General features: G+C 46.3%; 76 protein-coding genes, 1 tRNA gene, 1 pseudogene and 3 riboswitches. Of the genes and pseudogenes, 22 read left to right on the forward strand and 56 right to left on the reverse strand.

Going from position 1 to position 90,782, the window contains the following annotated elements; genetic code table 11:
* Positions 1-256: 256 nt before the first annotated feature.
* The 32 genes from AAKU64_RS11550 to AAKU64_RS11705 form a co-directional block, all read right to left on the reverse strand.
* The gene (locus AAKU64_RS11550; RefSeq protein ID WP_354331585.1) at positions 257-829 is read right to left on the reverse strand and encodes a hypothetical protein; all 573 of its coding nucleotides are present in this window, start codon (positions 827-829) and stop codon (positions 257-259) included.
* Positions 830-836: 7 nt separating this feature from the next.
* Entirely contained in the window at positions 837-1,484 is a 648-nt protein-coding gene (locus AAKU64_RS11555; RefSeq protein WP_354331583.1) for a hypothetical protein, read from the reverse strand.
* Positions 1,485-1,554: 70 nt separating this feature from the next.
* Positions 1,555-2,223, reverse strand: coding sequence for a nucleotide-binding protein (locus AAKU64_RS11560; protein WP_354362157.1), 669 nt, complete (start codon positions 2,221-2,223; stop codon positions 1,555-1,557).
* A 145-nt stretch (positions 2,224-2,368) separates the two neighbouring features.
* Positions 2,369-3,376: a 4-hydroxy-tetrahydrodipicolinate synthase gene (dapA, locus tag AAKU64_RS11565; protein WP_354331579.1), complete on the reverse strand. Its 1,008-nt coding sequence runs from the start codon at positions 3,374-3,376 to the stop codon at positions 2,369-2,371.
* Positions 3,377-3,474: 98 nt separating this feature from the next.
* A complete protein-coding gene (locus tag AAKU64_RS11570; protein WP_354331577.1) occupies positions 3,475-3,912 on the reverse strand; it encodes a hypothetical protein in 438 nt (145 codons plus the stop codon).
* A gap of 276 nt (positions 3,913-4,188) precedes the next feature.
* Entirely contained in the window at positions 4,189-4,764 is a 576-nt protein-coding gene (locus AAKU64_RS11575; protein WP_354331575.1) for an NUDIX domain-containing protein, read from the reverse strand.
* A complete protein-coding gene (locus AAKU64_RS11580; protein WP_354331573.1) occupies positions 4,757-5,065 on the reverse strand; it encodes a DUF2818 family protein in 309 nt (102 codons plus the stop codon). Before AAKU64_RS11580 ends, AAKU64_RS11575 begins: the two co-directional genes overlap by 8 nt.
* A gap of 21 nt (positions 5,066-5,086) precedes the next feature.
* Positions 5,087-6,562 (reverse strand): NADH-quinone oxidoreductase subunit NuoN, encoded by a 1,476-nt coding sequence (gene nuoN / locus AAKU64_RS11585; RefSeq protein ID WP_354331571.1) that lies wholly within the window; start codon positions 6,560-6,562, stop codon positions 5,087-5,089.
* Between the two features lie 100 nt (positions 6,563-6,662).
* Positions 6,663-8,156: an NADH-quinone oxidoreductase subunit M gene (locus AAKU64_RS11590; protein WP_354362158.1), complete on the reverse strand. Its 1,494-nt coding sequence runs from the start codon at positions 8,154-8,156 to the stop codon at positions 6,663-6,665.
* 22 nt (positions 8,157-8,178) lie between these two features.
* Positions 8,179-10,245, reverse strand: coding sequence for an NADH-quinone oxidoreductase subunit L (gene nuoL, locus AAKU64_RS11595; RefSeq protein ID WP_354331567.1), 2,067 nt, complete (start codon positions 10,243-10,245; stop codon positions 8,179-8,181).
* Between the two features lie 92 nt (positions 10,246-10,337).
* Positions 10,338-10,646: an NADH-quinone oxidoreductase subunit NuoK gene (nuoK, locus tag AAKU64_RS11600; protein ID WP_354331565.1), complete on the reverse strand. Its 309-nt coding sequence runs from the start codon at positions 10,644-10,646 to the stop codon at positions 10,338-10,340.
* Positions 10,643-11,305, reverse strand: a complete 663-nt coding sequence (locus AAKU64_RS11605; RefSeq protein ID WP_354331563.1) for an NADH-quinone oxidoreductase subunit J — start codon at positions 11,303-11,305, stop codon at positions 10,643-10,645. Before AAKU64_RS11605 ends, nuoK begins: the two co-directional genes overlap by 4 nt.
* Positions 11,306-11,332: 27 nt before the next feature.
* On the reverse strand, positions 11,333-11,821 hold the full coding sequence (gene nuoI, locus AAKU64_RS11610; protein ID WP_322119441.1) for an NADH-quinone oxidoreductase subunit NuoI: 489 nt from the start codon (positions 11,819-11,821) through the stop codon (positions 11,333-11,335).
* 13 nt (positions 11,822-11,834) lie between these two features.
* A complete protein-coding gene (gene nuoH, locus AAKU64_RS11615) occupies positions 11,835-12,905 on the reverse strand; it encodes an NADH-quinone oxidoreductase subunit NuoH (RefSeq protein WP_354331561.1) in 1,071 nt (356 codons plus the stop codon).
* Positions 12,905-15,226: an NADH-quinone oxidoreductase subunit NuoG gene (gene nuoG, locus AAKU64_RS11620; RefSeq protein WP_354331559.1), complete on the reverse strand. Its 2,322-nt coding sequence runs from the start codon at positions 15,224-15,226 to the stop codon at positions 12,905-12,907. The genes nuoH and nuoG overlap by 1 nt, the downstream gene beginning before the upstream one ends.
* 32 nt (positions 15,227-15,258) lie before the next feature.
* On the reverse strand, positions 15,259-16,554 hold the full coding sequence (gene nuoF / locus AAKU64_RS11625) for an NADH-quinone oxidoreductase subunit NuoF (protein WP_354331557.1): 1,296 nt from the start codon (positions 16,552-16,554) through the stop codon (positions 15,259-15,261).
* Positions 16,554-17,042 (reverse strand): NADH-quinone oxidoreductase subunit NuoE, encoded by a 489-nt coding sequence (nuoE, locus tag AAKU64_RS11630; RefSeq protein ID WP_354331606.1) that lies wholly within the window; start codon positions 17,040-17,042, stop codon positions 16,554-16,556. Before nuoE ends, nuoF begins: the two co-directional genes overlap by 1 nt.
* A gap of 40 nt (positions 17,043-17,082) precedes the next feature.
* Positions 17,083-18,336, reverse strand: coding sequence for an NADH-quinone oxidoreductase subunit D (locus tag AAKU64_RS11635; protein WP_322119445.1), 1,254 nt, complete (start codon positions 18,334-18,336; stop codon positions 17,083-17,085).
* A complete protein-coding gene (locus AAKU64_RS11640; protein WP_354331555.1) occupies positions 18,336-18,932 on the reverse strand; it encodes an NADH-quinone oxidoreductase subunit C in 597 nt (198 codons plus the stop codon). The genes AAKU64_RS11635 and AAKU64_RS11640 overlap by 1 nt, the downstream gene beginning before the upstream one ends.
* A gap of 45 nt (positions 18,933-18,977) precedes the next feature.
* Positions 18,978-19,454, reverse strand: a complete 477-nt coding sequence (locus AAKU64_RS11645) for a NuoB/complex I 20 kDa subunit family protein (RefSeq protein ID WP_262835880.1) — start codon at positions 19,452-19,454, stop codon at positions 18,978-18,980.
* A 6-nt stretch (positions 19,455-19,460) separates the two neighbouring features.
* Positions 19,461-19,820, reverse strand: coding sequence for an NADH-quinone oxidoreductase subunit A (locus AAKU64_RS11650; RefSeq protein ID WP_322119447.1), 360 nt, complete (start codon positions 19,818-19,820; stop codon positions 19,461-19,463).
* Positions 19,821-19,934: 114 nt separating this feature from the next.
* Positions 19,935-20,019, reverse strand: a tRNA-Leu gene (locus tag AAKU64_RS11655).
* An 85-nt stretch (positions 20,020-20,104) separates the two neighbouring features.
* Positions 20,105-20,485: a preprotein translocase subunit SecG gene (gene secG, locus AAKU64_RS11660; protein WP_354331553.1), complete on the reverse strand. Its 381-nt coding sequence runs from the start codon at positions 20,483-20,485 to the stop codon at positions 20,105-20,107.
* A gap of 60 nt (positions 20,486-20,545) precedes the next feature.
* Positions 20,546-21,295 (reverse strand): triose-phosphate isomerase, encoded by a 750-nt coding sequence (gene tpiA, locus AAKU64_RS11665; protein WP_354331551.1) that lies wholly within the window; start codon positions 21,293-21,295, stop codon positions 20,546-20,548.
* 273 nt (positions 21,296-21,568) lie between these two features.
* Positions 21,569-22,552: an NAD(P)H-quinone oxidoreductase gene (locus tag AAKU64_RS11670; protein ID WP_354331549.1), complete on the reverse strand. Its 984-nt coding sequence runs from the start codon at positions 22,550-22,552 to the stop codon at positions 21,569-21,571.
* Positions 22,553-22,678: 126 nt separating this feature from the next.
* On the reverse strand, positions 22,679-24,799 hold the full coding sequence (pnp, locus tag AAKU64_RS11675) for a polyribonucleotide nucleotidyltransferase (protein ID WP_354362159.1): 2,121 nt from the start codon (positions 24,797-24,799) through the stop codon (positions 22,679-22,681).
* 228 nt (positions 24,800-25,027) lie between these two features.
* Positions 25,028-25,297, reverse strand: a complete 270-nt coding sequence (gene rpsO / locus AAKU64_RS11680; protein ID WP_322119452.1) for a 30S ribosomal protein S15 — start codon at positions 25,295-25,297, stop codon at positions 25,028-25,030.
* A 161-nt stretch (positions 25,298-25,458) separates the two neighbouring features.
* On the reverse strand, positions 25,459-26,997 hold the full coding sequence (locus tag AAKU64_RS11685) for a 2-isopropylmalate synthase (RefSeq protein ID WP_322119453.1): 1,539 nt from the start codon (positions 26,995-26,997) through the stop codon (positions 25,459-25,461).
* 436 nt (positions 26,998-27,433) lie between these two features.
* Entirely contained in the window at positions 27,434-28,294 is an 861-nt protein-coding gene (gene pssA, locus AAKU64_RS11690) for a CDP-diacylglycerol--serine O-phosphatidyltransferase (protein WP_354331544.1), read from the reverse strand.
* Positions 28,295-28,797: 503 nt separating this feature from the next.
* Positions 28,798-29,814 carry a ketol-acid reductoisomerase gene (ilvC, locus tag AAKU64_RS11695; RefSeq protein WP_322119455.1) on the reverse strand — a complete coding sequence of 339 codons (1,017 nt, stop codon included), beginning with the start codon at positions 29,812-29,814 and terminating at the stop codon, positions 28,798-28,800.
* Between the two features lie 126 nt (positions 29,815-29,940).
* Entirely contained in the window at positions 29,941-30,432 is a 492-nt protein-coding gene (gene ilvN / locus AAKU64_RS11700) for an acetolactate synthase small subunit (protein ID WP_188565843.1), read from the reverse strand.
* A 1-nt stretch (position 30,433) separates the two neighbouring features.
* A complete protein-coding gene (locus AAKU64_RS11705) occupies positions 30,434-32,161 on the reverse strand; it encodes an acetolactate synthase 3 catalytic subunit (RefSeq protein WP_354331541.1) in 1,728 nt (575 codons plus the stop codon).
* 559 nt (positions 32,162-32,720) lie between these two features.
* Between AAKU64_RS11705 and AAKU64_RS11710 the strand changes: the two genes are divergently transcribed.
* The 10 genes from AAKU64_RS11710 to AAKU64_RS11755 all read left to right on the forward strand — a co-directional run bounded on the left by AAKU64_RS11710 (position 32,721) and on the right by AAKU64_RS11755 (position 39,739).
* On the forward strand, positions 32,721-33,293 hold the full coding sequence (locus AAKU64_RS11710) for an RNA polymerase sigma factor (RefSeq protein ID WP_322119457.1): 573 nt from the start codon (positions 32,721-32,723) through the stop codon (positions 33,291-33,293).
* Positions 33,290-33,706, forward strand: coding sequence for a DUF3619 family protein (locus tag AAKU64_RS11715; RefSeq protein ID WP_322119458.1), 417 nt, complete (start codon positions 33,290-33,292; stop codon positions 33,704-33,706). Before AAKU64_RS11710 ends, AAKU64_RS11715 begins: the two co-directional genes overlap by 4 nt.
* Before the next feature lie 2 nt (positions 33,707-33,708).
* Positions 33,709-34,389: a DUF3106 domain-containing protein gene (locus tag AAKU64_RS11720; RefSeq protein WP_354362160.1), complete on the forward strand. Its 681-nt coding sequence runs from the start codon at positions 33,709-33,711 to the stop codon at positions 34,387-34,389.
* A gap of 3 nt (positions 34,390-34,392) precedes the next feature.
* Positions 34,393-34,929, forward strand: a complete 537-nt coding sequence (locus AAKU64_RS11725) for an RDD family protein (RefSeq protein ID WP_354331537.1) — start codon at positions 34,393-34,395, stop codon at positions 34,927-34,929.
* Positions 34,930-35,095: 166 nt separating this feature from the next.
* Positions 35,096-35,764, forward strand: coding sequence for a TetR/AcrR family transcriptional regulator (locus AAKU64_RS11730; RefSeq protein ID WP_322119461.1), 669 nt, complete (start codon positions 35,096-35,098; stop codon positions 35,762-35,764).
* A 49-nt stretch (positions 35,765-35,813) separates the two neighbouring features.
* The gene (locus AAKU64_RS11735; RefSeq protein WP_354362175.1) at positions 35,814-36,395 is read left to right on the forward strand and encodes an LOG family protein; all 582 of its coding nucleotides are present in this window, start codon (positions 35,814-35,816) and stop codon (positions 36,393-36,395) included.
* Between the two features lie 218 nt (positions 36,396-36,613).
* Positions 36,614-36,931, forward strand: coding sequence for a DUF3460 family protein (locus AAKU64_RS11740; protein WP_354362161.1), 318 nt, complete (start codon positions 36,614-36,616; stop codon positions 36,929-36,931).
* Positions 36,932-36,952: 21 nt separating this feature from the next.
* Positions 36,953-37,852: a segregation and condensation protein A gene (locus AAKU64_RS11745; RefSeq protein ID WP_354362176.1), complete on the forward strand. Its 900-nt coding sequence runs from the start codon at positions 36,953-36,955 to the stop codon at positions 37,850-37,852.
* Positions 37,853-37,919: 67 nt separating this feature from the next.
* Positions 37,920-38,759, forward strand: coding sequence for a pantoate--beta-alanine ligase (panC, locus tag AAKU64_RS11750; RefSeq protein ID WP_354331535.1), 840 nt, complete (start codon positions 37,920-37,922; stop codon positions 38,757-38,759).
* Positions 38,759-39,739, forward strand: a complete 981-nt coding sequence (locus AAKU64_RS11755) for a cobalamin-binding protein (protein ID WP_354331533.1) — start codon at positions 38,759-38,761, stop codon at positions 39,737-39,739. The genes panC and AAKU64_RS11755 overlap by 1 nt, the downstream gene beginning before the upstream one ends.
* 231 nt (positions 39,740-39,970) lie before the next feature.
* On the opposite strand, the gene AAKU64_RS11760 is transcribed toward AAKU64_RS11755, so the two are convergent.
* Positions 39,971-40,795, reverse strand: coding sequence for a M90 family metallopeptidase (locus AAKU64_RS11760; protein ID WP_354331531.1), 825 nt, complete (start codon positions 40,793-40,795; stop codon positions 39,971-39,973).
* A 311-nt stretch (positions 40,796-41,106) separates the two neighbouring features.
* Here AAKU64_RS11760 and rarD point away from each other — a divergent pair, with 311 nt between their 5' ends.
* Both rarD and AAKU64_RS11770 read left to right on the forward strand, forming a co-directional pair.
* Entirely contained in the window at positions 41,107-41,979 is an 873-nt protein-coding gene (gene rarD, locus AAKU64_RS11765; RefSeq protein WP_354362162.1) for an EamA family transporter RarD, read from the forward strand.
* 85 nt (positions 41,980-42,064) lie between these two features.
* Positions 42,065-42,184: riboswitch (TPP riboswitch) on the forward strand.
* 46 nt (positions 42,185-42,230) lie between these two features.
* Positions 42,231-44,441 carry a TonB-dependent siderophore receptor gene (locus tag AAKU64_RS11770; RefSeq protein WP_354362163.1) on the forward strand — a complete coding sequence of 737 codons (2,211 nt, stop codon included), beginning with the start codon at positions 42,231-42,233 and terminating at the stop codon, positions 44,439-44,441.
* A gap of 132 nt (positions 44,442-44,573) precedes the next feature.
* Here the strand turns inward: AAKU64_RS11770 and AAKU64_RS11775 are convergent, their stop codons facing one another.
* Together AAKU64_RS11775 and pnuC are read right to left on the reverse strand one after the other, a co-directional pair.
* Positions 44,574-45,116: an AAA family ATPase gene (locus AAKU64_RS11775; protein WP_354362164.1), complete on the reverse strand. Its 543-nt coding sequence runs from the start codon at positions 45,114-45,116 to the stop codon at positions 44,574-44,576.
* Entirely contained in the window at positions 45,116-45,706 is a 591-nt protein-coding gene (pnuC, locus tag AAKU64_RS11780) for a nicotinamide riboside transporter PnuC (protein WP_354362165.1), read from the reverse strand. The genes AAKU64_RS11775 and pnuC overlap by 1 nt, the downstream gene beginning before the upstream one ends.
* Before the next feature lie 187 nt (positions 45,707-45,893).
* Here pnuC and AAKU64_RS11785 point away from each other — a divergent pair, with 187 nt between their 5' ends.
* Complete coding sequence (locus AAKU64_RS11785; RefSeq protein ID WP_354362166.1) at positions 45,894-46,271, forward strand: nuclear transport factor 2 family protein; 378 nt, start codon at positions 45,894-45,896, stop codon at positions 46,269-46,271.
* 338 nt (positions 46,272-46,609) lie between these two features.
* Here the strand turns inward: AAKU64_RS11785 and AAKU64_RS11790 are convergent, their stop codons facing one another.
* Both AAKU64_RS11790 and AAKU64_RS11795 read right to left on the reverse strand, forming a co-directional pair.
* Entirely contained in the window at positions 46,610-48,877 is a 2,268-nt protein-coding gene (locus AAKU64_RS11790) for a TonB-dependent receptor plug domain-containing protein (protein WP_354362167.1), read from the reverse strand.
* 263 nt (positions 48,878-49,140) lie between these two features.
* A complete protein-coding gene (locus AAKU64_RS11795) occupies positions 49,141-50,616 on the reverse strand; it encodes a cobyric acid synthase (protein ID WP_354362177.1) in 1,476 nt (491 codons plus the stop codon).
* Between the two features lie 194 nt (positions 50,617-50,810).
* Here AAKU64_RS11795 and AAKU64_RS11800 point away from each other — a divergent pair, with 194 nt between their 5' ends.
* Positions 50,811-51,263 carry a GNAT family N-acetyltransferase gene (locus AAKU64_RS11800; protein ID WP_354331517.1) on the forward strand — a complete coding sequence of 151 codons (453 nt, stop codon included), beginning with the start codon at positions 50,811-50,813 and terminating at the stop codon, positions 51,261-51,263.
* Between the two features lie 24 nt (positions 51,264-51,287).
* On the opposite strand, the gene AAKU64_RS11805 is transcribed toward AAKU64_RS11800, so the two are convergent.
* The 10 genes from AAKU64_RS11805 to AAKU64_RS11850 all read right to left on the reverse strand — a co-directional run bounded on the left by AAKU64_RS11805 (position 51,288) and on the right by AAKU64_RS11850 (position 61,414).
* Positions 51,288-52,700, reverse strand: coding sequence for a hypothetical protein (locus AAKU64_RS11805; protein ID WP_354362168.1), 1,413 nt, complete (start codon positions 52,698-52,700; stop codon positions 51,288-51,290).
* A gap of 204 nt (positions 52,701-52,904) precedes the next feature.
* A complete protein-coding gene (locus tag AAKU64_RS11810) occupies positions 52,905-53,717 on the reverse strand; it encodes a cobalamin-binding protein (protein WP_354362169.1) in 813 nt (270 codons plus the stop codon).
* Positions 53,714-54,700 carry a cobalamin-binding protein gene (locus tag AAKU64_RS11815; RefSeq protein WP_354362170.1) on the reverse strand — a complete coding sequence of 329 codons (987 nt, stop codon included), beginning with the start codon at positions 54,698-54,700 and terminating at the stop codon, positions 53,714-53,716. Before AAKU64_RS11815 ends, AAKU64_RS11810 begins: the two co-directional genes overlap by 4 nt.
* Positions 54,701-54,943: 243 nt before the next feature.
* Complete coding sequence (locus AAKU64_RS11820) at positions 54,944-55,645, reverse strand: ABC transporter ATP-binding protein (RefSeq protein ID WP_354362171.1); 702 nt, start codon at positions 55,643-55,645, stop codon at positions 54,944-54,946.
* On the reverse strand, positions 55,638-56,423 hold the full coding sequence (locus AAKU64_RS11825) for an ABC transporter ATP-binding protein (protein WP_354362178.1): 786 nt from the start codon (positions 56,421-56,423) through the stop codon (positions 55,638-55,640). The genes AAKU64_RS11820 and AAKU64_RS11825 overlap by 8 nt, the downstream gene beginning before the upstream one ends.
* A 41-nt stretch (positions 56,424-56,464) precedes the next feature.
* The gene (locus AAKU64_RS11830) at positions 56,465-57,481 is read right to left on the reverse strand and encodes a branched-chain amino acid ABC transporter permease (protein WP_354362172.1); all 1,017 of its coding nucleotides are present in this window, start codon (positions 57,479-57,481) and stop codon (positions 56,465-56,467) included.
* The gene (locus AAKU64_RS11835; protein ID WP_354331504.1) at positions 57,478-58,344 is read right to left on the reverse strand and encodes a branched-chain amino acid ABC transporter permease; all 867 of its coding nucleotides are present in this window, start codon (positions 58,342-58,344) and stop codon (positions 57,478-57,480) included. Before AAKU64_RS11835 ends, AAKU64_RS11830 begins: the two co-directional genes overlap by 4 nt.
* Before the next feature lie 355 nt (positions 58,345-58,699).
* Positions 58,700-59,899 (reverse strand): 3-oxoadipyl-CoA thiolase, encoded by a 1,200-nt coding sequence (pcaF, locus tag AAKU64_RS11840; protein ID WP_354331502.1) that lies wholly within the window; start codon positions 59,897-59,899, stop codon positions 58,700-58,702.
* 100 nt (positions 59,900-59,999) lie between these two features.
* Positions 60,000-60,689, reverse strand: coding sequence for a 3-oxoacid CoA-transferase subunit B (locus AAKU64_RS11845; protein WP_354331500.1), 690 nt, complete (start codon positions 60,687-60,689; stop codon positions 60,000-60,002).
* On the reverse strand, positions 60,686-61,414 hold the full coding sequence (locus AAKU64_RS11850) for a 3-oxoacid CoA-transferase subunit A (RefSeq protein ID WP_354331498.1): 729 nt from the start codon (positions 61,412-61,414) through the stop codon (positions 60,686-60,688). Before AAKU64_RS11850 ends, AAKU64_RS11845 begins: the two co-directional genes overlap by 4 nt.
* Positions 61,415-61,752: 338 nt before the next feature.
* Between AAKU64_RS11850 and AAKU64_RS11855 the strand changes: the two genes are divergently transcribed.
* Positions 61,753-62,577, forward strand: coding sequence for an IclR family transcriptional regulator domain-containing protein (locus AAKU64_RS11855; protein ID WP_322118113.1), 825 nt, complete (start codon positions 61,753-61,755; stop codon positions 62,575-62,577).
* Positions 62,578-62,789: 212 nt separating this feature from the next.
* Positions 62,790-63,308, forward strand: coding sequence for a GNAT family N-acetyltransferase (locus AAKU64_RS11860; RefSeq protein WP_354331496.1), 519 nt, complete (start codon positions 62,790-62,792; stop codon positions 63,306-63,308).
* An 84-nt stretch (positions 63,309-63,392) separates the two neighbouring features.
* Here the strand turns inward: AAKU64_RS11860 and AAKU64_RS11865 are convergent, their stop codons facing one another.
* A complete protein-coding gene (locus AAKU64_RS11865) occupies positions 63,393-63,872 on the reverse strand; it encodes a cyanophycin metabolism-associated DUF1854 family protein (RefSeq protein ID WP_354331494.1) in 480 nt (159 codons plus the stop codon).
* 1 nt (position 63,873) lies between these two features.
* The gene (locus AAKU64_RS11870; protein WP_416200094.1) at positions 63,874-66,132 is read right to left on the reverse strand and encodes a cyanophycin metabolism-associated ABC transporter; all 2,259 of its coding nucleotides are present in this window, start codon (positions 66,130-66,132) and stop codon (positions 63,874-63,876) included.
* Between the two features lie 552 nt (positions 66,133-66,684).
* On the opposite strand from AAKU64_RS11870, the gene AAKU64_RS11875 reads away from it, so the two are divergent.
* Entirely contained in the window at positions 66,685-68,862 is a 2,178-nt protein-coding gene (locus AAKU64_RS11875) for a cyanophycin synthetase (protein ID WP_354331597.1), read from the forward strand.
* Between the two features lie 132 nt (positions 68,863-68,994).
* Entirely contained in the window at positions 68,995-71,565 is a 2,571-nt protein-coding gene (gene cphA / locus AAKU64_RS11880; RefSeq protein WP_354331492.1) for a cyanophycin synthetase, read from the forward strand.
* Between the two features lie 179 nt (positions 71,566-71,744).
* Here the strand turns inward: cphA and gcvP are convergent, their stop codons facing one another.
* The 3 genes from gcvP to gcvT form a co-directional block, all read right to left on the reverse strand.
* Entirely contained in the window at positions 71,745-74,624 is a 2,880-nt protein-coding gene (gcvP, locus tag AAKU64_RS11885; protein WP_354331490.1) for an aminomethyl-transferring glycine dehydrogenase, read from the reverse strand.
* Between the two features lie 131 nt (positions 74,625-74,755).
* Positions 74,756-75,133, reverse strand: coding sequence for a glycine cleavage system protein GcvH (gene gcvH, locus AAKU64_RS11890; RefSeq protein WP_354331488.1), 378 nt, complete (start codon positions 75,131-75,133; stop codon positions 74,756-74,758).
* A gap of 135 nt (positions 75,134-75,268) precedes the next feature.
* Positions 75,269-76,399 (reverse strand): glycine cleavage system aminomethyltransferase GcvT, encoded by a 1,131-nt coding sequence (gene gcvT / locus AAKU64_RS11895; RefSeq protein ID WP_354331486.1) that lies wholly within the window; start codon positions 76,397-76,399, stop codon positions 75,269-75,271.
* Between the two features lie 72 nt (positions 76,400-76,471).
* A riboswitch (glycine riboswitch) is annotated at positions 76,472-76,610 on the reverse strand.
* 9 nt (positions 76,611-76,619) lie between these two features.
* Positions 76,620-76,729: riboswitch (glycine riboswitch) on the reverse strand.
* Between the two features lie 295 nt (positions 76,730-77,024).
* Between gcvT and AAKU64_RS11900 the strand changes: the two genes are divergently transcribed.
* Positions 77,025-80,423, forward strand: a complete 3,399-nt coding sequence (locus AAKU64_RS11900; protein ID WP_503012703.1) for a PAS domain-containing protein — start codon at positions 77,025-77,027, stop codon at positions 80,421-80,423.
* Between the two features lie 82 nt (positions 80,424-80,505).
* Here AAKU64_RS11900 and AAKU64_RS11905 read toward each other — a convergent pair whose 3' ends face one another.
* Complete coding sequence (locus AAKU64_RS11905; RefSeq protein ID WP_354362173.1) at positions 80,506-81,891, reverse strand: DUF2799 domain-containing protein; 1,386 nt, start codon at positions 81,889-81,891, stop codon at positions 80,506-80,508.
* A 435-nt stretch (positions 81,892-82,326) separates the two neighbouring features.
* Here AAKU64_RS11905 and AAKU64_RS11910 point away from each other — a divergent pair, with 435 nt between their 5' ends.
* On the forward strand, positions 82,327-84,147 hold the full coding sequence (locus AAKU64_RS11910) for a DUF885 domain-containing protein (RefSeq protein ID WP_354331479.1): 1,821 nt from the start codon (positions 82,327-82,329) through the stop codon (positions 84,145-84,147).
* 160 nt (positions 84,148-84,307) lie between these two features.
* Here AAKU64_RS11910 and AAKU64_RS11915 read toward each other — a convergent pair whose 3' ends face one another.
* Positions 84,308-85,084 carry a glutaminyl-peptide cyclotransferase gene (locus AAKU64_RS11915; RefSeq protein ID WP_354331477.1) on the reverse strand — a complete coding sequence of 259 codons (777 nt, stop codon included), beginning with the start codon at positions 85,082-85,084 and terminating at the stop codon, positions 84,308-84,310.
* A 419-nt stretch (positions 85,085-85,503) separates the two neighbouring features.
* Between AAKU64_RS11915 and AAKU64_RS11920 the strand changes: the two genes are divergently transcribed.
* Together AAKU64_RS11920 and AAKU64_RS11925 are read left to right on the forward strand one after the other, a co-directional pair.
* Positions 85,504-87,297, forward strand: coding sequence for an ABC transporter transmembrane domain-containing protein (locus tag AAKU64_RS11920; protein WP_354331476.1), 1,794 nt, complete (start codon positions 85,504-85,506; stop codon positions 87,295-87,297).
* A gap of 246 nt (positions 87,298-87,543) precedes the next feature.
* Positions 87,544-89,124, forward strand: coding sequence for a transglycosylase SLT domain-containing protein (locus AAKU64_RS11925; protein WP_354331474.1), 1,581 nt, complete (start codon positions 87,544-87,546; stop codon positions 89,122-89,124).
* 150 nt (positions 89,125-89,274) lie between these two features.
* On the opposite strand, the gene AAKU64_RS11930 is transcribed toward AAKU64_RS11925, so the two are convergent.
* Entirely contained in the window at positions 89,275-90,528 is a 1,254-nt protein-coding gene (locus AAKU64_RS11930) for a tetratricopeptide repeat protein (protein WP_354362174.1), read from the reverse strand.
* A gap of 159 nt (positions 90,529-90,687) precedes the next feature.
* Positions 90,688-90,782 (reverse strand): annotated as a pseudogene (locus AAKU64_RS11935) (biopolymer transporter ExbD); the annotation flags it as partial.

Genomic DNA, 90,782 nt, shown 5'->3' on the forward strand with positions numbered 1-90,782 from the left:
TTCGACTGGCTGGTCAAAAGGCAGAATGCTATCGCATCTGACCCTTTGACTTTTTATTCAATGTTGCTCTTCGTACTTGAATCCGCCGCATTTTTAGAAAAATAAATGGGGAGTATATTTCAATCAAGCTACTACAGAAACCCTGAGATGTGACTTTACAGTGAACCGAAATCCAGCTTTTCCCCAATTAATCTGCCGCGCAATAATCCGCTAATCTCAACAAGTATTAAAGCGATATAGATTAAAGCGATGTGTTTTAAAGGAACAGCGCTCTGTACAGACTCTTGCATCTGTCGGTGCTGTCGGTTCCGGCTGGTAGCAAAACGATTTTGACCTGTAGATTTTTCTCCAGCGCGCTGAGGCTGGCAATTTGCTCAAGGCTGGCTGCGGCAGTTTCAATCGCTAATAGTATCGGACGCTCCCAATGATGGCAGCGTACCGCGGCGATCTGCGTTAGCAAGCGCTGCTGCGCCTGGACATCAAAATGTGCTGCGTGCAAATGGAATACCGCCATATCGCAAGACGCCATCAAGGCATGATGTTCCAGATGCTGCTGCCGGTCTTGATCCTGATATAAATGAATCAAGGTGGTGTGATAAGCGCAGTAAGTCGTTTCCAACTTGGCTGCCAGACTACCGGCGCAAATTGAATGCAATGCCGCGCCAGCTTTTAGCTCGATCGCATTCCAACCAAGCTCCGCGTCGGACTGCTGAGAAACCAGCAGCACATTTCTGCCGGCATCTGCCCGCTGCTGTGCAAGGGCTTTCGCCAGCGTGGCACTTACGCGCATTGAATGCAGCGAGGGATCAGCTACCATGGTCAAAATCATCTGTGTCCTATCCATGTTGAAAATACAGGTGAAGACCAGTCAACATTCTATCGATTGCAATCACTGCCAGAATCAAACCTAACAAGGTCTGAAAGCCATTAGCAACTAATGCGAATCTACGATAGTTTTGTACATTTTTTAGCGCGATAAGAAGAATGGTCAGCACCAGCATGGCGGCGGCCAACGCAGCCACAATTTGCCGCGCATGCTCTGGCTGTATCGCGCTTAACAACAAGACAGTCATCATTGCGGTCGGGCTAAAAAGCCGTAGCAAAGACCAGCGCTTCTCATCGAACGGATCGGGGGTTTGATTAGCTGCACGATTAGCTTTGTGATTAGCTAAATCATTAATCTGTTGATTGGTACGAGGAGACACTTTCGTCGTCTTAGAAAAAAATACCATACCCAGCGCAGCCAGTAACAAAATCAATCCAGCACTCACTTGCAGGCTCGCCGTATTGGCTACCGATATTGGAATCCAATATCGAAACGATTGCCCGAATAAGGAGAGTAAAAGCAATATCAACAACAAGCCAGTACACGCGACGAGAATCTGGCGATTGCTTGGTGAAGGCGCTAGTCCTGAGCTCACTCCCGTCGTCATTAGCAAATCGGACTGAGACTTTACGATCAACTTAGGCGATATGCTTAACATGGGATTCAGTACCAAAAGTAGCACAATAAAAAATGAGAAGGTAAATGACATAGCGGCGCTAAAAGATCACTTAATCACCAAAAACTTCGCTGTATAAATCTTGTATTTCTTGTGCTGTTTGCTGATCTGCACATTCGCTGATTGCCAGTCCCTCTTGGTAGGCTTGATGCAACACTGCATCAGCGTGTATCGGTCGGGCAAAGAATTCTGCACAGGGAATGTTGGCGACAAATTGTCTGACAGCGTCTAAGCAGGCGAATGTGGGATAGGTGGACCGGTAAGTGATGACAACGAGAATACGAAGACTGGGATTGAGTTCACGTGCGGTGGCGATTCTTGCGGTGAGTTTGTCTTCGCTAAAGCAATTTGAATCTACAGCATCAAGCATACCTACATTAAATTGATCGGAGTCCAAGGCAACGATCACCAAACCTGCAGCGATCAGTGCCGATCTGCTGCCAAGAGAATCACGAGCCTCGGTATCAATTACGATGTCTTGAAAGCGACAACCTAAATTTTCTAACTCTGGCTGCATGCCTTTGCCACTAATAGCACGCGCCATTACGGCAGGACTGATACCACTGGCATTGCGTTCAGCGCACCAACCTATAGAGGATTGTTTGGGGTCGTTATCAAGCAACAAAACTCTGCGCCCGGTCTGGGTACGTAAGGCCGCAAGACTATCCGCCAGCATTGATTTTTCGGTGCCGCCAATCTGGTTTGCAATCGTAATTATCATAGTTTCTTTTCTTATACTGACTCTGTTTTAATCGGTTAGGACTTCCGCAAAATTGTCCCAGTAAGGCGCAGCGACGACGACATTACTTTAGTACGGCTAGGAGCTGTAACGCAGCTGGAGCAGTTTTGCGTAAGTACTATGGTGTTCAATGAACCAGTTCTGCACTTTGTTCTGAAGCCAGCTCAGCAGAACATTTAGGACAAAATGTCGTCTCGGTGATTAACTGCAATTGCAATTCACTCTGTGATATTTTCGGTGAGTTAAAATTTAATACGCTGGGACTAGGTATCGCCATTACTTGCTCCAAGACTTTTGCTAACTGGAGTTTTCCCTTATTGGACATGGGTGTCATCGGTAAGCGCACGCTGTCTTCCATGCCCCACAACATGGATAAAGCAGCTTTGACGGGCGCTGGATTTGGTTCCGAAAATAAGACTTTAATCAATGGTAATAATTGACTAAATAAGGCTAAGGCTTCTCGCGTTTTTGAGTGCCGTATTAAGTACAATAAATGGACAAATAAATCTGGGCGTATGTGTGCGGATGCAGAAATAGCGCCCTGCGCACCCATGGCAAATACATCAAACATCAATGCGTCGTCACCGCATAAAACATTGAGTCCGCTCTGGCTAAGTAGTGCGCTGGTTTGATATAATTGACCGCCGCAATCTTTAATTGCGACAAACTTAGGATTAGCGGCAAGCGCCGCGATCGTTTCCACATCAATATTTACGCCAGTTCTGGAGGGAATGTTATATAAAATAATGGGACGCTCACTCGCCGCGGCCAAGGCTTCAAAATGCAAGCGAATACCTTCTTGCGATGGACGAACATAAGCGGGTGCAGAAATCAGGTAAGCGGCTGGCGCAGTACCAAAACGTTTCAAGCGCTCTACCATCGCATGCGTACCGCTACCACTTAAACCTAATGCGACAGGACAATTGGCAGGAACCGCTTCTTGAATCGCAGCGAGCAATCGTGCTTGTTCTGTATCATCAAGGGTCGCGGCCTCACCGGTAGTGCCACAAACAACCAGACCTTTGACGCCTGCATCAGTCATTTGCAGAGCAAGTTGTTGAGCGGCTCTCAAATCAATTTTTTGTTGTCGGAGTGGCGTGACCAAAGGCACCCAAATACCATCAAAAGTAGTCATGATCAGCTTCTTATATAAGGACAAATGGTTTGACTTCTCAAAATTTGTAACGCTCTTCGCGCTGATGAAACTTAAGCAAACTTGAGCGAACGTAAAATCTAGCGGGCAGGCGTTGGAGAAATTGGGGTGATTTTGCCGAACTCAGCGCTAGGCAAGGCAGTCATCACGGCATGGATAATGGTTTCAACCGCTGGCTTAGCGAGGCACAACCAAACGATCATACGACTCGCATGATCCACAGGCTGCATGCGGATATAAGTCACCATCTTGCCGCAACGATTCAAAATCAAATGTCTTAACTCAGTGGCACAATCGCTATCTACCGTAATACGCATCATAAAATCTGGCGTAACAGCTTGACGTTGAATGCGATAAGAAACTTTGGGAAGCAAAGTGACTGTCGGTGACGCATATTTTTGTCTTGCCAGAGAAGAGTTACTATTGTTATTGACGTCAGATGCTGTTGTGCTCATCGAGGTCAATGCAGAGACCAGAGAAAAACGCGGAGAACTGCTAATAGAAGTAATGCGATTCATGGAGATTTGCACGGGTTGTTGTGGTGATTCCAAGATAGCACCGGCGCAGTAAAGATTCTCTAAAAAGGTCCGCTGAAGATATAAACATTACATAAAAATGATTTATCGGCTTTTTACTCTGCCAACAAAAAAGCCACTTTTTTTCAAAGTGGCTGACTTGGTCTTCAGTTATGCGTTTAACCCAGATTTTCCATTGGAACAGCGACAAGTGGTAGCGGTCTAATGGAAAATCTGGGTTTAATCTATCTGATCAATTTTTTTGTGATTTTTAGATACTCACCAATTTTCAGAGAGTACTTTTTGTAGCCAGAAACTACCGATCACTGTTTTTACATCCGTAATTTTCCCTGTTTTAACCCAATCGAGTAACTCGGGCAAAGTGGCATGAAAAGTTTCTAAAAACTCTTCTTCATCCAACTTCGCTTCACCCGCAATCAGGCCGCGTGCAAGAAAAATATCCAGGTGTTCGTCAGAATAAGCAATCGCATTATGAATGGTGCATAGATAGCGCCAGTCAGTCGCTGTATAGCCTGTCTCTTCGCGTAATTCACGCTGAGCGCATACTAAAGCATCCTCATCAAGATCGATCTTACCGGCTGGGAATTCAATAAAGACTTGATTCAACGGATAACGGAACTGGCGTTCCATTAGTACAGTACCGTCATCAAATACAGGCAAGATAACAACTGCGCCGGGATGTTTGATGTACTCGCGTGTTACATGCTTACCGTCGGGTAAGCTCACCGTATCTTTTTCTACTTTAAGAAAACTACCGGAGTAGGCCAACTCACCGCTGACTTTAGTTTCTGCCAAATGTGGATTTGTCGCTGCATCCAAAGTCAATTTATCCATATTGTTTTCTCAAATAACGATAAACAAATCCAGGAAAAGCGAGAACCAAGAATAAACATGCCGTGATTGAGTAGAACTCCCACGTTTGTGTAAATCGATTACCCGCTTGAGCTTCTAATAAACCAGCTAAGCTACCGACCACAAAGTAGAGAACAATCAGTTCTAGCAAACGACACCAGAGAGGTTTAACAAGCCAGGTTTTCACAGAGATAAAAGAAAACAAACGCTCATTAAAAAAAGGCGAATTGGCGGCGATTATGGATAAAATAATCACCAGCCAACTAGAAGCGGATACATCCACTTTAGATTCCTACCAAGTACATCAGGAGGCCAGTGTCTTGATGATCGCGTTACTGCATGCTGCCATCAATGCCCCAGGCATCAAACCCATGGCTAATACCACGATACCATTAATACTTAAGACAATACGCATATCGGTGCTTGCGATGATAGGACTATTATCTGCAGGCAGATCAAAGTACATCAATTTGACAATGCGTATGTAGTAGAAGGCACCAATCAGGGAGAACAAGACAGCTGCAACAGCCAACCATACGTGCCCTGTAGCCAGAACAGCTTTAAGTACGGACAACTTAGCGTAGAAACCCATCATTGGAGGAATACCTGCCAAGGAGAACATCAACAGTAACATCACTAAAGCAAACCAAGGACTACGTTTATTCAACCCCTTTAAATCATCGAGATTTTCAGCTTCAAAACCCGAGCGCGACAGCAGCATGATGACGCCGAATGTACCTAAAGTAGTTAATACATAGGTAATGCTATAAAACATCGAAGCACTGTAGGCTTCAGCCGCAAAACTCGTATTGCCATCGACTACACCTGACAACAGACCAAGCAACATAAAACCCATTTGTGAAATAGTCGAGTAAGCAAGCATACGCTTTAGATTAGTCTGTGCAATCGCAGTGATATTACCGATCGCCATCGACATCACTGCCAATACGATCAACATTTGCTGCCAATCCACCGCCATTGGGAACAGACCTTCAACCAACAAACGGAAACATATTGCAAACGCAGCCAACTTAGGTGCACCGCCCAGCAATAAAGTTACAACCGTTGGGGAGCCTTGATATACGTCGGGCACCCACATATGGAAAGGAACCGCACCCAATTTGAAGGCCAAACCAGCAACCAGAAAGACAATACCAAATACCAAAATTAATTTGTTTGCCGCTGGTGAAGCAGAAGCTTTAGCAACTTCGGCCAAATCCAAAGAACCTGTAGCCCCATACAACATAGAAATACCATACAAAAGGAAGCCAGAAGCTAATGCGCCCAGAATGAAGTATTTCATCGCGGCTTCAGTAGAAATTGTATGATCGCGACGCAAAGCAACTAGGGCATACAAAGACAAAGACATGAGTTCTAGACCGAGGTAAATCACCAGAAAATTATTCCCAGAGATCATTACCATTTGTCCCAATAAAGAGAACAAGGCCAGTACATAAAACTCACCGCCCAATTTTCCGTTTGTCATGCCACGATCAGAAGCATATTGACGTCCGTAAATTAGAGTCAAACCAACTGCGATGTATGAAAATATTTTAAGAAGATTCGACATCGGATCCGATACGAACATCTTATTACTAAAATAAATTGAGCCGTCACCACTAGGGTTGATCAAAGTCAAAACGCCGCATATGACCAAACTCAATATGCTCAACACATATGTCACATTGCGCTTATCGTCTGCAAGAAACATGTCAATCAGCAAAATAACGCAGATTGCTGAGAGCAAGAAAATTTCAGGATAAAGTGGTATCAGGTTCATATAGTTTCGTTTGTACTAGGTACTAGCATTGATCTGGATCTAAGCAGGCTGCAAAAACGTTAGCCTGCTTTCAGTCTTTTAATTTATATTGAATGCTCAATCAAGGCGCTATTTTTGATGTTGCGACATGCTTCAATAAATCAGCCACAGAAACCTGCATTGCATCTGTAAAAGGTGCTGGATACAAACCCATCCAGATCACAGCAATCGCTAAAATACCGAGCATAAAAAATTCACGTTTATTGATGTCAGCTAATTTGGCAACATGTTCGTGGACAATCGCTCCGAATACGACTCGCTTCACCATCCAAAGTGAATAGGCAGCGCCAAAAATCAATGCTGTCGCTGCTAACATTCCAATCCAGAAATTAAATTGAACAGCTCCCAAAATCACCATGAATTCGCCAACAAAACCAGAGGTTGCTGGCAAGCCGCAGTTTGCCATGGAAAATAAAACGAATAGTGCAGCAAACTTTGGCATAGTATTTACTACACCGCCGTAATCAACAATTTGACGTGAATGCACTCGGTCATACAAGACACCGATGCATAAGAACATCGCTGCAGAAATAAATCCGTGAGAGATCATTTGAACAATGCCACCTTGTACTGACATGTTATTAAACATGAAGAAACCAAGAGTGACGAAACCCATGTGAGCAATCGATGAATAAGCTACCAATTTTTTCATGTCTGCTTGCACTAATGCCACCAGACCAATGTAGATCACAGCAATCAGAGACAAGGCAATCATAAAGCCAGACAAGTAATGACTAGCATCTGGCGCGATAGGTAAGGAAAAACGCAAGAATCCATAAGCGCCAAGCTTCAACATAATCGCAGCCAACACAACTGAACCACCGGTAGGTGCTTCCACGTGAGCATCCGGCAACCAGGTGTGTACTGGCCACATTGGCACTTTGACCGCAAATGCCATCAAGAAAGCTAGGAAAATCATGATTTGAGTTGACAATGGCAAAGGCAATTGATGCCAAGCCATGATATCGAATGTATTACCTGCTTTGAAGTACAGATAGATAATCGCAACCAAGGTTAGTAAAGACCCCATCAAGGTGTACAGAAAAAACTTGAAGGCTGCATATACACGATTCGGCCCACCCCAAACACCAACAATAATAAACATTGGTATCAAAGTCGCTTCAAAAAACACATAGAACAACAAACCATCAGTAGCGCAAAACACACCTATCATTAAGCCGGAGAGTATCAAAAATGCGCCCATATATTGGGCAACTTGCTTTTCTACTACTTCCCACGCGGCTATCACAACAATCACCGTAACAAATGCTGTCAAGGGTACTAGCCAGAGTGAAATACCATCGATACCCAGGGCATAAAATACGTTAAACCGCTCTATCCACGCACTTTTTTCAATAAATTGCATTCCATGCGCAGTGTTATCGAAGCGTTGAATTAAAGGAAATGTAACCAACAAACTGGCTAGTGAACCTACCAGCGAAATACCACGGGTCAAGCCAGGATTTGTATCACTACCAAAGGCGAGGACAAATAATCCAAAAGCGATTGGACACCAGATTGCCAGGCTTAATAAGTAAGAAGTTGACTGCATCATGAGTTCTTTTTATATGAATTGCTTATTTAGCGAGAGGAAACATGAACGGAAACATGAAGTAGGTCAAGAAACCTAACACTCCAAGTATCATTACAAACGCATAGTGGTACAAATAGCCAGTTTGGAACAAGCGGACGCCTCTAGACAGCCAGCCAACAAATTTAGCACTACCGTTTACGATCAGACCATCAATCAGGCCTTTATCACCAACGTTCCACAGGCCGTTTCCAAGCATACGTGCGCCGCCAGCAAAAACGATTTCGTTGAATCTGTCCATGTAGTATTTATTATCGAGCAAGGTATAGATAGCATGCGCATGTTTCTTGATCGCCGTTGGAATTTCAGGCTTAAGCATATAAAAAACATAGGACGTAACAACACCTGCTAAGGCCAACCAAAATGGCAATGATGTCAGAGCATGAATAGCCATTGCTAGAGGACCATGAAATTCCTGGGTAAGCTCCTCCATTGAATGGTGCGCTTCATCTACGAAAATAACGCCCTTGAAAAAATTACCGAACAACATTGGCTCTATCGCAAAGAAACCAATCACTACCGAGGGAATTGCGAGTAACACTAATGGCAGCCAAACTACCATCGGCGATTCGTGTGGCTTTTGCCCGGGAGCCAAGCCGTGATGATGTTCGTCGTGATCATCGTGTGCGTCGGCATGATGGTCGTCGTGCGCATCCTGATGACCATGCGCATGTCCAAAATTCTCTTTCCCGTGGAATACCAAGAAGTACATACGGAAGGAATAAAATGCAGTAACAAATACGCCAGCCAGAACAGCAAATTGTGCGAAACCTGAACCAACGATATGGCTCGCTTGCACCGCATCAATAATGCTATCTTTTGAATAAAAACCTGAAAAGAATGGAGTACCAATTAAAGCTAAAGAACCTAACAAAGATGTAATCCATGTAATCGGCATGTATTTACGCAAACCGCCCATGTTCCGAATATCTTGGTCATGATGCATACCGATAATCACGGAACCAGCAGCAAGGAATAACAAGGCTTTAAAGAACGCATGTGTCATTAAATGGAATACAGCAACCGAATACGCAGACGCACCCAAGGCCACGGTCATATAACCTAATTGCGACAAGGTTGAGTAAGCAACTACACGTTTAATATCATTTTGTATGATGCCTAAGAATCCCATGAACAAAGCAGTAATAGAACCTATCACCAGAATGAAAGACAATGCAGTGTCTGACAGTTCAAACAGAGGCGACATGCGCGCTACCATGAAGATACCTGCAGTAACCATCGTCGCCGCGTGAATCAACGCAGAAATCGGTGTCGGGCCTTCCATTGAATCCGGCAGCCATACATGTAAAGGAAATTGTGCCGACTTGCCCATTGCACCAATGAACAAACAAATACAAGCAACCGTTATCAACATCCAGTTAGTGCCCGGTAATAAGAATTTAGCCAACTCTTCTTTTTTAGCGAAAACTTCTGCGTAGTTCATAGAACCAGCGTAAGCCAACAGCAAACCAATGCCTAAAATGAAGCCAAAGTCACCTACACGATTGACTAAGAAAGCTTTCATATTTGCGTAGATAGCAGTTGGTTTTGTATACCAAAAGCCAATCAAAAGATAAGATACCAAGCCTACTGCTTCCCAACCGAAAAAGAGTTGTAGGAAGTTATTGCTCATTACGAGCATTAGCATCGAAAACGTGAATAATGATATGTAGGAAAAGAATCGGTTATAACCTTCATCGTCCTTCATATATCCAATGGTATAAACGTGCACCATCAACGACACAAAAGTCACAACACACATCATCATAGCGGTCAGACTATCCACTAGAAAACCGACTTCGAGTTTAAGTCCTGCTACTTGCATCCACTGGTAGAGAGTTCCATTGTAAGTAGCGCCATCAATCACCGATGACAGCGTCATACAAGAGATAATGAAAGCTATCAATACTCCTAAAATAGTAACCGTGTGAGAAACCTTACGACCAACTAAGTTACCAAAAAATTTAGTGCCTAACAAACCTGCAATAGCAGAACCCGCCAAAGGCGCTAGAGGTACTGCTAGTAGTAAATGTGGGTTAAGTTGCCCCGCCATAATGACCCTTTGTGAGCTTATTGCTTTTTTAAACTGCCAGTGAATTTCATAATTTGCACTTATCTTAGAACATACAAATTAATAGAATTTACTTACCCCTTAAGTGCATCTAAATCTTCTACGTTGATGGTATCCAAATTACGGAACATTACTACCAGAATCGCCAGGCCAATTGCAGATTCAGCCGCAGCCACAGTCAAGATAAAGAATACAAAAATCTGTCCAGCCGCATCATCCAAATAATGTGAGAAAGCGATGAAATTCATGTTTACAGCTAAGAGCATTAGCTCAATTGCCATCAGCAAAACTATAATATTTTTGCGATTAAGAAAAATACCTACAATAGATATTGCAAACAGAATTGCTCCCAATATCAGGTAGTGCGTCAATGTCAAAGTCATTTCGCCTCCGTTTTCTCTGTAGCAATGGCGGCATTAAAACCATTACCTGCTCTATCCCTCGCACGCTCAGAATCAGCAACCATATTGACGATACGGATTCGGTCTTTACTTTTAACCTTGACGGCTTTGGATGGATCAAAATATTTACTGTCTTTACGACGACGCAAAGTTAATGCTACGGCTGCGACAATGGCTACTAATAATATTGCCGCTGCTACTTCAAAAGCAAAAGCGTACTCTGTAAAGATCGCTATGCCTAGCGCTTTGGTATTTCCTATATTCTCAGCAGATGCTGGAATGCGATTATCCGGCCGCAAAAATCCACGCCATAACACCGCTGACATTTCTAATACAATCAATACACCAACACTGGCGGCTAAAGGAAAATGACTCCAAAATCCCTGGCGTAGCTTATCCATATTAATGTCAAGCATCATGACAACGAATAAAAACAGTACCATGACAGCACCAACATAAACCAATACTAAAACAATAGCTAAAAACTCTGCTTTCAGAAGTAACCAAATACCAGCAGCAGTAAAAAAGGCAAGTACTAAAAACAATGCTGCATGTACAGGACTACGTGCGGTAATCACTTGAACTGCGGCAAAAACCAATATCGCCGCAAATACATAAAATAAAATGGTTGTAAATTCCATATTGAGCTAAATCCTGGTTATCCCTGATTAACGATAAGCTGCATCAACACTACGTGCTGCTGCAATTTCAGTTTCGTAGCGATCACCTACGGCCAATAGCATTTCTTTAGTGAAGTACAAATCACCGCGTTTTTCGCCGTGATATTCAAGTACATGCGTTTCAACAATCGAATCAACTGGACAAGACTCTTCGCAAAAACCACAAAAGATACATTTAGTCAGATCAATATCGTAACGAGTTGTCCTACGCGTACCATCTTCACGTAAATCTGACTCAATCGTAATTGCCATTGCAGGACAAACCGCCTCACATAATTTACAAGCAATACAACGTTCCTCACCATTTGGATACCGACGCAATGCATGTAAACCGCGAAAGCGTGGAGACTGAGGTGTTTTTTCTTCAGGAAACTGTACGGTAATCTTGCGGGCAAACATATAGCGTCCCGTGAGAGCTAAACCCTTAATCAATTCGCGCAACATCAAGCTGCCGAAAAAGTCTTTAATTGCTTCCATTTTTTTGAGCCTCTTACTTCCAAATATTCCAGGATGTTTGCATCCATGCAGCCACGATAACTAGGTAGACTAAAGTCAATGGAATAAACACTTTCCAACCTAAACGCATGATTTGATCATAGCGGTAGCGTGGGAAAGAAGCGCGCGCCCATATAAACATCGATACGACAACAAACGTTTTCAAACCTAGCCATATCCAGCCTGGTAACCAGGTTAAAGGTGCGATTTCAAGTGGGGAGGACCATCCCCCCAGAAACATAAGGGATGCCATTGCAGAAATTAAAATCATATTGGCGTATTCTGCCAAGAAGAACATCGCAAAAGACATACCTGAATATTCAACCATGTGACCAGCAACGATTTCAGACTCCCCTTCAACTACGTCGAAAGGATGTCGATTAGTTTCTGCAATACCCGAGATAACATACACGACGAATACTGGCAACAAAGGTAACCAATTCCATGAAAAGATATTCAGTCCGTAACTTGCAGCAAAACCATGTGTTTGACTATTTACAATGTCAGTTAAATTCAGACTGCCAGATACCATCAGTACAATAACTAACACAAAACCCATTGCAATTTCATAAGAAACCATCTGCGCAGAGGCACGCATAGCGCCCAAGAAAGCATATTTGGAATTAGATGCCCAGCCTGCAATGATAATTCCGTAAACTTCCATTGATGTAATCGCCATAACCAAAAGCAAACCGGCGTTTACATTCGCCAACACAGTTTCTGGTCCGAATGGAATGACAGACCATGCAGCGAGTGCCGGCATAATTGTCATAATTGGCGCCAAAATGAACAGTACTTTATTCGCTTTAGCGGGAACAATAATTTCTTTTAAAAGCAATTTGAGGGCATCTGCAATTGGCTGTAATAAACCAGCCGGGCCAACTCGGTTAGGGCCAAGGCGAATGTGCATCCAGCCTATCATCTTACGTTCCCATAGGGTCAAGTAAGCAACGCACCCCATTACTGGCAAAGTAATGCACACAATTTTAACTAAGGTCCAAACCAGTGGCCAAAGAGCACCTAAATATTGTTGGCCATAGCCTTCTATGGTGAGCAGCAAACTCATTACGCACGCTCCACTGTAATAGGACCAAACATCGGCCCTAAAGACTTAGTAGCTATATGACCTGCAGCAATTCGCACGACGTTATCAGGCAAATTTTTACCCAACATAGCTGGCAAGGTAGCCGAACCTTGGCCTTGTGACACTTTGACGTAATCGCCTTCTTTTAAACTTAACTGAGCAAATTGTGCTGCACTCAAAAATACTTCTGGTGCTTTTGCATCCACAGTTTTTTGCAAAGATTCTGATCTTCTTACTATCGCATCAGTACTGTAAATTGCCACATCCGAGACTCGCTCCAAACCAGCAGATACTGATGACGAGAATACCGGAACTTGCGCGCTGATGTTGTTCAACCGACTAGATAATGCGGTTAAATTTTCACCCAACACAGAATCACGAACAGATTCTGAAGTTTCAAATTCGAAATTTGGCAAGTCTAATAGATTACCTAACACGCGCAACACTTTCCAAGCTGGACGGGTATCACTTAGCGGTTTGACAACGCCATGAAAACTTTGAGGACGTCCCTCACAATTAACGAATGTACCGGCGGTTTCTGTAAATGGGGAAACAGGTAGTAAGACGTCAGCATAATCAAGTCCATGCTTATAAGCCGATAAAGAAACAACCATTTCTGCTTGATCTAGGGCGAACTTTGCCTGTTGAGGATTAGCGCAATCAAGCTCAGGCTCAGCATGTAATAAAATATAAGCTTTTTTAGGTTTCGCAAATAGAGATTGAGCGTTGGTAGCAATGTTTGGTATTGCTCCAGCCAAATATCCACCGACCGTATTTGCTGCCTCCGTTAAATAACCAAAACCAGCATTAACATTTTGCGCTATCCATTGTGCCAAAACATGTAATTGACAAGCCTCAGGATGCTGGGCGGCCGCATTACCCAAAAACACTCCAGAGTTATTTTTCAACAGACTCTCTGCAATTGCTACTGCTACTGCAGATGCTTGTACATGTTCAAAACCGGAAGGTTTAGGAATCTCTTTTTTAGTCGCAATTACAACCGCTACTTCTGCTAAAAAATTCAACCAAGCTGATGGCGCAATAACAGCATTATTTGCCAAACTGATTAGTAACTCATCATCCGTTGCATGTAATACATTTAACTTTGCACCCATTTTTACCGCTTGGCGCAAACGTGCGGCTAACAATGGATGATCCTTACGCAGAAAAGAACCGATTACAAAAATATTTTTCAATTGAGAGAAGTCAACAATGGACATACCCAACCATGGTTTAACCTTGTCATCAATAGAAAAATCTGACTGACGTAAGCGGAAGTCGACATTATCTGAACCAAGGCCGCGAACTAAACGCTGTAACAACGTCAATTCTTCTAAAGTTGAATTAGCAGTAGCTGCTGCTGCAATCGCTGCAGCACCATGCTCATGCTTGATATTCCGTAATCCATGTGCGACATACTCTAACGCAGTCTGCCAATCGGTTTCTTGCCACTGACCACCTTGTTTAATCATAGGTTTAGTCAAGCGCTCCGTGCTATTTAAACCTTCATAGGCAAAGCGATCTTTATCAGAAATCCAGCATTCGTTGACTGCTTCATTTTCCAGCGGAACAACCCGCATCACTTTGTTATTCTTTACCTGAATAATCAAGTTGGAGCCTAAACCATCATGTGCGCTAATCGATTTACGGCGAGACAGCTCCCAAGTTCGGGCAGAGTAGCGAAACGGTTTAGATGTTAACGCTCCTACCGGGCACAGATCAATCATGTTTCCGGACAATTCGGAGTCCACCGTCTTACCAACAAACGAAGTAATCTCTGCATGCTCACCACGACCAAGCATTCCTAGTTCCATTACGCCAGCGATTTCCTGACCAAAACGAACACAACGGGTACAGTGAATACAGCGGCTCATTTCTTCCATAGAAATAAGCGGACCGACATTTTTATGAAAAACCACACGTTTTTCTTCGTCGTAGCGTGAACTACCTGCGCCATAACCTACAGCTAAATCTTGAAGTTGACACTCGCCGCCTTGGTCACAAATTGGACAATCAAGTGGATGATTAATCAGGAGAAATTCCATTACTCCCTTTTGTGCCTTAATCGCTTTATCGCTATTGGAACGCACAATCATGCCAGCGGTCACCGGCGTAGCACAAGCTGGTAAAGGCTTAGGGGCTTTTTCTACTTCAACCAGACACATGCGGCAATTAGCCGCAATAGACAATTTTTTGTGATAGCAAAAGTGAGGAATGTAGGTGCCAAGTTTATTTGCAGCATCCATTACCATGCTGCCTTCTTGCACTTCGACTTTTTTGCCGTCTATTTCGATTTCAACCATGGTTTACTCTGAAGTACTCTATCTGAGCTGGCTTAAATGTAAGCAGGAACCAAGCAATGTTTATGCTCGATGTGATATTCAAATTCTTCGCGGAAATTCTTAATGAATGCGCGGACTGGCATCGCTGCAGCATCACCCAACGCGCAAATTGTTCGGCCTTGAATGTTGTCAGCGATCGAGTTCAGCATATCCAGATCATCTAGCCTGCCCTGCCCGTTCTCGATACGATGAACCATACGATACATCCAACCTGTACCCTCGCGACAAGGAGTACATTGACCACAGGATTCTTCAAAATAGAAATAGGACAAACGTAATAAAGATTTAACCATGCAACGGGTTTCGTCCATCACAATCACGGCACCAGAACCCAACATTGAACCCGCCTTGGCAATTGAATCATAATCCAAGTCGGTAGACATCATTACGTCACCTGTAATTACTGGAGCTGATGATCCGCCAGGGATCACGGCCTTAATTTTCTTACCACCACGCATACCGCCAGCGAGTTCTAACAAGGTAGCGAATGGCGTACCCAATGGAATTTCGTAATTACCGGGCCTTTCCACGTCGCCAGAAATTGAAAAAATCTTAGTACCGCCATTATTTGGCTTGCCTAAAGCTGCATATTTCTCACCGCCCATTGAGAAAACAAACGGAACCGCGGCAAAAGTCTCCGTGTTGTTAATCGTAGTTGGCTTGCCATACAAACCAAAGCTGGCGGGGAATGGTGGCTTAAAACGTGGTTGTCCCTTTTTGCCCTCCAAAGACTCTAGCAAGGCCGTTTCTTCACCACATATATATGCGCCATAACCATGGAAAGCATGTAACTGGAAAGAGAACTCAGATCCATGAATTTTATCGCCCAGCATTCCTGCCGCACGAGCCTCTTCGAGAGCCTCTTCAAAGCGATCATAATCAGCAAAAATTTCACCATGGATATAGTTATAGCCGACAGTGATACCCATAGCATAGGCACCAATCGCCATACCCTCTATTAAAGAGTGCGGGTTATAACGAATTATGTCCCGATCTTTAAATGTACCTGGCTCACCCTCATCTGTATTGCAAACCAAATACTTTTGCCCAGGATATTGACGTGGCATAAAGCTCCACTTCAAGCCAGTAGGAAAACCGGCACCGCCGCGACCACGCAACGATGATGCTTTTAGCTCAGCAATTACTTGCTCTGGTGGGATTTTCTCATCAAGAATACGCTTTAAAGATTGGTAGCCACCACGTGCCACATAATCTTGTAGATGCCAATTTTTGCCGTCTAAACCCGCAAGAATCAAAGGATTAATATGACGATTATGCAGACTCGTCATTATTTACCCGCCTCTGTGAGTTCGGAAACCAGCGAGTCAATTTTTTCATTCGTCATAAAGCTGCACATGCGTTTGTTATTTACCAGCATGACTGGCGCATCCCCACAAGCTCCCATGCACTCACCCTCAACTAAAGTAAATAAGCCATCTGCACTAGACTCTTTATAGCCCAATCCAAGCTTAGCTTTTAAATGATTCGCAGCTCGTTCGCCACCAGACAGAGCGCAGGGCAAATTAGTACAAACTGAAATCTTGAATTTACCAACTGGCTTCGTGTTGTACATGTTATAAAACGTAGCAACCTCCTGAACAGCAACAGCAGGCATACCGATGTAGTCGGCTAAAGTCTGCATCACTGCAGGGGAAACCCAGCCAGTCTCGTCCTGCGCAATAGCCAATGCAGCCATAACAGCAGATTGACGCTGATCGGCAGGGAACTTTGCAAGTTCACGATCAATTTTTTTAAATGCCTGCTCTGATAACACCATAGCTTTTGCCTCTATTGTTGACACGCCGTGATTAAATAATCTAGCGGTCAATTTCACCAAACACAATATCTTGCGTACCGATAATCGTCACCGCATCAGCAATCATATGACCTTTTGCCATCTCATCCAAACCCTGCAAATGCGCAAATCCGGGTGCACGAATTTTTAGACGATAAGGCTTATTAGCACCATCAGACATCAGATAAATACCAAACTCACCCTTTGGATGCTCAACTGCAGCATAAGCCTCACCAGCAGGAACATGAAAACCTTCAGTAAATAATTTGAAGTGATGGATCAATTCTTCCATGTTGGACTTCATATTCACACGTGAAGGAGGCGCAACTTTATGATTTGCACTAATCACGGGGCCGGAATTATTGCGCAGCCATTCAACGCATTGCTTGATAATGCGGTTTGATTGGCGCATTTCCTCAACGCGAACGAGGTAGCGATCATAACTATCCCCGTTAACACCGACAGGAATATCAAAATCTAACAAGTCGTAAACTTCATAGGGCTGTTTTTTACGGAGATCCCACTCAATACCAGAGCCACGCAACATTGGGCCAGTAAAGCCCATCGCCTTAGCACGCTCAGGAGAAACAACTCCAATCCCTACCAACCGCTGCTTCCAAATTCGATTATCAGTCAACAAGGTTTCGTATTCATCAACATAGGTTGGGAAGCGATTAGTAAAATCTTCAATAAAATCGAGCAAAGATCCTTGACGATTTTCATTCAATGCACGCATCGCCTTGTCATTCTTCAGCTGTGAAGTAGTGAACTTTGGCATCTGCTCAGGTAAATCGCGATACACGCCACCAGGACGATAGTACGCAGCATGCAAACGAGCGCCTGAGACAGCCTCGTAGCAGTCCATCAAATCTTCGCGCTCACGGAAAGCGTACAGAAATACGGCCATCGCACCAACGTCAAGCGCATGCGCACCTATCCACAATAAGTGATTTAGAAGACGAGTAATTTCGTCAAACATTACGCGAATATATTGGGCTCTTAATGGCACTTCCAAACCAAGCATTTTTTCTATCGCCATCACATATGCATGCTCGTTGGCCATCATCGACACATAATCGAGTCGATCCATATATGGCACAGATTGCAAATAGGTTTTTTGCTCTGCCAACTTCTCAGTACCGCGATGCAACAATCCAATATGAGGGTCAGCTCGCTGAATTACCTCACCATCCAACTCAAGCACAAGACGTAACACACCATGCGCAGCAGGATGTTGCGGACCAAAATTTAATGTGTAATTTTTAATTTCAGCCATTATTTGATCCCATAGTGTTCTTCACGAATAATGCGCGGTATGTTCTCACGCGGATCTATCGTTACTGGCTGATAAACAACTCGCTTTTGCTCAGGGTCATAGCGCATTTCCACATAACCCGAGACTGGGAAATCTTTACGGAAAGGATGACCGATGAAACCATAGTCAGTAAGAATCCGACGCAAATCATTGTGACCATCAAACAAAATACCAAAAAAGTCGAATGCTTCTCGCTCGTACCAATTAGCCGCATTCCACACATCTATCAGGGAAGGCACGACTGGCATCTCGTCATCTGCAGCAAATACTCTGACTCTCAAACGCCAGTTATGATGAACTGACAGCAAGTGCGAAACAACCGCAAAACGAGCACCGTCCCAAGCACCATCGCCGTATGTAGAGTAATCGACACCGCACAAATCAATCAACTCTTCGAACTGAGTAGACGCGTGATCGCGCAAATCCCTCATAACCTGCAAATACGCTGTCGGCGCTACGACTATCGTCAACTCCCCCAAAGCAAGGGTAGATCGCAACAATCTGTCGCCCAACACATCTTTTACAGCAGTATCGAGGATTTCTAATTTTGTAGTCATAGTAAGTGCCGCCCTAAATCGCTTGATTCACTTGAATTGGCTGGATTAGCGCGCAATCGTATTGGTACGTTTAATCTTATTTTGCAACTGAATAATGCCGTACAAAAGAGCTTCAGCGGTCGGAGGGCAGCCGGGCACGTAAATATCCACAGGAACAATCCGGTCACAACCGCGAACTACTGAGTATGAATAATGATAATAACCACCGCCATTAGCACAAGAACCCATAGAGATAACCCAGCGCGGCTCTGCCATCTGATCATAAACCTTACGCAAAGCGGGAGCCATTTTATTACACAAAGTACCTGCCACAATCATGACATCGGATTGACGTGGAGATGGTCGGAAGACGACGCCAAAACGGTCAAGATCATAACGCGAAGCACCGGCATGCATCATCTCAACCGCGCAACACGCCAAACCAAATGTCATCGGCCACATTGAACCTGTGCGCGTCCAATTGATGAGCTTATCCGCCGTGGTCGTGACGAAACCTTCGCTTAATACACCTTCAATAGCCATAATCCATTACTCCCAATCGAGGGCGCCCTTTTTCCAGATGTACCAAAAGCCCACGGCAAATTCCAAAATAAATCCAAGCATAATCAGAAAACCCGACCAACCCAAATCGCGCATTGCTACGGCCCAAGGGAAGAAAAAAGCAGTTTCCAAATCAAACAAAATAAACAAAATAGCAACGAGGTAGTAGCGCACATCAAACTTCATGCGCGCATCTTCGAAGGCCTCAAAGCCACATTCATAGGGAGATGTTTTTTGACTATCTGGCTTGAAGGGGGCAAGTATGCGCCCTAAAATTTGCGGAACGATACCGACCGCAATACCAACCAGAATAAAGAGAAGAACAGGGAAATAATTTTCGAGGTTCACGTTAGGCTACCTGTATTTAAACGTCACATTAAAGCAAATCATACCAAAGCATAACAAACTAAAAATGACTAACTTCCTCGACCAAGTCAGCATGTAAATCTGACCGTATTTTATTGGTGCCGACGACGAGACTCGAACTCGTACAGCTTTCGCCACTACCCCCTCAAGATAGCGTGTCTACCAATTTCACCACGTCGGCTTAAGCCCAGCATTCTACTATACCAACTGCAATTGTTCAACGCACAATTGCAGTTATTCAATCTTTTTACGGTACAAAAACTGGCTTACTTAGGAATCTGATTTACCTGACCCGCAGTACTTGCAGGAGCAGCAACGACGGGAGCAGAAGCAGAGGCAGCAGCACTAGTAGAAGCCGGAGCAGACTTGGATGCAGGCAAATTATCCATGACGCCACCTGACACTGAACGATTAGTGCCGATGTAAGCTAACGCCAAAGTCGCGCCAAAGAAAATCGCGGCAGCAAGACCTGTGGACTTAGATAAAAAATTAGAGGATCCAGTGGCGCCAAACAAGCTACCTGAAGCACCGGAGCCAAATGATGCCCCCATATCCGCGCCCTTGCCGTGCTGCAAAAGAACCAGACCGATAATTGCCAGCGCAGACAAAACCTGAACAATCACTACCACCGTAAACAAAGTATGCATTCAAAACACCTAATTAAATTAATCGTAAAACAAAGAACAATCTCTCAACACCCTAAAAAATTAGACGGCGTCGACAATTGCGAGAAAATCAGCCGCTTTCAAGGCAGCACCACCGATAAGACCGCCATCGATATCAGCCATCACCAATAGCTCTTTTGCGTTATCGGGCTTCATACTTCCGCCATACAATATTTGCATGCCAGCAGCCAGGTTAACATCCTTACCAATCAATTGCTGACGAAGCACTGCATGAACATCTTGCGCCATTTGCGGAGTCGCAGTTTTACCTGTCCCTATCGCCCAAACTGGCTCATAAGCAATCACAATATTTGCCAGTGCATCAACACCAATCAAATCCAATACCGCCTGTAATTGACTTGAAACAACCGCATTAGTTTGTCCCGACTCGCGCTGCTCCAGAGTCTCACCGACACAAACAATTGGATGCAAACCTGCGTTCAATGCCTGCAAAGCTTTTTGCGCTACCAGATCATTAGACTCATGATGATAGGCGCGACGCTCAGAATGCCCAACAATCACATAAGAACATCCGCAATCCACCAGCATTCCAGCAGATACTTCACCCGTATAAGCGCCCGAGCCGTGCATAGAAACATCTTGAGCGCCAGAGAAAATACCACTACCAGTCAAATCATCCGCACATTGCGCCAAATATGGTGCGGGAGCACAGACCAGAACATCACAAGCCGCATTTGGGTTTAAACCCGCACGCAACCCTGATAAAAGTGCTTTATTGGCAGCAAAACTGCCGTTCATTTTCCAGTTACCAGCTATCAGTTTGCGTCGCATAGCAGCCTAAAATTTAATTAACCGTCTATTGTAGCCGCCTGAGCAAGAGGGGTCAAATTCACGATGCCAAAAAAAGTGAATGCACTGCAACTCAAATAAATATTTGAGTCAATCAATTAACCAAAAGCATCGGCAATATCGCTTTGGAAGTCAAAAGACATAAGTATACTCCCAGTTAGTATATTAAATATGTCCAATGATTTAATGGGCAATAAGACTATTTATACAAAAAGTAAGGGGAGTATATTTATGATCTATTCTTAATTTATTTTATTACTCACAAACCTGTAACATAATCTTACCCACATGCAAGCTGGACTCCATCAAACTGTGTGCTTGAGCAGCCTGCCCTAATGGAAAAATTTGATGTATCACGGGCTTTATTTTTCCAGATACAAGCAAAGGCCAGACATGCGCCTTCAATTGCTGCGCAACCGCCCCTTTAAACGCAACCGAACGCGGCCTCAAAGTTGAACCGGTAATTGTCAATCTTCTGCGCAATACCTGCCCCAGATCCAGCTCCGCCCGAGCACCACCCAGCAAAGCGATGATCGCAAGACGTCCATCATCTGCTAGGCAATTGATTTCACGCGGGATATAGTCTCCGGCAACCATATCCAAAATCACATTGACCCCTTTATTGTCAGTAAGCGATTTGATGATCTCTACAAAATCTTCATTCCGATAATTGATACCACGCTCAGCCCCTAGGCTCTCGGTCGCACGGCACTTATCATCCGAGCCAGCAGTGGCAAACACACGATGCCCAAGAGCCGCAGCGATTTGGATGGCGGTTACGCCGATACCCGAGGTACCGCCCTGCACTAGAAAAGTTTCTCCTTGGGTTAATCTGGCACGATCAAAAACATTACTCCAGACCGTAAAATAGGTTTCCGGCAACGAGGCCGCCTCCATTAAAGAGAGTCCTTCCGGCAAAAGCAGGCATTGCTGCGCCGGAGCTACACAATATTCCGCATAGCCACCACCCTGTACAAGAGCGCAGACCAAATCACCTTTTTTAAATCCAGAGTCGCCCAAATCACCGCCAACAATCTCGCCTGCGACTTCTAAGCCCGGCAAATCAGACGCCCCCGGAGGAACAGGATACTGACCAAGACGCTGAAAAACGTCAGGGCGGTTAATACCTGCCGCATGCACCTTAATCAATACTTCGCCCGCTTTAGCCTCGGGAATTGGACGCTCGCACAATTGCAAAACTTCTGGCTTACCGTACTGTGTAATTTCAATTGCGCGCATGATCTTGTCCTGTTTAAAAAAGTACTATTGTACGGCGATAAAAAAACGCCTGCGCGTAAGCACAGGCGTTTTTGAGAAAAGCGAATTTGCTATAGCCATGCATAGCAAATATTTAGGTAGTCAAGATTACTGAGGCTGAGCTTCAACTTCTGGAGCTGCTGCTTTCATTGACAATTTAAAGCGACCGCGATCGTCAGTTTCTAATACTTTGACACGTACTTGCTGACCTTCTTTAAGGTAATCAGCAACTGCATTGACGCGCTCATTAGCGATCTGACTGATGTGCAACAAGCCATCCTTACCTGGCATGATTTGGACGATCGCACCAAAGTCTAGCAACTTCAGTACTGTGCCATCATAAACTTTACCGACTTCAACTTCTGCAGTCAGCTCCTGAATACGACGTTTAGCTTCCTGACCCGCAGCTGCATCTACCGAAGCAATTGTCACTACGCCTTCATCGCTAATATCGATTTGGGTACCAGTTTCTTCAGTTAAAGCGCGGATCACAGCGCCGCCCTTACCGATGACATCACGGATTTTTTCTGGATTAATTTTGACGGTAATCAGACGTGGTGCGAAGTCGGACAATTCTGCTTTACCATGGGGTACAGCCTCTTGCATTTTGGCAAGAATATGAACGCGACCTTCCTTAGCTTGCGCCAAAGCGACTTGCATGATTTCTTTTGTAATGCCTTGGATTTTGATATCCATTTGCAAGGCAGTAATACCTTCAGCAGTACCAGCGACTTTAAAGTCCATATCGCCCAAATGATCTTCATCACCCAAAATGTCGGTCAAAACGGCAAACTTATTACCATCTTTAATCAAGCCCATGGCGATACCGGCTACGTGAGCCTTCATCGGCACACCAGCATCCAGCAGTGCTAAACAGCCACCGCAAACCGACGCCATTGAAGAAGATCCGTTGGATTCAGTAATTTCTGATACCAAACGCACTGAGTAGCTAAAATCTTCTGGCGACGGTAAAGCCGCTAACAAAGCACGTTTAGCCAAACGACCGTGACCGATTTCGCGGCGCTTAGGCGTACCAACGCGACCAGTTTCACCAGTAGCAAACGGGGGCATGTTGTAATGCAGCATGAAGCGATCTGTGTACTCGCCCATCAATGCATCAATTTTTTGCTCATCACGCGCTGTACCCAAAGTCGCAATCACCAAAGCCTGCGTCTCACCACGAGTAAACAAAGCCGTACCATGCGTACGTGGCAACACGCCAGTACGAATCGTAATCGGGCGCACTGTACGAGTATCACGACCGTCAATACGTGGCTCACCATCCAGAATTTGGGAGCGAACAATTTTCGATTCCAAATCAAACATGATATTGCCTACATCGGAAGAATCCGGTACCGATGTGCCTGACGCTGCAGCTTGCTCAGTCAATGCAGCGCTGACTTTCGCACTTGCATCTTTAAGCAATTGCGTACGAGCTTGCTTTTCACGTGTTTGATAAGCAGCGCGCAATAAAGGCTCTGCTACTGCTGAAACAGCCGCGATCAATGGCTCGTTCTTTGGTGCTGGTGCCCATTCAACTTCTGGTTTGCCGCCATCGCGAACTAAATCATGAATCGCATCAATCACTGCCTTCATTTGCTCGTGACCGTACACCACGGCACCCAGCATAACTTCTTCAGATAATTGTTGCGCTTCAGACTCAACCATCAAAACTGCTTGCTCAGTACCGGCAACAACCAGATCCATAGCGGATGTTTTTAACTGAGTCGCGGTTGGATTCAATACATATTGACCATCGATATAACCCACGCGTGCGGCGCCGACTGGGCCACTGAATGGAATTCCAGAAACGCAGATCGCGGCAGAAGCGCCGATCATAGCGGCGATATCGGGATCGATTTCAGGGTTGACGGATAAGACATGAATGATCACCTGCACTTCATTCAAATAGCCTTCTGGAAACAGAGGGCGAATTGGACGATCGATCAGACGGGATGTCAGTGTTTCTTTTTCAGATGGACGACCTTCACGCTTGAAAAAACCGCCTGGAATACGACCAGCAGCATAAGTTTTCTCAAGGTAATCAACCGTCAGAGGGAAAAAATCTTGACCTGGCTTAGCGTCTTTTTTTGCAACAACGGTTGCTAATACAACGGTATCTTCAATTGATACCAAGACTGCACCAGAGGCTTGACGAGCGATCTCGCCTGTTTCCAACGTCACTTGATGTTGACCGTACTGGAAAGTTTTCGTAACTTTATTAAACACAATGTGTCCTTTCTATTTTGCCGACAGATTTTCAGGCGCTGTCGTCCACCTCACCGCGAGCGAATCTTGGATTCGCTTTCCTGCATTAACTAATTACAGACTCAATTACAAGATACTAATTACCAACCACCAACTACAAACCATAAACAACAAAAAGCCTGCGACAGCGAACTGAGGCAGGCTTTCTGCTACAACATTTTTGCTATGTAATAAATATATAGCAATGAATTACTTACGCAAGCCGAGTTTTTCGATCAGTGAACGATAACGGTTCAAATCTTTACCTTTGAGGTAAGACAACAGGCTTTTACGACGGTTAACCATCATAATCAGACCACGACGTGAGTGGTGATCTTTAGCATGTGCTTTGAAGTGACCGTTTAAGTCATTGATGCGTGCAGTCAATAAAGCAACTTGCACTTCTGGGGAGCCGGTGTCATTTACACCGCGGGCATTGTCCGCAACGATGGCGGCTTTAGTACTTTTTTCAAAAGTCATGATTTTCCTTAACATGCGATGGCAAGAGAATGAACCCTTATCATCGTGATAACAATAATCTCACCAAAACGGTAAGACGCGTGACTATAACATGAATTCTTTACCCGATCAAAGTAGGTTTATGCCATCCGGACCTAAGTAATGACTGTATTAAAGCTAGATCACAGCTGAGGATTAAGCTTCTCTACTTTTGAATGCAATTTATTCAAAGCCGACAAATACGCTTTAGCTGAGGCAACCACAATATCAGGATCGGCCCCGACACCATTTACGATACGACCCGCTTTAGATAGACGCATCGTAACTTCTCCCTGAGATTGCGTACCAGTGGTGATCGCATTCACTGAAAATAGCAATAACTCAGCGCCACTTTGCGTCGTCGATTCAATCGCATTCACAATCGCATCGACAGGACCGTTGCCGTGGCCGTTGCAAGTAACTTCTTTCGTATCAATTGAAAACACAATTTTTGCTGCTGGCCTTTCACCTGTCTCGGAATGCTGTGCCAAAGAAACAAACCGATAGTATTCATTACCGTGTGCATGTTCTTCATCGGAGACCAAGGACATAATATCTTCGTCAAAGATTTCTGATTTACGATCTGCCAGCTCTTTAAACCGCGTAAATGCCGCATTCACATCCGCCTCTGACTCCAAGGCGATGCCCAGCTCCTCAAGACGTTGTTTGAATGCGTTTCTACCAGATAATTTACCCAGAACGATTTTATTTGCACTCCAGCCGACATCTTCAGCTCGCATAATTTCATAGGTGTCACGCGCTTTCAACACACCATCTTGATGAATCCCAGAGGCATGCGCAAACGCATTCGCACCAACCACTGCCTTGTTTGGCTGTACTGCAAAGCCAGTAATTTGAGAGACCAATTTTGAAGTCGCAACGATCTGAGTCGTATCAATATTACAGTCTAAATTGAAGTGATCACGACGAGTCCGTACTGCCATCACGATTTCTTCTAGCGCAGTATTACCAGCACGCTCACCCAAACCATTGATCGTACATTCCACCTGACGCGCCCCGCCGATCATCACACCAGCTAACGAATTTGCCACTGCCATACCCAGATCGTTGTGGCAATGAACTGACCATATCGCTTTATCCGAATTAGGAATACGCTCGCGTAAATTTTTTAGCATCGTGCCGTACAACTCTGGTACGCCATAACCTACCGTATCGGCAAAATTGATTGTGGTTGCGCCCTCAGCAATGACGGCCTCGATCACCCGGCATAAAAAGTCCATATCTGAACGACTGCCGTCCTCAGGACTAAATTCAACATCATCGGTAAACTGACGCGCAAAACGCACTGCTTGCTTCGCTTGCTCAAATACTTGGTCCGGTGTCATCCGCAGCTTCTTTTCCATATGCAATGGTGAGGTCGCAATGAAGGTGTGAATACGTTTTCTTTGGGCAGATTTCAGTGCCTCAGCTGCACGAGAAATATCCCGGTCATTGGCGCGCGATAATGAGCAGATAATCGGTTCTCTTACCGATGTAGCAATCGCTTGGATTGCCTCAAAATCTCCTTGCGATGCGGCAGCAAAACCTGCTTCGATCACGTCCACTTTTAGGCGTTCTAACTGACGTGCAATCCGGATTTTTTCATCCTTGGTCATAGACGCTCCGGGCGACTGCTCGCCGTCACGTAAGGTGGTATCAAATATGATTAATTTATCACTCATAATCTAATCCTGATTTTATAAAAATTAAAATATTGGCGTAGGTAATCGGTGTAAGTAACCAGCATAAGCAACATACTTTTGAAGCGTGCTTAATTGTGTACTCTATTGCGTGCTTTTAATTCTCTTCATCGAAGATAAAAAAAGAGAAGTAGCCGGTTATAGCTAACGTAAATTGATAGCGCGATATCTGGTCGATATCTTAGGAGCTGCTAAGGTCACTAGAAAACCTGGTGGGTTTTCATAAGACCATTCACTGGCAAATTGCTAAAAATTTAGGCATAAAATTCTTGAAAACGACTATAAGCGTGATTATCTCTAAGTGCAAGAATTTATAGCAGAATTAATCTAGAATTTTCTATGTTTTTGGATTATCAAAAAACAAAAAGCCGCGTCACATTTCTGCGGCGCGGCTATATACTTATTATCACACAGATTGCTATTTATCTTCGTGTGGCTCCACCGTTGTTTGAACAATACTGATGGGGCGACCTTTGCGCCAGCGCCACAGTAAAACAACGTAACCAGACAAGCCATACAAGACAAATAATCCAAACAATACTTTAGGTGGGTCTTTAACCACAGCGACGTATCCAAGCACGATCAAAAGTGGTGCAACAAACGGAACCGAGCGACGAAAATTTACATCTTTAAAACTGTAAAAAGGAACATTCGTCACCATCGTCAATCCAGCAAATAAAGTAATGCACCAAGTACTCCAACTAAGTTCACTACCTTTAAAATTCAGATCGGTCATAAGCAGCACAAATCCTGCGACCAACGCCGCCGCGGCCGGACTTGGCAAACCTTGAAAATAACGCTTATCAACTACAGCGATATTGGTATTAAAACGTGCTAATCGCAATGCGGCTCCAGCACAGTAGATAAAGGCAGCTAACCAGCCGAGTTTATCCATCCCACGAAGCGACCATTCATACGCGACCAAAGCTGGTGCCGCGCCGAAAGAAATCATGTCAGACAAACTATCGTATTGAGCACCAAATTCGCTTTGCGTATTTGTCATCCGCGCCACACGACCATCCAGACTATCCAGCACCATCGCTGCAAAAATAGCGAATGCCGATTGATCAAAACGTTGGTTCATCGCCATCACGATCGCATAGAAGCCACAAAACAAAGCTGCAGTAGTAAATGCATTGGGCAACAAATAAATCCCACGCCGACGTTTGGCAGGAAGCATCTGCCCGTTCTCGCTGAATGTGTTTGCTTGATTTTTACGTGCGCCACGAGGAAAAAGCTTAAGACTACCTTTGGGCTTGCGTCGTTTGAAAGATGGCATGCGTGTAATGAATGAATTGAAAGTAAGGCGAAAGTATAACGTCTATTACACGGCAGTAAAAATCAATTCCATCACCTTTGTCTAACGCGGTATTGATAGAAAGACGTTATTGCTTTATCGGCAAACAGCCTGGCTTTGCTATTCGACCCTACCAAACTGTATGATTTACGTCGTGTATTCAATATGGAAATCTAAATAATCGCTATATATGATAAGCATAAATTAGCAAGATAGCGGTGTGCATGATTAACACATCATAAGCCCGTATAAATGACAGATTTTACGTAAACTTTACACTCATATAAATTTATACTCCTGGTATGTATATATTGAGTGTCCATATATTAATTGGACGATATGTTATTTTTTATAAAAAATTCGGGGAGTATATTAAAATCAATAAGGAAATTTCAATAAAAAAGTCGCCCTGGCAGGCGACTTTTTTGTTTTCAACTTGCGCAGACTAAAAGTCAGCACCAGAAGATAATCTGTAATTGTCCAGATTAATTTTTCGATTGATCGACTAATTTATTCTTAGCAATCCAAGGCATCATTGCGCGCAACTTAGCACCGACCTCTTCTATCTGATGCTCAGATGTCAAACGGCGACGGGAAATCAAAGTAGGTGCACCTGCTTTATTTTCAAGGATAAAACTCTTCGCGTATTCGCCAGTTTGAATATCTTTGAGGCATTGACGCATTGCATCTTTGGTCGCGGACGTGACGACTTTAGGGCCGGTCACATATTCGCCATATTCTGCATTGTTCGAGATCGAGTAATTCATGTTGGCGATACCGCCTTCATAGATCAAATCGACGATCAATTTTAATTCGTGCAGACATTCAAAATACGCCATTTCTGGTGCATAACCAGCTTCGACCAAGGTCTCGAAACCAGCTTTGATCAGTTCAACTGCGCCACCGCACAATACTGCTTGTTCGCCGAACAAATCGGTCTCAGTTTCTTCACGGAAGTTAGTTTCGATGATACCGGCACGACCACCACCGTTGGCCATCGCATAGGACAAAGCGATATCACGTGCAGAGCCTGACTTATCTTGATATACAGCGATCAAGTGAGGAACACCACCACCTTGAGAATACGTGCCGCGAACTGTGTGGCCTGGCGCTTTTGGGGCGATCATGATTACGTCCAGATCGGCGCGTGGTACGACTTGGCCGTAATGAACATTAAAGCCATGTGCGAACGCTAATACAGCACCTTGCTTGGCATGTGGCGCTACGTTTTCAGCATACACTTGGGCGATGTTTTCATCTGGCAACAAGATCATAATGACGTCAGCTGCTTTCACTGCATCATTCACTTCCGCTACATTCAGACCGGCGTTTTTTGCCTTGTCCCATGACGCGCCACCTTTGCGCAGAGCAACGGTAACTTTACAGCCAGAATCATTCAAATTTTGTGCGTGGGCATGACCTTGGGAACCGTAACCAATGATCGTAACGTTTTTGCCTTTGATGAGGGACAAATCGCAATCTTTATCGTAGAAAACTTTCATTTTTATTCCTTCGTAATTTAATTAGTTTAATAATTTTGTAAATAGAATTTTAGAACTTGATATTGTCTTTAATTGGCACGTTTAATGACTACCAATAATTCCGACTAAAAATCTTTAATTGTTTGTTTACACTTTGAGAATACGCTCGCCGCGACCGATGCCAGAACCACCAGTACGCACAGTTTCTAAAATCGCTGTGCGGTCGATGGAGTCAATGAAGGCATCAAGCTTGCCTTTGTTACCAGTCAGTTCGATGGTGTACGTTTTTTCGGTGACATCAATGATACGTCCACGGAAAATATCCGCTGTACGCTTCATCTCCTCACGCTCTTTACCCACGGCCCTGACTTTGATCAACATCAGCTCACGCTCGATATGCGCACCCTCGGTCAGATCCACGACCTTCACGACTTCAATCAGACGATTTAAGTGCTTGGTGATTTGCTCGATGATGTCATCCGAACCCGAGGTCACAATGGTCATGCGTGATAGCGTGGCATCTTCGGTCGGCGCTACCGTTAAGGTTTCGATGTTATAACCACGAGCAGAAAATAAACCAACCACGCGTGACAAAGCACCCGCTTCGTTTTCCAGCAAAACAGAAATGATATGTCTCATGTTATAAATCCTCAGAGCCGAGCAGCATTTCAGTCAAACCAGCACCCGCCTTGACCATAGGCCAGACGTTTTCGGTTTGATCTGTGATGAAGTTCATAAACACCAGACGATCTTTCATTGCGAAGGCGTCTTTTAAAGCGCCATCAATATCAGCGGGGTTTTCGATCTTCATGCCGACATGGCCGTAGGCCTCTACTAACTTGGTAAAGTCCGGCAAAGAGTCCATGTACGACTCGGAATAACGTGAACCATAATCAATTTGCTGCCACTGCCTGACCATGCCAAGGAAACGGTTATTCAGCAAAATAATTTTTGGCGTCAAATGATATTGCTTGCAAGTAGCGAGCTCTTGAATACACATTTGTATAGACGCTTCGCCTGTAATACAGGCAACTGTCGCACCGGGATTGGCCATCTGCACACCCATCGCATAAGGCAAGCCCACGCCCATCGTGCCCAAGCCGCCAGAATTAATCCAGCGACGTGGTTTGTCAAAGCCGTAATACTGCGCCGCCCACATTTGATGCTGACCAACGTCAGAGGTGACGAAGGCGTCGCCCTTGGTGATTTCCCAAACTTTCTGAACAACTGACTGAGGTTTGATCACTTCGGTCGATGTCGGGAACTTCAGACAATCGCGTTTGCGCCATTCATTGACTTGCTTCCACCAGTCTGCCAGAGCTTTGGGATTAGATTTGGTTTCAGCGACACTCAATTGCGACAAAAATTCTTGCAACACGTCTTTAACATTACCGACGATAGGAATATCAACTTTTACCCGCTTAGAAATCGACGATGGATCAATATCGATATGAATAATTTTGCGCGGACTAGACGCAAAATGTTTGGGGTTACCGATAACGCGGTCATCAAAACGTGCGCCAATCGCAATCAACACGTCGCAGTGCTGCATTGCCATGTTAGCTTCGTAAGTACCGTGCATGCCGGGCATACCGACAAATTTATCGCTAGAGGCTGGATATGCGCCTAATCCCATCAAGGTGTTAGTGCATGGAAAGCCTAATTGATCGACCAGTTTATTCAACTCTGGCGACGCATTCGCCAGAATCACACCGCCACCGGTATAAATCATCGGGCGCTCTGCTTGCAGCAATAGTTGCACCGCCTTACGGATTTGGCCAGAATGACCTTTATCCACTGGCTTGTAAGAGCGCATTTCAATTTCTTTTGGGTAGAAATAGGTAGTCTTGTGCATGCTGATATCTTTAGGGATGTCAACTAACACAGGACCGGGACGACCCGTTGTAGCGATAAAAAAAGCCTTTTTTATGGTCGTCGCTAAATCTCTGACATCTTTCACCAAAAAGTTATGCTTGACGCAAGGACGTGTAATACCAACGGTATCGCATTCCTGGAAAGCATCCTGACCAATGGCGTGGCTTGGGACTTGGCCGGAGATGATCACCATCGGGATCGAATCCATGTAAGCCGTTGCAAGGCCAGTGACCGCATTGGTAACGCCAGGGCCAGATGTCACTAGCGCAACACCCACTTTTTGTGAGGATCGGGAATAAGCATCTGCTGCGTGAATCGCGGCCTGCTCATGACGAACAAGAATATGTTGAAACTTGTCCTGATTAAAAATTGCATCGTAGATATAGAGTACAGCACCGCCCGGATATCCGAACACATGCTCAACACCCTCTTCGGCCAGACATTTAACTAAGATCTCTGCGCCGGTTATTTCTGTATTTGTATCTGAACTCATTTACGTTTCCTTTCAAGGTCCATAGGAGATTGATCGGATGTTCTTTCCTGACGAAATTACGAAGCGAGGCGGTCTGCTGATATTCCTTTTTGTGCGGTCACATTACCCTTGGTACATCCGTTGGATATATTTCCAGGTAAGGCTTAGAACACTCGTTCAATCAGTATTTTGGGCTTTGCTAAGACAACTTCTCACGCTTGTGGCATGGGTTAGAACAAACTGCTTCATTAGAGCGAACCTGCAGAGGACAGCATTGTGAGCCGATTCCAGCAAGTATTTATTGCCTCGAGATTTCAAGACGGATTCATACGGTACTGTGTTGCACCATTTTGGTCAAGACAAATTGCACCTTTTAAAGCACAAAATCCCTTCCAAATCAGGTACTTTGTACAAAAAACGGGACATAGAAAAGGAATTTTGCTAGCATGGGCGCACTTTTAAAGGGAAAGACAATCACGTAACTCGTGCGCCAACCCAATAGCTGCAAAAAAATATGCAAGAATAGCTTTTTGCGACAGATAAACAAAATTACTAAGTTATTGATTAGCTACGCCAACAGATGGCCACAGACAAAGAATTATCCAATTTTCTTGAAGGCGTAGAACGTCGCGCCTTCAAACATGCCGTCTATACCGTACGCAACCAAGAGTCTGCGTTGGATATTGTGCAAGAATCCATGATCAAGCTTTCTGAAAAGTATGGCGATAAGCCTGCGGCAGAATTGCCGATGCTATTTCAGAGAATTTTGCAAAACACGATTCTAGATTTTTTTCGTAGAGAAAAAGTGCGCAATACTTGGGTTAGCTTATTTTCAAGTATCACTCCAAACAATAATCAAGGCGATGATAATTTTGATTTATTGGAAAGTTATGCCGCAGAAGATGGCACAGAAGCATCGGAATCAAGCGCGGACAAGATAGAACGTGAACAAGTTCTGAATATTATCGATGAGGAAGTACAAAAACTTCCAGCGCGTCAACGGGAAGCCTTCCTCATGCGTTATTGGGAAGACATGGACGTAGCAGAGACTGCCGCCGCAATGGGCTGCTCAGAAGGCAGCGTAAAAACGCATTGTTCCCGCGCGACACATGCGCTCGCAGTATCGCTTAAGGCAAAAGGAATAACATTATGAATTACTCACGAGAAGCGCAAGACCTCGACTTTGCCTACAAAGTACGGCATGCATTAAACGAATCCGCTGAAAACATTCCCGCACCGGCGCTGGACAGGCTCGCTAATGCGCGCAAAATTGCAATGTCACGCAAAAAGCAAGCTTCGCCAAGTGCGGTTTTTGCATTTGGTGGCGTTTTAGCTGGCAATGCGGGATTTTCTTTCCAAGGACCACAATCTTGGCTAGGTAAGCTGGGCGTTATCTTGCCTTTGCTGGTACTGGTTATGGGCTTGACAGGCATTTACGAATACGAGCAACAAAGAAGAATTAGCGATTTAGCAGAAATTGATGCGGCAGTTTTAGTCGATGAATTGCCACCTGATGCTTACCTTGATACTGGCTTTAGCGCTTATTTGAATAAAGCGGAGGAATAGGCGTGCGCTTATCCACTTTGCTCGTGGTCAACAGAACTGAAGTCCTTGCCTTAATCATGGCAGTGGTAGCGTCGGTAACTTACGTCATGTCAGCTACCGCTGCTGACGTGACGCCAACGGTTGCGCAAAAAGCTACCGCGTTACCAGCAACGCCATTGACTAGACCAAGCTGGCAGGAATTAAGTGCGACACAAAAAATCGCACTTGCCCCACTCGCGCCTGAATGGCAACGGATGAGTGAGCAAAATAAAAAGAAATGGCTAGAAATTGCAAATAAATATGCAGTAATGAAGCCAGACGAGCAAGTTCGGGTGCAAGAACGTATGCGCGCCTGGGTTAAATTAACGCCTGAACAACGCATGCAAGCACGAGAAAATTTTGCTCGTACAACTCAAATAAACTCAGAAAAAAAATCTGAGCAGTGGCAGCAGTATCAAAAATTAAGTGAAGAAGAAAAGAAAAAACTCGCAAGTGAAGCGGTGAAGAAAAAAAGCGTAACAAACCTTCCCTCAGAAGCTCAGCGCAAAGCAGTACCCCTTGCTCCTATCAAAGGCGCACCTAAGGCGGCATTGGCAGCACAAGTAACCAAGCCGGCCGCTGTAATTGCACCGCAATCGGCAAGTTTGCCAGCAAGCGCGTTGCCTGTACCAAACACGTCGGTATCTCAAACTCCGGCAAAGTAACAAGTGGCTACAACAAATACTGCTATCCCATCACCTGTAGCACCAGCCTTAAAACGTCGGCTTATTTGCATGGTTTATGAGGCGATGCTTTTGTTCGGTGTCATTTTTACGGCAGACATGATATTCGACGTTTGGACCCAGAGTAGGCACGCACTGACCCTTCGCCACGCTCGTGAGGCCTGGCTCTTCGCCATACTCGGAATATATTTTGTGTTTTTTTGGTGCCGGAGTGGTCAAACTTTGGCAATGAAAACCTGGAATATCAAACTAATTGATGGCGAGAGACAAAAATTACCCATCATTAAAGCAGTAGTTCGCTACTGCCTGGCATGGATGTGGTTTATTCCAGGCCTGGCGATTGCCTACCAATTCGAATTAAAAGGATGGCTCGCTATTGTGGCCGTCACCGCAAACATTATCCTTTGGGCGCTAACATACAAGCTTGATAAAGATGGTCAATTTTTGCATGATAAATTAGCGAAAACTCGCTTGGTGCACGCGGAAGTTAAATTAAGCAATGACACCAGATTCGTAGATTAAGACTGATTCCAACGCCAACTACAATCCAGTCAAATATTCATTTATAGCGAATAATTTTATGTTTCACTATAAACACAACGAATTCTCTTGGGAAAATCCCTATCCAATTTTTGTGCTTTGCCAGTTCAATGTTATTCTATTGAAAAAATAATTCTAGAGAGTCGGCATGCAACACAAAACGCCTCGTCGTACCAGGGAACGTATACTGGACTTATCACTTCGCCTATTTAACGAATTTGGCGAACCCAATATCACAACCACCGTCATTGCTGAAGAGATGCACATCTCTCCGGGCAATCTTTACTATCACTTCCGTAATAAAGACGATATTGTTAATTCTATCTTCACTCAATTTGAAGAAGAAATTAATAAAAAACTCGCGTTCCCGGAAGGTCGTAAAGCGAACATTCAAGATATCTGGACTTATCTGCATCTGACCTTTGAACTGGTCTGGCGCTATCGCTTTTTTTATCGTGATTTAAACGATCTGCTGTCTAGAAATCGTAATCTGGAACTGCATTTTAAACAAATTCTGTCGCACAAAATCAAAGTCGCCACCGAGCTTTGCTATGGCCTGCGTACCGATGGTGAGTTTGAAGGCAACGACATCGAGATTGACGCCCTTGCGACCAACATGGTGGTGGTAGCCACATATTGGTTGTCCTACGAATACGTCCGCAATCCTCGCAAATACACCGAGCTACAAACCATGTCCGAATCCCTGGCGCGTGGCTGCTATCAGGTGATCGTGCTAATCAGCCCTTACTTGCGCGGCGAAACTAAAAACGTCTTCGAAAAACTATCGCAAGAATATCTGAAAAAAATTAACCCATAAAATTAACCAGTAAGCTCAACACCCGCGCTTCAGGAATCCCATGTCCACCATAAAATCGCTTTGCGTTTACTGCGGCTCATCCATCGGTGACGACGACGCCTACGCGCAAGGCGCCCGCCAGCTCGCTGCTGAAATGGTGTCGAACAGCATCTCCCTCGTCTACGGCGGTGGCAATGTAGGCCTGATGGGAGTGATCGCGGATGAAGTCTTACGGCTCGGTGGTCAAGTCACTGGAGTTATCCCGCAAGCCCTGATGGATAAAGAAGTTGGCCATACAGGTTTAAGCCAGCTACACATCGTCAAAAATATGCATGAACGCAAAGCCATGATGGCGGACCTATCGGATGGCTTTATCGCCATGCCGGGCGGTGTTGGTACTTTGGAAGAACTGTTTGAGATGTTCACCTGGTCGCAACTGGGTTTTCATCAAAAGCCATTGGGCTTATTGAATATCGCTGGTTTTTACAATAATCTGCTCGATTTTCTGCAGCACACTGTCAATGCCAAATTTTTGAAAGCAGAACACTTGGCGCTGCTATATCAGCAAGAAGATCCAGCTAAACTAATCCTGGATCTGCAGCAAGCCAAACCCCTGGCCTTGCATAAATGGGTTAAACAAAACGATCTTTAACTCATATTCAACCGCGCCTTTGCATTATTAAACATCAATCATCGTTGAGTATCCATCTAATTAATACACTACCATTCATTACATACTACCCATTAGTATATTTTAATCGTCCATATAATTATTGGACAATCAGGCATAATTTGATTGGATTGCTAGGGAGTATATAAAAACATCCTTCAGTATCCGATCCAAAAACCGCTGTACTGTCACCAACTGACATGATCTGGGCGATTCCCTCGCCACAAAGCAAATCCCTCTTAATTACTGCTGCATTACAGGGTAAAATGCGGGTTCGATTGTTTTTTTACCTGTTGATCGCGATCATTATGAAGTTCACCAAACAATTTCAGCTTTACCAATCCGAAGCAACTCAGTTTATTCAAAGTCTGAAAAAAGCTAATCCGCAATTAGAGCAAAGCCAGCGTGATGGTCGTGCTTTGTTATGGGATAAAGCACCGATTGATCTTGCGACGCAAAAAGACACGATTGAGTCCAATATCGATCAACAAGCTTACGTGTACCAAAACAAAGCCTAAGCCAAGACTGCTGTGACAGCAATCAGCACTACTTTGTCAGCGACAGATTTGCCTCTGGTTGGCAGTAGCGACAGCACACCCAACGTTGTTGATGGACTGGCGTTCGCCAAACTATATGGCGAGCCGCTGTTCAAACTACCCAACGATCTCTACATCCCGCCTGATGCGCTGGAAATTTTTTTAGAGGCGTTTGAAGGCCCGCTGGATTTACTGCTCTACCTGATCCGCAAGCAAAATTTCAATATTCTCAATATTCCGATGGCGCAAGTCACGTTGCAATATCTGGACTATGTTGAGCAAATCCGCAAACATAATCTGGAGCTGGCCGCAGAATATTTGTTGATGGCAGCGATGCTGATTGAAATCAAATCACGCATGCTCTTGCCCAGCACCAAAAATCTGGATGATGGCGAAGCAGGCGATCCGCGTGCAGAATTAGTGCGTCGTCTACTGGAATACGAGCAAATGAAACTAGCTGCCTACGACCTCAATGCGGTTCCTCAGCTAGGACGTGATTTTTTGCATGCGCAAGTCTTTGTTGAGCAAAATACGGTATTGCATTGGCCGCAGGTTGATGTACAAGATTTACAAGCAGCCTGGGCCGACGTATTAAAACGGGCAACACTTGTCGCCCACCACAAAATCAGCCGTGAAGAATTATCGGTGCGCGAGCACATGACAGGTATTTTGCGCAAATTGCAGTCCGCTAAATTTATCGAGTTTTCAGATCTATTTGATCCTAGTAAAGGTGCACCAGTGCTGGTGGTTAATTTTGTTGCCCTGCTTGAACTGGCAAAAGAAACTTTAATAGAAATCACTCAGGCAGAAGCTTTTGCACCGATTTATGTGAGACTCGCTTATTTGCCAACGCACTCATCAACGCACTCATCAACGTACTCATTAACGCACTCACCTAATTAATCGCTAAGCCAGCAAACTCTCGCTACGAATCAAATCATAGTTGTCACATTCACTCACTCTTATCCTCATGAAAATTATTTCCTCTATCGAAGAATTGCGCGATCAACTACGCGGTCAATTACGCACTGCATTTGTACCGACAATGGGCAATTTACATGAAGGTCATTTGTCCTTGATGCGTCTGGCAAAAAAACATGGCGATCCGATTGTGGCTTCGATTTTCGTCAATCGATTACAGTTTGGCCCGAACGAAGATTTTGATAAATATCCGCGTACTTTTCAGGCTGACGTAGAAAAGCTGGAGAAGGAAGGTGTGTATGTATTGTTCGCCCCGACAGAAAAAGACCTCTACCCAGAACCACAAGAATACCGGGTGCGTCCACCCGACGATCTGGGGAATATCTTAGAAGGCGAATTCCGCCCTGGCTTTTTTACCGGCGTTAGTACTGTTGTGCTGAAATTATTTTCTTGCGTCCAGCCCCGTGTTGCGGTGTTTGGTAAAAAAGATTACCAGCAATTAATGATCATCCGGAATATGGCAAAGCAGTTTGCCTTACCAACTGAAATTATCGCTGCCGATACCTGGCGCGCTGATGATGGACTCGCACTGTCATCACGCAATGGTTATTTGTCTGAGGCTGAACGCGTAGAAGCACCTGTTTTATATCAGACACTGAATGAGGTTGCGCAAGAAATCCGTTCGGGGCACCTGGATGTTTTTGAGCTGGAAAAGAAAGCCATGGCGAAACTAGCAAATCGTCATTGGAAGCCAGATTATATTTCTGTACGCAAGCGCTCCGACTTGCAACCACCGTCTGCTGGCGATATTGCGCAGAAGGCGGAGCTGGTGGTAGTCGCCGCCGCCAAGCTTGGCAACACCCGCCTGATCGACAATCTGGAAGTCTGATGACACAGCTTGCAAAAAGCAGAGAGCACTTTTGTCTCATCAAAAAACTGTCTGCTTTCATGGCACTGGCAGCGATCAGCTTGCACAGTGTCGTGGGCCACGCCGCCATCAGCGTGACTGATGATGCACAACATGTGGTGACGCTGGCGAAGCCAGCACAGCGCATTATCAGCCTCGCGCCGCATGCGACTGAGTTGTTGTTTGAGGCCGGTGCCGGTAGCCAAATTGTCGGCGTCAGCGAATACAGCGACTTTCCGGAAGCCGCTAAAAAAATCCCTTCGATTGGCAATGTATTCGCATTAGATGTAGAACGCATCATTGCGCTCAAACCCGACCTGATCGTGATCTGGGGTACTGGCAACGGCAAAACCCTAGCGAGTAAATTGCGCGATACCCATATCCCGATATTCGAGAGCGAGCCACGCAGTTTTGAAGATATTGCCAGTTCAATAGAACGTCTGGCAGTTTTGACTGACAAGCAAGCGACCGGCAATGCGGCCGCCCAACGTTTCAGAAATCGTTTAGAAAAATTGCGCCAAACTTATCAGCCCGGCTTGTCGTCCAGCCTGTCGTCCGGCTTACAAGTCAGTACTACAAACACAGCAGAAAAACAAAGAATCGTCAGCGTGTTTTATCAAATTTGGCGCAAACCTTTGATGACCTTAAATGATCAGCATCTGGTATCGGCAGCAATCCGTTTGTGTGGTGGTAAAAACATATTTGGCGGCTTAAAAGAAATCAGTCCCACAGTCAATACCGAAGCAGTGCTAGCGGCCAACCCGGATGCGATTATTACCACTGGCGGCGAGCAGCAAGATGTCTTCGCCGACTGGCGGCAATTCACTACGCTCAATGCCGTCAGCAAAGGTAATTTATTTACCGTAAAAGGTGACTGGATGAATCGTGCAGGGCCGAGAATTTTAGATGGCACTGAGATGCTCTGCAAACATCTGGCGACTGCCAGAGCAACACTGAAATAAGATTCAAATCTGATCTCATTTTGCTAGCTTTGCGAGTTGAAAGTGGATATTGCTGCTACCTCACGTTACATTCAAATAAATATACTCAGGTAGTGTATATTTTAGTCGTCCATATAATGTCTGGACAATTCGGATTTTTAATTAAAAATGAAGGGGAGTATATAAAAATACGCCCTTTTGATCGAATCAGAAGCTAGAACGGATTACAACACTCAGCATAAAATTAAGCTATTAATTCCAGTCGCGTGGATCAACCTGATAATAGGCGCGGAATTGCTCAAATAGCGCGGGATGATATCTCGCCATCTCCCAGGTTTTCTCAAAAAACGTCTCTGTCCCGACCGCAAAAAATTCTGCCGGATTGGTCGCGCCATAATGATCCATCACCGTTTCTTCACCTAGCTCCGCTGCGCGCTGCAATACATCAAACTCTTGGGACAAGATACTAGACCAACGTTGATAACGCGCCTTACTCATCAAGGCCGGTGCACCGTTGGTGCTGCCGGTTTCGCTATCGAGCTGATGCGCAAACTCATGCAAGACTACATCGTGCCCTGCGATTTGCGTACCATCGCTGCGCTGCACATGATCCCATGCCAGGATCACCCTGCCATCACTCCAGGATTCTCCCGACAAAGTTTGGTTAGCATGAGTGACTACACCACCTAGGCTAGTTTGGATATGCGGCTTCATAAAAGCACTGGGATAAACCAGGATGGTTTTTAAGGCTGGGTAAACTGTGCTTGGACGATTAAGGAGCAACATGCACGCTCTGGCAGCGATCGTGACTTTGATCTCATCCGTCATCTGTAAATCATCGCAAGCAATAAATTTCTTTTGATATAAAAACTGTTTGATCAATCGCTTTAACTGTAATTGCAGCTCCGCTGGCATTCTGGAATACACCGGGATATTTTTACGCAGTATTTTGGAGTAGTGACCAGGGAATGGCTTTTGCAAAGCGCGCTTCAACAGCACATCAGGCAACCACACAATCAGTCCGACCGTGATTACGATGCTGGATAATACAAGCATTAGTGGTAAAGCGGAGGACATTGATTACCTGCAATTCTGAATGAAAACACAGTAACGATACCGTGTTATCTCTGGTTATTTAGACCGTTGCCATCTTGATAAAATCTATGCAGCTTGATAGCAAACATAAGTACGAGCTGGAATCAACTCATACCTTCAGATGGGACAGTCTTCAGAAAAAACAATAGCTATTAACCATAGCTATTGAATGAAGTGCCCGCAAGGCAACACGAATAATCGATTGCTGCGATAATGCGCCCTCACCGATGCCATCAATATCATTCTAAAAATAAGGCATCCAATCCCGTATTCTATTTTTTGATTGTCCTCCCATGCGCAAAGGCATACTCTACGCAGCTTCCGCTTATATCGTCTGGGGCTTATTTCCAATTTATTTCAAAGCTCTGCACGGGATACCTGCACTAGAAATTTTGTTACATCGCATGTTGTGGTCACTGCTATTTTTGATGGTGGTACTGGCATGGCGTAGTCAATGGTCTTGGGTACGCGATGTGCTGCGTCAACCAAAGCTGATCGCCGGATTTGTCGCCAGCGCGACCCTGTTGTCAGTCAATTGGCTGATCTACATCTGGGCGATCAATAACGATCATATCGTCGATGCCAGTTTGGGATATTTTATGACGCCGCTGGTCAATGTCCTGCTCGGTTACGCTATCTTGCGTGAGCGCTTGCGGTCAGCACAATGGTTTGCCATAGGCCTGGCAGCCTGCGGTGTGATCTGGCTGACCTGGCAAACCGGTCATCCTCCCATCATTGGATTGTCTCTCGCCATCAGCTTTGGCGTGTATGGTTTATTGCGTAAAACAGCCGCGCTTGGCGCGCTAGAGGGCTTGTCGCTAGAAACCTTTTTGCTGTTCCCGTTTGCTTTTGCTTATCTGACTTACTTAACAGTGCAAGGTCATAATGCCTTCATCAGCGGATCTGGCACAACCCAATTATTACTGCTGGCAGCTGGCCCGATCACTGCAATTCCCTTACTAATGTTTGCTGCCGGTGCTCGCCTGATCCCTATGGCGACGCTGGGATTGCTGCAATATATTGCGCCATCAATCCAACTGATATTAGGCGTCATTTTGTATCATGAGCCATTTAGCGGCGAAAGACTAATCGGATTTATGGCGATCTGGGCTGCGCTAGCGGTGTATTCTGCAGAGGGAATACGTCACTCCTTCAGACGCCAATAATCCAGGTTTTAATTACCAATAGAGTTGCTAAAGAAGGCTAAAGGAGCCCAAAGAAATAGGCCAATCGTAGTTTATGGTAAAGTACGCGCTTCGCTAGGGGTCCTGCGTCAAAGATAAAGTTTGTTTTTATTCTTGTCTGCAGGTGAGAAATACCCTTGAACCTGATCTGGATAATGCCAGCGTAGGGAAGCGCAAAGTCTCTATCAGTCTCTTTGTTTGCTCCCGCGCTTGCGATAAAAAAAGAGCAAACTATGACAATCGCACCACCCATCTGTATTACACAACGTGTTTCAAAAGTTACTTCACAAGCGACTTCACGCAAGTCATCAGCTCATTCGTTATCAGGTGTTCAAAGCCGCTTGATTCCGCTGACGATGGTCTTGGCAATTGCTCAGGCTTTTACGATCTCTGCTGCCCACGCGCAGAGCGCAGATAAAGCGCTGCCAGAAGTCGTCATTCGCGCTAATAAAACGGATAGCAATAAAAATGATGTGGCAAAAATCGGCGGCTTTGCCGATGCAAAATTATCAGATACGCCAGCATCGATTACCGTCTTCACTCAACAACAATTACAAGATTTAAGCATCCGTACCAGTAGCGATGCGATGAAATTTGATGCCAGTGTCAACGACGCTTATAACGCGGTTGGCTACTCTGAACAATTTTCTATCCGTGGTTTTGCGCTGGATAACACCAGCAGTTACCGCAAAGATGGATTAGCCATACCAGGCGATGCATCTATCCCTTTGGAAAATAAAGAGCGCATAGAAATACTCAAAGGATTAGCCGGATTTCAGGCAGGCTTTGCTACCCCCGGCGGTATCGTGAACTATGTCACAAAGCGCCCAACCACTACGCCATTACGTTCAGTGACGGTCGCCGCCAGTGAGCGCGGCACGCTATACGGTTCGCTAGATTTAGGCGGTCAATCCGATGATCAGCAATTTGGTTATCGCATTAATGCTGCGACAGAAAAATTACGCTCCTATGTAAAAGGTGCAGATGGAGACAGACAATTTATCTCCGGTGCTTTTGACTGGCACATCACACCAAAAGCATTATTGCAGCTGGATATGGATTATCAGAAAAAATCCCAGTTAACTGTCCCAGGATTTCAACTATTTAATGGAACAGATCTGCCTCGCAATGTCAGCGCAGACACAATGCTGAACAATCAACCATGGGCAAAGCCGGTCAGTACCCGTGATAGCAATATCGGCTTACGGTTCGAATATCAATTCAATGACGACTGGCGCGCCTCGTTCTCAGCCAACCGTCATGAATTCAAACGCGATGATTACACCGCATTCCCTTACGGCTGTTCGTCCGCAAACTTATTCCCAGGTTATTGCGCGAATGGTGACTACGATGTCTATGACTATCAAAGCGTAGGAGAATCAAAATCGCCAGTGGCAACGCAGGGAATTTTAAATGGCAAATTCCGGTTAGGCGGTTTGCAAAACACAGTCGCAGTGGGATTTTCGACCTTCCAGCGCCGTGATCGCTTTGGTGACTATGTCTACGATTTAGTGGGCACTAGCAATGTGTTTCAACCTATCGTCGTACCGCAATCGACCAACACAACCGGCCCGGTTCTGTTGCGCAGAACGGATAAAGAATGGTCCCTGTTTGCGCAGGATATTATTGATCTGACCGATACCGTCAAATTGGATATCGGTATACGTCACGTAGCGATCAAGCGTCAGCAAATCGATGCGCCGGGTTACGATCGTAACTACGAATTGCCAAGCGTTGCGCTACTTTTTAAACCACAAAAATCCTGGACGCTGTACGGATCGTACACAGAAGGTTTAGAGCATGGCGGCATCGCCCCGTTCGGTACCAACAACGTCAACCAGATGCTTAATCCGAGTAAATCTAAGCAAGTTGAATTTGGTCTTAAAGCAGATGTGGCACAAGATATTAGTATCACTGCCGCCGTCTTCCACATCACTAAATCGCTGGAATATACCAACTCGGATAATGTCTACGTCAGTAACGGCCACGCAATCCATAATGGACTGGAAGTATCCGCCCAAGGTCGTATCACTCCAGCCTTGATGTTAGGTGCCAGCGTCACTGCATTGGCGGCGCACCAATACGATACCGGCATTGCAGGATTAGATGATAAGCGTGTCACCAATGTACCAGAGTTAAAATCTGTGGTGTATGCAGACTATGCGATTGCCAGCATACCTGGACTCAACATCAACGGCAGTTGGGATTATTCTGGTAACAAGGTGTTTCAACCGGATAACAGCGTCATCGTTCCAGGCTATCAAGTCTTTAATCTGGGTGCACGTTATGTCACCAAAGTGGCTACTGTCGTGACGACTTTACGGTTCAATGTCGACAACGTCGGCGATAAATTTTACTGGCGTGACGTGACGCAATCCTTAGGTGGCTACTTACTGCCAGGCGCACCAAGAACGTATAAAGTATCTGCACAATTTGATTTTTAAAATTTGATTTTAAATACAGCATACAAGCTGTTTAAAATAAAAAAGAGCGGCTCATTTTTAAATGAGTCGCTCTTTTTTCAACCGATATTTTCCATTTAGATTTGAATTGATGACGGATACACTTTTCAACTATCAACTCATCAGGAATGACAACGCGAAACTGACTTGTTCTACCCGTTCTTTCAAACTCCCGCCTACCAGCAAGAACGGCATTTCCCGCTCATCCAATAAGTCCAGCAATTCTTCATGCACTCGCTGCCTTACTGCCGCTGATTCGCGCTGCAAGCCATCGGCAGTCCACGGAAAATCCGGTGCAGTCACTATCGTAAAATCATATTGATGCTGCGCTTCTAAAGCGGCCAGATCAGCGTCAGCTTCACCAAAATAATGGCGACTATATAAGGCGGTCATCAGCGGCGAGGTATCGCAAAATAACCACTGATAGGCTTGTTGAGCGAGTTTATTCTCGCGCTCGACCTGAGTACGAGCGATCAGAATTTGTTCTGCTTCTTTCGGCACGCGTTGCTGCGTCTCGACAAACTCGCGTAAATATTCTGGAACCCATACCGTTTTGTAATGCGCCGCCAATGCCTCAGCAAGCGCTGATTTACCCGAAGACTCGGCGCCTAATATCGCAACTCGATTGATTGAATTTTTGTCCGTCTGACTCGTCATTATTTTTTACTCCAAGCGCGTAAGCCAGCGACCGCCATCACTACAAAAATAGAATACAAAATCGCAGTCAACATCAACCCCTTATGCACGTAAAGGCCGACATACAAAATATCGACGATGATCCAGACGTGCCAGTTTTCGCGTTTTTTACGCGATAACAACAATTGTCCCAATAGACTACCCGCCGTCAAAAAGCCATCGGCATACGGCACATCGGTATCAGTAAATGATTTTAAAAACCACGCTAATACACCGAAGCCGATCAGCCACGCCAAGATCGACCACATACGCTGCATTGACGATAGCCCAGATACGACCAAAGTCGTCGACGTATCGCCTGCCGAACTACCGCGTAACCATAGCCACCACCCCCACAAAGACACAAGAATAAATACCAGCTGCAAACCCATATCGCCATACAATTTAGCGTCAAAAAAGACCAGGCCATATAATCCAGAAGCCAGAATAGAAAACAACCATGCCCAATGAATTTGCTTGATATTCAATGCAACAGTCAGCACCGACAACACAAAGGAAATCAACTCCAATGCGGTGGTACTAAAACCCAATAACGGGATAGGGTCGTTCATGTTCATAGGGACATTTCTCAAAAGGCGAATTGCGTCATTGCACAGCATTATCTATGATCGTAGCGGTGACATAAAGCACTAATCCAGATAGCCTGGAAATTGACGGAACAAATCAAATCAAATTTATTCGACAAGCCAGGTATTTTCGCAACAAGCTAATGCAGCAAAAAACCGATAAGGAAAAGTAATGACAAATATCCTCTCGCCCGAAGCCGTAGTACAGCAACAATTAGATGCCTATAACGCCCGCGACCTGGATGCCTGGGTAGCAACCTATGCAGATGACGGCAAACAGTTTGAACATCCTGCGACCTTGGTCGCTAATGGCAAAGCAGAAATCAAAGCGCGCGCCACCATCCGATTTCAAGAACCTAATCTGCACGCTAAACTGCTAAACCGCACGGTGATGGAAAATATAGTGATCGACCATGAAGAAGTGACACGTACTTTTCCAGAGGGCACAGGCACGATCAGGCTGGTCGCTATTTATGAAGTAAAGAACGGGAAAATCCAATCTGGCTCGTTTGTGTTTGGCGAGAAACGACTGGATGTAACTGGGTCTTAAATAGACTTAGCGGACTGGGGTCAGCAAAATAAATGTGCGAAAAAGGCAGTGTGATTTTCGCATTTTCAATACATGCAGGGTACGTTTAACGCACCGCAACAGCGACAAAACCCAAGTATGCTCACCTCAGAATACTTGCACTTATGCATATACTCCCCATATTAATGATTGAAATTGCGCTCTGAATCAAGTAATACATGGACATCTAATATATACCCATTAGGAGTATTTTTTCAATGTGGTGCGTGGAATGCACCCTACGCTGACTAAATGGCAAGACATCCTATCGAAATATCTTGCCTGCGCTAAGTTATTAAAATATGTAGCCCATATCAATCTCACATCTTCATTTCCAACAAAGCACGCACTGCTACCGTTGTCGGTGTCGTCGTAGTTTGTGTCAAAGAACCAAAGGTGTCTGCGTAACTTGAAGCATTAATATTGTCTTGATGTAGCGCATTTGCTAGCGAGACGCGCAGATTGGTTTTTGGATTAAATTTCCATAATCCGTATAAATCTAAACCGCGCTTTGGTACTGAGTAGCTGGTTTTGTTGGCAGACAAACGTACTGGGCCGCCGTCTTGAAAACTTAGATTGCCGCCGATGGTCAACGGTATTTTATCCAGCTTGTAATCTAAGCCGACGTTGGCGCTGATCGGTGTTTGCGAATCGAGACGATTGTTTGGACCGGGCACTGTTTCCAGATTAGACCAGTTAAACGATAGGTTGGAACGAAAGTCGATTGCAGGCGCGTCCTTCATCACTGAACGTAATGGGAACTTGGCTTCCATCTCAATGCCACGGGTAGTGGCTTGCCCATCATTGATAGGCATATTGGTCCAGATACCGTTGACGTTAGATAGTTGGGTGCGGGTGATGTCGTCAATTCTGCGCATAAATACACTCACACTCATCAAGCCACCGTCGGTCAGATAATGCTCAAACGCAGCATCCAGTCCCCACGCCAATTCTGGTTTTAGATTAGGGTTGCCGATGCTGTCAGGACTGGTTGGACTATTGTTTTCTGAAATATAACGGCGCGGAATCAGACTGCTGGTATCCTGCGCTTTGTAAGTGCGTGTCAGACCAAGGCGTACCTGGTCATTTTTGCTGTCAGGCAGTTTCCATAATGTTTGCAGAATCGGGCTAAAAACGCTGGAACGATTATTGACTTCGGCATAGGTGTTGCCCGTGCTCTTGGTATCGATCCCTTCCCAGCGCAGGCCTGCATAGACTGACCAGCGTTTGGTGACATTCCACTCATCTTGCGCAAATACGGCGATGCGGTTAACGCTGGCATCAAACACTTCATTCAAGTTAAGTGGCGTCACTCCATTGGTAGTGATGTCATGTATCGTCCGAGCTTCGTTTCGCTTGCTATAGGCGCCATCCCAACCAATAGCTAAGGCATGATCAGTCATAAAAGGCGCGGTATATTTACCGCCCCAAGTCAAACCTTTGTCGCTTGCGCTAGTTTGATTTTTTCTATCTAGTATTTCTGACTGATTGATGTCATAGCCTTGCGTGTTCACATCCGAACTACGCTTGTTATAGTTAAAGCCAAGCTTAAAATCCAGCTTGGCGCTATCCGCCATTTTGTGTATCCAGTTCAGATTGGTTCTAAGCATCGCGAACTCAGATTGGATCTGAGTTCGATCACTGACGTAATTCGGCAAAACGCCCAAACTCGTTACCGAACTGTCGGTGCTATTTCCAGAAAAACGGTTAGCGTTGACGAAACTTTGTGTCGTCACGGTATCGCCATTCTCCAGATTAAAATTAACCCGTGGTGACAAGCCTATACCGTTGTAGGTACCCGAATTGTCGCTATACGTGCGACGCCGTAAATTGATATTTCCGCTCGCGTCTGTACCAAGTTCATCCATCCAGGATGGCCTGTCATATTGGCCGTGATTGAACGATCCTGAAATCGAGTACGACATTTTTCCCGCTTTGTCCGACACTTGCCAGTTGGCGTTGACACCGTACTTACCCCCATCTTCCTGCCCGCCTATTTTGAGTTCACTCTGTGCAGTTTGTACGCTGCGCTTCAATACGATATTGATCGCACCAGCAATGGCTTGCGTGCTGTACTCGGCAGTGGCGGCACGGATTATTTCTATCCGTTCGATCAGGTCAGGTGAGATTGAATCTAAAGAAAATCCCGGCGGGCTAGGTTCACCATTCAGCAAAATTTGGGTGTAGCCAGAACCCAGACCACGCATGCGTATCTCGCCTCCACGTCCCTGCACACCACCGATCGTAATACCGGGCAGACGCTTCAGCACATCAGCCACGGTTGAATCACCGTAGCGAATAATGTCCTCCTGTGTGACCACGATTTTGGTTGCAGTATCCTGGCGACGCTCGTCGTAACCTTTGGCACCGCTGACTTCGACTTTTTGGATTTGTTCTTTGCCGGGGGTGGTTGGTACGACTGCTGGCGCAGGTGATACCGATGGCGGACTTGACGGCTTTTGCGGGTCAGCTTGTAGCGGAGCTGATTGCAGCGGCGTTAATTGCTGCGCTTGAGCGCCAGAATTATAGGCAAGCAAAATCGCGAAAGGAAGTAAGGCGAGGCGGAACGGCAGCAGATTAAAGGACATAGTGATTAGTAGTGAATGTAATTTTTGATAGGGCTGATTTAAGCTGGTAATGCGTTCTCTGTCGAAGCAAGTTCAACCAATAATGGGCAACGAGCACAAAATCAGATACCTGCTAAAAGAGACAAAATGAAGTCTCAATCAAGCGGCTGGACTATATCAGCCAAATATAACAAGAAAATTTCATCTTAAAACTTGTAAGCGAATATAACTGCGATATGACCGCACCAGGCCAATGAAGTTCCAATCGATATGGATAGCTTTTCTTAGTTTTGGCTAAGGCGTGTTGGTAACGCTTGCAAAGCCGCCAACAACGGCACGCAAGCATCAGCGACGCGGTCGATGCTTTGTTCGCGCAATGCGGCCAGATCGACCGTGACTTCGGTCTTTAATCCTGCCCACGCAAGTAATGCAGCGCAAGCTTCTGGGTGATCGAATAAGCCGTGCAGATAAGAACCCAGAATCTGATCATCTGGTGAGCGGCTGCCCTCTAATTCTGCGCTGTCGTTATCTAATACGAACACCGGCTGGGTATCATTGCTGGCGTAGGTGATGCCCATATGGATTTCATAACCGCTGACTTTGGCTGCCTGGTTTTCAATCGAATTTCCATTCTGGTTACCAAACAAGCAGCGACCAGTAACTTGTTGCAGACGTTTGTCTTTGGTCAGTTCGGTGCTGATATCGAGCAGGCCTAAACCGTCAGAATCCCCAGCGATGCCTTCTACCCCATGCGGATCGCTGACGACATGACCTAACATTTGATAACCGCCGCAAATGCCGATAATTTTGCCGCCATAGCGCAAGTGTTTTTCCAACACAGGCTGCCAGCCTTGCTCTAGCAAAAAAGCCAGATCAGCGCGGGTATTTTTACTGCCTGGCAGAATAATCAGATCGGCAGGCGGGATCGCCATGCCGGGGCCGATAAATTGCAAATCAACCTCGGGATGCGCGCGCAGTGCATCAAAATCGGTATGGTTAGAAATACGCGGTATCGCCGGTACGATAATGCGGAATTTGCCTGCACCTTGCTGGCTAGACTGGATCGCATCTTCTGCATCCAGCATTAGTCCGTGCAAATACGGCAGCACTGCCAGCACAGGCTTGCCGGTTTTTTCTTCCAGCCATGTCAAGCCCGGTTCCAACAGACTGATATCGCCGCGAAAACGATTAATCACAAAGCCAACGATACGGTTTTGCTCTGACTCTGACAAACAGGCCAGCGTGCCGAGGAAGTGGGCAAACACGCCGCCACGATCAATGTCAGCCACCAAAATCACAGGACAGTCAACTGCTTCAGCAAACCCCATATTGGCGATGTCACGCGCACGTAAATTGATTTCCGCCGGACTGCCTGCGCCTTCCACAATGATGCTGTCGTATTGCTGTTGCAGCCGGCCATAGGATTGCAGCACGGCTTGCATGGCGATAGTTTTATACTGATCGTAATCACGTGCATTCATGTCGGCGCGTACTTTGCCGTGGATGATAATTTGTGCTCCGGTATCGGAAGACGGCTTGAGCAAAACAGGGTTCATGTCTGTGTGTGCCGGCAAGCCCGCGGCGATCGCTTGCAATGCCTGCGCCCGACCGATCTCGCCACCGTCAATTGTCACAGCACTATTTAAGGCCATGTTCTGCGGCTTCATCGGTACGACTGCTACACCTTGTCTTTTCAGCAGACGACATAAGGCGGCGACTACGGTGCTTTTACCCGCGTCCGAGGTGGTGCCTTGCACCATTAAGGTGGTGATTTTCATAGAATGTGTTATGAGAGATAATAATATACTGGGATTAGTATATATTAGACGTCCAATCATTCACTGGTCAATGAGCGTAAAACTTAAAATATATCGGGGAGTATATTGATTTTTTATATGCTTTAGGCTTGTCTGTATAGTTTATTGCCCTTCATTTTGAGAAAGTATTTAACGTCATGAACAAAACAAATCAGCTTGATCAGCACGCAAGCGCGTACACGATCAGCAATCTGATCCCTTCGATTGAGGTCTATCAAGCCTTGCGATCAGGTGCAGGATTAAGCGGAAAAACGACCGAGGCCGCCAGCAGAGGTTTGCCGAATAGCTTATTTGCGGTTCAAATTATGTTTAACGATCAAGCGGTTGGCATGGGACGTGTCATTGGTGATGGCGGTTGTTTTTATCAGATAGTTGATATCGCCGTGCTGCCCTCGCATCAAGGCAAAGGTTTAGGTAAGCGCATCATGCAGGGGATTGTCGCCTATTTAGAAATGAACGCGCCTGACAGTGCTTACATCAGCTTAATTGCTGACGGCAAAGCACAAGAGTTGTATGCGCAATTTGGCTTTGTACAGACCGCACCGCGTTCTGTGGGTATGGCGTTGAAGCGAACTAAAAAAGAAGCTTAGTGAATTTAAATGAAATGAAGAAGTTTAAGTGCGTCGGTGTAAATCATCCGTGATGGGATCTACCTTTGTGACTGGCTCTACATCGTTGACGATATCTTCTTCTTTCGCCGTATCAATGTCGATGATAGATCCGGTGACGCTATCTTTGACATGGTAAGCAGCAATTGCCGCAGCTAATGCGGGATTGTTTTGCGGTAGTAGCGCTGGATTTTGAAACAACAGATTTAATTGCGATTGAGTAGTCAAGGGCGTGGCATTCACATCCTCAGTCAAAGCAGTATTGGTCGTGCTTGCTAACGGTGCTTGCTGCAGCAAAACTACTGGATTAGTAACAGAACTACTGCTCGCCGAGGTTAGATTCGCAGGGTTAGCAGTAGCCGAATTTGGCGGAACGGTAAGCGACTCAATATCTGCATTAAACTGCAATTGAAGTTGTGATTGTGATTGTGAGGGATTTAAAGTTGGGTTCAAAGTTTGATTTGTCGCTAAACCAGCCTGCTCTGCTGGTGAAGTAAGCTGAGTCGAGATAATCGCAGAGGATGTTTCCAGCAAGGCGGCGCTTAATGCAGCGTCTGCCAAACTACTCAGCGACTGAGCATCCAAGCCTGTATTCAGGCTAAGGCTAGAAAGATTTTGCGTGTTTGTATTGGCATTTAAATTGATACTTGTATTAGTGTCGACTTGAGTCGCACTGACTCCAGCAGCAAAAGTACCGGGATCGCCAGCAGCAGTTGCTGTAGCCGCAGTTAATGCGCTAGCCAGAGATTGTGCCGTCTGGGCGACTAAATCCGATGTCACCGCAGGATTGGCGTTGTATGCAGTTTGTAGCGTGTCTGGATTGATGGTCAGTGATTCATTGGTGTTGGAGGTCGTGGTGGCAGAAAAATTTACTCCGATCTGTGCCAAATCCGACAGAGCATTTCCACCGTTGATAATTGCAATTGGTGTGGTGCTGGGCGCTATGTTTAGGGTTGCATTTATTGCTGTATTTGTTGCTGTATTTGTTGCTGTATTTGTTGCTGTATTTGTTGCTGCATTTGCTAGTACATCTAAGGCAGCATTTAGCCCGGCATCTGGCGCAGTGATTTGCAAATTGTTGAAGCTATCCACAAAATTCTGGGTACCAGCGAGTAAATCAGTAAAACTAGGATTGCCTGGCACATCTGCTAATTGCTGCAAAGTTGATGCTGCTGCCAGTAATTGTGCAGGTGGAGAAATGTCCACAATAACGGCAGCGTCAGCCTGCGACACTCCATTAGTCGTCGGGGTAATGACAGTTTGAGTGCTACTAATAGCATCAGGCGAGGTTACTGGATTCACCTCGCTTACATTCGCAACACTTACGGGCGTGCTGTCTATAGGCTGAATCGCTATTGGCAACGCAACAACTGGCGTCGTCGCTAAAACCGCTATTGGATTAATGATATTGGTGTCCATATCTGAATCATGCGCTAAGCATACGGCCTGCTCTGTACGCTAACTCACACATACGCGTTTTTGGTAGTTAACAATGTACAAGCTTAGATTTCTGCTTGCTTAGCAAAATCTTTAGTCAAACCTTTGGGTAAATTCTCAGCCGAATCATGAGCGTAATTTTGCGCAACTCGCAACTCGCAACTCGCAACTCTCAATTTTTATGGATCAAATTTCTTGCCAGCGAGAGATTAACGCATGCAACTGTGGCAAGCCATACAAAATCGCGGATGGTCCCGGTGACAAGATATCGGCCGATTTTATCTCGGCTACTAAATCATTTTGTACCGCTGGAATCTGCTGCCAGCCATCGCGCTCTGTCACACTTTCTGGTCTGAATTTTTTACCGCACCACGATCCGATGATGATATCAGGCGCGCGTCGCACCACCTCGCTGGGGTCAGCAACGATGCGTTGTTTGGCGCTGTGATATTGCGCTAACTCAGCAAAAATATCTTCGCCACCAGCGATCTGAATCAGTTCTGAAACCCAGCCTATACCGGACATTAAAGGCTCATTCCATTCTTCAAAATACACTTTGGGCCGGCGCGTCCAGTGCGCGGCTTGCTGTTGAATATGCGCTAGCTGTGTTTGCAAATCAGCGATCAATTCTGCACCTTGCTGTTGCTTACCAACCAAGCTGGCAAGTGCCGCAATCATGCGCAAAATCCCAGCAACCGTATGTTGATTAAAGACGTGTACCTCAATCCCGGCAGCAATCAGATCCCGACAAATATCCGCCTGCATATTGGAATACGCAATCACCAGATCTGGCTGCACGGCTAGAATACGATCTATTTTGGCAGAAGAGAATCCGCTAATTTTTGGCTTCTCTTGTCTGGCTCTGGCAGGACGGGTGGTATAGCCAGAAATCCCAACGATCAACTCTTCTGCGCCAAGTGCGTATAAGGTTTCTACCGCCTCGGTGGATAAACAGGCGATACGTTGGTAGGGCGATTTAGTCATAGTCATCACGGTCATGGTGTGGAGGATGACTTGACTGGGGCTGTCTTAATGTCAGCTTTATCGTCAATCTTGTTGTCAAGCTTAGTACCGCGTCGATTGCGTGCCTGATCTAATGCTGCACATACCGCTTTGGCACCCTCAATAATTCTTGGTCCGGCACGGTTTAATAAATCGCCATCCACCACGATCAGATTATTGTTTTTGACTGCCAGTAAGTTCTTGATATCCTTCCATTGCTCCAGTCCGCTAGTGGCTTGTAGTTTGCTGTCACCCGTCAAAATCACCTCGGGGTTTTCTTGTATCACTGACTCTAATCCCACCACTGGGGCAGCAGCAGATAGGTGTCCAAAAATATTCTCGCCACCACAAATCCTGATCGCATCACTGACGATATTCTTGTCATTGAGAGTGTAGATAGGTTTACTCCAGACCTGGTAAAACGTTCTGACTTTCGGTTTATTCTGGTAGCGGGCAATAAGCTGGTTGAGTTGCTGGCTAAACTCCGCTGCCGCTATTTGAGCCTGTTTTTCCGTACCAAATAAGGTCCCCAACTTGAGCAAGGTAGCGGGAACATCTTCCAGCTTATGCGGATCACTAAAATAATACGGTATGCCTGATTTACGTAACGGCTCTAACTGACGCTCAAATGCACCATGCATCCAGACCACGAGTAAATCGGGCTTCATCGCAATGATGCGCTCGATATCGAGTTGACGATTATCGCCAACTCGCGGGATGGCTTTTGCCGCTTCAGGATAGTCGCTGTATTTAACGGTGCCGATCAGATGATCACCTGCACCGGCAGCAAACACTAACTCGGTCACATGCGGCGACAAACTGATGATTTTTTGCGCCGGACGCGCCAGAGTAATCGTCGTCCCCAGATCGTCCGTCACACTAATTGCGGCTCGCGCGATGGGCGTTGCCAGTATGGATATCAATGCGCCGCATAAGCATGCGGCAATCGACAGAGAAGACAGAGTAGTGTTTTTTTTCACGGAATGGTCAGGATATAAATAAAATAGACGAATTGGCGGCATCACTAATCTGATGTAAGCATGCCAACCCGCATTCTATGCTGTCCCGCCACTCCGAGGTTATTTGGCTGTTAAATTAGCGCGATAGAATACGCTATTGGAGAAGATGCTGAACAAGCTGCTGAACAAGCTGTTAGGTCATTTTTTGCAAGTCCAGATATCTAGACTTCGTGTCCTCATCTTCCCTTACTTTATGCGACTACTTTATGACACCGCTACCAAGCGACTCAGGGTAGCCGTATCAGCCATCAAACTCACACTATCCGATTGATGCACGATACGTCCACGCTCCAACACCATCGCATTTTGTGTCATTGATAAAGCCAGTTTGGCGTGTTGCTCTACCACGATGACTGCCATGCCTTCTTCGCTGATCAGCTTGCGGATCACTTGTGCCAGATCTTGCACGATGATCGGCGCTAATCCCTCCATCGGCTCATCCAGCAATAACAGGCTGGGATTCGTCATCAGCGCACGGGCAATGGCGACCATTTGCTGCTCGCCGCCAGAGAGTTGATTGCCCATATTGCTACGGCGCTCTTCCAACCGCGGAAAGATGTCGTAAATTTTTTTAATATTCCATGGCCCCGGACGAGCAACAACACTTAAGTGCTCTTCTACCGTCAAGGACGGAAACATATACCGCTCTTGCGGCACCCAGCCCAGACCTGCATTAGCACGCTTATGCGTCGCCATAGGATTGATATCGTTGCCGCGCCACCGTATGCTGCCGCCGTGTCGTTGTGTGATCCCCATCAGGCTGACAAGCAAGGTGGTTTTACCTGCACCATTACGCCCAAGCAGTGCCAGGCTATCGCCTTGTTTCAGGCTGAAAGAAATATCTTCCAGCACGACTGACTCGCCATAACCAGCGGTGAGTTTATCTACGGTGAGTAAGTCAGTCATGCGCTTCTCCCAGATAGACTTCTTTTACCCGTGGATCAGAGGCGATTTCAGTTGGTGTGCCTTCAACTAATACTTTACCGCCGACTAAGACAGTAATCCGTTCTGCAAATTGAAATACCAGACCCATATCGTGCTCAATAAAAAGTATCGTCACCTCGCGCGGCAAACCAGCGATTACTTCAAATAGCTCTGCACTTTCTGCGGAAGGGATGCCAGCTGCCGGCTCATCCAGTAACAATACTTTGGGTTGGGTGGCCAGTGCTAAAGCGATCTCGACTAAACGTTGTTTCCCGTAGGGCAAACTGCCCGTCAATCGCTGCGCCTCTTGCTCCAGTTTAAGCGAACTGAGTAACGCCATCGCCTCTTCTATCGCCAAGGTTTGTTGCGAAACGGTTTTATACCAGACCCGACTATTCCCCTGACGCTCGCAAATTACCAGGACGACGGATTCCAGCACGGTCAATCCCGCAAACAAAGTATTGATCTGAAAAGTCCGTGTCATACCGCGTTTGACGCGCTGATGTTGCGGCAAGCTAGTGATATCTTGTCCGTCTAAAAATACTTGTCCACCAGAGGGCGCGATACTCCCCGTGAGCAAATTGATGAAGGTTGTTTTGCCAGCGCCATTCGGACCAATTAAGGCGTGCCTGCTACCTTTAGTAAATGATAGCGAAATATCGGTGTTTGCTTTAAAAGTACCCCAGGCCTTGGACAAGCCTTGGGTACGCAATGCAATCTGATTACTTTCTGGCTTAATATTAGACTTTGGATCAGGCATAGCATCAGCGCTGTTGCGATCAACCATCAAATGAGTAGCGCTCATAAGCTCTCTCCTTTTGATTTGGCTGATCTCAATTTTGACATCAGATAATCCCGCATTTTATAGAGCCCGCCGAGCAATCCACCACGCGCAAACAGAACAATAAATATCAGCAATAATCCTATCCAGAATTGCCAATAAGCCGGATTTTGTGCAGAGATAAAATCTTGCGCCAGCATGTACACCGCTGCACCGATCAAGCCGCCATACAAGCGCCCTGTCCCGCCCAATACCAGCAAAATTAAAATCTCTGCCGAGCGCGGAAAACCCAAACTATCCAGTCCGACAAACTGCGTCGTCTGCGCCAGCAAGGCGCCAGCAACACCGGCGACAGCTGCGCTAATGGTGAAAATAGTGATCAGTTGACGTTGCACATTGGCACCGATTGCAGGCATACGCTTGCCACCTTCCCGGATACCACGCAAGCTCAGACCAAACGGAGAATTCACCAGCCGACGCAAAATCACAAATAAAATAAACAGGATAATCAAGCTATACCAGTACGCCGTATTTCCATACAAATCAAATTCAAAACCAAACACCTTGCCGACCATCATGCCGGACAAACCATCCACACCGCCGGTAATAAAGGCCATTTTATTCGCCGCCTCGAACAGCATCAGACCAATGCCCAGCGTGACCATTAAGCGCGTTAAATCCTGACCGCGCACAACCAAAAAGCTCGCACAAAAACCAAACACGGCAGCCACCATGGCGGCAATCAATAAGCCACTTAAAGGTTCGTACCAACCATGCACAGATAACAGTCCTGCAGTGTAAGCACCCAGACCAAAAAAAGCGGCGTGACCGAGCGAGACGATACCCGCATAACCCAGCATCAGATCGAGCGAGACGGCAAACAAACCGACGATCAAAATCTGGCTGCCCAATACCAGATAATTTGGAAAAATGAAAAACGCGGCAACGGGCAAAATCCAAAATACTATTTCCAATTTAGTCCAACGTCCCGTAGGCAAGCTAGCGAGCTTACTGGTTTGATATCGTGGCGTAGTCATGACTTTTTCCCCATCAAACCAGATGGGTACGCAATCAGTAATACGACCATCAAACCGTAAATCACAAATGCGCCAACCGAAGGCACATAGTATTTTCCAGCGACATCAAAAATGCCGAGTATCAATGCGGCAATCAAAGTGCCCTTGATGCTTCCTGCACCACCGACTGCGACTACGAGTAAAAAATACACCATATATTTGATCGGAAAAGTAGGATCTAATCCCAGCAAATCGATCCCTAAACCACCACCCAAACCCGCTAAGCCAGAGCCCAGTGCAAAGGTCAGCGAAAATACCCGACTGACATGAATCCCCAAACCCGCCGACGCCAGACTGTTATCTACCGAGGCGCGGATTTGTGCACCGAAGCGAGTACGCTCTATCAAATATGCCAAGGCTGACGTAACCACAATCACGACCGCTATCAAAAATACACGGTAGGCGCCGACATCCAATCCCATCAAATTGATTTGCCCGCGCAGCCACTCTGGCAACAGCACAGGCTGCTGCGTCGGCCCCCAGATATAGGTCGCACCAGCCACTGCCACGAACGTTAATCCAATCGAAAACAAGACCTGATCCAGATGACTGGATTTATATAGACGACGGTACAAAACTCGCTCCAGCACTAATCCGGCAAGAGCACTGAGAAAAAAAGCAATCGGCAGCGATAATAAAAAAGGCAGTCCGAGACGGTTCATCACGACCACGCAGACATAGCCGCCCAGCATCGCAAACGCCCCATGTGCGAGATTGATAAAGTTCATCAATCCCATCGTCACAGACAAACCAACGCTGATTAAAAATAGCAAAGCGCCGTAGGCGATACCGTCGAATAAAACACCCGCAAGATTGCCTAGCATGGGCACCGCCGTAGTCCGGTGCGCAAATGGGAATGCGTCATTTTGTCTCCTTGAATTTTTTCAATTATTTTTTATGTGCTCGTTCTTACGAATAGCCTAGGCAACTTTACAAATACTGCACTTCAACTCCCCCGCCTTTGCCGCTAAGTGGAGAGGGTGATTGAGATAACTGAACATCCTAAATCACTCACGCCCGGTTGCTCAGTTCCAGCGATTATCCCGCTCACGGAAGCAAGGTTCGATTCAATCAAATCTATATACTACCTATAAGTATTTTTTAATGTCCAATGATTATTTAGACGATACTACTTATTTTTACTCATACTCCCCCTTTTTTTATAATCAGAGGCATAGATCAAACCCGCTCGATAATGATGGCAATACCCTGCCCTACACCAATACACATCGTACAAAGTGCATAGCGACCACGGGTACGATGGAGTTGGTACATGGCAGTAGTGACCAGACGAGCACCACTCATGCCAAGTGGATGACCAAGCGCAATTGCACCGCCGTTGGGGTTGACGCGCGGGTCGTCGTCTTGCAAACCCAGTTGCCGCATCACAGCCAGACCTTGCGCTGCAAAAGCCTCATTGAGTTCAATCACATCCATCTGCGCCAGGGTCAATCCAGTTTGAGCCAGCAGTTTTTCTACCGCGGGAAAAGGTCCTATGCCCATCACACGCGGTGCCACGCCCGCAGTCGCCATCCCGACGATGCGAGCTTTGGGGCTAAGTCCATGGCGTTGTGCAGCATCTGCTGATGCCAGCAGCAAAGCACATGCACCATCATTGACACCCGAAGCATTGCCTGCGGTGACGGTGCCATCGGCACGCACGACGCCTTTGAGTTTGCTGAGCGACTCTATGCTGGTGACGCGCGGATGTTCGTCCTTGCTAATGATGACGGGCTCACCTTTTTTCTGGGCGATTGTTACTGGCGTAATTTCTTCTGCCAACAAGCCATTGGCTTGTGCTGCAGCTGCTTTTACCTGGCTGGCTAGGGCAAATAAATCCTGATCGGCACGGCTGATGTTGTAATCGGTCGCAACGTTTTCTGCAGTCTCTGGCATGGCATCAACGCCGTATTGCGCTTTCATTTGCGGATTGATAAAGCGCCAGCCTATCGTGGTATCAAAGATGGTCGCGCCACGTCCGAAAGCGCTATCCGACTTGCCCATGACAAACGGTGCGCGGGTCATCGATTCCACACCACCGGCGATCACCAGATCAAGTTCGCCCGACTTAATGCCACGCGCTGCAGTGCCCACCGCGTCCATGCCAGAACCGCATAAGCGGTTAATGGTGGCGCCTGGCACCGTCAGCGGCAAACCCGCTAATAATGCAGACATGCGTGCGACGTTGCGGTTATCTTCCCCTGCCTGATTGGCGCAACCAAAGATCACTTCTTGCACGGCAGCCCAATCGACTTGCGGCTGCCGCTGCATGAGTGCGCGTAGCGGGATCGCGCCCAGATCATCAGCACGGACATCTTTTAAATCACCGGCATAACGACCGATTGGTGTACGGATTGCATCGCAGATGTAAGCAGTCATAGTATTCGTCTCTTCGTTTTTTTTAAATTTTGTAGAATTTGTTTAATGCGGATTTTCTCAACTCAAACTCGATTGAAACTCGATTGAAACTCAATTGAAACTACAGCAATGCCAGCGTCAACGTTGCACCCGTTCTGGCTTGCAACGCCTCAAACGATAAACCAGGCACCATCTCCCTAATTAATAATCCTTGCGGACTCACCTCCATTACCGCCAGATCAGTGTAAATTCTGGCCACGCAGGCAATGCCCGTTAGCGGATAAGAACATTCAGCAACGACCTTGCTCTCACCGGTTTTGGTTTGATGCTCCATCATCACAAACACTTGCTTGGCACCGACAGCTAAATCCATCGCACCGCCCACCGCCGGAATCGCATCAGGCGCGCCGGTATGCCAGTTCGCTAAATCCCCTTTTGCTGAAACTTGAAAACCACCGAGGACACAAATATCCAGATGACCACCACGCATCATCCCGAAGGAATCTGCATGATGAAAAAAAGCGCCTCCGTCAAGTAAAGTGACGGGCTGTTTTCCGGCATTGATTAAATCCTCGTCTTCTTCGCCGGCTGGTGGCGTAGGTCCCATGCCGAGCAAACCGTTCTCGCTGTGTAAAATAATTTCGCGCTCTTTGGGTAAATAATTGCTAACCATGGTCGGCAAACCTATTCCCAAATTCACATAAGCGCCTTCAGGAATATCCTGCGCGACACGCGCTGCGATTTGCTGACGTGTCAGCGGCTTAAACGGAGCCTCGCTAGTCCCGGCTGTCGGATTGATGTCGCTACTCATGCGCGTGCTCCAGTATTTACAGCGTCCGTTATTGCAGCTTCCTTAGTTGCAGATTCCGTAGTTTTCCTCACTGCCAGTACCCGCTGAACAAAAATACCCGGCGTGATGATGTGCTCCGGATCAAGCTCGCCCAATGCGACAATCTCATCCACTTGCACCACGGTACATTTGGCGGCAGTCGCCATGATTGGGCCAAAATTACGGCCAGTTTTGCGATACACCAGATTGCCCCAACGATCCGCACGTAAGGCCTTGATCAATGCGAAGTCGGCATGGATGGGACTTTCTAGCACATAGTGTTTGCCATTGATGAGGCGAGTTTCTTTACCCTCTGCCAGCAAGGTGCCGTAACCCGTCGGAGAAAAAAATCCGCCAATACCGGCACCGGCGGCACGGATGCGCTCAGCCAGATTGCCTTGCGGCGTCAGTTCCAGCTCCACTTCACCAGCTCGGTATAAGGCATCAAAGACATAGGAATCTGCTTGACGTGGAAAAGAGCAAATAATTTTGCGTACCCGCTTCGCTTTTAACAGTGCCGCCAGTCCCTGATCGCCGCTACCTGCGTTGTTGCTGACGATGGTCAGGTCGCGTGCACCTTGCTCGATCAAGGCGTCTACCAGAATGGCCGGCAATCCTGCATTACCAAATCCACCGATCATGATCGTCGCGCCGTCGCTGACACCAGCCAGGGCATGCGCGCTCGAATCGACTATTTTGTTAATCAATTACGTCTCCTTCTCTGCGTTTGATCCACGTTGGATCGCCGCTTATGGGAATAATATTTTTTCGTGTGACGACTATATCAACTGCCAGAATCTAAGACTCAGGTCCATGACGATATCTGTAACGATATTTAAGCTAAATCAATAAATTTGACGCCTGACGCATTAGAAATTACAGTAGCGTCAAATAGATTATTGTTCGCCTATCGCACATATGGCTGTTGATAGAACCGTTTTAGTGTAGACAGCGCGCTATGCGACCGTCAACATAGCGTGATTGATTCTGTGCGATCGCCGCACAAAAAGCCCTTAGCCACACTCACTCCGATCGTAGAAAAGCTATGTCATCTCTATCGCAATCTGCCCCGCTACCTCATACCATCAGCATCTCGGATGAGATCGACGAAATGACGGGCGACCCTAATTTTATGTCTTCGCTGGCACGCGGAATTGCGGTACTACGCGCATTTAGCAACCAGCACCGGACGTTGACGATTTCTCAAATCAGCCACAAGACGGGTATTTCGCGTGCGGCAGTCAGACGTTGTTTGTACACATTAAAAATGTTAGGTTATGCCGATGCGGAGGGTAATAATTTTCGGCTGACACCCAAGGCGCTGACGCTGGGATATTCTTATTTATCGTCAACACCTTTAGCCACGTCGGCACAACCTTGCCTGAATCAGATCAGCCGTCAATTCAATGAGTCATGTTCACTTGCGGTCCTTGATAGTAATGAAGTTTTATACGTCTGCCGCTCCGCGACTTCACGCATTATGTCGGTGGCGCTAAACGTCGGCAGCCGCCTGCCCGCCTATTGCACATCCTTGGGTCGGGTGATACTGGCGCATATGCCAGAGGCAGCGCTGGAACAGTATTTTAAAAACGTTACGCTGCGTGCTTTTACCGACAACACGGTGGTATCGCAGAACGGATTGATGGATATTTTTGCGGGTATCCGCGAATCTGGTTATGCGGTGGTGGAAGAAGAACTGGAAGTCGGCTTACGATCAATTGCGGTGCCAGTCAGAGGCGCATCGGGCAACATCACAGCGGCGCTCAACATCAGCGCACAAGCCACTCGCGTCAGCAGCAAGCGCATGCGGGAAGATTTTTTAACAACGCTACAAAGCGGCGCAATAGAATTGTCGGCAATGCTGCCATGACTTTAACGACTAAAATATACTCATAACGAGTATATTTTAGTCGTCCATATATTACCTGGACAATTTGGGGTTTTTATAAAAATAAATGGGGAGTATATGGAATTAAATCTAAGGAAAGCCGAGTAATCGTGATTCTTTTTTATGCAAGTCCTATGATAGTCACCTCGTGCAATCTGCTGTCTCAATAGCATCCACTCAACTAATTATTCATCATGCATATTCTTGATACGACACGACTACGATTACGGACAATTACTTTGGATGACGCCGCGTTTTATCTGCAACTGGTCAACGAGCCTGCTTACCTTGCCAACATCGGCGATAAGGGAATACGCACGATAGAAGACGCGATTGATTCGATCAAAAAAGGTCCTATCGATATGCAAGAACGCTTAGGCTTTAGCTTGTATATCGTGGAATCCAAACAAGACAACATCGCTATCGGCATGTGCGGATTAATCAAACGCGATGGCCTGGATGATGTGGATATTGGGTATGGATTTTTGTCTGCTTACACAGGCCAAGGTTTAGCAAGCGAAGCCGCAACCGCAGTCGTCAACTATGCGCGCGCAACGATAGGATTACCTCGGCTAGTGGCGATCACTGCACCGGAGAATGCGATCTCTTCACGCGTGTTAGAAAAGATCGGCTTTACCTATGAAAAAATCATTACCTTGACGCGCAATGGCAAGACGGAAGAAAGTAAATTTTTTACTTACGACTTTGCGTAAACTATATAAAAAAAACGGCACATCAGTTTTAGTGACTGATGTGCCGTTTTCTTACTCGCTTTTACCTCTACAATCAATCTCGTCTTATAAAAACCGATCCAGAATTTTGCGGCTGTGTTTATCAATCTCAAACATGTCGCGGATCAAAAAATGTATACCGTGATTATCTGAAATCAGCAAGGAAGTGCGTCCAATGCGACGGATATCCTCTTCACCTTTTAAGACAAATGAGGTGTCGCCACGATCTGTTTTTACTTCCCAAGTGCAAGGTGTAGCATAGCTAGTGATGCCAACGATACGTTTTATCTCAGGCATAAATTCGCGCCCCTGCAGCTCATCACTGACCAGCTTGCGCTCATTCTCTGCCAGGTCGCTGAGCTTATCGATCCATGCCACCTCCTGGCCATCTTGCAGTACCAGAGAGATCCCTTCGTCCGGTGTCTGAATAGGGAAAGCACGTACCGGACTGACATGCTCGTGTACCTCGCCGCTGGCATTGATCAACACCAGATGGCCGAAACTATTGCGACTCAGTTGAAATCTCGGGTTTAATGTAGCGGTCATCTTATTCTCCCCCACCCAAATTAGCATTGCGCGCCTGCGCCTCATACAAACGGAAGTAGGCTCCCTCGCGTGCCATCAGATCGTCGTGACTACCAACCTCTACTACTTGCCCGCGATCCAGCACCACCAGCCTGTCAGCCTTATGTAAGGTCGATAAGCGATGGGCAATCGCAATCGTGGTACGACCTTTGACCAGATTATCCAGGGCTTTCTGAATCTCTTTTTCTGTCTCAGAATCGACTGATGAGGTGGCCTCATCCATGATCAGAATACGTGGGTCAATCAACAGTGCACGCGCGATAGAAATCCGCTGACGTTCACCGCCTGACAATCCTTGTCCACGCTCGCCGACCATCGAATCATAGCCCTGAGGCAAGCGCAAAATAAACTCATGCGCGTGGGCAGCACGAGCTGCGGCAATGATATCGGCACGACTAGCATCCGGCTTACCGTAAGCAATATTGTCCGCAATCGTGCCGAAAAACAAGAATGGTTCTTGCAAAACCAAACCAATATTCTGACGGTAATCGGACACGGCAAAAGAACGGATATCAACGCCATCGAGCAAAATCGCCCCTTCGGACACATCATAGAAACGACAGATCAGATTGACCAAAGTACTCTTACCAGAGCCGCTGTGACCAACCAGGCCGATCATTTCGCCCGGTTTGATGGTTAAATTAATCCCACGGTTAACAGCACGGTTACCGTAGCGGAAACCGACTTCACGCAATTCAATCTGACCTTTGACTTCGTTCACTTTTACCGGATGCTGCGGATCGGGTACGCTGGACACATGATCCAGAATATCGAAAATACGTTTTGCGGCCGACGCTGATTTTTGGGTCACTGAAACGATGCGGCTCATAGAATCAATACGACCATAAAAATTACCGATAAACGCGACTGCGGCAACCAGAGAGCCTACCGTAATTTCGTTATGCGATACCTGCCAGATACCAAAAGCCCACACCACAAGAATCCCCAGATCGGTCAAAAAAGAGACCGTCGGAGAGAACAGCGACCATACTTTATTCAGCTTATCGTTGACTGCTAAATTATGTTTATTCGCCTCGCGGAAACGTGTTGCCTCGCGGGTCTCTTGCGCAAAGGCCTTGACCACACGGATACCCGGAATTGTGTCGGCCAGGACATTAGTTACTTCGCCCCAGACACGGTCAATTTTTTCAAAACCGGTACGTAATTTATCGCGTACCAGATGAATCATCCAGGCAATGATAGGCAACGGTAGCAAGGTGACTAAAGCCAGCTTGGTATTGATTTGCAATAAGGCGACTACGGTCATTAAAAACATCAATACGTCTGTAGCAAAATCAAGTAAGTGTAAAGATAAGTAAACGCAAATACGATCACTCTCACTACCAACACGCGACATCAGATCGCCGGTACGTTTTCCGCCGAAATACTCCAATGATAATTTCAATAAATGTTGATATGTCGTGGTGCGCAAGTCCGCACCGATACGCTCAGATACCAAGGCGAGAATATAGGTTTTACCCCAGCTAAGTAGCCAGGCAATGACCGCAGAACCTAACAAACCACCGATATACAAAGTCACCAGATGGGGATCAACATGTTGTCCGTTCTGGTAGGGAATCAACACTTCATCTGTCAGCGGCTTTGTCAGGTAACGCGGAATCATATGCGCTGCCGTGCCCATCAGCATTAAGCTAAAGCCCGCTAACAATTGCCAGCGATATGGTTGTGCAAAACGCCATAGACGGAACAAGGTCCAGGTTGATGGCGGGGTATAAATTACTTTGGTACAGATCGGACATTCTTCCTGATCTGCTTCTAGCGGTGCTTTGCAGCTTGGACAGGTATTTTTTTCTTCATGTTGGACTGGCAAACCAGTCACATGACTTTGCAATTGCTCTTTAAAGTGATCCAGCAAACGGATCATCAATAAATTCTGACCCAAGGTAAAACGCCAGCTAGCCAGCCGGGCGTTATCATCAAATAATTCCAGATGTCCGACACCAGCATGGTCGTGGTGCTGGAGCCGTAGATTTTTGGCATAAAACCATTCTTGCCACGTCGTTTCTCCCGGCGCCCGCGCAAGTAGCCGGCGGTCGGTAACGACCAACATACCTTTTACAAAGCGAAGTCCGGCATCTAGGTCAACCTCGACTGCACTTAAAACGTTTTCCCCAGTGGATAACTGTTTTGCGATTTCAGAGCGCCAATGCTCTGGCAGTGCACTAAAAACATGGTCGAAGCTTAATTGTTGTGTTGTCATCGTTTGACCGGTCCCGATTTATCGTCAGGAATAAATATAAAAAAGATAAATTATTTGAGTGATCATTGAACCACCGGGATGCAGATAATCTGCAAATTTCGATACGGCTCAATAAAACTTTGAATAAATAAGGTGAGAAGCCTGAAATGGTAGCAATAGTGACTAAGTCAACATATCACTACAGCATTAATTTACGGTATTCTATCGGAAGAAAAAAAACAGACCAAGAAGGTTTGAGATAAGTTCTTAATTTGTAATTTCATTTAGTCATCTAATTTAGTGACCTAGGACTTACGCAAAACTATCCCGGCAAATTTTACTGGCAGATTGTGCCAGCAAGTTATAGCGACGAAGACAGCACTTTAACTTTAGTCCCTAACACCTTGCCTGGTGTGAACGGAAGCTGCAACGTAGTTGGGAATGTTTTGCGTAAGTCCTAATAGACTAAAAAATACACGCTAACACTGTTTATCCACCGTAAGACGTCGTAAAAAAAGCGTCCGAAAGATTTAAAAGCAGACTTAGCTCTGCTATCAAGAAATTAAATACATGATAACGAAGAAGAAAGACATTGAAATTCTCCGTGTAACTCATTTACGCGGACCTAATATCTGGACCTATCGCCCTGTAATTGAAGCGTGGTTAGATATTGGTGCGCTAGAAGATTTCCCCTCCAATACTTTACCCGGCTTATACGAGCGTCTGACAACCTGGTTGCCTGGCCTTACTGTGCATCGTTGCAGCGTCGGTGAGACCGGTGGCTTTTTGGAGCGTCTGCGCGAAGGCACATGGTCTGGTCATATTCTGGAACACGTTGTGCTTGAATTGCAAAATCTGGCTGGCATGCGAACTGGTTTCGGTCAAACCCGGTCGACTAATCAAGTTGGTGTTTACAAAATGGCATTCCGCACCCGCCAGGAACAAGTTGGCCGTGCGGCTTTAGCACTAGGTCGGGATTTGTTGATGGCTGCCATTGAAGACACGCAATTTGATCTTGAGGCAAAATTAGTGCCCTTGCGTGAAATGGTGGACGATCTGTGTTTAGGTCCCTCCACCGCACATATCGTAGATGCCGCAACAGATCGCAGGATTCCATCGATACGTCTGACCGATGGCAATTTGGTGCAATTGGGTTATGGCGCAGCGCAACGTCGCATCTGGACTGCCGAAACAGACCGTACCAGCGCAATTGCTGAGAGCATCGCCAGCGATAAAGATTTGACCAAAACATTATTGCAATCTTGTGGTGTACCAGTACCTGAAGGTAGCTTGGTAAAAAGTGCCGAAGAGGCATGGGAAGCTGCTGAAGATATCGGTGTACCAGTCGTGGTCAAGCCTTATGATGGCAATCATGGTCGCGGTGTTTCACTCAATCTAATGACGGAGGCCGATGTTCATGCGGCATATCACTTAGCCGCACGCAAAGGCGACAGCGAGAGCGTGATCGTAGAGCGCTTCGTCACCGGGAATGAGCATCGTTTGTTAATCGTTGGTAAGCGCCTGGTGGCTGCCGCCAAAGGTGAAGCCTTATGGGTAGTTGGTAATGGCACTTCGAATATTATTCAATTGGTTGATGATCAGATCAATACCGATCCCCGTCGTGGCACGGGCGAAGACTCTCCTCTCAATGCTTTAGCACCAGAAAAAGGTGCTGAAATTATTTTGGAATTGGAACGCCAGGGTTTAACGGCATATTCCATTCCACTCGATGGCCAAAAAGTTTTAATCCAGCCGAACGGTAATGTTGCTTTTGATGTGACTGATGAAGTCCATCCCTCTATCGCAGAAGCCGCCGCACTCGCGACCCGGATTGTCGGTCTGGATATTGCAGGTGTTGATCTGGTTGCAGAAGATATTTCCCGCCCTCTGGAAGAACAACGCGGTGCAATTATTGAAGTCAATGCCAGCCCGGGATTGCTGGCACATCTGAAACCTGCTGAAGGCAAAGCACGTCCGGTCGGGACCGCGATTATCGCTAATTTATTTGCTGCAGAAGAAAGCGGCCGTATCCCCGTTATCGGTGTGGCAGGCACTCGCGGCACGAGTTTGATCGCGCGCTTAATTGCCAGCGTCGTGCATGTCAGCGGCAAGCACACTGGTGTAGCCTGCTCTCAGGGCTTGTACCTGGATCAGCGACAAGTTGTTAGCACTGATTGTATTAAGTGGGAAGCCAGTCAGCGGCTATTGCTAAATCGTTCTCTGGAAACCGCTGTCTTTGAAACTAATGCCCGTATGATTTTGGCTGAAGGCCTAGCCTACGATAAATGTCAGGTCGCTGTGGTGACTGATATGGATGGTCATGCAGAACTTGGTGAATTTTATATCGATGAAGCAGACCAGATGTTTAAGGTAATGCGTACCCAAGTAGATGTGGTATTGCCGGATGGTGTGGCTGTATTAAATGCAGCAGATTCGCAAGTGGTAGAACTGGCTGAATTATGTGATGGCAAAGTGATTTTTTATGGTCTGAATGACGCGCTTGAGGCCATCGTACAGCATCGTGCTAAAAACGAACGCGCAGTTTTCTTACGTGACAACCACATCATTTTGGCGGAAGGTACAGAAGAAACTAGCTTGCTCTCATTGAGCACTTTAAAACCGATTAAAGCAGCCCAGCCAGAAGTCGTGATGGCAGCCGTAGCGGCTGCCTGGGCTTTAGAAATTTCGCCAGATTTAATCGTCGCGGGATTACGTACCTTTGATTCCAGTCCCAAGAAAGCACGCTATTGAGCAGGCTACTAAGTACGCTGCTAAGTGCAAACCAAGTAAGAAACTAAGTACGCAGCTAAATTAGCGCAAGATTAAAAAATAAAATCGCTGTAATTACATATTGGCACCGCCATCAAGATAGGACGAAGGTTTATGGAAGTATCACGCATACGAGCGCTACGCGGCCCCAATCTCTGGAGCCACCACACTGCGGTTGAGGCCATAGTGGGTTGCAGCACTGCTGAACTCTCGATTGATGAACTGAATGGATTTGAAGTACGACTGCGCGCCCGTTTCCCAGAAATCAGTCCACTACAACCGACCGGCCACAATGACACTATCCCGATGGCGCATGTGCTGGAACTGGCCGCGCTGGGCTTACAAGCACAAGCAGGTTGTCCGGTCACTTTTAGCCGTACCACACAGACGCTGGAAGCCGGAATTTTTCAAGTTGTTGTGGAATATTCGGAAGAAGCCGTCGGCCGCCTGGCATTAGAATTAGCCGAACAATTATGCAAAGCAGCGCAAGAAGATACACCGTTCGACCTGGGTAGCGCACTGCTACAACTAAGAGATTTAGATGAAGATGTCAGGCTAGGTCCGTCCACTGGTTCGATCGTGCAAGCGGCCGTAGATAGGAATATTCCCTACCGTCGCCTGACTAACGGCAGTCTGGTTTTATTCGGCTGGGGTAGCCGCCAGCGTAAAATTCAAGCCGCCGAAATGGATGGCACCAGCGCGATTGCAGAGGCGATTGCACAAGATAAAGAACTGACTAAAAAACTTCTTGATGCAGCAGGCGTGCCGGTTCCACTAGGACGTACAGCACTGGATGTGGACGATGCCTGGGCAATTGCCTGCGAGATCGGCTTGCCCGTCGTCGTTAAACCCAAAGATGGCAATCAGGGCAAAGGCGTTACCGTCAACGTCACTACCCGTGCGCAATTAGAGGCAGGCTATCAGGCAGCGGCTGAATTCCGCGACGATATTTTAGTTGAGCGTTATTTACCGGGCCATGATTTCCGCTTGTTGGTGATCGGCGACAAACTCATCGCTGCAGCGCGCCGTGATCCGCCGCATGTCGTCGGCGACGGTACGCATTCAGTGCGTGAATTAGTCGAACAAGTGAATAAAGATCCGCGTCGCGGCAGTGGTCACGCAACCTCGCTGACCAAAATACGCTTTGACGATATCGCACTGGCAAGTCTGGCAAAACAGGATTTGGTAGCGGACTCCATACCCGCTAAAGGTCAGCGCGTGATCTTACGTAATAACGCGAACTTGTCGACCGGTGGCTCAGCAACTGATGTCACTGATGATGTCCACCCAGAAGTTGCAGCACGCGCTATCGTCGCAGCCCAAATGGTTGGCCTGGATATCTGCGGTGTCGATCTAGTCTGCGATAGCGTCTTAAAACCGATCGAAGAGCAAAATGGTGGCATTGTAGAAGTCAACGCAGCCCCGGGTTTGCGTATGCATCTGTCCCCGTCCTTCGGCAAAGGTCGTCCTGTTGGCGAAGCGATTATTTCTGCCATGTTTGAAGATGGCGATGATGGACGTATTCCTGTCGTCGCGGTGACTGGCACCAACGGCAAGACAACTACCGTGCGGCTCATAGCGCATTTGCTAACTACTAGCGGCTTGCGGACTGGCATGACCAATACCGATGGCGTCTATATTGAAGGCCGTCGTATCGACAGCGGCGATTGCAGCGGACCACGTAGCGCCCGTAATGTGTTGCTGCATCCGGATGTCGATGCCGCCGTGTTTGAAACAGCACGTGGCGGCATCTTACGTGAGGGGCTCGCCTTTGATCGCTGCCAGGTGGCTGTCGTCACCAATGTTGGCTCTGGTGATCATCTGGGTTTGAACTACATCACCACCGTAGAAGATCTGGCTGTTTTAAAACGAGTGATCGTACAAAACGTCGCAGACAGTGGTGTTGCGGTGTTAAACGCAGCCGACCCTATCGTCGTCAGTATGGCTGTCAATTGCACTGGCTCTGTCACGTTTTTTGCAGCCGACAACCAACATCCAGTGATGGCTACGCATAAAGCGCAAGGGCATCGCGTCGTGTACGTTGATGGCAATAAGCTAATCGCTGCCGAAGGCAAAACTAAACACGAAGTTCTGTTAGCGGATATTCCTATCACCCGCAACGGCGCTATCGGCTTCCAGGTAGAAAACGTGATGGCGTCGGTCGCTGCAGCATGGGGCGTTGGAATTAGTTGGGATGCAATTCGCGCAGGCTTAAAATCCTTCGCCAATGAGAGCGACAATGCACCGGGGCGCTTCAACATGTTCAACTATCGCGGTGCAACCTTGATTGCCGATTATGGCCACAATCCAGATGCAATTCTGGCGCTGGTCCGTGCAGTAGAAAGCATCCCGGCTAAACGCCGCTCGGTCGTCATCAGCGGCGCAGGTGACAGACGCGATCAGGACATTCGCCAGCAAACCGAGATTTTGGGTGATGCCTTCGACGACGTCGTGCTATATCAGGATCAATGCCAACGTGGTCGCGCAGATGGTGAAGTCGTTGCTCTGCTACGTACAGGATTAGCCAATGCCAACCGCACCAAAGTCATCGACGAAATCAACGGTGAATTTCTAGCAATCGACACAGCGATGGCACGTTTATCAGAAGGCGATTTATGTCTGATTTTAATTGATCAGGTTGAAGAAGCTTTAGCACACATTGCTAAACGGATCGCAGAGGGATAAAAATTAAAATAGAAGAGTCCAATATAAACAAGCCTCGCAGGCCATTTTTCTTCTAAGAGCCTTTGTTTATATGGATACTCTATTCTGATATTTTTTAATTTGATAGAAGATTATTAAAAAGCGGATACGACCTTCATCGTATCCGCTTTTTTGTTTGCTAATTCAAGCAACTGTCACAACTACTCGTAATCACTCACAGGCACGCAAGAGCAAAACAAATTACGATCGCCGTAGACGTTATCTGCACGCCCTACCGGTGGCCAGTATTTTTGTTTGCGTAACGATGCAACTGGGAAGGCTGCGACTTCACGACCATAAGCATGCGTCCAATCATTGGCAACCAATACCTGTGCGGTATGTGGTGCATTTTTGAGTGGATTGTCTTTGGCATCATATTCGCCGCTCGCAACTTTGGCGATCTCTTCACGGATCGTAATCATGGCGTCGATGAAGCGATCCAGTTCTGCTTGTGATTCACTCTCGGTTGGCTCAATCATCAGCGTACCAGGTACTGGGAAGCTCATAGTCGGTGCGTGGAAACCAAAATCGATCAAGCGTTTTGCCACATCTTCATTACTGATGCCGGTTGCATCTGTCAACGGACGCAAATCCAAAATACACTCATGCGCGATCAAACCGTCATGGCCAGAATATAAAACTGGATAATGTGGCGCCAGACGTTTAGCAATATAGTTGGCCGCCAGAATTGCGGTTTCCGTTGCCGCTTTGAGGCCTTCTGATCCCATCATAGCGATGTACATCCATGAGATTGGAAGAATACTCGCAGAGCCAAAGGGTGCTGCACTGACAGCGGAAATACCATCTGCACCGCGAACATAGCCAGTCGATTTTTGATTCGGCAAAAACTTCGCCAGATGAGCACCTACGGCAACCGGACCAACACCTGGACCACCACCACCATGAGGAATACAGAAGGTTTTATGCAAATTGAGATGACTGACATCACCGCCAAACTTGCCCGGTGCAGCAACACCAACCAGCGCATTCATATTCGCACCATCGACATACACTTGACCGCCGTGTGTGTGGACAATGTCGCATAGTTGTTGAATGCCTTCTTCAAACACACCATGCGTGGATGGATAAGTCACCATCGCCGCAGCCAGATTAGCGCTGTGTTTTTCTGCCTTGGCTTTAAGATCCACCAGATCAACGTTACCGTTGTCATCGCAGGCGACGACGACCACTTCCATCCCGACCATGCTGGCGGATGCCGGATTGGTGCCATGTGCAGAGGATGGGATAAGGCAAATATTCCGATGCGCTTCGCCACGTGAGGCGTGGTAGGCCTGAATTACCAGCAGACCTGCGTACTCACCTTGTGAGCCAGCGTTTGGCTGTAACGAGACAGCATCGTAGCCAGTCGCAGCGCACAGCATGGCCTCTAGCTGATCAATCATTTCGCGATAGCCAATGGTCTGGTCATCTGGTGCAAAAGGATGAATGTTAGAGAATTCTGGCCATGTCACCGGAATCATTTCTGAAGTTGCATTCAACTTCATGGTGCAAGAACCCAGCGGTATCATAGTGCGATCTAATGCCAGATCTTTGTCCGCCAGACTACGCAGATAACGCAGCATTTCATGCTCTGCGTGATAGCGATTAAAAGTGGGATGCGTCAAGTAGGTGCTGGTACGAATCAAGGCGGCTGGTAAGGCATCCGACACCGCTGCTTCAGTTGCATCAAAATCAGGGATCACTTTGCCATTAGCAAAAATACCCCACAACGCATCGATATCAGCGCGTGTAGTTGTCTCATCTAAAGAGATACCAACTTGAGTAGCGCTTATTTTACGCAGGTTATAACCTGCTGCTTGCGCTGCCTGATGCACGGCATCTGCATCACTGACTTTGATCGTTAAGGTATCAAAATAAGTCGCATTAGCGATCGTCAAACCGACTTGTTGCAGACCTGATGCAAGTACGCCCGTGAAACGATGTACCCGTTGCGCAATCTGACGCAGTCCGGCCGGGCCATGATAAACCGCATACATCGAAGCAATCACTGCCAGCAATACTTGGGCAGTACAGATGTTCGAGGTGGCTTTTTCACGACGGATATGCTGTTCCCGTGTCTGCAATGCCAGGCGATATGCCTGATTACCTTGCGCATCAATCGTCACGCCAACCAAACGGCCTGGCATGCTACGTTTGAATGCGTCGCGTGTGCCCATATAACCTGCATGCGGACCACCGAAACCAAGCGGAACACCAAAGCGCTGACTGTTACCGACCACGACGTCTGCGCCCCACTCACCTGGTGGCGTGATCAGCGTCAGAGCCAGCAAGTCAGCAGCAGCGATCACCATCGCACCTTTGGCATGCACCGCAGCAGCAAACTCGCGGTAATCACGGATGGCACCATCGACACTCGGGTACTGCAAGAGTACGCCGAAGCAGTCGTTTTCAAGTGCCTCGTTGGCAGTGAAGGTGCGAATCTCTATCCCCAATGGCTTGGCACGGGTTTCGATGATTTCGCGGGTTTGTGGCAGTACGTCATGGGCGACGTAAAACACGTTGGAATTTGATTTTCCTACTCGCTGGATCAGGGTCATCGCCTCAGCCGCAGCAGTACCTTCGTCCAGCATCGATGCATTGGCGATGTCCATGCCTGTCATATCTGTGATGACTTGCTGGAAGTTGATAATCGCTTCTAAACGTCCCTGAGAAATCTCTGGCTGATATGGCGTGTAGGCAGTGTACCAGGCTGGATTTTCAAAAATATTACGCAGAATAACGCCAGGTGTATGCGTGTTGTAATAACCCTGACCAATCAGAGATTTCAATACTTTATTTTTGCTTGCTAAGGACTTTAAGGTCGCCAGCGCTTCTTGCTCGGACTTGGCTTCGGTAAATTGCGCCAGTGGCAGTACATCATGGCGACGGATATTGGCAGGCACGATCGCATCGATCAAGGCAGTACGCGTGGCATAACCCAAAGTTTTGAGCATGGCGGCTTGTTCTGCCTCAGAGGGGCCAATATGTCTGGCGATGAAGGCGTCATGCGCTTCAAGTTGGGTTAAGCTGGTTCTGGTCATAATAGAATTCTAGGATTCAAAAAACGTGAAATAAAAACCGTCAGATGTGCTGTAAAAGCGATAAAGACAAGAGCATCAAATGGCTGGCAAATACTCTCCCGTCAGGACTAAACCGAGGGAGAGAATTCAAATTAACCGATGTTTTTTGCGTATGCGTCAGCATCCATCAAAGCATCGACATCAGCAGAATTACTTGGCTTCATTTTGAACATCCATGAACCGAATGCATCGGTGTTGATTGCTTCTGGCGCATCGGCGACTGCCTGGTTTACTTCAACTACTTCGCCTGACACCGGCGCGTAAATATCGCTTGCTGCTTTAACGGATTCGACCACGGCGCAATCCTTACCCGCAGTCAATGCCTTGCCGACTTTTGGCAAGTCAACAAACACGATATCGCCCAAAGCATCTTGTGCAAAATCAGAGATCCCTACGGCGATCGTACCGTCGGCTTCAACACGCACCCATTCGTGGGAGGCGGTATATTTGAGATTAGCTGGAATTGTCATGGCATGCTCCAAAAAGAAATGATGATGATTGATTTGAAAATTGAAATTAATTTTTGATCTTTGATCTTTGATCTTTGATCTTTGATCTTTAAGACTCAGATAAATATCTGATCATAATTTAAGTGTAATTAGCTATTATGCGACCAATATTTTGCCATTGCGAACAAACGGCAATTTGACGACGGTCGCTGCCAATTGCTTGTCACGGATTAGGACTTGTACCGTATCACCAATCGCCATATCCATCGGTAGGCGTGCCAAGGCAATGGCTTGCTGCATTGAAGGACTGAAGGTACCGCTGGTGATTTCACCCTCGCCATTGGCGGTGATGACTTTTTGATGTGCGCGCAAGATACCGCCTTTTTCACGCAAAATCAGGCCGAGGAATTGCGCTGTTTGTCCCTGCTCTTGCAATGCTTTTTTACCGACAAAATCGCGCTCGCTCACCAGATCGATCGTCCATGCTAATCCGGCATTCAAGGGATTTACAGTATCGTCCATATCTTGTCCGTATAAATTCATACCGGCTTCCAGACGCAACGTGTCACGCGCTCCCAGGCCAGCTGGCTTAACACCTGCGGCGATCAAAGCATCCCAAAATGCGACGACTTTATCTGCAGCGACTGCGATTTCAAATCCGTCCTCTCCGGTGTAACCCGTGCGAGCCACCATGACCTCACCAAACGCGGTGTCAGCAACAATAACGGCGTTAAACGGTTTGATCTCAGCACTGGCAGCTTTGGTTTCTGGCAAAACTTCCCATGCTTTAGCGCGGGCGTTGGGACCTTGTACCGCAACGAGTGCGAAGGCGTTAGCACCATCGCGGCGCTGGGTAATGGTAATGCCGCTATCAGTAGCAAGATTGTGCGCGGACATCCATGCGAGATCTTTTTCAGCAGTACCCGCATTGACGACGAGGCGGAACCAGTTCTCGCTAAAGAAATAGATAATCAGATCATCGACGACCGTGCCTTGTGGCGTCAGCATCGCTGAGTACAGCGCTTTGCCAGGAACTTGTAATTTATCGACATTGTTGGCGACCAGGCTGCGCAAAAAGGAACGAACGTTGTCGCCTTTGAGATCGACCACACACATGTGCGACACATCAAACATGCCGCAATCAGTGCGGACAGCGTGATGTTCTTCGATTTGTGAGCCGTAATTGACTGGCATATCCCAGCCGCCGAAATCAACCATTTTTGCGCCAGCAGCACGATGTGCGGCGTTGAGAGGAGTTGCCTTGAGAGATGTCACTGCTTGCGTCATGAGAGCCTCATTACCAAAATAGAAGGGACGATCCATCACACAGGCGAGCAAGCTCATCCATGCGACAACATCGCAGACCCCTCTGTCCTGATACCTGAGAGATTACGGACTGCGTTTTAACAACAGCAATCCGCGCGCACCTTCGGTGGGTAGTTCGGCTTGAATCTATTTAATATTACTTATGCCGCTACCGCTCTCCAGAGTTTGGGCTGAAAACCCAGCCCCTTGATCAGTCCATTTGCCTGAGAGTTTTTGGGTGTTAGCCCCTTCGGCGGCGGCTTGCAGCTATGTGCATCGATCTAGCTGGCCGCGCTCTCCTAATCAAGTTTAGCGATTATAAGGGCTTGGAAAGCGCTTGAGAGCGTTGACATGTAAATATTTGTGAGCTTGTATTATTGTCTCAAAATTTCTATTTCTACAATGTTGGAGATCATTTACGTTTTATTTTTCTTGATAGCGACATATGGATGCTAATTTATTAATCAGGATTATTGATTGAAAACAATTGTCACAAATAGCTGTAAGTGCGTAAAAACTCATACAAGCGACTATTCATCTGACTACACTGAGATCAAGTATCGTTATTGCTTAACGATGAATTCAATTGTTCGGTGGGAGAATTAGAATGAATGCGGCGCCTTTTCCAAACAACGAAACTCAACGTATAGCATCATTGCGTTCTCTCGACGTTCTCGATACTGAACCGAAAGCAGAGCTAGATGCCTTGGTGAAGGCAGCGTCTTTAGTCTGCGGCGTACCGATATCTCTAATCAGTTTAATCGATACAGAAAGACAATGGTTCAAAGCGAACTTGGGGTTGCCAGGCGTATCTGAAACTCCAAGAGACATTGCTTTTTGCTCGCATGCTATTCTCGAAAACGATATTTTCGAAATTCATGATGCACTACAAGATCAGCGTTTCGCCAATAATCCTCTCGTCACCGACCATCCCGATATCCGATTTTATGCAGGCGCACCAATTACGATAAGTGACGGGAGTCGTGTAGGCACCTTATGTGTCATCGACCGGCGTCCAAATCGTCTAGATGAAAAACAGGTTGAGGTTCTGCGTTGTCTGGCAGATGCAGCCGCTGCAATACTTGAGGGACAACACGACAAACGTGCTTTGATTGCAAAGAGCCAGCGAATCACTAATCTTATTGAAAGTACTCACGTGGGTACATGGGAAAGGAATTTCCAAACCGGAGCAGTACGATATAACGAACGATGGGCTGAAATTACCGGCAGAACATTGCTGGAATTGGAACCATTGACCCCACAGATCTGGCTTGATCTTATACATCCTAGCGACCTGATGGCATGCCAATCAGAATTAGACATCCATTTGGCAAATCTTAGTTCCCGTTATGAGTCTGAAATTCGCTTACGACATAAAAATGGCGATTGGAGATGGGTACTCGATAGCGGTAAAGTTATCAGCTGGACTTCCGATGGCAAACCAGAATGGATGTTGGGTACTTTACTCGACATTACTGATCGCAAACGTCAAGAGGAAAACCTTCGTAAAAGCCAGCTATTTTTAGATCGGACAGGTAAGTTAGCAGGCGTCGGTGGTTGGGAAGTCGATCTTATTACCAACGAGATTTACTGGTCAGACGAAACTTGCCGTATTCATGGCGTTCCAGTTGGTTTTAAACCGACAATGGATCAGGCTATCCAGTTTTATGCACCTGCTGCTCAGCCGATTATTTTGGAAGCAGTACAAAGTGGAATATTGACGGGTAAAGGCTGGGATCTTGAGCTACCTTTCATCCAGGCTGATCAACGTCCGATCTGGGTACGTGCCGTAGGTACCGTCGAATTCGCAGACAAAAAACCGATACGATTAGTGGGTGCATTCCAAGATATTACTGAGAGGATGGAAGAACGCTTAGCATTACAAATTGCGAATGACCGTATAGAGCTAGCAACCGATAGCGGAGCGATCGGCATCTGGGAATACGATCTCACCAATGGCACCGTATTATGGGATGCATGGATGTATCGTTTATTTGGAATGCTGCCTCGCGTTCAGACAGGTACATTTGAAACAGGTACATTTGAAATAAATAGATTTGATTTTTGGAAAAATCAAATCCATCCAGATGATCTGGAAAAAATAGCGCTGACAACTCAATTAGCTATTAGTGGAACAAAACCATTTCAGCTGGAATACAGAGTAATCTGGCCAGACTCCAGCTTGCATCACCTCAAAAGTACTGCGCTAGTTAAATACGATGAACAAGGTAATGCCTTGCGCATGGTCGGTACGGCGATAGATATATCTGTCTCAAAAAAACTGGAAATGGAATTGGCGGAGCAACATGCGTTACTGCACGTCACTCTAAAATCCATTGGTGACGCTGTAATTACTACCGACGCAGAAGGCTATATTAACTGGCTCAATCCAGCAGCAGAACGAATGACGGGGTGGCTCGCCAGCGAGGCACAAAACCGACCGCTAACGCAAGTCTTTCATATCGTCAACGAAGAAACTCGCAAGCCAGCGGCAAATCCTATCACTACCTGTTTAACGCAGGAAAAAATTGTCGGCTTAGCTCACAAAACTGTTCTGATTTCACGTAATGGTTCAGAATTTGGCATCGAAGATTCTGCTGCCCCTATCCGTAATGAACTAGGCGAAATTCTCGGTGTTGTGCTGGTATTCCACGACGTGACAGAGCAACGCCGCTTATCGGGTGAAATGAGTTTTAGAGCTAGCCATGACGTGCTTACAGGCTTGGTCAACCGGATAGAGTTTGAGGTCAGATTACAAAAATTATTAGACTCAGCACGTGCAGATCATAGCCAGCATGCTTTGCTATACATTGACCTTGATCAGTTCAAGTTAGTCAATGATGCTTGCGGCCATGCTGTAGGAGATCAGTTGTTACAACAAGTCTCCAAACTATTGTCAGAAACAGCGCGCACCCGAGATACCCTTGCCAGACTAGGAGGGGACGAATTTGCGATCCTGCTAGAACAATGCTCAACCGATCAGGCGCAACGAGTAGCGCAGCAAATATGTGACCGGATGGACGATTTCCGTTTTATGCATGATGGCAGGCGTTTCCGTATCGGTGCGAGTATCGGACTGGTGCCGGTGGACGATCGCTGGTCATTGACCGAAGCCATTATGCAAGCGGCCGATACCTCTTGTTATGCCGCAAAAGAAGCTGGTCGCAACAGAGTGCATGCTTGGTTTGACACTGATCTTGCCATGCGTGCCCGTCATGGTGAGATGCAATGGACTACACGTATTGAACAAGCGCTTGATGAAGATCGTTTTGTACTCTATGCCCAAAAAATTATTGCACTGAACGATCAATCACCCGGTTTGTATGCAGAGGTGTTGCTGAGAATGCGTGATTTTGATGGTTCATTGATAGGTCCAGGTGCTTTTCTACCTGCTGCAGAGCGTTTCAATCTGGCATCTCGTATCGACAAGTGGGTTCTTAAACAAACCATTACATGGATGAGAAGCTTAGACTCTATCGACCATATCGCAAAAATCAGCGTTAATCTCTCAGGACAATCAGTCGGTGACAGGGCATTTCATCGATGGGCTATTGATGTACTTGCCAATGCCGGGTCGGCGATTTGCGCACGATTATGTTTAGAAATTACAGAGACCGCAGCGGTTACCAATCTGGCTGATGCCGCTTTATTTATTGAACAAATTCATGACATTGGAGTGCGGGTTGCATTAGATGATTTTGGCGCTGGAGCCTCATCATTTGGCTATCTGAAGAAAATGCCTGTCGATTATTTAAAAATCGACGGTCAATTTGTGATGGATATTGTGACCGATCCTCTGGACGAAGCAGCGGTGAAATGTTTTGCCGATGTTGCGAAGGTCATTGGTGTCAAACCGTCGCTGAATTTGTTGATCATCCCGATGTACTTGCGCGATTACGGGAAATTGGTATTGATTTTGCGCAGGGTTATTTGCTTCATAAGCCTGCGCCAATTGATGAACTGGAATTTATCAATATCATTTAAAAGTCAAAAAATAGCCGGCTAATTTGCAGACTATTTTTTGATTTTACAAACTAAATTAATACGAGCGGGAGCTGTCACTCAGATGGAACGGTTTAGCACAAGTCTTACAAATAAATATCCCGCTTGATCTGCTGCATCTGCTGGGTATATCTAAAGTTCCAGCTACGCAACTCCTCCATTCTAAACGCTGATTTTTGTAAAAAGTCGCGTAACTCTTGTCGTTCACGCTCACGTTTGCGATCGTTGTTGGCAGTGTCGTTATTCACAACCCGATTTTTGTCGTCTTGGTCGCGGCGAATGTCTCGTTCGATGCGATCCAGTCTGCGTGCAGCATCTACTCTGCCGTCGTTCAAAGATGCCAAATCATTGTCCACAATGGCAAGTTTTCTGGCGAGGTCTTCATAATCTTGTCCGCTGGTCCAGGCGCGGCGTACTCGATTTTGCATACTTGCCTGACAAACTTCAAATGCCATACGGTTATTGCCACGGCCGAAATTGAAGGCATTGTCAGGGCTACAGTAATTCACGTTTTGAGTAGTCCATGCCTGATTATAAGTGTCACGGGTTTGGGCAATCACAAAGACATTATTGGCTCTGGCGCTACTCATGCGTTCTTCGATTTGATTCGGCTTGCCAAAGCCATCGGTGCTGCCGGCATCGCGCCAATATTGAATCAGTCTTTGCTCCCACTGCTGCACATACTCTGCCTCAGAAAACTTCAAGCCACGGGTTTTGGCGTCAGCACGACGCGTATGCACATCACGTCCTTCGGTCGCATCGCTCCAGCCTAATCTGCGCCAGTACTCAATAATCTCTTTATTCCAGGCTTCTTTATAAGCGTCTTCGCGGACAAATAATCCGCTTACTAATGCCGCCTGCGAGTGTCTTTTTAACTCAGTATCGGGTACTCCGTCATGCGCATCTTGAAAACCAATCTGCGTCCAATACGCATAATTACCATTAGCCCAACCTTGCTGATAGCTGCTTTGATTGAAGCCAATCTGCTGACCGCTGGCGGCACGGTTTTGCTCTTCTTTGGCGGTACGACCGGCTTTACCATCCAGATCTCCCAGGCCATACCAATAGTCGGCGTTACCTTTGATCCAGCCTTGCTGGTAAGCAGTTTTATTTAATGGTGTTTTATTGCTGGTGATTTTTTCTGAACCTACTTGGGTGTCGAAATAATTTATCGCCTGCCCGCTGCGACCATCGTTACTACCCAACTCAGTCCAAAAATGCTGATTGCCCTGCTCCCAGCCAAGCTGATAATTGCTGGCAGATTCTGCCTTGATTTTGTCGCTATCGACGACAGAGCAGAATTTGCGGCGCTCTTCAAAGCGCGGATCAAATCCTTGCGCACCATCTTTGTTACCGATGAAATTCCAATCGCCGGTTTTGCAATCATGCATTTGGCTGATCGTCGTCTGGCACGCCGCCAGCGGCAAAATCAGGAGGAGTGAGAGGACAGCCTTGCGACAAAGTATGAGCATAGAAATTTGTAATTAATTGTAAGAATGTGACTTCAACGCTTGTAACACCTATTTTGTTGACCGTGCTGTCAAAATCATCTACTGCTGACAGGGCGAATGAACACAGATTCAATATACTCCCCATTATTTTTTTATAAAACAGTCGGTTATCCAAATAATCTATGGACAACTAAAATATACTTATCACCAGTATCAATTTTAACAATATCAATCTTTGTGGCGTGACCAACATTAGATCGCTCAGTAATTTACTAGAAACACCTTTCCCTCATCAGCAAGCCAAGCGAAGTCCGGTCAGAGATATTTGCGCAGAAAAACCTGGGCAGCCCCCCCCCTTCGCGCTCTGTTGTAAAAATCATCCTATCAAAATAAAAGTTTGTTTTATAGAAAGTATTCTGCCTATAATCCATTTTCATTTTTCTTGGACAAAACGATATGGCACGCTTATTTAAGTGGTTAGGACGAGGGGTCTTATTCTTGCTATTACTGCTCGTGATTGGCTTTGTACACGTCTGGTATTTCAAGCCGTTAAAAATCGATTGGTTTTATGGACGCGTGATGGCGAGCTTCGCATTGCAGCAGCCGGAGATGTTATCGAGTATGCGGATTTTGCCGGACTGGATGGATTTTTATAGCGACAAGTTAAGCGATGCTTCGCCAGCCGCTGAGCAAAAAATGGCCGATATGGTGAAAGCCGATCTAGAGACTTTGCACCGTTATCAGCGCGACTCATTTGATCGCGACGGCCAATTGTCTTATGACACGATGGACTATTTTTTGCGCATGCAAGATGAGGGTGATCGCTATCGTGATCTGAGTTTCCCCGTAAACCAGATGTTTGGCGTGCAATCGAACTTGCCTAACTTTATGACCGAGGTACATCAGGTCAACTCAGTAGCAGAAGCTAAAAGTTATATCGCTCGTCTGAAAAAATTTCCCATTAAATTTGATCAGGTGCTGGAAGATTTACGACTCAGGGACAGTAAAAATATTATTCCACCTCAATTTATGGTGGAAAAAGTACTGGCACAAATGCAGGGCTTTATCGCCAAACCAGCCAAACAAAATCCGCTGTACATCAACTTTAAAGAGAAGCTGGATAAAATCTCCGCAGATAAAATCGATGCCAGCTCACGTAGTGATTTGCTAGCGCAAGTCGATACGTCGATTACACAGCAGGTATATCCCTCTTATCAAAAATTAATCAGCTATTTCACCGCGCTGCAACCAAAAGCACAAGGCAATTTTGGTGCATGGCATATGCCTGATGGCGATGCCTACTACGCCTGGTGTGTGCGCATGCATACGACGACTGACATGACGCCGCAACAGGTGCATGACTTAGGTCTGGCAGAAGTCGCCCGGATCACCCAAGAAATGGACGCCATCTTAAAAAGCAAAGGCTTGGCAGAAGGTAGCATCGGTGTACGTGTTTTAAAATTATCGCAAGACCCTGAGCAGTTGTATCCCAATACGCCAGAGGGCAAGCAAGCCATGCTCAAAGGCTATCAGGCGATTTTAGACGAGGTGAATAAAGGGCTCGGTAGCGCGTTTGATGTCCGTCCAAAGTTAGGGGTAGAAGTCAAAGCAGTACCGCAATTTGCCGAGGCAACCGCGCCTGGCGCGTATTACAGCGAAGGTGCGTTTGATGGGTCTCGTCCTGGGATTTTTTACGCCAATATGCGCGATACCAAAGAAAATCCTAAGTTCACGATGCGCACCCTGGCTTATCACGAGGGCATACCTGGTCACCACTTCCAGATATCAATTGCACAGGAGTTAAAAGACGTACCGTTTTTCCGGCAAGTCTTACCTTTTACTGCCTATGCAGAAGGCTGGGCATTGTATTCAGAACGCCTGGCTTGGGAAATGGGATTTGAAAAAGATCCTATGGATAACCTGGGTCGCCTGCGCGACGAAATGATGCGTGCCGTACGTCTGGTCGTTGACAGCGGCATCCACTACAAACACTGGACACGCGAACAAGCCATAGACTACATGGCTGACAATACTGGCATGGCCTTGACCGATGTCACCACCGAGATCGAACGCTATATGGTTGATCCGGGACAGGCATTGGCCTACAAAGTCGGCATGCTAAAAATCCTTGCCCTGCGTGAAAAGGCCAAGTTGGCGCTCGGCGATAAATTCGATTTAAAGCAATTCCATAACGAGGTGCTTACCCACGGCGCTTTGCCTTTGGTCGTGCTGGAGCGGGTGATTGATGATTGGATTGCCAAGCGACAAAAAGCTTAAGTCTGGACTAGATAGAAAAATTACTCCCCCTATGTATATTTAAGTTGTCCATATAATCACTGGACAATGAGGCATATTTAAAAAAATATTGGGGGAGTATATTGTATTAATGACAGATTCATTAATACAAATGATGGCCGCTAATGGTCTGTCGCATCGCTTAATTTTGAATTTTCAGCAGATCGATTTCAAATAATTTCGGCCACAATTTTCCAGTGACAAACAGGCGATGGCGCTTACTGTCATAAGCAATACCATTGAGTACTGCATCAGCGGAATTGCTAACGCGTTCGCCAGGTGGCAGCAACCCTTTCAGATTGATCCAGCCGACGACATGGCCTGTTGCCGGATCAATTCGGGCAATCACATCGGTGCCCCAGATATTGGCGAATAGCTCGCCTTCCACCCACTCAAGCTCGTTTAGTCTATCTACGGCGATACCATCGGCCATCACATAAATCCTGCGTTCCTCTTTTAATGTGACTGGATTAAGGATGCGGATAAAAGGTGTGCCGTCGCTCATATACACATGACGCGTATCGCTAGTTAGCCCCCATCCCTCGCCCATGTAAGTAAAGCGTTTTTTTAAGTTAAAGGTTTTAGCGTCGAAGATAAAGCCGACTTGCGACTTCCAGGTCAAACTAATAATTTTCCCATCGATTTCGGTTGATCCCTCGCCAAAAAATTCTGGACTCAAATCTTTCTGCTGTACGATTTTACCGCTGACAAGATCAACTTTTCTTAGCGATGAGTGTCCAGCTAATCCGGTACTTTCATACAAAAAATCGTCTTTATAAAACAAGCCTTCAGTAAAAGCGGATGGATCGTGCGGGTAAGTATTTTTGACGATGTAGCCATACACAGGGATGGCAGCGTGCGCCATATTTCCCGTTAAAAACGCGCTGACTAATAGCCATTTTGCGAAATTCTTCAACATTGAGTCCTTTAATATGATGGCTTGGAGCTTGCCATTAACTATATGCGAATGCTTCAGAGGATTGCACTGAAAAGCGTCGACGAGAACAATACACGGGTGCGGTGACGGGACGCAAGATTGTTGATGCGATTTTGTGTAAGTGTTACAAATATTGCCAATAAATGAGCAAGCTGCAATATCAAAACCTCCGATTGAAACATAAACATCATTAAACGATCGCGTGCGGCGCTCAACATGGTCACTAATTAATTTACCGCATGAGAATTTACTACGCGACAATCTTGTTTAGAAGCATGTCAGCCCCATCTATGATGGCGGTCATTGCTCAGATAATCCGAGCAGACAATTAGATCAAACAATTCGTACAGTCCAGCTTGAAAGCTGACACAATATCGCCAATTCGTCACCATAAAGCTCCTATGACCGCTCCCGCCAGTAACGACGCTGCATCCAAAAGTAGTCTTGCGACACTCAAAGGCTTAGTGCCATTTTTAACTCCTTATCGTCGTCAATTTTTTTTGGCGGGTATTGCTTTAATCATTGCCGCTTGTGCAACGTTGGCGATTCCTTATGCCTTCCGGCAAATGATCGATCTGGGATTTGGCGGTACTGGCACGCGTGGCATCCAACATGTGGACGCGACTTTTCTGGCGCTGTTTGGGGTCGCCTGCGTCTTGGGTGTAGCTACCGCAGCACGATTTTATATGGTGTCCTGGTTGGGGGAGCGGGTTACCGCTGACATCCGCAATGCGGTGTATTCGCATGTAGTTACGCAAAGTCCCGAGTTTTTTGAGACAACTCAGACAGGTGAAGTTTTATCCCGCCTGACGACCGACACAACATTGATTCAGGCAGTTGTTGGCACCAGTATTTCTATGGCACTGCGCAACGCATTATTGTTTATGGGCGGTCTGGTAATGTTATTTATTACTAGCCCAAAACTGTCCTCCATTATCATCGTCACATTGGCAGCGACGGTGCTCCCGATCGTGCTGTTTGGCCGGCGAGTACGCAAATTATCCCGCGATTCTCAAGATCGGATTGCGGATGCCTCTGCTGTCGCGGGTGAAATTTTAAATGCGATGCCGACTGTACAAGCATTCACACACGAACCCATTGAGGCGCGGCGTTTCTCCAGCTCGGTAGAAGATGCTTTTAGTACAGCAATGCGTCGAATACGTGCCCGTTCGTTACTGACGATGGTCGCAATTTTATTGATCTTCGGTGCCATCGTATTTGTCCTGTGGCTGGGAGCGCACTCGGTAATGCGAGGTGAAATGAGCGGTGGCATGCTAGGGCAATTTATCTTGTATGCATCCATCGTTGCTGGCGCAGTCGGCGCTTTGTCTGAAGTAATGGGCGAAGCACAACGCGCCGCCGGTGCTACCGAACGCTTGCTAGAGCTTATGGCAGCACAATCACCAATCCAATCTGCACCGAATCCATTAAAGCTGCCTCCGCGCGCTGCCAATGGGGCTGCTTTATCGTTGACTGACATCGTGTTTCATTATCCGTCACGGCCCAATATGGCGTCGATAGGACATATGTCCTTAGATATCAAACCGGGTGAAACAGTCGCCGTGGTCGGCTCGTCTGGTGCAGGCAAAACCACCTTATTTCAGTTGTTGCTGCGTTTTTATGACCCGCAACAAGGCAAGATCACATTAGATGGCGTGGATATACGTCAGTTAGATCTACATGATTTACGCAATGCAATCGGTATCGTGCCACAAGATACGGTGATTTTTTCTGCCAATGCATTAGAAAATATACGCTATGGCAAAGCGGATGCCAGCGATGCAGAAGTGATCGCTGCAGCTAAAATGGCGGCGGCGCATGAGTTTATTGAACGTCTGCCAGAAGGCTATAACTCCTTCCTTGGTGAGCGTGGTGTGCGCCTGTCTGGTGGTCAACGTCAACGCATCGCGATTGCACGGGCGCTACTTAAAAATCCACCGTTGCTCTTGTTAGATGAGGCCACTAGCGCGCTTGATGCAGAATCAGAGCGCCTGGTTCAAGGTGCGCTGGAAGCAGCAATGCAAGGTCGCACTACCCTGATCATCGCGCATCGGCTAGCAACCGTACAGAGAGCTGATCGTATTATCGTCATGGAGCACGGACATATTGTTGAAACTGGCACCCATAATAGCTTGGTAGCGCAAGGCGGTATTTACGCCAACCTAGCGTCTTTACAATTCAATACATCGACTTAAATATTGGCTTAATTATTAAGCTTAAATAGCTTCTATGAGCTTGGTTAAGGCTCAAGAAGCTATTGTTAGTCACTGCATAAATCAGCTGCATTAAGTAACTGCAACTGACTACAAAGTAAGCCTTTTATCGCAGAATTATCTTGTAACAAGAGTGACATTTTTCTTGACGTCGGAATTGGCACTTGCGTACACTCTCCCGATCCCATCAACATCGTCGATCATGATCGATTAGACAATACACCGCCTATGAAACGTTTCCGACACAGCATCTCCTCTATTCTCGCTTCAGCAATCTTGCTTTGCTTTACGCCTTCAAGCTCCGCCGCAGAAAATGATTTACTCGCATTAACTAGCGTACCTGAGTCAAGCACTCAGCCGATTGGCGTCTTGCGTACCAATGAGGTGGCACCGACAATTAATGTTGCGATAGAAGATAGTGCCGATAAAATTGCTGCAGAGAATCCTGTTGAACTGACAGCGCCAGAAGCCAATTTATGGAATCGGATTCGCAATGGTTATGCAATCCCGGATCTGGATAATCAATTAGTTAGTAATCAGCTTAATTGGTACAGCACTCGTACTGAATACATACAGCGAACCGTGCAGCGCGGTTCACGCTACTTGTATCACGTTGTAGAGGAGCTGGAAAAGCGCGGTATGCCAACTGAACTAGCATTACTTCCATTTATTGAATCAGCCTTTAATCCTCAGGCAATTTCTACTGCCAAAGCATCTGGCATGTGGCAATTTATGGCGGCAACCGGCCGTGATTTCAATCTAAAACAGAGCATGTTTAAGGATGACCGACGCGGCGTACTAGATTCTACTGACGCTGCCCTGACGTACCTGGAACGCTTATACGGTATGTTTGGTGATTGGCAATTAGCCTTGGCCGCCTATAACTGGGGCGAAGGTTCGGTTCAACGGGCGATCAAAAAACAGCAGGCAATGGGCTTGCCAATTGACTTTGAAAGTTTGTCTGCGTTGATGCCGAATGAGACAAAAAACTATCTGCCAAAATTGCAGGCAGTTAAAAATATCATCGGGCATCCAGAACAATTTGGCATAGAACTACCCAAGTTAGAAAATCAACCCTACTTCGTTACAGTAGAAAAAACTCGTGATATTGATGTACGGGTAGCCGCACAATTAGCAGAGATGTCTGTAGTTGATTTTACAGCGTTAAATCCGCAATTCAATCGCCCCGTCATTACTGGCGATAGCAAAACTAAAATTCTGCTCCCGACTGACAATGCGATGTTGTTCAGAGAAAATTTAAGTAAGTGGAATGGTCCGCTATCTACCTGGGCTACTCATACTGTAGGCAAAACTGAACGAGTAGAATCTTTGGCTAATCGTTTGGGGATGAAAGCTGAAACACTGCGTGAAGTTAATTTCATTCCACCAAAAATGTTAGTCAAAGCAGGATCAACTTTGCTCATTCCGAGATCAAGCAAAACACCGGATCAGGATATCTCTATGGAGATTGCTGAAAAGGCGCAGTTGATCATTGAAAAGACTCCGTCGACCAGGCAGATGCATTTTAAAGTCGGCAAAGCAGATAATTTGAACTCAATTGCTAAGCGCTATAAAGTTAGTGTGGCGGACATCAAGAGCTGGAACAATTTGAAGCGGGATAGCGTCAGTGCAGGTCAGACACTACAAATACAAGTGCCAGTTCTGCAAGCGAGAACAAAATCAAACCACGTAGCATCAGCACATAATAATCGCAACACTAAAACCAACAGCAGAACCGCAAAGACAGCGGCTCCACGCGCGGCCAAAACGATACTTGCGCATGCAAAGTCAGGTAAAAAGCATAGCTAATTTTCACTGGCGATATTACTCAAAATACCTCAGTCAAAGTACATCGTTCAAAATAAAAAAGCCCCGGTTGAACTCGGGGCTTTTTTATACCAAGGAATCTAAATCACTAGATGAAAATTCCTTAATATTTTACAAGGTCGGTTCAATCAATTACTTACCAGATTGATTGGCGTAGATAATCCAGTAACGCGCCAGATCAGCAGTGCCGTCAGTACCTTGCACTGTCTTCAAAACCTTGATTGCATTCGCTTTTTTACCAGCTTGCAGTAAAGATATACCTTGCAAGAGTTTGGCGTCATCAGGACGCTTCAAACTACCTTTAGTCATACCCTGGTCGATCAAGCTTAAACCTTTATCAAACTGGCCTGCGGTAACGTATGCATAACCAAGCGTAACCGATGCATTACCATCCTTACTTTGATTGGCTTCAGCCTCATTGGCTGCGGCATTTGCTTTGCTTTCTGCTAAATTTTTGTTGGCCAGATCGCGCAGACGTTGATGACGTGCGGCATCAGTACCTGTGCCAAGTGCGCCTGCTTTGTAGCCCTGATCAATAATCTTGATCGCTTCTGCAGGATAACCTGCTTGCAAAGATAATTGAGACATTTCCATAAAATCGCCGGTACGAGTAATTTGTCCCAAAGCTAGTTTCAAGCGATCTAAATCCAAGGATAAACGCTCAGAATAACCGGGCTTACTTTGAATACGGCCAAGCAAATCAAGCCAGTAATCTTTCTTTGGATAGAAAACTAATAACTTTTCAATTGCAGCAACATAAGTGGCTTTGTCGTTTTGCTTCAGAGCAGCATTAGCATAAAGTTGCAGACTAGTTTCACTTGGAGTACGACCTGATTTTTCTTCGGATGCAAGATCAGCCTTAACCTCTTTCATAGTGCGGGCATAATCACCGCTCATGTATAGAGATTGGATCAGGAATAGACGCATTGCCGGATCGTTACCGCCATCGGAAAAATAACGAGTAACCCATTGCACGGTCTTAGCGTAATTCCCTGCTTTGTAATAAGCTGATGCCAGACCTTGTATGTATTTAATTTGTTCGCCAGCAGGCAATTTGTTCGCAGCGATAATTGTTTCGTAAGAACGAATCACAGTGTCATTATCACCAGCAGCACTTGCAATCGCAGCACGCATACGCTCAATCGTAAAACTTTCATTCATTGTTTTACCGCTCACGCTATCCGTATCGTGAAGTTTAGCGAGTGCTTCTTTGTATTTCTTGGCCTTAAACAAATCACCAGCAGCTTGTACTGCTTTGCCGATTTCAGGGCGCATGGCCTCTTGAGCATAGACTACGTTACCGGCAATATTCGTCAGTTCTGGAACAGCACAAAAACCAATCGCAGCAAGTAAAACAGCGAGGCGTGACAATCGAAGTTGCTTCATGTTTTGATCTCTCAATCAATAAATTTAATGAATTTTAAAATTGCAGCTTTATCAAAATGAAAAAAGGCAGGAGTAACCCTGCCAATTTTGAATAATACCTTAGATTTTCTGGTTCACGCAGTGAGAAGCGGAGTAAATACTGAATTTCACGTATCTAACTCACTTCAAGAACTGCTCATTACCAACCATACCGATCTTATTGACGCCCAGTCGTTGCGCCTCCGCCATCACATGCGCCACCGCTTTATACGGTA

The sequence above is a fragment of the Undibacterium sp. GrIS 1.8 genome (genome assembly GCF_040544445.1).
Taxonomy (GTDB): Bacteria; Pseudomonadota; Gammaproteobacteria; order Burkholderiales; family Burkholderiaceae_D; genus Undibacterium.

Excerpts from the sequence above, each read along its gene's own strand:
- AAKU64_RS11550 (WP_354331585.1), bottom strand. The coding sequence starts at position 829 with ATGATTTTGACCATGGTAGCTGATCCCTCGCTGCATTCAATGCGCGTA.
- AAKU64_RS11555 (WP_354331583.1), bottom strand. The coding sequence starts at position 1,484 with ATGTTAAGCATATCGCCTAAGTTGATCGTAAAGTCTCAGTCCGATTTG.
- AAKU64_RS11560 (WP_354362157.1), bottom strand. The coding sequence starts at position 2,223 with ATGATAATTACGATTGCAAACCAGATTGGCGGCACCGAAAAATCAATG.
- dapA (WP_354331579.1), bottom strand. The coding sequence starts at position 3,376 with ATGACTACTTTTGATGGTATTTGGGTGCCTTTGGTCACGCCACTCCGA.
- AAKU64_RS11570 (WP_354331577.1), bottom strand. The coding sequence starts at position 3,912 with ATGAATCGCATTACTTCTATTAGCAGTTCTCCGCGTTTTTCTCTGGTC.
- AAKU64_RS11575 (WP_354331575.1), bottom strand. The coding sequence starts at position 4,764 with ATGGATAAATTGACTTTGGATGCAGCGACAAATCCACATTTGGCAGAA.
- nuoN (WP_354331571.1), bottom strand. The coding sequence starts at position 6,562 with ATGAACCTGATACCACTTTATCCTGAAATTTTCTTGCTCTCAGCAATC.
- AAKU64_RS11590 (WP_354362158.1), bottom strand. The coding sequence starts at position 8,156 with ATGATGCAGTCAACTTCTTACTTATTAAGCCTGGCAATCTGGTGTCCA.
- nuoL (WP_354331567.1), bottom strand. The coding sequence starts at position 10,245 with ATGGCGGGGCAACTTAACCCACATTTACTACTAGCAGTACCTCTAGCG.
- nuoK (WP_354331565.1), bottom strand. The coding sequence starts at position 10,646 with ATGACTTTGACATTGACGCACTACCTGATATTGGGAGCAATTCTGTTT.
- AAKU64_RS11605 (WP_354331563.1), bottom strand. The coding sequence starts at position 11,305 with ATGGAATTTACAACCATTTTATTTTATGTATTTGCGGCGATATTGGTT.
- nuoI (WP_322119441.1), bottom strand. The coding sequence starts at position 11,821 with ATGGAAGCAATTAAAGACTTTTTCGGCAGCTTGATGTTGCGCGAATTG.
- nuoH (WP_354331561.1), bottom strand. The coding sequence starts at position 12,905 with ATGAGTTTGCTGCTCACCATAGAAGGCTATGGCCAACAATATTTAGGT.
- nuoG (WP_354331559.1), bottom strand. The coding sequence starts at position 15,226 with ATGGTTGAAATCGAAATAGACGGCAAAAAAGTCGAAGTGCAAGAAGGC.
- nuoF (WP_354331557.1), bottom strand. The coding sequence starts at position 16,554 with ATGACGAGTCTGCATAATCGTCATATTAATCCTTTGATTCTTGCGGGT.
- nuoE (WP_354331606.1), bottom strand. The coding sequence starts at position 17,042 with ATGGTGTTATCAGAGCAGGCATTTAAAAAAATTGATCGTGAACTTGCA.
- AAKU64_RS11635 (WP_322119445.1), bottom strand. The coding sequence starts at position 18,336 with ATGGCTGAAATTAAAAATTACACATTAAATTTTGGTCCGCAACATCCT.
- AAKU64_RS11640 (WP_354331555.1), bottom strand. The coding sequence starts at position 18,932 with ATGACTACAAAATTAGAAATCCTCGATACTGCTGTAAAAGATGTGTTG.
- AAKU64_RS11645 (WP_262835880.1), bottom strand. The coding sequence starts at position 19,454 with ATGGCTATTGAAGGTGTATTAAGCGAAGGTTTCGTCACGACCACGGCG.
- secG (WP_354331553.1), bottom strand. The coding sequence starts at position 20,485 with ATGCATACTTTGTTTACGGTGGTAGTGATTGTTCAGGTTTTGTCTGCG.
- tpiA (WP_354331551.1), bottom strand. The coding sequence starts at position 21,295 with ATGCGACGCAAACTGATAGCTGGTAACTGGAAAATGAACGGCAGTTTT.
- AAKU64_RS11670 (WP_354331549.1), bottom strand. The coding sequence starts at position 22,552 with ATGCGCGCAATTGAAATTACACAGTACGGTAAGCCAGAAGTTTTGCAA.
- rpsO (WP_322119452.1), bottom strand. The coding sequence starts at position 25,297 with ATGACTTTTGAAAAAAGTACTAAAGCCGCCATCGTTGCGGACAATGCC.
- AAKU64_RS11685 (WP_322119453.1), bottom strand. The coding sequence starts at position 26,997 with ATGAGTGATAAATTAATCATATTTGATACCACCTTACGTGACGGCGAG.
- pssA (WP_354331544.1), bottom strand. The coding sequence starts at position 28,294 with ATGCCATCTTTCAAACGACGCAAGCCCAAAGGTAGTCTTAAGCTTTTT.
- ilvC (WP_322119455.1), bottom strand. The coding sequence starts at position 29,814 with ATGAAAGTTTTCTACGATAAAGATTGCGATTTGTCCCTCATCAAAGGC.
- ilvN (WP_188565843.1), bottom strand. The coding sequence starts at position 30,432 with ATGAGACATATCATTTCTGTTTTGCTGGAAAACGAAGCGGGTGCTTTG.
- AAKU64_RS11705 (WP_354331541.1), bottom strand. The coding sequence starts at position 32,161 with ATGAGTTCAGATACAAATACAGAAATAACCGGCGCAGAGATCTTAGTT.
- AAKU64_RS11710 (WP_322119457.1), top strand. The coding sequence starts at position 32,721 with ATGGCCACAGACAAAGAATTATCCAATTTTCTTGAAGGCGTAGAACGT.
- AAKU64_RS11715 (WP_322119458.1), top strand. The coding sequence starts at position 33,290 with ATGAATTACTCACGAGAAGCGCAAGACCTCGACTTTGCCTACAAAGTA.
- AAKU64_RS11730 (WP_322119461.1), top strand. The coding sequence starts at position 35,096 with ATGCAACACAAAACGCCTCGTCGTACCAGGGAACGTATACTGGACTTA.
- AAKU64_RS11740 (WP_354362161.1), top strand. The coding sequence starts at position 36,614 with ATGATCTGGGCGATTCCCTCGCCACAAAGCAAATCCCTCTTAATTACT.
- panC (WP_354331535.1), top strand. The coding sequence starts at position 37,920 with ATGAAAATTATTTCCTCTATCGAAGAATTGCGCGATCAACTACGCGGT.
- AAKU64_RS11755 (WP_354331533.1), top strand. The coding sequence starts at position 38,759 with ATGACACAGCTTGCAAAAAGCAGAGAGCACTTTTGTCTCATCAAAAAA.
- AAKU64_RS11760 (WP_354331531.1), bottom strand. The coding sequence starts at position 40,795 with ATGTCCTCCGCTTTACCACTAATGCTTGTATTATCCAGCATCGTAATC.
- rarD (WP_354362162.1), top strand. The coding sequence starts at position 41,107 with ATGCGCAAAGGCATACTCTACGCAGCTTCCGCTTATATCGTCTGGGGC.
- AAKU64_RS11770 (WP_354362163.1), top strand. The coding sequence starts at position 42,231 with ATGACAATCGCACCACCCATCTGTATTACACAACGTGTTTCAAAAGTT.
- AAKU64_RS11775 (WP_354362164.1), bottom strand. The coding sequence starts at position 45,116 with ATGACGAGTCAGACGGACAAAAATTCAATCAATCGAGTTGCGATATTA.
- pnuC (WP_354362165.1), bottom strand. The coding sequence starts at position 45,706 with ATGAACGACCCTATCCCGTTATTGGGTTTTAGTACCACCGCATTGGAG.
- AAKU64_RS11785 (WP_354362166.1), top strand. The coding sequence starts at position 45,894 with ATGACAAATATCCTCTCGCCCGAAGCCGTAGTACAGCAACAATTAGAT.
- AAKU64_RS11790 (WP_354362167.1), bottom strand. The coding sequence starts at position 48,877 with ATGTCCTTTAATCTGCTGCCGTTCCGCCTCGCCTTACTTCCTTTCGCG.
- AAKU64_RS11795 (WP_354362177.1), bottom strand. The coding sequence starts at position 50,616 with ATGGTGCAAGGCACCACCTCGGACGCGGGTAAAAGCACCGTAGTCGCC.
- AAKU64_RS11800 (WP_354331517.1), top strand. The coding sequence starts at position 50,811 with ATGAACAAAACAAATCAGCTTGATCAGCACGCAAGCGCGTACACGATC.
- AAKU64_RS11805 (WP_354362168.1), bottom strand. The coding sequence starts at position 52,700 with ATGGACACCAATATCATTAATCCAATAGCGGTTTTAGCGACGACGCCA.
- AAKU64_RS11810 (WP_354362169.1), bottom strand. The coding sequence starts at position 53,717 with ATGACCGTGATGACTATGACTAAATCGCCCTACCAACGTATCGCCTGT.
- AAKU64_RS11820 (WP_354362171.1), bottom strand. The coding sequence starts at position 55,645 with ATGACTGACTTACTCACCGTAGATAAACTCACCGCTGGTTATGGCGAG.
- AAKU64_RS11825 (WP_354362178.1), bottom strand. The coding sequence starts at position 56,423 with ATGCCTGATCCAAAGTCTAATATTAAGCCAGAAAGTAATCAGATTGCA.
- AAKU64_RS11830 (WP_354362172.1), bottom strand. The coding sequence starts at position 57,481 with ATGACTACGCCACGATATCAAACCAGTAAGCTCGCTAGCTTGCCTACG.
- AAKU64_RS11835 (WP_354331504.1), bottom strand. The coding sequence starts at position 58,344 with ATGCTAGGCAATCTTGCGGGTGTTTTATTCGACGGTATCGCCTACGGC.
- pcaF (WP_354331502.1), bottom strand. The coding sequence starts at position 59,899 with ATGACTGCTTACATCTGCGATGCAATCCGTACACCAATCGGTCGTTAT.
- AAKU64_RS11845 (WP_354331500.1), bottom strand. The coding sequence starts at position 60,689 with ATGAGTAGCGACATCAATCCGACAGCCGGGACTAGCGAGGCTCCGTTT.
- AAKU64_RS11855 (WP_322118113.1), top strand. The coding sequence starts at position 61,753 with ATGTCATCTCTATCGCAATCTGCCCCGCTACCTCATACCATCAGCATC.
- AAKU64_RS11860 (WP_354331496.1), top strand. The coding sequence starts at position 62,790 with ATGCATATTCTTGATACGACACGACTACGATTACGGACAATTACTTTG.
- AAKU64_RS11865 (WP_354331494.1), bottom strand. The coding sequence starts at position 63,872 with ATGACCGCTACATTAAACCCGAGATTTCAACTGAGTCGCAATAGTTTC.
- AAKU64_RS11870 (WP_416200094.1), bottom strand. The coding sequence starts at position 66,132 with ATGACAACACAACAATTAAGCTTCGACCATGTTTTTAGTGCACTGCCA.
- cphA (WP_354331492.1), top strand. The coding sequence starts at position 68,995 with ATGGAAGTATCACGCATACGAGCGCTACGCGGCCCCAATCTCTGGAGC.
- gcvP (WP_354331490.1), bottom strand. The coding sequence starts at position 74,624 with ATGACCAGAACCAGCTTAACCCAACTTGAAGCGCATGACGCCTTCATC.
- gcvH (WP_354331488.1), bottom strand. The coding sequence starts at position 75,133 with ATGACAATTCCAGCTAATCTCAAATATACCGCCTCCCACGAATGGGTG.
- gcvT (WP_354331486.1), bottom strand. The coding sequence starts at position 76,399 with ATGACGCAAGCAGTGACATCTCTCAAGGCAACTCCTCTCAACGCCGCA.
- AAKU64_RS11900 (WP_503012703.1), top strand. The coding sequence starts at position 77,025 with ATGAATGCGGCGCCTTTTCCAAACAACGAAACTCAACGTATAGCATCA.
- AAKU64_RS11905 (WP_354362173.1), bottom strand. The coding sequence starts at position 81,891 with ATGCTCATACTTTGTCGCAAGGCTGTCCTCTCACTCCTCCTGATTTTG.
- AAKU64_RS11910 (WP_354331479.1), top strand. The coding sequence starts at position 82,327 with ATGGCACGCTTATTTAAGTGGTTAGGACGAGGGGTCTTATTCTTGCTA.
- AAKU64_RS11915 (WP_354331477.1), bottom strand. The coding sequence starts at position 85,084 with ATGTTGAAGAATTTCGCAAAATGGCTATTAGTCAGCGCGTTTTTAACG.
- AAKU64_RS11920 (WP_354331476.1), top strand. The coding sequence starts at position 85,504 with ATGACCGCTCCCGCCAGTAACGACGCTGCATCCAAAAGTAGTCTTGCG.
- AAKU64_RS11925 (WP_354331474.1), top strand. The coding sequence starts at position 87,544 with ATGAAACGTTTCCGACACAGCATCTCCTCTATTCTCGCTTCAGCAATC.
- AAKU64_RS11930 (WP_354362174.1), bottom strand. The coding sequence starts at position 90,528 with ATGAAGCAACTTCGATTGTCACGCCTCGCTGTTTTACTTGCTGCGATT.